112 protein-coding genes, 2 tRNA genes and 2 pseudogenes (1 of these 116 running past the window's edge) are annotated in these 109,925 nt (G+C 64.9%); 37 read left to right on the forward strand and 79 right to left on the reverse strand.

The window, feature by feature from the left end; genetic code table 11:
- Positions 1-76 precede the first annotated feature (76 nt).
- A pseudogene (locus ACN0WF_RS16850) lies at positions 77-160 on the reverse strand (IS5/IS1182 family transposase); the annotation flags it as partial.
- Between the two features lie 494 nt (positions 161-654).
- Positions 655-3,879: a hypothetical protein gene (locus tag ACN0WF_RS16855; RefSeq protein WP_417280955.1), complete on the reverse strand. Its 3,225-nt coding sequence runs from the start codon at positions 3,877-3,879 to the stop codon at positions 655-657.
- Positions 3,880-4,221: 342 nt separating this feature from the next.
- Here ACN0WF_RS16855 and ACN0WF_RS16860 point away from each other — a divergent pair, with 342 nt between their 5' ends.
- The 3 genes and pseudogenes from ACN0WF_RS16860 to ACN0WF_RS16870 form a co-directional block, all read left to right on the forward strand.
- The gene (locus ACN0WF_RS16860) at positions 4,222-4,728 is read left to right on the forward strand and encodes an antirestriction protein ArdA (protein ID WP_417280954.1); all 507 of its coding nucleotides are present in this window, start codon (positions 4,222-4,224) and stop codon (positions 4,726-4,728) included.
- A 231-nt stretch (positions 4,729-4,959) separates the two neighbouring features.
- The gene (locus ACN0WF_RS16865; RefSeq protein WP_417280953.1) at positions 4,960-5,202 is read left to right on the forward strand and encodes a hypothetical protein; all 243 of its coding nucleotides are present in this window, start codon (positions 4,960-4,962) and stop codon (positions 5,200-5,202) included.
- Positions 5,193-6,203 (forward strand): annotated as a pseudogene (locus ACN0WF_RS16870) (recombinase family protein); the annotation flags it as partial. The gene ACN0WF_RS16865 and the pseudogene ACN0WF_RS16870, both read left to right, overlap by 10 nt.
- Positions 6,204-6,696: 493 nt before the next feature.
- Here the strand turns inward: ACN0WF_RS16870 and ACN0WF_RS16875 are convergent.
- Positions 6,697-6,786: transfer RNA gene (locus ACN0WF_RS16875), tRNA-Ser, on the reverse strand.
- A 230-nt stretch (positions 6,787-7,016) separates the two neighbouring features.
- Positions 7,017-7,421 carry a hypothetical protein gene (locus ACN0WF_RS16880; protein ID WP_417773946.1) on the reverse strand — a complete coding sequence of 135 codons (405 nt, stop codon included), beginning with the start codon at positions 7,419-7,421 and terminating at the stop codon, positions 7,017-7,019.
- A 440-nt stretch (positions 7,422-7,861) separates the two neighbouring features.
- Here ACN0WF_RS16880 and ACN0WF_RS16885 point away from each other — a divergent pair, with 440 nt between their 5' ends.
- The 3 genes from ACN0WF_RS16885 (at position 7,862) to ACN0WF_RS16895 (ending at position 9,967) form a co-directional block, all read left to right on the forward strand.
- Entirely contained in the window at positions 7,862-8,089 is a 228-nt protein-coding gene (locus ACN0WF_RS16885) for a hypothetical protein (protein WP_417280951.1), read from the forward strand.
- Positions 8,090-8,261: 172 nt separating this feature from the next.
- A complete protein-coding gene (locus ACN0WF_RS16890) occupies positions 8,262-9,083 on the forward strand; it encodes a hypothetical protein (protein ID WP_417280950.1) in 822 nt (273 codons plus the stop codon).
- The gene (locus ACN0WF_RS16895; protein ID WP_417280949.1) at positions 9,080-9,967 is read left to right on the forward strand and encodes a hypothetical protein; all 888 of its coding nucleotides are present in this window, start codon (positions 9,080-9,082) and stop codon (positions 9,965-9,967) included. The genes ACN0WF_RS16890 and ACN0WF_RS16895 overlap by 4 nt, the downstream gene beginning before the upstream one ends.
- Positions 9,968-10,123: 156 nt before the next feature.
- On the opposite strand, the gene ACN0WF_RS16900 is transcribed toward ACN0WF_RS16895, so the two are convergent.
- Positions 10,124-10,393 (reverse strand): hypothetical protein, encoded by a 270-nt coding sequence (locus ACN0WF_RS16900; RefSeq protein WP_417280948.1) that lies wholly within the window; start codon positions 10,391-10,393, stop codon positions 10,124-10,126.
- 463 nt (positions 10,394-10,856) lie between these two features.
- On the opposite strand from ACN0WF_RS16900, the gene ACN0WF_RS16905 reads away from it, so the two are divergent.
- Positions 10,857-11,288, forward strand: a complete 432-nt coding sequence (locus ACN0WF_RS16905; RefSeq protein WP_417280947.1) for a DUF2147 domain-containing protein — start codon at positions 10,857-10,859, stop codon at positions 11,286-11,288.
- A gap of 63 nt (positions 11,289-11,351) precedes the next feature.
- Here ACN0WF_RS16905 and ACN0WF_RS16910 read toward each other — a convergent pair whose 3' ends face one another.
- From ACN0WF_RS16910 to ACN0WF_RS16940, 7 genes are all read right to left on the reverse strand, one after another.
- Complete coding sequence (locus ACN0WF_RS16910; protein ID WP_417280946.1) at positions 11,352-12,068, reverse strand: glutathione S-transferase N-terminal domain-containing protein; 717 nt, start codon at positions 12,066-12,068, stop codon at positions 11,352-11,354.
- A 173-nt stretch (positions 12,069-12,241) separates the two neighbouring features.
- Positions 12,242-14,044: a glucans biosynthesis glucosyltransferase MdoH gene (gene mdoH / locus ACN0WF_RS16915; RefSeq protein ID WP_417280945.1), complete on the reverse strand. Its 1,803-nt coding sequence runs from the start codon at positions 14,042-14,044 to the stop codon at positions 12,242-12,244.
- Between the two features lie 62 nt (positions 14,045-14,106).
- Positions 14,107-14,484 (reverse strand): hypothetical protein, encoded by a 378-nt coding sequence (locus ACN0WF_RS16920; RefSeq protein WP_417280944.1) that lies wholly within the window; start codon positions 14,482-14,484, stop codon positions 14,107-14,109.
- Positions 14,481-16,094 (reverse strand): glucan biosynthesis protein, encoded by a 1,614-nt coding sequence (locus ACN0WF_RS16925; protein WP_417773947.1) that lies wholly within the window; start codon positions 16,092-16,094, stop codon positions 14,481-14,483. Before ACN0WF_RS16925 ends, ACN0WF_RS16920 begins: the two co-directional genes overlap by 4 nt.
- Positions 16,095-16,398: 304 nt before the next feature.
- On the reverse strand, positions 16,399-17,883 hold the full coding sequence (gene gatB / locus ACN0WF_RS16930; RefSeq protein ID WP_417773948.1) for an Asp-tRNA(Asn)/Glu-tRNA(Gln) amidotransferase subunit GatB: 1,485 nt from the start codon (positions 17,881-17,883) through the stop codon (positions 16,399-16,401).
- A gap of 493 nt (positions 17,884-18,376) precedes the next feature.
- Entirely contained in the window at positions 18,377-18,799 is a 423-nt protein-coding gene (locus tag ACN0WF_RS16935; protein ID WP_417773949.1) for a hypothetical protein, read from the reverse strand.
- A complete protein-coding gene (locus ACN0WF_RS16940) occupies positions 18,796-19,995 on the reverse strand; it encodes a hypothetical protein (RefSeq protein WP_417773950.1) in 1,200 nt (399 codons plus the stop codon). The genes ACN0WF_RS16935 and ACN0WF_RS16940 overlap by 4 nt, the downstream gene beginning before the upstream one ends.
- A gap of 148 nt (positions 19,996-20,143) precedes the next feature.
- On the opposite strand from ACN0WF_RS16940, the gene ACN0WF_RS16945 reads away from it, so the two are divergent.
- Entirely contained in the window at positions 20,144-20,425 is a 282-nt protein-coding gene (locus tag ACN0WF_RS16945) for a DUF6455 family protein (RefSeq protein ID WP_417773951.1), read from the forward strand.
- 57 nt (positions 20,426-20,482) lie between these two features.
- Here ACN0WF_RS16945 and ACN0WF_RS16950 read toward each other — a convergent pair whose 3' ends face one another.
- Positions 20,483-20,827, reverse strand: coding sequence for a DMT family transporter (locus ACN0WF_RS16950; protein ID WP_417773952.1), 345 nt, complete (start codon positions 20,825-20,827; stop codon positions 20,483-20,485).
- A gap of 46 nt (positions 20,828-20,873) precedes the next feature.
- A complete protein-coding gene (locus ACN0WF_RS16955; RefSeq protein WP_417773953.1) occupies positions 20,874-21,176 on the reverse strand; it encodes a phosphatidylglycerophosphatase in 303 nt (100 codons plus the stop codon).
- Positions 21,177-21,344: 168 nt separating this feature from the next.
- Between ACN0WF_RS16955 and ACN0WF_RS16960 the strand changes: the two genes are divergently transcribed.
- A complete protein-coding gene (locus ACN0WF_RS16960) occupies positions 21,345-21,986 on the forward strand; it encodes a LysE family translocator (protein ID WP_417773954.1) in 642 nt (213 codons plus the stop codon).
- 96 nt (positions 21,987-22,082) lie between these two features.
- Here ACN0WF_RS16960 and gatA read toward each other — a convergent pair whose 3' ends face one another.
- The 5 genes from gatA to ACN0WF_RS16985 form a co-directional block, all read right to left on the reverse strand.
- Positions 22,083-23,555: an Asp-tRNA(Asn)/Glu-tRNA(Gln) amidotransferase subunit GatA gene (gatA, locus tag ACN0WF_RS16965; RefSeq protein WP_417773955.1), complete on the reverse strand. Its 1,473-nt coding sequence runs from the start codon at positions 23,553-23,555 to the stop codon at positions 22,083-22,085.
- A gap of 71 nt (positions 23,556-23,626) precedes the next feature.
- Positions 23,627-24,118, reverse strand: a complete 492-nt coding sequence (locus ACN0WF_RS16970) for a GNAT family N-acetyltransferase (RefSeq protein WP_417773956.1) — start codon at positions 24,116-24,118, stop codon at positions 23,627-23,629.
- Between the two features lie 3 nt (positions 24,119-24,121).
- Positions 24,122-24,409: an Asp-tRNA(Asn)/Glu-tRNA(Gln) amidotransferase subunit GatC gene (gene gatC / locus ACN0WF_RS16975; RefSeq protein WP_417773957.1), complete on the reverse strand. Its 288-nt coding sequence runs from the start codon at positions 24,407-24,409 to the stop codon at positions 24,122-24,124.
- A gap of 69 nt (positions 24,410-24,478) precedes the next feature.
- A complete protein-coding gene (locus ACN0WF_RS16980; RefSeq protein WP_417773958.1) occupies positions 24,479-25,027 on the reverse strand; it encodes a hypothetical protein in 549 nt (182 codons plus the stop codon).
- Between the two features lie 48 nt (positions 25,028-25,075).
- A complete protein-coding gene (locus ACN0WF_RS16985; protein WP_417773959.1) occupies positions 25,076-25,783 on the reverse strand; it encodes a metal-dependent hydrolase in 708 nt (235 codons plus the stop codon).
- Positions 25,784-25,895: 112 nt separating this feature from the next.
- Here ACN0WF_RS16985 and ruvX point away from each other — a divergent pair, with 112 nt between their 5' ends.
- From ruvX to dprA, 6 genes are all read left to right on the forward strand, one after another.
- On the forward strand, positions 25,896-26,399 hold the full coding sequence (gene ruvX / locus ACN0WF_RS16990; RefSeq protein ID WP_417773960.1) for a Holliday junction resolvase RuvX: 504 nt from the start codon (positions 25,896-25,898) through the stop codon (positions 26,397-26,399).
- Positions 26,396-27,322: an AEC family transporter gene (locus ACN0WF_RS16995; RefSeq protein WP_417773961.1), complete on the forward strand. Its 927-nt coding sequence runs from the start codon at positions 26,396-26,398 to the stop codon at positions 27,320-27,322. Before ruvX ends, ACN0WF_RS16995 begins: the two co-directional genes overlap by 4 nt.
- An 80-nt stretch (positions 27,323-27,402) precedes the next feature.
- Complete coding sequence (locus ACN0WF_RS17000; RefSeq protein ID WP_417773962.1) at positions 27,403-28,359, forward strand: aspartate carbamoyltransferase catalytic subunit; 957 nt, start codon at positions 27,403-27,405, stop codon at positions 28,357-28,359.
- Positions 28,360-28,370: 11 nt separating this feature from the next.
- Positions 28,371-29,666, forward strand: a complete 1,296-nt coding sequence (locus ACN0WF_RS17005) for a dihydroorotase (protein ID WP_417773963.1) — start codon at positions 28,371-28,373, stop codon at positions 29,664-29,666.
- A 29-nt stretch (positions 29,667-29,695) separates the two neighbouring features.
- Complete coding sequence (plsY, locus tag ACN0WF_RS17010) at positions 29,696-30,316, forward strand: glycerol-3-phosphate 1-O-acyltransferase PlsY (protein WP_417773964.1); 621 nt, start codon at positions 29,696-29,698, stop codon at positions 30,314-30,316.
- On the forward strand, positions 30,313-31,470 hold the full coding sequence (gene dprA / locus ACN0WF_RS17015; protein WP_417773965.1) for a DNA-processing protein DprA: 1,158 nt from the start codon (positions 30,313-30,315) through the stop codon (positions 31,468-31,470). Before plsY ends, dprA begins: the two co-directional genes overlap by 4 nt.
- A gap of 121 nt (positions 31,471-31,591) precedes the next feature.
- On the opposite strand, the gene ACN0WF_RS17020 is transcribed toward dprA, so the two are convergent.
- On the reverse strand, positions 31,592-31,924 hold the full coding sequence (locus ACN0WF_RS17020) for a hypothetical protein (protein ID WP_417773966.1): 333 nt from the start codon (positions 31,922-31,924) through the stop codon (positions 31,592-31,594).
- 209 nt (positions 31,925-32,133) lie between these two features.
- Here ACN0WF_RS17020 and topA point away from each other — a divergent pair, with 209 nt between their 5' ends.
- The 6 genes from topA (at position 32,134) to ACN0WF_RS17050 (ending at position 40,109) form a co-directional block, all read left to right on the forward strand.
- Entirely contained in the window at positions 32,134-34,857 is a 2,724-nt protein-coding gene (gene topA, locus ACN0WF_RS17025) for a type I DNA topoisomerase (RefSeq protein ID WP_417773967.1), read from the forward strand.
- Complete coding sequence (rnr, locus tag ACN0WF_RS17030; RefSeq protein WP_417773968.1) at positions 34,854-37,190, forward strand: ribonuclease R; 2,337 nt, start codon at positions 34,854-34,856, stop codon at positions 37,188-37,190. Before topA ends, rnr begins: the two co-directional genes overlap by 4 nt.
- Entirely contained in the window at positions 37,187-37,687 is a 501-nt protein-coding gene (locus ACN0WF_RS17035) for a DUF983 domain-containing protein (protein ID WP_417773969.1), read from the forward strand. Before rnr ends, ACN0WF_RS17035 begins: the two co-directional genes overlap by 4 nt.
- Positions 37,684-38,430: an NUDIX hydrolase gene (locus ACN0WF_RS17040; protein ID WP_417773970.1), complete on the forward strand. Its 747-nt coding sequence runs from the start codon at positions 37,684-37,686 to the stop codon at positions 38,428-38,430. The genes ACN0WF_RS17035 and ACN0WF_RS17040 overlap by 4 nt, the downstream gene beginning before the upstream one ends.
- 166 nt (positions 38,431-38,596) lie before the next feature.
- Positions 38,597-38,764, forward strand: a complete 168-nt coding sequence (rpmG, locus tag ACN0WF_RS17045; RefSeq protein ID WP_093806908.1) for a 50S ribosomal protein L33 — start codon at positions 38,597-38,599, stop codon at positions 38,762-38,764.
- A gap of 697 nt (positions 38,765-39,461) precedes the next feature.
- The gene (locus ACN0WF_RS17050; protein ID WP_417773971.1) at positions 39,462-40,109 is read left to right on the forward strand and encodes a DUF2799 domain-containing protein; all 648 of its coding nucleotides are present in this window, start codon (positions 39,462-39,464) and stop codon (positions 40,107-40,109) included.
- A gap of 39 nt (positions 40,110-40,148) precedes the next feature.
- On the opposite strand, the gene ACN0WF_RS17055 is transcribed toward ACN0WF_RS17050, so the two are convergent.
- Positions 40,149-40,517, reverse strand: coding sequence for a response regulator (locus ACN0WF_RS17055; protein WP_417773972.1), 369 nt, complete (start codon positions 40,515-40,517; stop codon positions 40,149-40,151).
- Between the two features lie 156 nt (positions 40,518-40,673).
- On the opposite strand from ACN0WF_RS17055, the gene ACN0WF_RS17060 reads away from it, so the two are divergent.
- From ACN0WF_RS17060 to ACN0WF_RS17070, 3 genes are read left to right on the forward strand one after another with little or no spacing between them, the layout of a single operon-like run.
- Positions 40,674-40,988 (forward strand): DUF3572 domain-containing protein, encoded by a 315-nt coding sequence (locus tag ACN0WF_RS17060; protein ID WP_417773973.1) that lies wholly within the window; start codon positions 40,674-40,676, stop codon positions 40,986-40,988.
- The gene (locus tag ACN0WF_RS17065; RefSeq protein WP_417773974.1) at positions 40,978-41,595 is read left to right on the forward strand and encodes a hypothetical protein; all 618 of its coding nucleotides are present in this window, start codon (positions 40,978-40,980) and stop codon (positions 41,593-41,595) included. The genes ACN0WF_RS17060 and ACN0WF_RS17065 overlap by 11 nt, the downstream gene beginning before the upstream one ends.
- A gap of 49 nt (positions 41,596-41,644) precedes the next feature.
- Positions 41,645-42,988, forward strand: coding sequence for a DNA polymerase IV (locus tag ACN0WF_RS17070; RefSeq protein WP_417773975.1), 1,344 nt, complete (start codon positions 41,645-41,647; stop codon positions 42,986-42,988).
- Between the two features lie 9 nt (positions 42,989-42,997).
- Here the strand turns inward: ACN0WF_RS17070 and ACN0WF_RS17075 are convergent, their stop codons facing one another.
- Positions 42,998-43,849, reverse strand: a complete 852-nt coding sequence (locus tag ACN0WF_RS17075) for a cell envelope integrity EipB family protein (RefSeq protein WP_417773976.1) — start codon at positions 43,847-43,849, stop codon at positions 42,998-43,000.
- Positions 43,850-44,094: 245 nt separating this feature from the next.
- Between ACN0WF_RS17075 and ACN0WF_RS17080 the strand changes: the two genes are divergently transcribed.
- The 4 genes from ACN0WF_RS17080 to ACN0WF_RS17095 all read left to right on the forward strand — a co-directional run bounded on the left by ACN0WF_RS17080 (position 44,095) and on the right by ACN0WF_RS17095 (position 47,492).
- Positions 44,095-44,559, forward strand: coding sequence for a RidA family protein (locus tag ACN0WF_RS17080; RefSeq protein ID WP_417773977.1), 465 nt, complete (start codon positions 44,095-44,097; stop codon positions 44,557-44,559).
- Positions 44,560-44,652: 93 nt separating this feature from the next.
- Positions 44,653-45,414 carry a glycerophosphodiester phosphodiesterase family protein gene (locus ACN0WF_RS17085; RefSeq protein WP_417773978.1) on the forward strand — a complete coding sequence of 254 codons (762 nt, stop codon included), beginning with the start codon at positions 44,653-44,655 and terminating at the stop codon, positions 45,412-45,414.
- Between the two features lie 156 nt (positions 45,415-45,570).
- Positions 45,571-46,833: a GNAT family N-acetyltransferase gene (locus ACN0WF_RS17090; protein ID WP_417773979.1), complete on the forward strand. Its 1,263-nt coding sequence runs from the start codon at positions 45,571-45,573 to the stop codon at positions 46,831-46,833.
- Between the two features lie 218 nt (positions 46,834-47,051).
- Positions 47,052-47,492 carry an HIT family protein gene (locus ACN0WF_RS17095; protein WP_417773980.1) on the forward strand — a complete coding sequence of 147 codons (441 nt, stop codon included), beginning with the start codon at positions 47,052-47,054 and terminating at the stop codon, positions 47,490-47,492.
- 25 nt (positions 47,493-47,517) lie between these two features.
- Here ACN0WF_RS17095 and ACN0WF_RS17100 read toward each other — a convergent pair whose 3' ends face one another.
- From ACN0WF_RS17100 to ACN0WF_RS17125, 6 genes are all read right to left on the reverse strand, one after another.
- A complete protein-coding gene (locus tag ACN0WF_RS17100) occupies positions 47,518-48,456 on the reverse strand; it encodes a phosphatase PAP2 family protein (RefSeq protein WP_417773981.1) in 939 nt (312 codons plus the stop codon).
- 55 nt (positions 48,457-48,511) lie between these two features.
- Complete coding sequence (locus tag ACN0WF_RS17105; RefSeq protein WP_417773982.1) at positions 48,512-48,874, reverse strand: AzlD domain-containing protein; 363 nt, start codon at positions 48,872-48,874, stop codon at positions 48,512-48,514.
- A complete protein-coding gene (locus ACN0WF_RS17110) occupies positions 48,865-49,623 on the reverse strand; it encodes an AzlC family ABC transporter permease (RefSeq protein WP_417773983.1) in 759 nt (252 codons plus the stop codon). The genes ACN0WF_RS17105 and ACN0WF_RS17110 overlap by 10 nt, the downstream gene beginning before the upstream one ends.
- 142 nt (positions 49,624-49,765) lie before the next feature.
- Positions 49,766-52,213, reverse strand: a complete 2,448-nt coding sequence (clpA, locus tag ACN0WF_RS17115) for an ATP-dependent Clp protease ATP-binding subunit ClpA (RefSeq protein ID WP_417773984.1) — start codon at positions 52,211-52,213, stop codon at positions 49,766-49,768.
- Between the two features lie 9 nt (positions 52,214-52,222).
- Entirely contained in the window at positions 52,223-52,552 is a 330-nt protein-coding gene (clpS, locus tag ACN0WF_RS17120) for an ATP-dependent Clp protease adapter ClpS (RefSeq protein ID WP_417773985.1), read from the reverse strand.
- A gap of 522 nt (positions 52,553-53,074) precedes the next feature.
- Positions 53,075-53,407 carry a phasin family protein gene (locus tag ACN0WF_RS17125; RefSeq protein ID WP_417773986.1) on the reverse strand — a complete coding sequence of 111 codons (333 nt, stop codon included), beginning with the start codon at positions 53,405-53,407 and terminating at the stop codon, positions 53,075-53,077.
- Between the two features lie 671 nt (positions 53,408-54,078).
- Here ACN0WF_RS17125 and ACN0WF_RS17130 point away from each other — a divergent pair.
- Positions 54,079-55,635 carry a D-alanyl-D-alanine carboxypeptidase gene (locus ACN0WF_RS17130; RefSeq protein WP_417773987.1) on the forward strand — a complete coding sequence of 519 codons (1,557 nt, stop codon included), beginning with the start codon at positions 54,079-54,081 and terminating at the stop codon, positions 55,633-55,635.
- A 56-nt stretch (positions 55,636-55,691) separates the two neighbouring features.
- Here ACN0WF_RS17130 and ACN0WF_RS17135 read toward each other — a convergent pair whose 3' ends face one another.
- Together ACN0WF_RS17135 and ACN0WF_RS17140 are read right to left on the reverse strand one after the other, a co-directional pair.
- The gene (locus ACN0WF_RS17135; RefSeq protein ID WP_417773988.1) at positions 55,692-56,396 is read right to left on the reverse strand and encodes a DnaJ domain-containing protein; all 705 of its coding nucleotides are present in this window, start codon (positions 56,394-56,396) and stop codon (positions 55,692-55,694) included.
- A 91-nt stretch (positions 56,397-56,487) separates the two neighbouring features.
- Positions 56,488-57,258, reverse strand: a complete 771-nt coding sequence (locus ACN0WF_RS17140) for a VWA domain-containing protein (RefSeq protein WP_417773989.1) — start codon at positions 57,256-57,258, stop codon at positions 56,488-56,490.
- 130 nt (positions 57,259-57,388) lie between these two features.
- On the opposite strand from ACN0WF_RS17140, the gene panC reads away from it, so the two are divergent.
- Positions 57,389-58,243: a pantoate--beta-alanine ligase gene (gene panC, locus ACN0WF_RS17145; RefSeq protein WP_417773990.1), complete on the forward strand. Its 855-nt coding sequence runs from the start codon at positions 57,389-57,391 to the stop codon at positions 58,241-58,243.
- Positions 58,244-58,255: 12 nt separating this feature from the next.
- Here the strand turns inward: panC and ACN0WF_RS17150 are convergent, their stop codons facing one another.
- Positions 58,256-58,690: a DUF1489 family protein gene (locus ACN0WF_RS17150; protein ID WP_417773991.1), complete on the reverse strand. Its 435-nt coding sequence runs from the start codon at positions 58,688-58,690 to the stop codon at positions 58,256-58,258.
- 170 nt (positions 58,691-58,860) lie between these two features.
- Here ACN0WF_RS17150 and ACN0WF_RS17155 point away from each other — a divergent pair, with 170 nt between their 5' ends.
- Complete coding sequence (locus ACN0WF_RS17155; RefSeq protein ID WP_417773992.1) at positions 58,861-59,748, forward strand: NAD-dependent epimerase/dehydratase family protein; 888 nt, start codon at positions 58,861-58,863, stop codon at positions 59,746-59,748.
- A 34-nt stretch (positions 59,749-59,782) separates the two neighbouring features.
- Here ACN0WF_RS17155 and ACN0WF_RS17160 read toward each other — a convergent pair whose 3' ends face one another.
- The 3 genes from ACN0WF_RS17160 to ACN0WF_RS17170 form a co-directional block, all read right to left on the reverse strand.
- Complete coding sequence (locus ACN0WF_RS17160; RefSeq protein WP_417773993.1) at positions 59,783-61,714, reverse strand: biotin carboxylase N-terminal domain-containing protein; 1,932 nt, start codon at positions 61,712-61,714, stop codon at positions 59,783-59,785.
- 71 nt (positions 61,715-61,785) lie between these two features.
- Complete coding sequence (locus ACN0WF_RS17165; RefSeq protein ID WP_417773994.1) at positions 61,786-63,393, reverse strand: carboxyl transferase domain-containing protein; 1,608 nt, start codon at positions 63,391-63,393, stop codon at positions 61,786-61,788.
- A gap of 148 nt (positions 63,394-63,541) precedes the next feature.
- Positions 63,542-64,189, reverse strand: coding sequence for a glutathione S-transferase family protein (locus ACN0WF_RS17170; protein WP_417773995.1), 648 nt, complete (start codon positions 64,187-64,189; stop codon positions 63,542-63,544).
- Positions 64,190-64,304: 115 nt separating this feature from the next.
- Here ACN0WF_RS17170 and ACN0WF_RS17175 point away from each other — a divergent pair, with 115 nt between their 5' ends.
- Positions 64,305-64,901 (forward strand): hypothetical protein, encoded by a 597-nt coding sequence (locus ACN0WF_RS17175; protein ID WP_417773996.1) that lies wholly within the window; start codon positions 64,305-64,307, stop codon positions 64,899-64,901.
- 28 nt (positions 64,902-64,929) lie between these two features.
- On the opposite strand, the gene ACN0WF_RS17180 is transcribed toward ACN0WF_RS17175, so the two are convergent.
- The 3 genes from ACN0WF_RS17180 to ACN0WF_RS17190 all read right to left on the reverse strand — a co-directional run bounded on the left by ACN0WF_RS17180 (position 64,930) and on the right by ACN0WF_RS17190 (position 69,101).
- Positions 64,930-65,343, reverse strand: coding sequence for a rhodanese-like domain-containing protein (locus tag ACN0WF_RS17180; RefSeq protein ID WP_417773997.1), 414 nt, complete (start codon positions 65,341-65,343; stop codon positions 64,930-64,932).
- Between the two features lie 556 nt (positions 65,344-65,899).
- Positions 65,900-67,384 (reverse strand): methyl-accepting chemotaxis protein, encoded by a 1,485-nt coding sequence (locus ACN0WF_RS17185; RefSeq protein ID WP_417773998.1) that lies wholly within the window; start codon positions 67,382-67,384, stop codon positions 65,900-65,902.
- Positions 67,385-67,616: 232 nt separating this feature from the next.
- On the reverse strand, positions 67,617-69,101 hold the full coding sequence (locus ACN0WF_RS17190; RefSeq protein ID WP_417773999.1) for a methyl-accepting chemotaxis protein: 1,485 nt from the start codon (positions 69,099-69,101) through the stop codon (positions 67,617-67,619).
- A 450-nt stretch (positions 69,102-69,551) separates the two neighbouring features.
- Between ACN0WF_RS17190 and ACN0WF_RS17195 the strand changes: the two genes are divergently transcribed.
- Positions 69,552-70,307, forward strand: a complete 756-nt coding sequence (locus ACN0WF_RS17195) for a DUF599 domain-containing protein (protein WP_417774000.1) — start codon at positions 69,552-69,554, stop codon at positions 70,305-70,307.
- 48 nt (positions 70,308-70,355) lie between these two features.
- Here ACN0WF_RS17195 and ACN0WF_RS17200 read toward each other — a convergent pair whose 3' ends face one another.
- The 11 genes from ACN0WF_RS17200 to ACN0WF_RS17250 all read right to left on the reverse strand — a co-directional run bounded on the left by ACN0WF_RS17200 (position 70,356) and on the right by ACN0WF_RS17250 (position 79,731).
- On the reverse strand, positions 70,356-70,769 hold the full coding sequence (locus ACN0WF_RS17200; RefSeq protein ID WP_417774001.1) for an ASCH domain-containing protein: 414 nt from the start codon (positions 70,767-70,769) through the stop codon (positions 70,356-70,358).
- Between the two features lie 165 nt (positions 70,770-70,934).
- Positions 70,935-72,422: a methyl-accepting chemotaxis protein gene (locus ACN0WF_RS17205; protein WP_417774002.1), complete on the reverse strand. Its 1,488-nt coding sequence runs from the start codon at positions 72,420-72,422 to the stop codon at positions 70,935-70,937.
- A 300-nt stretch (positions 72,423-72,722) separates the two neighbouring features.
- Complete coding sequence (locus ACN0WF_RS17210; RefSeq protein WP_417774003.1) at positions 72,723-73,982, reverse strand: adenylate/guanylate cyclase domain-containing protein; 1,260 nt, start codon at positions 73,980-73,982, stop codon at positions 72,723-72,725.
- A gap of 167 nt (positions 73,983-74,149) precedes the next feature.
- Positions 74,150-74,977: an aldo/keto reductase gene (locus ACN0WF_RS17215; RefSeq protein WP_417774004.1), complete on the reverse strand. Its 828-nt coding sequence runs from the start codon at positions 74,975-74,977 to the stop codon at positions 74,150-74,152.
- Positions 74,978-75,106: 129 nt separating this feature from the next.
- Positions 75,107-75,721: an ATP-dependent Clp protease proteolytic subunit gene (locus ACN0WF_RS17220; RefSeq protein ID WP_417774005.1), complete on the reverse strand. Its 615-nt coding sequence runs from the start codon at positions 75,719-75,721 to the stop codon at positions 75,107-75,109.
- Between the two features lie 181 nt (positions 75,722-75,902).
- A complete protein-coding gene (locus ACN0WF_RS17225; RefSeq protein ID WP_417774006.1) occupies positions 75,903-76,706 on the reverse strand; it encodes an adenylate/guanylate cyclase domain-containing protein in 804 nt (267 codons plus the stop codon).
- A 58-nt stretch (positions 76,707-76,764) separates the two neighbouring features.
- The gene (locus ACN0WF_RS17230) at positions 76,765-77,142 is read right to left on the reverse strand and encodes a DUF1232 domain-containing protein (protein ID WP_417774007.1); all 378 of its coding nucleotides are present in this window, start codon (positions 77,140-77,142) and stop codon (positions 76,765-76,767) included.
- A gap of 37 nt (positions 77,143-77,179) precedes the next feature.
- Positions 77,180-78,355: an isovaleryl-CoA dehydrogenase gene (locus ACN0WF_RS17235; RefSeq protein ID WP_417774008.1), complete on the reverse strand. Its 1,176-nt coding sequence runs from the start codon at positions 78,353-78,355 to the stop codon at positions 77,180-77,182.
- A 32-nt stretch (positions 78,356-78,387) separates the two neighbouring features.
- Positions 78,388-78,849, reverse strand: coding sequence for a GNAT family N-acetyltransferase (locus tag ACN0WF_RS17240; protein ID WP_417774009.1), 462 nt, complete (start codon positions 78,847-78,849; stop codon positions 78,388-78,390).
- A complete protein-coding gene (locus ACN0WF_RS17245) occupies positions 78,842-79,291 on the reverse strand; it encodes a PaaI family thioesterase (RefSeq protein WP_417774010.1) in 450 nt (149 codons plus the stop codon). Before ACN0WF_RS17245 ends, ACN0WF_RS17240 begins: the two co-directional genes overlap by 8 nt.
- Positions 79,288-79,731 carry a MerR family transcriptional regulator gene (locus ACN0WF_RS17250; RefSeq protein WP_417774011.1) on the reverse strand — a complete coding sequence of 148 codons (444 nt, stop codon included), beginning with the start codon at positions 79,729-79,731 and terminating at the stop codon, positions 79,288-79,290. Before ACN0WF_RS17250 ends, ACN0WF_RS17245 begins: the two co-directional genes overlap by 4 nt.
- Before the next feature lie 536 nt (positions 79,732-80,267).
- Between ACN0WF_RS17250 and ACN0WF_RS17255 the strand changes: the two genes are divergently transcribed.
- A complete protein-coding gene (locus tag ACN0WF_RS17255) occupies positions 80,268-80,633 on the forward strand; it encodes a hypothetical protein (RefSeq protein WP_417774012.1) in 366 nt (121 codons plus the stop codon).
- 15 nt (positions 80,634-80,648) lie between these two features.
- Here ACN0WF_RS17255 and ACN0WF_RS17260 read toward each other — a convergent pair whose 3' ends face one another.
- The 13 genes from ACN0WF_RS17260 to ACN0WF_RS17320 form a co-directional block, all read right to left on the reverse strand.
- Positions 80,649-81,383 carry a peptidase gene (locus ACN0WF_RS17260; protein WP_417774013.1) on the reverse strand — a complete coding sequence of 245 codons (735 nt, stop codon included), beginning with the start codon at positions 81,381-81,383 and terminating at the stop codon, positions 80,649-80,651.
- A 170-nt stretch (positions 81,384-81,553) separates the two neighbouring features.
- Positions 81,554-82,372 (reverse strand): transglutaminase family protein, encoded by an 819-nt coding sequence (locus ACN0WF_RS17265; RefSeq protein WP_417774014.1) that lies wholly within the window; start codon positions 82,370-82,372, stop codon positions 81,554-81,556.
- A 113-nt stretch (positions 82,373-82,485) separates the two neighbouring features.
- On the reverse strand, positions 82,486-83,433 hold the full coding sequence (locus tag ACN0WF_RS17270; protein WP_417774015.1) for an alpha-E domain-containing protein: 948 nt from the start codon (positions 83,431-83,433) through the stop codon (positions 82,486-82,488).
- A 4-nt stretch (positions 83,434-83,437) separates the two neighbouring features.
- Positions 83,438-84,862, reverse strand: a complete 1,425-nt coding sequence (locus ACN0WF_RS17275) for a circularly permuted type 2 ATP-grasp protein (RefSeq protein WP_417774016.1) — start codon at positions 84,860-84,862, stop codon at positions 83,438-83,440.
- Positions 84,863-85,218: 356 nt separating this feature from the next.
- Complete coding sequence (locus ACN0WF_RS17280) at positions 85,219-86,010, reverse strand: ATP12 family chaperone protein (RefSeq protein ID WP_417774017.1); 792 nt, start codon at positions 86,008-86,010, stop codon at positions 85,219-85,221.
- Between the two features lie 12 nt (positions 86,011-86,022).
- Positions 86,023-86,742, reverse strand: a complete 720-nt coding sequence (locus ACN0WF_RS17285) for an HAD-IA family hydrolase (protein ID WP_417774056.1) — start codon at positions 86,740-86,742, stop codon at positions 86,023-86,025.
- 3 nt (positions 86,743-86,745) lie between these two features.
- Complete coding sequence (locus tag ACN0WF_RS17290) at positions 86,746-87,756, reverse strand: RluA family pseudouridine synthase (protein WP_417774018.1); 1,011 nt, start codon at positions 87,754-87,756, stop codon at positions 86,746-86,748.
- Between the two features lie 174 nt (positions 87,757-87,930).
- Entirely contained in the window at positions 87,931-88,317 is a 387-nt protein-coding gene (gene crcB / locus ACN0WF_RS17295) for a fluoride efflux transporter CrcB (protein ID WP_417774019.1), read from the reverse strand.
- Between the two features lie 11 nt (positions 88,318-88,328).
- Positions 88,329-88,757, reverse strand: a complete 429-nt coding sequence (locus ACN0WF_RS17300) for a VOC family protein (protein ID WP_417774020.1) — start codon at positions 88,755-88,757, stop codon at positions 88,329-88,331.
- Positions 88,758-88,785: 28 nt separating this feature from the next.
- Positions 88,786-90,156: a magnesium transporter gene (mgtE, locus tag ACN0WF_RS17305; protein WP_417774057.1), complete on the reverse strand. Its 1,371-nt coding sequence runs from the start codon at positions 90,154-90,156 to the stop codon at positions 88,786-88,788.
- 362 nt (positions 90,157-90,518) lie between these two features.
- Positions 90,519-91,565, reverse strand: coding sequence for a methyltransferase domain-containing protein (locus tag ACN0WF_RS17310; RefSeq protein WP_417774021.1), 1,047 nt, complete (start codon positions 91,563-91,565; stop codon positions 90,519-90,521).
- A 91-nt stretch (positions 91,566-91,656) separates the two neighbouring features.
- Positions 91,657-91,743: transfer RNA gene (locus ACN0WF_RS17315), tRNA-Leu, on the reverse strand.
- 115 nt (positions 91,744-91,858) lie between these two features.
- A complete protein-coding gene (locus ACN0WF_RS17320) occupies positions 91,859-92,125 on the reverse strand; it encodes a FliM/FliN family flagellar motor switch protein (protein ID WP_417774022.1) in 267 nt (88 codons plus the stop codon).
- Between the two features lie 116 nt (positions 92,126-92,241).
- Here ACN0WF_RS17320 and lipB point away from each other — a divergent pair, with 116 nt between their 5' ends.
- The 3 genes from lipB to folB all read left to right on the forward strand — a co-directional run bounded on the left by lipB (position 92,242) and on the right by folB (position 94,053).
- Positions 92,242-92,952, forward strand: a complete 711-nt coding sequence (gene lipB, locus ACN0WF_RS17325) for a lipoyl(octanoyl) transferase LipB (protein ID WP_417774023.1) — start codon at positions 92,242-92,244, stop codon at positions 92,950-92,952.
- Between the two features lie 99 nt (positions 92,953-93,051).
- Complete coding sequence (locus tag ACN0WF_RS17330) at positions 93,052-93,531, forward strand: hypothetical protein (protein WP_417774024.1); 480 nt, start codon at positions 93,052-93,054, stop codon at positions 93,529-93,531.
- Positions 93,532-93,672: 141 nt separating this feature from the next.
- Positions 93,673-94,053, forward strand: a complete 381-nt coding sequence (gene folB / locus ACN0WF_RS17335) for a dihydroneopterin aldolase (protein WP_417774025.1) — start codon at positions 93,673-93,675, stop codon at positions 94,051-94,053.
- On the opposite strand, the gene ACN0WF_RS17340 is transcribed toward folB, so the two are convergent.
- The 18 genes from ACN0WF_RS17340 to rplE all read right to left on the reverse strand — a co-directional run.
- Positions 94,016-96,709, reverse strand: coding sequence for a patatin-like protein (locus ACN0WF_RS17340; protein WP_417774026.1), 2,694 nt, complete (start codon positions 96,707-96,709; stop codon positions 94,016-94,018). The genes folB and ACN0WF_RS17340 overlap by 38 nt on opposite strands.
- Positions 96,710-96,829: 120 nt before the next feature.
- Positions 96,830-98,140, reverse strand: coding sequence for a replication-associated recombination protein A (locus tag ACN0WF_RS17345; RefSeq protein WP_417774027.1), 1,311 nt, complete (start codon positions 98,138-98,140; stop codon positions 96,830-96,832).
- Between the two features lie 29 nt (positions 98,141-98,169).
- Positions 98,170-99,615, reverse strand: coding sequence for a DegQ family serine endoprotease (locus tag ACN0WF_RS17350; protein WP_417774028.1), 1,446 nt, complete (start codon positions 99,613-99,615; stop codon positions 98,170-98,172).
- Between the two features lie 279 nt (positions 99,616-99,894).
- The gene (locus tag ACN0WF_RS17355) at positions 99,895-102,078 is read right to left on the reverse strand and encodes a methyl-accepting chemotaxis protein (RefSeq protein ID WP_417774029.1); all 2,184 of its coding nucleotides are present in this window, start codon (positions 102,076-102,078) and stop codon (positions 99,895-99,897) included.
- A gap of 168 nt (positions 102,079-102,246) precedes the next feature.
- Entirely contained in the window at positions 102,247-102,672 is a 426-nt protein-coding gene (rplQ, locus tag ACN0WF_RS17360; protein WP_417774030.1) for a 50S ribosomal protein L17, read from the reverse strand.
- 68 nt (positions 102,673-102,740) lie between these two features.
- The gene (locus ACN0WF_RS17365) at positions 102,741-103,763 is read right to left on the reverse strand and encodes a DNA-directed RNA polymerase subunit alpha (RefSeq protein WP_417774031.1); all 1,023 of its coding nucleotides are present in this window, start codon (positions 103,761-103,763) and stop codon (positions 102,741-102,743) included.
- 82 nt (positions 103,764-103,845) lie between these two features.
- Entirely contained in the window at positions 103,846-104,235 is a 390-nt protein-coding gene (gene rpsK, locus ACN0WF_RS17370; protein ID WP_417774032.1) for a 30S ribosomal protein S11, read from the reverse strand.
- Positions 104,236-104,303: 68 nt separating this feature from the next.
- Positions 104,304-104,672 (reverse strand): 30S ribosomal protein S13, encoded by a 369-nt coding sequence (rpsM, locus tag ACN0WF_RS17375; protein WP_417774033.1) that lies wholly within the window; start codon positions 104,670-104,672, stop codon positions 104,304-104,306.
- 160 nt (positions 104,673-104,832) lie between these two features.
- Entirely contained in the window at positions 104,833-105,429 is a 597-nt protein-coding gene (locus ACN0WF_RS17380; protein ID WP_417774034.1) for an adenylate kinase, read from the reverse strand.
- On the reverse strand, positions 105,426-106,760 hold the full coding sequence (gene secY, locus ACN0WF_RS17385) for a preprotein translocase subunit SecY (RefSeq protein WP_417774035.1): 1,335 nt from the start codon (positions 106,758-106,760) through the stop codon (positions 105,426-105,428). The genes ACN0WF_RS17380 and secY overlap by 4 nt, the downstream gene beginning before the upstream one ends.
- 57 nt (positions 106,761-106,817) lie before the next feature.
- Positions 106,818-107,288: a 50S ribosomal protein L15 gene (rplO, locus tag ACN0WF_RS17390; protein WP_417774036.1), complete on the reverse strand. Its 471-nt coding sequence runs from the start codon at positions 107,286-107,288 to the stop codon at positions 106,818-106,820.
- 19 nt (positions 107,289-107,307) lie between these two features.
- Positions 107,308-107,499 (reverse strand): 50S ribosomal protein L30, encoded by a 192-nt coding sequence (rpmD, locus tag ACN0WF_RS17395; RefSeq protein ID WP_417774037.1) that lies wholly within the window; start codon positions 107,497-107,499, stop codon positions 107,308-107,310.
- A 42-nt stretch (positions 107,500-107,541) separates the two neighbouring features.
- Entirely contained in the window at positions 107,542-108,114 is a 573-nt protein-coding gene (gene rpsE / locus ACN0WF_RS17400; RefSeq protein ID WP_417774038.1) for a 30S ribosomal protein S5, read from the reverse strand.
- 41 nt (positions 108,115-108,155) lie between these two features.
- Positions 108,156-108,518, reverse strand: a complete 363-nt coding sequence (gene rplR / locus ACN0WF_RS17405) for a 50S ribosomal protein L18 (RefSeq protein ID WP_417774039.1) — start codon at positions 108,516-108,518, stop codon at positions 108,156-108,158.
- 11 nt (positions 108,519-108,529) lie between these two features.
- Positions 108,530-109,063, reverse strand: coding sequence for a 50S ribosomal protein L6 (gene rplF, locus ACN0WF_RS17410; RefSeq protein WP_417774040.1), 534 nt, complete (start codon positions 109,061-109,063; stop codon positions 108,530-108,532).
- 44 nt (positions 109,064-109,107) lie between these two features.
- Complete coding sequence (gene rpsH, locus ACN0WF_RS17415) at positions 109,108-109,506, reverse strand: 30S ribosomal protein S8 (RefSeq protein WP_417774041.1); 399 nt, start codon at positions 109,504-109,506, stop codon at positions 109,108-109,110.
- Between the two features lie 10 nt (positions 109,507-109,516).
- Positions 109,517-109,822: a 30S ribosomal protein S14 gene (rpsN, locus tag ACN0WF_RS17420; protein WP_417774042.1), complete on the reverse strand. Its 306-nt coding sequence runs from the start codon at positions 109,820-109,822 to the stop codon at positions 109,517-109,519.
- A 24-nt stretch (positions 109,823-109,846) separates the two neighbouring features.
- Positions 109,847-109,925: the final stretch of a 50S ribosomal protein L5 gene (gene rplE, locus ACN0WF_RS17425; RefSeq protein WP_417774043.1), read on the reverse strand. It continues 482 nt past the right edge of the window; the window shows 79 of its 561 coding nt (coding positions 483-561); the start codon falls outside the window, past its right edge; its stop codon occupies positions 109,847-109,849.

Below are 109,925 nucleotides of genomic sequence, written 5' to 3' on the forward strand. Positions count from 1 at the left end.
GCCCCAGGCATCTACCTTGGCGCCGAGACCCATCATGCACTAAGACTGAAACCGGACCACCCGATAGGGGCAGGCCAACCCGACGGTCATCGACACGGGCAACGCCACGCACCTTCGTGGGAAGAAGCGGCTGGATCACCGACCATTCCGCATCGCTCATATCAAAACGGGCTATTGCAAACTCCTTGCGGAGCTTGAATCAAACCAAGCGTGATTTGGCTACCCAGTTTATGAGGGCATCACCTAAAGGCCGGTATGCGAGATGTGCGTTCTCCGGTTGTTCACGCGGTAGGCGAGGTGTGTGGCAAAGCCACGGGAATGCAAGATGTGTGCCGTCAGACGGCACATCTTGGCAAGGGAGGCCCGCTGCGCGCCTCCCGTTGCATCCCTCCCGGCCATTGACGCATTCCAGGCATCGAGCCTTTCAAGCGTCATCGAGACGACCGTGCGTTTCATCTCCGTCAAAGGGAGCTTTCATGCACCGCTTGAAACCCACTCTCGTGCCAATTAGCCGTTGCATCATCAGCCATGGGGCCCGCTAGTCCGCTCCTCGGCCTGTTGCGTCTCTTTATGGCTCTTCGCTCCGCGTCCGCTTTGTACGTAAAGGCAGTTTGAGTGGCTGTCCAATCGCCTCTTTCGAGCAGCAGTGCTCCGCTATTTATGCAACGATTTCACAGGTGGGTCAGCTTCGTCATTCGGCACGATAACATCGTCGCCCGGCCTCACCGCCACCGCGTCAATATCGTGCGCTCCGACTTGCCAAGCATCCCTCACATGAAAATTATGCTTCAATATAGCTAGATCCATACGAAGTTCGGGCGAGCCGGAAGCTCCGATGATGGCGGGAACAAGAAAATAGCAGCCACACGTGTTCCTGTGCCCGACAAACATATCCAGATTACGGTGGTTGTCCGCCGTCATCGTCGTCATGCGCGATACATTTACAAACTGTTTTCCACTGTCTTTGGGCAATGTGTTCCAATCTTGGGTGATGTGTCCGCGGTAATGATAAGGGTTTTCCCGATCGATACCTTTAAGGACAGAAATTCTGATTTCGTCCTCGCGATCATGCCGTTCAAAACGATCATGCCATTCTTTGAAGATGGCCTCTGCTTTGGATTTATTCCCAAACATGAGGCCAAGAAATGGTGGCTGCCCTGGCGCGGATACGCCGTACAGCATTCCCTGCCAGCCAGCTCCGTCCCATAATTTCGTATTGATGACGGACCGAACGACAAGGTCGTCGTGGCTCCTCAGATCAGCGAAAAAATCATCTGGAGAGCCCTTTTCGGTATTGGGATGGAGTTCCGTGGTAACGGGTTTGTGCGGTGCGGTGTTGCTCAGCGAATATTTCTGTACAATCCAATGGCGCCAATCCGAAAGCCGACCCACATGCGCTCCCAAAGCTCTGTTTCTGGAGGCTCCAGCATGACAAAATAGTGTGGCGCGTTCGAAAGCCAGTTCCGTTTCGACCAAATTTTGAACCGTTTGCAATGCGTCCGGCAGCATGGCGATGTTCATCAAGGCGTGAATACAAGACGCGATAAGGTGATGATTGTATTTCGCGGATTTTTCTACGCCGGTTTGGGTCCATTCGGTGGGCAACAAAATCGACATCACATTGCTGTCGTCGTCAACAGAGACCGATGCGCCCTGCAAGCTGTCGCTTTGCTCGATGCGTATCGTAAACTTCTCAGTGTGTGGAAAGGCACCTGTATTCAACAATGTTGCCGCAAAACCTTCCAGCGCGGAGGCATGAGTTTCAGCTTGCAAGAATCCTTCGAGGGTATTTTCCGTTTTTATTTCAATATCAACGCCGAGAATTCTCGTGTGAATGGAAGTAAACGACTCATCAAGCAAAACAAGCCTTTTGGGAAGACTCTTGCTCGCTGGCTGAGCAGCCATCATTTTCATCATATCGTGGATTTCTTGGTCCGGCGTGCCTTCCGGAAGAGAGCCATCGTTCCGCAACACATCAATATGCCCGAGCCGATAAAGCAGAGTGAGACGCGCTGTCATCAACATCAGATTTTCGAGAATGTCCGGTAGCTCCTCTATTCGGGCAATCTCCTCGCTCGGCAGGAGAACAATCAAACAAGAAAGCAGTCCGTCAAATTCAATGAGTTTGTCTTTCAATCGCTGCTGGCTATCGCTATCCAGTGGAGCGATATTGCCAATCGCTCGAACGAATTGAAGCGCGCTTAAAAAATCGCTCACATGCCCAAGCTGCAAGGACAAAGTTGCGAACAAATTCAGCGTAGGGATAGTTTCAACGCGGAGTTCGCTTTCTAACTCAGACAAAGCCAGATTCTGTATGAGGGATGCTAACGCCGTAGCACGTGCTGCCCATAAGAGGCCTGCTCCACGATAGCCCACCGAAAGGCAATACAGCGCCTTCGACTGCTCTTCACGGCACTCGTCTTTCGAAAAGTTAACCACTGCACGGCCAAGCCACTTTATGGCGTCCACGGGCTTTTCAGCATCCAGCTTTCGCTCGCCTTGCGTAAGATAGATGTTTCCAGCGGTGACTTCTTTGTTCCGTTCGGCCATAAACTCGGCAAGCTTCTCGACCAATTCATCGAATGCGGCGCTATCGGGCATGTTCTCCGATAATACGTCGAGCGTTGTTTCCAGCAGATCGGCAGGGAACTCGCCCAGTCCTTTAGCTCTATCTATGACCCCAGAGAGAGCGCCCCAAATGTCATCAAAGTCGTTGACATCTTCTTCAAGTAACTTTTCAGTCATGTCGTGGAAAATGAGTAATGTCTCTGCGTAGAGGGCATTATTCGGTCGGGATTTGTCCTGAGCCAGTTCCTTGAGTTTATCTTTCAGGCGGCCCGATCTGTTCGACAGCGATAATTCGTCCGCTGAATTTAGCCCCTGAACAACACGCCCCACAATAAGCTGATGGATATTGCAGACCTTACTTATGTGCGAGGAATGGTCGGTCGCGAATGCTATTGCTTCGATTTCCTCATAACGCTCTAGCATTGCGTCAATATCATCGAACCACCAGAACGCGGTCCAGGCATGTTCGTAGACTGCCCGCAAAATCTGGTAGTTTGTTCCATATTTTTCGGCGTAGTGTGTTGCACGCTGAAATCGGCCATCTGTTTCGAAACGTGGCTTCTCAAGTTCTCTAGAAAGTCGTGCCGCTTCAAATGTATCTGAGACCGCCTGCGTTCTATCCGGGGCGCTTGTGCCGAGCTTCTTAAGACGCTCTTCCAGCTCCTCTAATGCTTCTTGTCGCTTAAAATCATTCGGGCCTAGTTTGAGCTTGTCCGGCTCATGTTCTCCCGCCTTCAACTGCTCGAATGCAAGATCTTTGTGACCATGTGAGAATACGCGGTCTATAATCCATTCCCGATCCAGGATCGTAACTCTAACGCTATATTCGTTCTGCAATTCTTCTTCGATGCGTAATCGGTCACGTTGGCGGGCGGGACGACTTGTAATGAAAATAATGCGGTCGTAGTGCCGCTTGGTTTCCGCGATGCCCTTGACATCAGAGCGGACTTTGTCTGACCACGCTTTCTTGGCGCTAAATGCAAATCCCCACTTTTCAGCGCCGCTCTTGGCGTCAGCTACATACCAGCGCTCGGAAACTTGCTCATCAACCGGATAGGTCTCGGTATCGACTTTTCCATCGCCGCCGCCTTCTGGTCCTGTTTGCGGGCGAAGGTTGGGGCAAAGCTCGCGTTCAGCAAGTTTACGGCAAAAGTTCTCAAAATCCTTATGCTGATTTCGGTCTGTGATCGTGTCGAGATGATGGTTGAACTCTGACTCGCTGAGCCGATAGGCGTCGCGCCGCTTACTGTCAGAGTACAAATATGGGCGTCTAGCCCTCATAAGCGCCGATGGTGAAAGGGGATGCTTCATCGTTGATTCCTTTGCAGAAATCATAACAGATCTCGTGGTCACTATTGCAAGTATTTATTAGGTCAGTACGTTTGACCAGTTTTCAATTTTCGTAGGAACATTGTCGCTTCTTTAAAAATGGCATCGATCCCTGATGCATTAGGAATCGGGTCGAAGGGCTTTGCCCTTACCCCTCAATATGCAGCCTACCGGGACGGTCAGGGCCGCGTGCTGCGCAGGTCAATGTGACCCGCTTATCCCGCAGCCCGGCCCGCCGCGCCTGCACATCTCTCCCGTATCCCATCCTCGCCGGAAGCAGGGTTGCATGTGCAACCCAGTTTTCATTGAGGAAGGAAAGAGGAGATGACCCAGCTATTTGCCCAGCCCTACGACGTATCCGCAACCGGTTTCTATTTCGACAGCGCAGAGCAATATGAGGCGCGCGCGGCGAAGGCCGTGAACCGCTACGGCGAGCCGGTCGAGGAGTTCGAAATCCAGTTCATAGACGGCGACGATCTGGATTGTTCGCTCGCCAGGGCGTGGGGGCTGAGCCAGGGCAGCATTGCAGCCTTTTTCGAAGCCACCGAAACATGGGATGAAGACCAGAAAGTCCGCTTTGTCATCGCGGTCGAAGAGTGCGGATACAGCTTCGATCCGCGAACCGATGCGCCCGATGGCTATGACGTCGATCTGTACGGCGTAGACAGCATGAGGGAGCTGGCCGAACAGTTTGTCGATGAAGGTTTGTTCGGGGATATCCCGGAGCGCCTGCGGTTCTATCTCGATTATGAGGCCATCGCCCACGATCTGGCGATGGACTACACCGAGACAGTGATTGCCGGGCAACCCTATGTCTACCGTTGCGGATGAGAGGGTTCTATTATGTTAAGTCATTATTTTATATTGAAAATTCCTTCCATATTTGCTATTAATAGGAATTATTACCTACAAGTGCGTCCGGATTTTCGCCCGTGTTTGGCCTCTGTTGAGCCCACGCGGAAGAGGGCGCGCGTTTTTCTATTCAATCACTTTCAACCGCATGACGTGCGGCGCTCTGTTTCCCGTAGCGGCACGGCAGGGCCGCACGGGAAAGGCTTACTTATGACTTTTGACCTTGAGCGCTACCGCGCTCACATCGCCCCCCTGAACCTCGACAAAGCGCAGGAAGACGAATTCCTACGCGATCTGTGGGGCATGACCGAAGCACTGGTGGATCAGTGCTTCACCTCTCCGACTTACCCCCTGCAATTGGCGATCACGAAACAGGCTTTTGATGCCATCGAAGAGGCGCTTGCCTTAGTATCGAAGGAAACAGAAAAAGAAGAGGAGGTCTCATGTCCATAGCCGTTATCTACACCCGCGTATCCAGCAAATCACAGGTGAAGAAGGGCGATGGCCTGGCCTCCCAGGAGCACCGTTGCCGCGACTTTGCCGCCTACAAGGACTACGAGGTCGCCGAAGTTTTTCAGGACGAAGGCGTGTCCGGCAGTCTGGCAGATCGTCCAGGCCTCAAGGAAATGATGACATGGCTGCGCAAGCACCGCGCGCAAGAGCCTGTCGTTCTGATCGATGATGTGTCCCGTCTTGCCCGTGACACGGAAGTGCACCGCAAGCTGCGCAATGCCCTTGGATCGGTCGGGGCAAAGCTGGAAAGCCCGTCCATCGAGTTCGGTGACGATGCGGACAGTACGCTATTCGAGAATATCGTTGCCAGTATGGCGCAGCATCACCGCCAGAAGAACGGCGAGCAGGTGCGCCACCGCATGAAAGCCCGTCTGATGAATGGCTATTTCGCGTTCTGGGCTCCGACGGGCTACCGCTATGACCGCGTGAAGGGCCACAGCGGCAAATTCCTTGTCCGTGACGAGCCGAACGCCAGCCTGATAGAAGAAGCCCTGAAAGGCTTTGCCACAGGCCGCTTCCAGACGCAGGCCGAGGTTAAACGCTTCCTTGAGCCGCATTCGATCTTCGCCCTCGATGCGAACGGGGAAATCCATCCGCAGCGGATCAAGAACCTGCTCACCAACAAAATCTATGCGGGCTACTATGAGTACAAGCCTTGGGGCGTGCCGCTGATGAAGGGCAAACATGAAGCCCTCATCTCATGGGAGGACTTCCAGCGGATTCAGGCACGGCTCAATGAAAACGCGCACGCACCCGCCCGAGCCGATGCCGCTGAAGACTTTCCGCTGAGGGGCTTTGTCACCTGCGATTGCTGCGGCCATCCCCTGACCGCGTACTGGGCCAAGGGGCGCAACAAGCGCTACGCATACTATGAGTGCTTCAACAAGGAATGCGACGAGCGCCGCAAATCCATCCGCAGGGATGTGCTGGAGGGGGAGTTTGAAACCCTGATCCGGCAAATGCAGCCCTCAAGGGAAGTGTTCGCCGCCACGGCCTTCATGTTCCGCGATCAATGGAACAACCGCATGCAGCGCTTCAAGGACACGTGGCAGGAGCAAAAGCGCGCGCTCGGTGGCATCGGCACGACGATCAGCAAACTGACAGACAGGCTGATTGAGACCACCAGCCCGTCAGCGATCAAAGCCTATGAAGCCAAACTGGAAAAGCTGGAAGCGGAAAAGGCGCTGATCACAGAAAGCCTGACGAAAAAGCCCGATACCAAGCAGGACTTCGATCAGAAATTTCGAACCGCTCTGGCGTTCTTCGCAAACCCTTGGAATCTTTGGGCTTCACCCAATCCAGAGCACCGCAAGACGCTTCTGAAACTGGTCTTTGCAGCCCCATTGCCGTATGCGCGGAATCATGGTTTTCGAACCGCGAAAACCACTAGCCCGTTCAAGGTGTTAGCTGCTTTGAATGACGAGGAAATAGAAATGGCGGAGAGGAAGGGATTCGAACCCTCGATACCGTCTCCGGTATACTCCCTTAGCAGGGGAGCGCCTTCGACCACTCGGCCACCTCTCCGTGCCGCCCTTTTCACGGATTTGCATCGCTTTGGCAAGAGTGGATCTTACAGTTTTGAGCAGCTATCAACCGAACAACGTGCCGACAGGTTGGAAATGCGGGAGAAATCGGGAAAACAGGCACGTCACCGGTTCCTACACGGCTGTGCAAACGCCGTTGTCGACAGGCCCGTGAGACGCCTCTTCGATCTGACGTGACGCGCGGGCGACACATCGCCCGCGCGTTTTTCATCACATCGGCGCCCCCCAGAAGCCTCCTGCCCAGGGGCCCGGTCCCCAGGGACCGAAGTCGAAAGCCATCTGCTGGTTCATCATCGCCGTCATCTGCTGCTCATTTGCGAGATTCTGGTCGAACATCATCTGCCGGTAGTCCTGATAGTTGTCCTGGGTGCCGTAATAGAGGCAACCGCAGACCGTCGGGTCGGCATAGACGTAGATCGGCTGCCCGCCCTTGTTCTGGATAATGAACTTGTGAGGCGGAAGCGTCTTCAAAGACGCGATCTTTTGCGGCGTATCCGCCAGACGGACGTTGAACCCTGCGGCCGAAAGCATGTTCTCCTTGTTCTGCACCGCGGATACACATCCGGCCACGGAAAGGCCGACCAGGGTCAGCATTGCAATTGAAACGGGTTTCACTTTCAGGATCTCCCATGTCAGAACCAGCGAAATTCGCCATGACCGCATCAATGCAATTTCAAGTATAGAAACCATTACACTTGACTTTTAATCGATACAGACCGGGCTTATCTGCAAGGAAAATTGGTTTTCTCGCTCCGCCGTGATCGCAGGACACCAACTCCCCGCCCGCGATCCACACGGGTGCGGCGCAGGAAAGCGGCGGCCGCCGTTCGAACAGGGATTGCAGCGCGCCCCGCAACTCGAATAAATTGCGAAACCGGAGCGGCAAAACCCTTCGTAGTCCCTCGCCTCCTGCAGGAGCCGCCTGGCCACGGCGGCTTCGCCTGCAGACGAGAGAATGCGAAACAATCACCGGAGAGACGGCCGGCGCTGCCACGCATGCGGCCGCAAGTCAGGCCGACGGAGCGTGGCTGTTCCCCGGAGCGGGAGTGTTGCAGATGGAGACCGATCGCCGCCACGCGGCCTGCCTGGAAATTCGCGATCGCCTCGCCGATCTTGTCCGGCGCATGGAGCAAGCACCCGAGCTTGCCGACTACGTCGGTCGGCTCGACGAGATCCGCAAGGCCGCAGACGCCGAGCTTTGCGGCTTTGCGGAGGGAGCCGCACCGGCCTTCCCCTCCGCCACCGACGAACAAGACGTGAAACCGGAGATGCCCGAGGGCTGACGCGCCCGCCACGCAAGCCACTCCGCATTTAAGTTGCATATATTCACCTTGACACCAAAGGTTGTTTGACGTTGCGTAACACAGGTCGCGTGTGACGCCAGTAGAGCCTGTGCGGGTCCCGGCGAAGCGGGATGCCCGCGACCGTCCGTTAGGAAAACAGGACGGGGGACGCATGTGCACCATCGGCGTGGTTTTTCAGGGTGGAACGCTCCACACCTTCAAGCAATGCGACCTCATTCCCGTCACCGCCTTCAACGAGCCCCAGGTAAGGCCGGGCAGAAAGGGCGTGGACACATATGTCGCCATGACCCGCGGTGCGGGGGCTGGAAAGCTCTGGGCGGCGGCAAACAGTTCCGGCGTCGCCTTCGTGGCGGCAGACGCCTACACGACCTCCGCCAACTACTATGTCACCGACGACCAGACCGCTGCTCTGTTCGAAGCCTATGAGGCGAGCGTGCGCGACAACGCGACGGCGACGGCCGCAGCCGCCTTCCTGAGCGATTTCTACCGCAACATGGGTGATGGAACCGCCTTCCCCGCACCGGATATCTCGCTCTACACCGGCTGGGCGGACGAAGCGCGCACGCAACCGGTCTCGATCTTCATCGAATACATGCCCGGCCCCAACAACCATGAACCCGTGCGCACGATCATGCGCAACAGCGGGCATTTCGCCTCGACCAACGCATTCCGGATTCAGCCGGAAGCAATCGGCTATCCGGCCAACCACAGTACCTATCTCCGGCTGGGGCGCGCCGAACTCATCCTCCAGCAGGAGCCGACGCTCGACGGCATCGGCTCTGTCCTGACCGATCAATACTATGGCAAGACCGAGCTCTCGGTCTGCCGCGAGACCAAATATATCGGCCAGGAGTTCCACACCCAGGCAACAGCCGTGTTCTCCGCATCATCGGATGGAAATTCCGGCTGCCTCTACCAGATCAACGGCAATCCCCTTACCAACCCGCTTCGTCCTTTCGGGAGCCCAGCATGACCGATGTGATCGTCGACAGGAACGACAACAAGCCCGTAGCGCCTCCCGCCACCGGATTTCATTTTGTCGACCAGGGCAACTACCTGACGACAGGCGCGCCGGAACCCGGTACGGCGCTCACGCTCTATTCCGACAGCGCAACGTCCTGCATCATCGTCATCGTCGTTGCGGACACCGTGGCCGGCACGTCGCTAACGCTCGCCCACCTCGACAGCGCGCCGTGCATCGAGACTTTTTTCGACATTGTCGCAAGGCGGCAGGACAAGTCGCTGCAGATATACGCACAAGGGGCCAACCCGCCTGACAATGTCACGGCGCAGGAAAACGCGGCCGCGCTGCGCAAGGCAATCTCCGGGCTGGGGCCGAGCGTCTCGACCAGCGACCTGTTTCTTCTGGAGGGAGATCCGCGCGCCGACAACCGGGGCGACTTCGGCATTCAGGCAGCGGCCAGCGGCACGATCACCGTCAGCAACCAGCCCTATGTGCTGAAGCTGACCGACCGCGATCCGACCTGCGGTGGCCAGACCGTCTATTGCATCATGCGTCGCCAGGAAGTGCCCCCCGTGCAACTGCGCAACGCGGGCCTGCCCTTCACCCATGACGAACTGGTATCCCTGTCGTCCATCGCCATCAGCTTCCGCAAGGCGCCCGACGATCCGTCGACGTCCTTCACCAACATCGTCAACATGGAGGGAGCGGCAATCCGCGAAAGCTGGTCGACCACGCCGCAATACGAGGCGCCGTGGTTCTCGGACCAGCTCAAGCAAGGAGCCTGTTTCGCCATCGCCATGGCGCCGGTGGTCTCGCTCAGCGCGCAATATCTCGTGCCGCCGGCGGAAAGGCCCTTCGCGCGCCTGCGCAAGGCGGTGCTCGGCGACATCTGAGCGCGTACGACCCGGGCCGCGCCACGGGCGAGTTTGGAACCGCGGCGCGTCAGCGTGCGTGCGCGACCGCGCTGCGGTTCACAAGACCTTGATGTGTCGGTGTCACCGACATCGGCGGAAGACAGATCCCGGTCACAGGATGCGTTCGCCGCCGTGTCAATGCAAACTCAGCCACTCGCGCGCAGCACGCTGGGCGTCGGCGATCTCACCGCCCGACATTTCGGCCGCGATCTCGCGCCGATAGCGCGCTGCGTCCGGGCTGCCCTTGAGCGAGGCGATGTTGAACCACTTGTGCGCGGAAACCAGGTCCGTGGCGCCGTTGCGTCCGCTGGCGCAGTCGAGCCCCATCTGCAGAAGGATGTCCGCATTCGTTGCCTGGCCGCCCATAGCGGCAAGATCGGGAGAACCAAGATCCAGTCGGGCCATGTCACGCTCCTTGTCTTTATCTTCAGCACCGCTGTTGTTGCGGCTTTCAGACCTTCGGGAACAAGATGCATCTTCCGGTGCCATGCTCCATGACTTGGATTGTGGGCAGAGGCGCTCAAGGGAACCTTAAAAATCACGCTTAATAGGAAGAAAACGACTTAAAAACAAAGGGTAAAGTTTACGAGGGATTCACCCTGGTTTCGCGAAAACGAGAGCCAAATCAAGACCCGTTCCTTCAAAGGCGAATCCGTGTGGAAAGGCTTCATTCACCCTGCCGCGAACTCGCTGATTTCGCGCTTGCCCGGCCTGCGCGCCGCCCCTCCCCTGCGACACCCGACAACCTGGCCTGACGCAGCTGCGCGAAACCGCTGGTATGCCCGGGTCCGTTCGGATAGCTTACGTTTGCGTAAAGGGAATGCGAGACAGACGTTCCCGCCAGCAGTTCCGGAGGAAAGGTATCAACATGGCAGGGATAGTGAAATTCAGGACAGCCCTTCTCGCCGGCCTCGCCGCGGCCCCCTTGCTGCTGGCCGCGGCTTCAGCTCAGGCAGCGGACGCAAAAGGCGAATGGGTTCGCCCAAGCGGCAGTTCGAAGATCCGCATCGAGAATTGCGGCAATGCGCTCTGCGGCAAGCTGATCTGGCTGCGCGACCCGCGCAACGACACACAAAACCCGGATCCCGCCCGGCGCTCCCGGCCGCTTCTCGGCTCGCAGACGGTGATCGGCATGAAGCCCTCCGGAGACAACCGCTGGAAGGGCAAGGTCTACAACGCCGAGGACGGCAAGACCTACAGCGGCGTGATGACGCTGGTCAGCGACGACAAGCTCAAGCTGGAGGGATGCGTGCTCGGCGGTCTCATCTGCAAGGGGGAAACCTGGTCGCGCACGCGCTGAGGCCCACCCAATTGCAAGCCTGCGGAAGCGAGATACGCGCTCCCGCAGGCCGGATTGTCAGGCTCAGCGCGCGCGCTGGCCGAAAAGCACCGACTGGGCATTCTTGTCGCCGGCAAGGTTGAGCTTCTCGCGCTCCTCGCGGCCGACCGCCAGGCCACGCTCGACCGCCGGGCGCGCCTTCAGCTTGTCGATCCAGCGGGCGACGTTCGGGAAGTCCTTTTCAAGGTCCATCCCCTGGCGCTCCCAGCCCGTTGCCCAGCCGATGATCGCCATGTCGGCGATGGAATAGTCGGCGCCCGCAACATAGGCATTCCGCGACAGCTGCTTGTCGAGCACGCCATAGAGCCGATGCGTCTCGTTGAGGTAACGGTCCATCGCGTAGGCGATCTTCTCCGGCGCATAGACGCGGAAATGATGGTTCTGGCCAAGCATCGGGCCGAAACCGCCCATCTGCCACATCAACCATTCCTCGACCTTGACGCGCGCGCGCTCGTCGCTCGGGTAGAACTGGCCGAACTTGCGGCCGAGGTACTGCAGGATCGCGCCTGACTCGAAGATCGAGATCGCCTCGCCCCCCGGTCCTTCCGGATCGACAATCGCCGGCATGCGGTTGTTCGGGGCAATCTTCAGGAACTCAGGCTTGAACTGGTCGCCGGCGCCAATGTCGACGTAGTGCACATCGTAGGGAACACCCAGTTCCTCCAGCATGATGCTGACCTTCCAGCCGTTCGGTGTCGGCCAGTAGTGGAGTTCGATGGGCTTTGTCTGGCTTGCAGCCATGGATATGCCTCGCAGGTTCGAAGGGACGGGACCGCAGCAAACGGCGTGGTCCCGATAGGATATGCAGGCGATTTAGGGCGCAAGCATTCGCGCCGCAATGCACATCTCCGCAATCAATCGCGCAACGGCCTGTTCACGAAAACCTGCCCGGCCCTCTGTCAGGCCGCCGGCCATCATGCGGCGCTGCGCGCCTCGCCGCCCTCATCAACGGGCCGGCGGTAGACTTCGAGCGCGCGGGCCGCGGCGGCGATCACCGGCTCCTCGCTCCATTCCTGCGGGGTCAGGAAGATGTCGCGACGGCGCGCCCGTGCACCCGCCGTCGGCGAGGCCGTCCACCAGATCACCACCGGCGCGAACACAAGCGGCAAGGTCACCGGCAGGAGCCAGGCAAGCAGGCCGGAGGCGAAGTAATACGCGAAGCCGAGCGTGGCGCTGCCGAAGAGCACCATCCACCAACTGGCCTTGATACTCATGAGAAAGCCGAGAGAGCCATCCTCGCGATCACTCGACGGCCAACCGAAATCCGCGCCCGAGAGCACCTGGAACACCGACCGGCTCTGGAACATCATGTGGATCGGAGCAAGCAGCGAGGCGAGCAGCAATTCGTAGAGAGCCGAGAGCGAGGCGCGCGCGCGGCCCCCGTAGGGCCCGACCCCGCGTGTGAGAACGGCGCGCAGCAGAAGCAGCGCCTTCGGCAGGATGAGAAGCCCGACAACGCCGAAGAGCAGCGCCAGCCCCTTCTCCGTCTCCGGGTGAGGAAAGCGGGGGAAGAGCGAGCCGGAGATGAAATAGACCGGCGCGGGCGCGAACAGCGGCGCGGCAACACTGGCCAGCAGGAACAACAGCCACACAGGCGAGGCCACATAGGCAAGGATGCCCTGCGCGATGTTGAGGCGACTCCAGAACGGCAGTCCTGGCGCGGTCAGGATGCGGGCATGCTGCAGGTTGCCCTGGCACCAGCGGCGGTCACGCTTGGCATATTCGATGATATTGGCCGGCGCTTCCTCGTAGGAGCCGTCGAGATCGGCGTCGAGCCGCACGCGCCATCCGCCGCGCGCCAGCATCGCCGCCTCCACCGTGTCATGGGAGAGGATCTCGCCGCCAAAGGGCGGCTTGCCGGCAAGCGCGGGAAGTCCGCAGGTGGATGCGAAGGCGCGCATGCGGATCAGTGCATTGTGACCCCAGAACGGCCCCTGCCGCCCCTGCAGCGCGGCAACGCCGCGCGAAAACACCGGCGAGTAGAAATTCGCCGAGAACTGGATCATCCGCCCGAAGAGAGTCTTGCGGCCGATGATCCGCGGCACCGTCTGGAGCAGACCGAGATCGGGAGCAGCTTCCATGCGCCGCACCATCTCGACAATGGTGGTCGCGCTCATCAGGCTGTCGGCGTCCAGCACCAGCATGTAGTCATAGGCACCGCCACTGGCGCGGATGAAGTCCGCGATGTTGCCGGCCTTGCGCCCGGTGTTGGGCGAGCGATGCCGATAGAACAGCCGCCCGCCCGCGCCCAGCACGGTGACGGCACGGCGATAAAGAGCCTTCTCGGCGGCGGCAGCCTCCTCTCGGGTGGAATCCGAAAGAACATGGAAGTCGAAGGTCGACAGCACGCCGAGATCGTCCAACGCGCGATACATGGCGTCCAGCCTGGCAAAGACCGCATCCGCCGCCTCGTTGTAGACCGGAATGACGATGGCGGTCCGCCCGCTCGGCTTGCCGTCGCTGACCGACACGCTCTCGCTTGGGAAGATAAGCCCGAGAATGCCGATGCAGGCGCCCCACGAGAGCCACAGTGCGCAGAACGCCACCAGCGAGATCCGAACCACATCGACCCAGTCGAACCCGTCGGCGACCGCCACGGAGCCGAACATCGAGGCAGCCGCAACCGTGAGGCCCAGGGTAAGGATGATCGCACCGGCCCGGCGGATGCCGACCGCGATGGTCTCCCTCAGGGAGGACTTGGAAACACCCGATGGCATCCGGCGACACTCCGTTTGGGCGGCAAGCCGTCACCCGGCGCCGCGGCAGGCCCCTTGGCGGCTCAGCGCTCGCCGATGCGACGGCGGCGCGCAAGGGCGCGCAGCCCGGCAAGGCGCGGGAGCAGGGAAGCCCGTTCGCGCGCGCGCTCGAGTGTTTGCATCGGCATCGCCATCGGCGCCCTGGGCGCGGGAAGACACAGAGAGGCAACCAGCGCCCGACGCAGCGACTGGTCGGCCTGCCCGGCGAAGACGCGCTCAAGCAGCGCCTGCTGCCGCGCCCCACCAAGGCGCGCAGCCGCATCCGCGACCGCCTCTTCCAGCGTCGCATCGTCGAGATCGTGACGAGAAAACTGCCGGCGCAGCTCGTCCAGGAAGCAATGCCGGGCCTCGACAGGGTCCGGCTGAGCAACGTGTTCGTCGGAACGGGTGTCGACAATCATTTCGTTTGTCCCCACTGGTAGGTCCAGGTTTCAGACAGGCGTTCACCGTCCAGGAGAAGAGCCGCCGAGAGTTCGACGGGCTGGCTGTCGTCAATGCGCTTCACATCGACGATCAGTCTCCAAACGTCGCTACCCGGCATTTTGTTCAATATCTGATGTGCGATTTTTCCGTTGCCGATGCCGATCTGGGCTTCAACCGCCGCCCCGTCGCCGAGTCCGGCCAGGGTTTCGCCGGAGAAATCGACGAGGAACTTCCGGATGTTGTCGCGTCCTTCCGTGGCCGCGACACCGCCGCGTCCGGTGCGCGTGCGCAACACGCGCGCCAGCGGAACATCGCCCTCGACATCCCCGGCCCAGATCATGCGATAGCGCAAACGATGCTCGGAGCCGGCCGACAATCCGCTCTCGGGCATCCAGAACGCGACGATGTTGTCATTCGCCTCCGAATCCGTCGGGATCTCAGCAAGAAGAACGGCGCCCTTGCCCCAGTCTCCGACCGGTTCGATCCACACAGAGGGACGACGCTCGTAGCGCGCCTCGGTGTCGAGATAATGGTCCGCATCGCGGTCGCGCTGCAGAAGGCCGAAGCCGCGCGGGCTCTCCTCGCCAAAGACGGAAAGCTGCAGGCGGGCCGGATTGGAAAGCGGCCGCCAGACCCGTTCGCCGTTGGCGCGCAGAATGGCGAGGCCATCGTTGTCATGCACCTCGGGGCGGAAATCGTCGAAGCCGGTCCGGTCGTTCTCTCCAAACAGATACATGGACGTCAGGGGCGCCAGGCCAAGCCGCGAGACGTCGCCGCGTAGAAAGATAGCGGCTTCCACCTCGATCAGCGTCTCGACACCTGGCAGGATGGTGAAGGCGTAGGCACCCGAGACACGCTCGCTCTCGAGTTCCGCATAGAGCTTGATCTCGCGCGCACCGAGCTCCGGCCGCTCGATGTAGAAGCGGGTGAACCGCGGGAACTCCTCGGCGCTGCCCGAGGCCGTGTCGACCGCGAGCCCGCGCGCCGACAGCCCGTAGACATTGCCGCGTCCAAGCGCCCGGAAATAGCTGCTGCCGAGGAAGGTCACCAGCTCGTCGCGATAGTCGTTGCGGTTCAGCGGATAATGCAGCCGGAAACCGGCGGGACCCGCAAAGGCCAGATTGCTGAAGGCGGCCGGGTCGAGCGGATCGCGGTACTCGAAATCATCGGCGGTGAAGCCCATCGGACGGGCCTCTCCGTCGACGATCTCGAAGAGCTGGATGGCATGGGAGAAGACCCAGCCGGGGTAGAAGGCCTGGAGCTCGAAGTTCCGGTCATCAGCCTTCCAGCGGGCATGGTCGGGACGGAATCGGATCGAGCGATGGCCATCGTAGTTGAGGGCGGCGACCGCTTCGGGAAGCTCGGGCTCGTCAACCTTGTAAGGCTCTCCGGCCTTCGCCTTCATCCGTGAGACCAACGCCTCCCAGTCGAAGGGAGTTCCGGCTTCCTGCGGTTGCGGCAGGGCATCGCCGGGCGCGGCGGCCGGAGCCGAATCCTGCGCGAAAGCGGGGAGTGCGACACTTCCCAGCATCGAGGCTAGGAAACCGGCGCTGCAGATCAGGAAGCTGCGTTTGTCGATTTTTGGCATGTCACCTACTGGCACTTCGAAACGGTTCGCGAGATGTGGCCCGGCCTTCCGGTCCGATGTGCAAACGCAGCATGAGGACTTTGGTTCCACACACCGGTCTGCAGCCCGCAAATATCCACGAGCCAAGCTATCTCACCATTATGTTTGGGAAAAATCAGACGGAATCACGGCAATTGGATGGCAGGGCATGAGCTGTCCGCGCCATCCATTACCGTATCGCACCGCAGCATACGCCGTTATGCGGCGGCTGCATGGGTGTTGAATTCGAAAACCAACGCCCGCATTCAAACGCGGGCTCTGCGCCTCACTCGATGCCGATCTTCGACTTCAGCAGATCGTTCACCGCCTGCGGGTTGGCCTTGCCGCCGGTGGCCTTCATCACCTGTCCGACGAACCAGCCGAGCAGGCCCGGCTTTTCCTTTGCCTGCGCCGCCTTTTCCGGATTGGCGGCGATGATCTTGTCGACCTCGGCCTCGATCGCGCCGAGATCGGTCACCTGCTTCATGCCGCGCGTCTCGACGATCTCGGCCGGGTTTCCGCCCTCGCTCCACAGGATCTCGAAAAGATCCTTGGCGATCTTGCCGGAAATCGTGCCGTCCTTGACCAGATCGATCAGCCCGCCGAGCTGGTCGGCCGACACCGGGCTGTCCTCGAGATCCGTGCCTTCCTTGTTCAGCCGACCAAAGAACTCGTTGATCACCCAGTTGGCGGCGAGCTTGGCATCGCGTCCCTTGGCGACCGCCTCGAAGAAGTCGGCGGAGGCGCGCTCCATCACCAGAATGTCGGCGTCATAGGGCGTCACACCGTAGTCGGAGACGAAACGGGCCTTCTTCTCGTCCGGCAGCTCCGGCAGGTCCTTGGCCAGCTCATCCACATAGGCCTGGTCGAACTCGAGCGGCAGCAGGTCGGGGTCGGGGAAGTAGCGGTAGTCGTGCGCCTCTTCCTTGGAGCGCATGGAACGCGTCTCGCCCTTCACCGGATCGAACAGGCGGGTCTCCTGGTCGATTTTGCCGCCGTCCTCGAGAATGCCGATCTGGCGGCGCGCCTCATATTCGATCGCCTGGCCGACAAAGCGGATCGAGTTGACGTTCTTGATCTCGCAGCGGGTGCCGAAGGCACCGCCGGGCGCGCGAACCGAGACGTTGACGTCGGCGCGCATGGATCCCTGGTCCATGTTGCCGTCGCAGGTGCCCAGATAGCGCAGGATGGTGCGCAGCTTGGTGAGGAACGCCTTGGCCTCGTCGGAGGAACGCAGGTCCGGCTTGGAGACGATCTCCATCAGTGCCACACCCGAGCGGTTGAGGTCGACGAAGGACATGGTCGGATGCTGGTCGTGCAGCGACTTGCCGGCATCCTGCTCCAGATGCAGCCGCTCAATGCCGACGGTCACTTCCTTGCCGCCCGGCATGTCGAGCAGGATCTCGCCCTCGCCGACGATGGGCTGCTTGAACTGCGAGATCTGGTAGCCCTGCGGCAGGTCCGGATAGAAATAGTTCTTCCGGTCGAAGACGGACTTGAGGTTGATCGCAGCCTTCAGTCCGAGGCCGGTGCGGATCGCCTGCTTGACGCATTCCTCATTGATCACCGGCAGCATGCCGGGCATGGCCGCGTCGACAAGGCTGACGTTGTCGTTCGGGTCCTTGCCGAACTCGGTCGAAGCGCCGGAGAAGAGCTTGGAATTCGAGGTCACCTGGGCATGGACTTCCATGCCGATCACGATTTCCCAGTCGCCTGTCGCTCCCTTGATGAAGAACTTGGGATCGGGAGTGCGGGTGTCGACGATGCTCATGCCGTTTCAGTCCTGCCTGTCGCCCGCTCTGGCGAACCCCCGCGCACGCGCGCGAAAATCCGGCCCCGGGCCTGTCTTGAACGCGTGAATGAGTGGGTAGTGGGTCTTGGCCCGGCCTGCAAGGGGGGAGTGGGGGATGGGGAGCTAAGGAAGGCGGAAAGCTGGCCTTCGCTTTGCCTGAGCACCAGCATGACGGATGCGCCCTGAGACACCGACCTCCCAGGCTTGCGAGAGAATTCCTGGCTTCGTTTCCCGCCTCACACGGCCTGCTTTTCCAGCGTGGATTTCCCTGCGAACTCGGCCGCCGGGATGTTACCCGGGACCGGATGTGGTCTGCGGTGGTTGCATCACTCTTTCATGAGGTGATCGCGCCGCGAGCTTCAGGCAGCATCGGGAACAGCCTGGGCACGCTGACACTCGTCGCCTTCGCCAAGGGTGGCACAATCCCGCCCCCCTGGCGCTCCCGCATTGCCTCGGACGGTTGACGCCCCTCTTACGGCTCCCCGGCCTTCAGCACCCTTGCCAGGATCGCGGCAAGAGCCGCGTAGAGCGCATCGGGGATCTCGCGGTCGAGCTCGACCCGTTCAAGCGCCTCGGCAAGGGCCGCGTCGTCGTCGGGATCTACGCCCGCGCGCGTGCATTGCGCCAGTGCTTGAGCGGCCAGCGTCTCACGCGCCGACGAGTCCGACCGTGCGGGCGCGACGGCCTGGTAGGCAAGCCCGGCACCGGGAGGCGGAGCGGCCGTCCGCGGAGCCCGCCACTCCGGCGCTCTGCCCCCGCCGGCGAGATGGGCGTAGGTCTCCAGCACCTCGGTAGGCGAAAACTGCTCGTCCCTCTCGTCAACCCGGGGCCGTTCGTTCTCGCTCGGGCCTTCCGCTGCAAGGTTTTCAACTCCGCCGTCCCTGCCTGTGCTCATGACACGCGATCCACGAGCTGGCCGGAGGCGGCGGGCGCGCCTGCAACCGTCGGCGGTGGTGTAGGCTCCAGCGCCAGGATGCGCAGGTCCATCACCTCGAGCCCCAGCGCACGCAGCTCCACGCCGAGCGGCTCCAACTCACGGGAAAGGGCCGTACGCCCCTCCTCCCGCTCCACCTTGAGCGTTGCAAAAAGCCGTTCCCCGTCGAGCCCCACAAGCCCTTCCACCGCACCGCAGGCCGGCGTCTCCAGTCCGAAGCGCACGCGGAAGGCGGGATGCGCGCCCTCCCCTTCGTGGCCCGGCGTGTCGTCGCGGCCGATCCTCAGCTCCAGGATCGAGATCCCTTGCGGCACGGCGACGGGCAGCAGGATAACGTGATCGGCCCCGCGCGCGCCCTCCCGCGCGCCTTCGCCGACGAGTCCGTGCGAGGCAAGCCCGGCAAAACGCTGGCGCGCGAGCGCGCCAAGCGCCTTGGCAAGGAGAAGCGCGGCCGCCTCGCCGCCGTCGCGCCGGGAAAGTGCCGCCATCAGGCCAGTGCTCGGCGACCCCGGAGGCTCGCCGCGCGCCCGCGCGGCAAGGCCCGGCGGCGGCGGCGGCGTTGCCTGGCGCGGCAGCGGTTCTCGCCCGCCGGCGGCCGCTTCCAGCCACTTGGCAAGGTCGGCGAGAACGCCGCCGAGCCGTCCGCCCGAGACACCCTCGGCAGCCCGGCGCAGCGCCTTGCCATCAAGCGAGGCCGCATCGAGCTGCAGGCCGAAGAGCGTGGAAATGGCATTGGCGAGCGCGGCGGGCAGCGCCTTCGCACCGGCAGGCCCCGTCGACTGGACAAGACCCGAAAGCCCGGCATAGAGCGGCGCAAGGCCGTCCTGCCCGGCCGCAAGACCCGCTGCAAGCGCCGAAATTCGCGTCGTCGCCGGGCCGGCGCCCGGCTGGGCCAGGCCTGACGGATCGGCACTGACGGAAAGCTTGGGTCGCCCTGTCTCGCCGTCGACCTTCAGCAGTGCGCGGCTGCCAACCGGAAGCATCTCCTCGCCTTCGACGTCGAGCTGGAAACCACCTGACGCCAGGCGCATGACGTTGTCGCTGAGATGGCGGGCAACGCGCACGGCGATCACATCGCCGACCGACAGCGGCGGGAGCCGGGTGACCGGTGTTACCGGCACGATGCCGGTAGGTGTCGATATCCGCGACACGGACATGGGTGTCTGCCTCCGCCTCATCCCCGCGCCCGTCGCACCACGCGGGTGCGACTGGATTCGTCTGCTGCATTGACCCTGGTCAATTCGTTCCGTCTGCAACCGTTTAACTGTGACACCGGCGCGACGCACCGCGCAAGGGGAGAGCGACATGGGACTGATGAAGCGACTGGACGAACGCGCGACGCTCATGGGCCGGATGATGCGCACGGTCGGCGCCAGTGAGGGAATGCCGGAGCACATCGCACTGGAAACCAGTGTCCGGCGCGCCGCCAATCGCTGCATGGGCTGCGACCGTCCGGACGACTGCAAGGGCTGGCTCGACGCGCACAAGGACGGGGCCGAGACCGCGCCTGACTACTGCCCGAATCGCGATGCCTTCAAGGATTGGACCGCACGCGCCCAACGCCGCGCGGTCGAGCGCGCCGAATAGCACCAACGCCGGTGTCTCATTCTCATGGCAGCCTGCCGGTTGCGACCGGCGGGCTCTTCAGTGCGAAACGGTGTTCGAGAAGACGTTGACGACGATGACGCCCGCCATGATCAGGCCGAGGCCGATCAGGGCCGCGAGATCGAGCGACTGGCGAAAGACGAAATATCCCACCGCCGAAATCAGCACGATGCCAAGCCCGCTCCAGATGGCATAGGCAATGCCGACCGGAAACGTCCGCAATGCCACCGACAGGAAATAGAAGGAGGCGAAATAGCACGCCCCCATCACCACTGTCGGCAGCACGCGCGTGAACTGTTGCGACTGCTGAAGGGCGGTCGTGCCGATCACCTCGAGCACGATGGCCGTCGCAAGAGCCGCATAGGAAATCAGCGACTGGTGCATGTATCCGCTCCCGGAGTGCGTGTGTCGACCGGAACCCGCGAGCGTCCTACCTGCGCCCGCGCGTCCTGCGCCGCAGACCATAGACGAGGCCGGCGGCGAGCAATCCGCCAACGAAACGGAACGGCATCACCGCAAGCGGCCCGCCCTCATATCCGCCAACCGGTGCAATGCCGCTGAAGTTCATGGCGGCATCGAGCAGCACGCTGAGAGCGGAAGCCGCGAAGCCCGCGATCACCAGCTTGGCCCTGGCGTCGGCGAACCAGCCAAGCCCGCCACCGATCAGCAGCGCGAAGGGATTGGCAAGGCCGGCGAGGCCGAAAAGGACGGAAACGGTTTCATTCGTCATCATCGGGCTGTTGTAGGCCGCTCCAGCGAAAAAGAAAACCGGACTTTGCACCTGGCGGGCACCATGCCGCAATGCGACGCCGAAGCCCCGCCTCGATCCTCGTCCTCAGGGCTTGCCAGACGGAAAATCCCGTGGATTGCTGGGGCAGGCAAAGTGCAAAGGGGAAAACTCATGGACTTCGATACCTGGCTCGCCTTTCTCGCGGCGTCCTTCGTGATGCTCGCAATTCCCGGACCGACAATCCTGCTCGTCGTCTCCTATGCCCTGTCGCAGGGGCGCTCCGTCGCGGCCGCTGTTGTGGCCGGCGTCGCACTTGGCGATCTCACGGCCATGACCGCGTCCATGCTCGGGCTCGGCGCGCTGCTCGCGACCTCCGCCACGCTCTTCACCGCGCTCAAGTGGGTGGGCGCGGCCTATCTCGTCTGGCTTGGCGTGAAGCTCTGGCGCGCGCCGGTTGCAACAGCCGCCCCGGAAGAGGCGACCGAGGCACCCGCGCAAACCGTCTCGCCGCTGCGGATCGCGGCCCACTCCTACGCAGTGACCGCGCTCAACCCGAAGAGCATCGTCTTCTTCGTCGCCTTCCTGCCGCTCTTTGTCGATCCCGCCCGGCCGCTTCTCGGCCAGACGGTGATCCTGGAGGCGACCTTCGTCTCGCTCGCCGCGCTCAATGCCGCCGCCTACGGTCTGATGGCCGCCGCCGTGGGCACGCGGCTGAAACGCCCCTCGGTGCGCCGCACCATCAACCGGATCGGCGGATCAGCGATGATCGGCGCGGGCCTGCTTGCTGTCAGCTGGCGGCGCGCGACAGCCTGAACGCCGGGCCTCTCGCCCACGAAAAAGGCGCGCTTCCCGAAGGAAGCGCGCCTTTTTCTCAACCAAACGCTGGAACCGTGCCGCGTGTCTCGCGGATCACCACCACCTTGCCGGCTCGAAGCGGCCGGCGGCCTTCTCGATCACGCTGCCGAGGCTGTAGAGCGTCTCCTCGCCGAACGGACGACCAATAAGCTGGAGGCCGAGCGGCAGGCCCGCACCATTAAGCCCGGCGGGGACGGAAAGCCCAGGCAGGCCGGCCATGTTGACGGTGACGGTGAAGATGTCGAGCAGATACATCTGCACCGGATCGGTGACGGCGCCGGGCGCGAAGGCCGCATCCGGCGTCGCCGGTGCCAGGATCGCGTCGACGCCAGCCTCGAAGGCGAGGTCGAAGTCGCGCTTGATCAGCGTGCGTACCTTCTGCGCCTTCAGGTAATAGGCGTCGTAGTAGCCGGCCGACAGCACATAGGTGCCGATCAGGATACGGCGCTTGACCTCGGCGCCAAAGCCGGCGGCACGGGTCTTCTCGTACATGTCGACGATGTCGTTACCCGGCACCCGCAGGCCGTAGCGCACGCCGTCGTAGCGCGCGAGGTTCGAAGAAGCCTCCGCCGGCGCGACAATGTAATAGGCGGGAAGCGCGTATTTCGTATGCGGCAGCTCGATGTCGACGATCTCCGCGCCCGCGTCCTTCAGCCAGGCGATGCCCTTTTCCCAAAGCGCCTGAACCTCGGGTGACAGGCCCTCGACCCGGTACTGCGCGGGAATGCCGATCCGCAGCCCCTTCACCGAACGCCCGATGGCGGCTTCGTAGTCGGGCACCGGCAGGTCGACCGAGGTCGTGTCCTTGGCGTCGACCGAGGCCATGGAGCCCATCAGGATGGCGTTGTCGCGCACGGTGCGGGTGATCGGCCCCGCCTGGTCAAGCGAGGAGGCGTAGGAAACGATGCCCCAGCGCGAGCAGCGGCCATAGGTCGGCTTCATGCCGACCGTTCCGGTCAGCGCGGCCGGCTGGCGGATCGAACCGCCGGTATCGGTGGCCGTCGCCCCCAGACACATGGAGGCCGCGACCGCGGCGGCCGAGCCGCCGGACGAACCGCCCGGCACCAGTGCCTCGTCGGAGCCCTGCTTGCGCCACGGGTTGACGACATTGCCGTAATAGGAGCTCTCGTTCGACGAGCCCATGGCGAACTCGTCCATGTTGAGCTTGCCGAGCATCACCGCGCCGTCGGCCCAAAGGTTGGCCGTGACGGTCGATTCGTACTCCGGCTTGAAGCCGTCGAGAATGTGGCTGCAGGCCTGAGTATGGGTGCCCCTGGTGGCGAAGAGATCCTTCACACCGAGCGGCAGACCCTCGAGCGCGCCGGCCTTGCCCTCGGCGATGCGCGCATCGGAGGCCTTCGCCATGTCGCGCGCCTGCTCGGCCGTCACCGCCACATAGGCGTTGATCTTCCCATTGCCGGCCTCGATCGCCTGAAGATGGGCGTCCGTCAGCTCGACCGCGCTGAAATCGCGCTTCGCAAGCGCGTCGCGGGCGTCGGCAAGGGTCAGTTTCGTCAGCTCGCTCATGTATCCGTCTCGCTGGGAAGTCTCGTCGGGAAGATCATCGTGAGCGCTTGTCCCGCTCCAGACGCGTCGCGTCAAGCCTTGGCGGCAAGCAGCTTCTCGTAAAAAACCGAAAATGGCGTATCGGGATAGTCCAGCACCGCGCCTGTGCGCGCAAAGCCGGCGCGCTCATAGACCCGCCATGCGGCCGGGTGCCGGTGACCGGTTTCCAGCACCAGCCGGCCGATGCCCTCCGTGCGCGCCAACTCCTCAATGCGCATCAGGATCTCTCCGGCAAGCCCGCGCCCCTGCGCGGCGGGCCGTGTGTACATGCGCTTCACCTCACCGACCGGGATGCCGTCCGCCCCCGCGCCATGCCGGCGCAATGCCCCGCAGGCGAGCAGCGCCCCGTCGGCTCCACCTTCGCGCGCCGTGAAAACGGTGGTATCCGCGCCCGCCATCTGTTCCACACTCAGGTGATGGCAATGCTCCGGCGGCGAAAGCGCCAGCAGCACATCGTTCAGCTCACCGATCATGGCCCGCATCTCGTCGCCAAGCGGGCTTTCGATGGCGATGCGGGCGCTCACCCGTTACTCCACCACCTTCGGGACCATGAAGAAATGATCCTCGCTCATCGGCGCATTGGCAACGACCTTCGCGGCATAGCCACCGTCGCTGACAACATCCTCACGCTTCTTCATTTCCTGATGGACGACGGACGTCATCGGCTCAACGCCGCTGACATCGACCTCGTCGAGCTGCTCGACAAAGGCCAGGATGTTGTTGAGCTCGCCGGTCATCTTGCCGGCCTCCTCGTCCGTCACCTTGATCCGGGCAAGGTGCGCCACGCGTTTCACCGTGTCGATATCGACGGACATTGCTCTTCTCCGTTCACACTAGCGCCGGCAGGGCCGCCTCGGCCCGATGCCGCAAACCGTTGCCTGCGCCTATATCACCGCGTCGAGGCCTCCGACAAGCCGCAGCGGCCGGAAAGAAACGGGAGCCGCACCCGGTGCCCGGGCATCCCTGCCCAGCGGGCGCTCCGCGTCCTCGCCACGCCACTGATCCTCCTCGACGATCCGACCGAGCCGCCAGAGCTGGCGGAAGAAGACGTCCTCGACGAACATGCGCCCGTCCACATCGACGCCCTCGAAGCGGATGCGGAAGCTCGCCGTGCCGCCAAGCCGGTCGCAGACGAGATCATCGAGCGTGCCGCGCAGCATGGCGAAACGGCGGGAGACGGGCTTCAGCTTGCGCAACGCCGTTTCCGCATCCTGCGCCTTGACCTCACCGTTCTCCACAAGACGCGCCTCGGGCGCGAAATGCGCCTCGACCGCGGCCTCTATCTCGCCCCGCAGAAGATGGACGAGATAGTCGTCGAGCCGCGAACGGAACGAAAGCGCCGCTCTTGCCGAAGCCGGCGACGCCCCGATGTCGAAACGTGTCAGATGCATGTCCATGGCCACCACCGCAGAAGGAACAGAGAATGAGAACATTACGTGAACATCCATCCTCTGTCCAGCGTCCGGCGCACTCCGTCCAGGTCAGACGGTCAGGGAACTGCCCGGCGCCGTCACCCGAACCTTGCCCGCATCGCCACCCATTTCCTGCAGGAAGGCATCCGCGCTCTGGTCGAGAATCGGAAAGGTGCCGTAGTGGCAAGGTATGATGGTGTCGAAGTCGAAGAAGCGCCGGCAGGCGAGCGCCGCGCTCTTCGCCCCCATGGTGAACCGGTCGCCGATCGGCACGATCGCCACCTTCGGCGCATGCAGCTCGTTGACCAGCGCCATGTCGCCGAAAACATCGGTGTCGCCCATGTGATAGAGCGTCGGCTCGCCCTTGGCGTGGACGATGAGACCGTTCGGCTGGCCGAGATAGACCGGCGGCATGCCGCCGGCGAGCGAGGACGAGGTGTGGTGCGCCTGGGTCAGCGCCACCGAAAACGGGCCCACGTCGATGTGACCGCCGCAGCCCATGGGATTGATGTTCTCCAGCCCCTTCGACTGCAGCCACATGCAGATCTCGAAGTTCGCCGTCACTTGCGCCCCGGTGCGCTGAGCGATCTCGAACGCGTCGCCGACGTGATCGTCATGGCCGTGGGACAGCAGAATATGAGTGACGCCCTGCGACGCCGTCTCGACCGTCAGATCCTGCGGAAACGACGGGTTCCCGGTCAGGAACGGGTCGATCAGGATCGAGGCGCCCTCGATGTCGACGCGAAAGGCGGAATGGCCAAGGTAGGTGAGTTTCATCTTGATCGCTCTCCCGATGCTGGTTGGGTCACTCGCAGGGACTCTAGCGGCTTGTCCGCGAACGGCAATCCTTCCTCTATCCGCCCCTCGCACACCGTGCTAAAGCCGGTCGATGACCCAGGATCCCCTTCTCGCGCATGCCGACTTTGCATCGCGGCTGCCGCGAATCGGCCGCCTCATCGGCCTTGATCTCGGCACCAAGACGATCGGCCTCGCCCTGAGCGATCTCGGCCGCGGCATCGCCAGCCCGCTCGAGACGATCCGGCGCAAGAAGTTCGGTGTCGACGCCGCCCTGCTCCTGAACATCTGCAGCAAGCACGAGATCATCGGCCTCGTCATCGGGCTGCCGCTCAACATGGACGGCAGCGAGGGGCCCCGCGTCCAGGCGACACGCGCCTTCGCACGCAACCTCACCGCCCTCACCGAATTGCCGATGACCGCCTGGGACGAACGTCTCTCGACCGCCGCGGTGACCCGCACCCTGATCGAGGCGGACCGTTCGCGGGCGCGCCGCGCCGAGCTCGTCGACAAGATGGCCGCCGCCTACATCCTTCAGGGTTTCCTCGACAGGCTCGCCTACATGCGCGAGGACGAGGACATGGAGCCCCGGTCTTGAGCGCCATCCTCGACGCCCTGCTGCCGGTGCTGCTGGTCATCGCCGCCGGTCATGTCTTCGCCCGCACCGGCCTCATCACCGGCGAGCAGTGGCGCGGCATCGAGCGCATCGCCTATTTCATGCTCTTTCCGGCGATCATTTTCGCCACCGTGTCGCGCACCGACTTCATGGCCCTGCCCGCCTTCGGCATGAGCGCCACGCTGGTGCTCTCCGTCGTCTCCATGACCGCACTGGCCCTGCTGCTCCAGCCGGTCCTGAAGACGGCCTTCGGCATCAGCCCGCCCCGCTTCACCTCGATCTTTCAGGGCGCCGTGCGCTGGAACACCTTCGTCGCGATGGCGATAGCCGAAAAGCTGCTCGGCCCGAACGGGCTGGCGCTGCTGGCGGTCGCCATCGTCGCGATGATCCCGCTGCTCAACGTGATCTGCGTGCTCGTGCTCTCTCGCTTCGCCAGCGGCAACAACCCGAGCGCGCGCAAGATCCTGCTCGACCTCGCCCGCAACCCCTTCATCCTCTCGACCTCGGCCGGGCTTCTCGTCAACGTCACCGGCGTGCCGATCCCCGGCGTCGCGGTCTCGACGCTGGAAATGCTCGGAAGCGCCGCGCTTCCCATCGGCATCGTCTGCGTCGGTGCGGGTCTCGACCTGCGCGCCCTGCGCCGGCCGGGCCCCGCCCTGACCTGCGCCCTCGTTCTCAAGCTCGCGATCATGCCGATCTTCGGCTTCGGTTTCGCGACGCTGATGGGCCTCACCGGCCCGGCGCTGGCGGCGGTGATGATCGCCATGTCCGTGCCGACAGCCGGCGCATCCTACCTGCTTGCACGCCAGATGGGCGGCGACGCGCCGCTGATGGCCGAGATCCTGACCTTGCAGACGCTGGCCGCAGCGCTCACCATGCCTCTCGTCTTCCTGCTCGCACTCTAGGCGAGCGCCTCACAATCGCGGTGGAGAAAGCGCCTCCACGCTTGAGCGGTTCGGGCCCAGCGCCTATAGGGTAGGCTTTGATGAGCGCACACCCGACCCCCGCCGCGGACGCCTTTCCGCACCGCCACCTGCTCGGCATCGAAAGCCTGCAGCCTCACGAAATCTCGTTCCTGCTCGACAGGGCCGAGGAAGCCGTCGAGATCAGCCGCCAGGTTGAGAAGAAGAAGTCCGTCCTGCGTGGGCGAACGCAGATCAATCTCTTCTTCGAGGCATCGACAAGGACACAGTCTTCCTTCGAGATTGCCGGCAAGCGCCTCGGGGCCGACGTCATGAACATGTCGGTCGCCTCCTCCTCGGTGAAGAAGGGCGAGACGCTGATCGACACGGCGGCGACGCTGAACGCCATGCACCCGGACATCATCGTCGTGCGTCACCATGCGGCCGGCGCCGTGCATCTCCTGGCCCAAAAGGTCGGCTGCTCGGTCATCAACGCCGGCGACGGAGCGCACGAGCACCCGACCCAGGCCCTGCTCGACGCACTCACGATCCGCCGCCACAAGGGCCGCATCGCGCGGCTCACGGTGGCCATCTGCGGCGACATCCTGCATTCGCGCGTCGCCCGCTCGAACATCATCCTGCTCAACGCGCTCGGTGCGCGTGTGAAGGTCGTCGCCCCTTCCACGTTGCTGCCGCACGGCATCGCCGACATGGGCGTCGAGGTCTATCACGACATGCGCGAAGGCCTGAAGGACGCCGACATCGTCATGATGCTGCGCCTCCAGCGCGAGCGCATGCAGGGAGCCTACATTCCCTCGGTGCGCGAATACTTCCGCTACTACGGCCTTGACCGCGAGAAGCTCGACGCCGCGAAGCCCGACGCGCTGGTCATGCATCCCGGCCCGATGAACAGGGGCGTCGAGATCGACCCGGAAATCGCGGATGGCCCGCAGAGCCTGATCCGCGAGCAGGTCGAGATGGGTGTCGCCGTGCGCATCGCCGTGCTCGAGGCGCTCGCCGCCCACCTGCCCAACTGCTGAGGAGCCAGGACATGGCGGAGACCCCTACCCCGATCGTGCTGGCCAACGCCCGCGTCATCGACCCCGCACGCGGGCTCGACGCACCCGGCAGCGTCATCCTCTCCGGCGGCGCAATCCTTGCGGCCGGTCCGGAAGCGCAGAACCAGGGCGCGCCCGAGGGCGCCGAGATCATCGACGTGGCCGGCGCCGTGGTCGCGCCCGGCCTGATCGACGTTGGCGTCACGGTCGGCGAACCCGGCGGCGAGCATCGCGAGACGCTGGCAAGCGCCAGCCGCGCGGCCGCGGCCGGCGGCGTCACCACCTTCCTTACCGCGCCCGACACCGACCCGGTGATCGACGACCCCGCGCTTGTCGACTTCATCCTGCGCCGCGCCCGTGACACGGCCATTGTCAACGTCCATCCGCTGGCCGCCCTCACCAAGGGCCTCGGCGGCGAGGAGATGAGCGAGATCGGCCTGCTCGGAGAGGCCGGCGCCGTCGCCTTCTCCAACGGCCACCACTCGGTCACCCACGCCGGCGTCATGCGCCGGCTCCTGACCTACGCCCGCGACTTCGACGCGCTGGTGATGCACCATACGGAAGACCCGGACCTTTCGGGCTCCGGCGTGGTCAACGAAAGCCTCGCGGCAAGCTGGAAGGGCCTGCCCTCGATCCCGCGCGAGGCCGAGATCATCATGCTGGAGCGAGATCTGCGCCTCGTCGCGCTGACGCGCGCGCGCTACCACGCGCAGACGATCTCCTGCGGCGAGAGCGCCAGGGCTGTCGCCCGCGCCAGGGATGCGGGCTGCGACGTCACCGCCGCCGTCACGATCAACCACCTGACGCTCAACGAGAACGACATCGGCCCCTACCGCACGTTCTTCAAGATGTCGCCGCCGCTGCGCTCCGAGGACGAGCGCCAGGCAATGGTCGCCGCCCTCGCCGACGGAACGCTCGACATCATCATCTCCAACCACGATCCGCAGGACGTCGAGACCAAGCGGCTGCCCTTCGCCGAAGCGGCGGATGGTGCCATCGGCCTTGAGACGCTGCTTTCCGCCGGCCTGCGGCTGGTCCACTCGGGCGATCTGGGACTTTCCACGCTGCTTGCCGCAATGACCTGCAATCCGGCGCGCCGCTTCGGCCTCCCGGGCGGGCGTCTCAGCGCCGGAGCCCCGGCCGATGTCGTCGTCTTCGACCCCGATATGCCCTGGGTCCTGGACAAGGAGAAGCTGCACTCGCGGTCCAAGAACTCGCCCTTCGAGGACGCACGCTTCACCGGCAAGGTGCTCAAGACGATTGTTGCGGGACGCATCGTCCCGGCCTAGGCTTACTTGGTCGCAACCGGAGGCTGCGAATGCCGGACCCGATTAGCTGGGGCCTCGTCTGGCCCTATTATCTCGCCGCACTCGTTTTCGGCTATCTCCTCGGATCGATCCCCTTCGGCCTGGTCATCACACGGCTTGCCGGACAGGGCGACATCCGCAAGATCGGCTCCGGCAACATCGGCACAACCAACGTCCTGCGCACCGGCAAGAAGCACCTTGCCGCGCTGACGTTGCTCGGCGATGCGCTGAAGGGAACCGTGGCCGTGCTTGTCGCCGCGCGCTTCGGCGGCCCGGATGCCGCCGTCATCGCCGGCGTTGGCGCCTTTCTCGGCCATCTCTTTCCGGTCTGGCTGCGATTTCGCGGCGGCAAGGGCGTCGCTACCTACCTGGGCATCCTGCTCGGCCTGTTCTGGCCGGCTGCTCTTGTCTTCGCCGCGATCTGGATCACGGTCGCGGCGATCTCCCGTTATTCCTCACTCTCGGCGCTGGTCGCGACCCTCGCGACGCCGTTTCTGCTCTATTTCGCCTTCGACCGCGTGCAATACGCCCAGGTAATGGCGCTGCTGACGCTCCTGCTGTGGGTCATGCACCGCCAGAACATCCAACGACTGCTTGCCGGCTCCGAAGGCAGGATCGGGCAGAAGGGATGACGGAAACGCGGTCCGACGGCGGTGCGGGCCGCACGCTTTCCGACCGTCAGCGCACGGCCTGGCTTCGCCTCATCCGTTCCGAGAACGTCGGTCCCGTCACCTTTCGCGAACTGGTCAACCACGCCGGATCGGCGGAGGCAGCGCTTGCCGCGCTCCCCGAACTGTCGGCGCGCGGCGGCAAGCGGCGCATCCGTATCGCCAGCCAGGCGGAGGCGGAGGACGAGATCGCCGCGCTGACGCGCATTGGCGGCGGTTTGCGCGCGCTCGGCGAGCACGGGTACCCCCCGCTCCTGCGGCAGGTCGACGGTGCGCCGCCGCTGATTGCCGTTCTTGGCTCCAGCGCGCGCCTCGCCAGCACCGCGACCGTCGCCATCGTCGGCGCCCGCAACGCCTCACTCGCCGGCCAGAAGATCGCGACCGAGATCGCCACGGAACTTGGAAACGCCGGGTTCACGGTCGTCTCCGGGCTCGCGCGCGGGATTGACGCAGCCGCCCATCGCGCCGCTCTGGCCCAGGGCACCATCGCCGTTCTGGCCGGCGGCGTCGACATCATCTACCCGCCGGAAAATCGCGACCTCTACCGCGAGATCGCCGACCGGGACGGCGCGATCGTCAGCGAGATGCCGTTCGGCTGGAAGCCCCGCGCCCGCGACTTCCCAAGGCGCAACCGCCTGATCTCGGGCATTTCGCTCGGCACGGTGCTGATCGAGGCGGCCCGCGCCTCTGGCTCGCTCCATACCGCCCGCTTCGCCGCGGATCAGAGCCGCGAGGTCTTCGCGGTTCCCGGTTCACCTCTGGATCCACGCTCGGAGGGTGGAAACCGGCTCATCCGCGACGGCGCGACCCTCGTCACCTGCGCCGCCGACATCCTCGAGAGCCTGCAGAGCATCGAACTCGGCCACCAGCCGGAACGCCCCTTCGACATCGGAGAACCGGCGAACGACGACGCGCCGATGCGTCCGATCGAGGTCGGCGACAGCGATCGCGCCCGCGTGCTCTCCGCCCTGGGGGCGGCCCCGGTCGAACTCGATGAGCTCATCCGCTACACCGGGCTCGAGGCCCGCGCCGTCCATGTCATCGTGCTTGAGCTGGAACTTGCCGGCCGGCTCGAGCGGCATCGCGGCCAGAAGGTGAGCCTCGTTGACGCCCGCTAGCCATCGCGCCCGGCGTAATTAGGTTGCAAAACATAAAACAACAACCAAGATGCAACCGGGGGTTCGGAAAATACCCGTTCGGTCGACATCGCCTCATTCATACAACCCCTGATTTCATCCCCTACGAAGGATCGCGATCAAACGCGCCCTGCTCCAGGTCAGCGTGTTTGTCGAACGCCTCGACCCGCGCCATTTCAAGCAAATAAGCTAAAAAAGTCAATTCGTTATTAGAAGCCAGATCTCTCAGTTCGCGGCAAATCTGGGCGCAGTAGCGCGCCGCTTCGGACCTGTCGGCAAGGTGCTCTATCGGCATTTTGTGACCCGGATATTGGCCGAATAAAACGGCTGTTTGCGCAAATGCAACCTGTAGTTTTTTAAAGGCATGATACACGTTATAAACGATCACATGCAAGGCGACCACAGCACTTTCGACGGTCCGAAAGGCGTCCTGCAACCGCCTTCGCCACGGGCTGGGTTGTATCCGCGGAGCTCGCCGCCGTTCATCCGTAATGTGACGGGGCGCACTTGACCCGTCTGGCCGGAAAGGTCATTTGACAGGCATCGTGCAGTTGGGAGATCGTCCGGCGTCCGTCACGTCGGCCGGACCGACACCTTCCGCCGCCCGCCGCGTCGCGCGGGCTACCCGTTTCCGTTTGGGGTCTCATGGATATCGTCATTGTGGAATCGCCGGCCAAGGCCAAGACAATCAACAAGTACCTGGGGTCCAACTATCAGGTCCTTGCGTCTTACGGCCACGTCCGCGACCTGCCGGCCAAGGACGGTTCCGTCGATCCGGACGACGATTTCGCCATGCTCTGGGACGTGGACGCCAAGTCCCAGAAGCGCCTCAACGATATCGTTCGCGCCGTGCGAGACGCCGACCGCCTCATTCTCGCGACTGACCCTGATCGCGAGGGAGAGGCGATTTCCTGGCACGTGCTCGAGGTGTTGCGGCAGAAGAAGGCGCTGAAGGACAAGCCCGTCCAGCGCGTCGTCTTCAACGCCATCACCAAGAAGTCGATCCTCGAGGCCATGAACAAGCCGCGCGACATCGATGCGCCGCTGGTGGAGGCCTATCTGGCCCGCCGCGCGCTCGACTATCTCGTCGGCTTCACCCTCTCTCCCGTTCTGTGGCGCAAGCTGCCGGGCGCCCGTTCGGCCGGCCGCGTGCAGTCGGTCGCTCTGCGCCTCGTCTGCGACCGCGAGGCGGAGATCGAGCGCTTCGTCAGCCAGGAATACTGGTCGGTTCTCGCCAATCTCGCGACCGCGGGAGGCGCGACATTCCAGGCCCGGCTCGCCGCCTTCGAGGGCAAGAAGATCGGGCGCCTCGACATTCATTCCGGCGAGGAGGCGGAAAAGATCTCCGCCGTCCTCAATGCCGCGACCCTCTCCGTGGCGAGCGTTGAATCGAAGCCCCAGCGCCGCCACCCGGCGCCCCCCTTCACCACTTCGACGCTGCAGCAGGAAGCCTCGCGCAAGTTCGGCTTCGCCGCCGCGCGCACCATGCAGGTTGCCCAGAAGCTGTACGAGGGCGCCGACATCGGCGGCGAGACCGTCGGCCTCATCACCTATATGCGTACCGACGGCGTGCAGATCGCCGGCGAGGCGGTTGCCGCCGTGCGCAAGGTGATCGGCCAGGACTACGGCGCCGACTACGTGCCGGAAAAGCCGCGCCATTATTCCACCAAGGCGAAGAACGCTCAGGAAGCGCACGAGGCCATCCGCCCGACGGAACTGTCTCGTCGCCCGCGCGACGTCGCCCGCTTTCTCGATGCTGACGCCGCGCGCCTCTACGAACTGATCTGGAAGCGCACCGTCGCATCTCAGATGGAAAGCGCCGTGCTCGAGCGTACCACCATCGACATCGACGCCACGGCCTCTTCCGGGGCCGCCGTGCTGCGCGCCACCGGTTCGGTCGTGCGCTTCGACGGCTTCTTCTCCGTCTATCAGGAGGGCCGTGACGACGAGGAGGACGAGGAAAGCCGCCGCCTGCCGGCCATGGCAACCGGCGACGCGCTCAAGCGCCTGTCCGTCGAGACCAGCCAGCACTTCACAGAGCCGCCCGCCCGCTTCACCGAGGCAACACTCGTCAAGAAGATGGAAGAGCTCGGCATCGGCCGCCCATCGACCTACGCCTCGACGCTGCAGACCCTGCGCGACCGCGACTATGTGAAGCTCGACGGCAAGCGTCTCATTCCCGAGGACAAGGGCCGGCTCGTCACCGCTTTCCTGGAGAGCTTCTTCAACCGCTATGTCGGCTACGACTTCACCGCCGAACTCGAGGAGAAGCTCGACCGCATCTCCGCCGGCGAACTGTCATGGAAGGACGTCTTGCGCGATTTCTGGCGGGATTTCTCGGGCTCGGTGCACGACACCAAGGACCTGCGCGTGTCGCAGGTTCTCGACGCGCTCAACGACATGCTGGCCGCGCACGTCTTCCCCGATCCCGGCACCGGCGCCGATCCGCGCAAGTGCCCGGCCTGCGAGACGGGCCAGCTCTCCATCAAGGTGAGCCGCTTCGGCGCCTTCGTCGGCTGCTCGAACTATGACAAGGACAAGCTCGACGGCAAGTCGCCCAACGAGAACCCGCCGCATTGCGGCTACACCCGGCCGCTGTCGGCGCTCGGCGCCGCGGACGGCGATGCGGAGATGGCCGACGGACCGAAGATCCTCGGCCAGGACACCGACACCGGGCTCGACGTGTCGCTGCGCTCGGGCCGCTTCGGTCCCTATGTCCAGCTCGGCGAGGAGGCCAAGCCCAAGCGCGCCTCGCTGCCGCGCGGCTGGGAGATCGCCGATATCGACCTCGAGAAGGCCCTCATGCTGCTGTCGCTGCCGCGCGAGGTCGGACCGCATCCCGAAGACGGCAAGCCGATCAGCGCCGGCATCGGCCGCTACGGTCCGTTCGTGCTGCATGACGGCACCTACGCCAATCTCGAAAGCGCCGACGAGGTGTTCTCTGTCGGCATCAACCGCGCCGTCGACGCACTCGCCGAAAAGCGCGCGCGTGGCAATCGGCGCGGCGCGACCGCGCCGCTGAAGGAGCTCGGCGAGCATCCAGACGGCGGCCCGATCACCGTCCAGGACGGCCGCTACGGTCCCTACGTCAAGTGGGCGAAGATCAACGCCACGCTGCCCAAGGGAACGGATCCTCTGGCGATCACGCTGGAAGAAGCCCTGCCGCTGATTGCGGCCAAGGCCGAAAAGTCCGGCAAGGGCGCGAAGAAGGCCGCACCGGCGAAGAAGCCGGCCGCCAAGAAGGCGCCCGCGGCCAAGAAGACCGCCACCAAGACCGCCGCGACCAAGAAGGCGACGACCGCAAAGAAGCCGGCCGCCAAAAAGGCCAAGGCCAAGAGCGAGACGGCGGACGAGGAAACCGCCTCTTGAGCCCCCGCAAGACATCTCGCCCGCCGGTCGGCGGCAAGCGCAAGTCCCCAACTGCGGCGCAAGGCGCCGCCAAGCGCGGCGGCGCTGCGGAACTGCCCAGCAAGGAGGATATCCTTGCCTTCATCGCCAACAACCCCGGCGCGGCGGGCAAGCGCGAAATCGCGCGCCATTTCCGCATCACCGGCGGCGCGCGCATCTATCTGAAGCAGCTCCTGCGGGCGATGGCCGACGACGGATTGCTGGAGAAACGCCAGAAGCGCCTGGTGAAGGCGGGCGACCTGCCGCCGGTGCTCGTCGTGCTCGTCACCGGTCGCGACGCCGACGGCGAGTTGCTCGCCGTGCCGGCGAACTGGGACGAGGACGAGCAGGGCACGCCGCCCTCGATCCTGGTCATCGACGATCAACGCGGATCGGGCCAGCGCGCGCCGGGTCTTGGCGACCGCCTGCTGCTGCGCACCACGTCCGATGAACCGGGCGAACAGGCGTCGCGCGCCGGACGCATCATCCGTGTCCTCGACAAGCAGGCCTCGAGCATTCTCGGCATCCTGCGCAAGGGACCCCGGGGGCATTTCCTCGAGCCCATCGACCGCAAGCAGCGCGAGCTCGAGATCGACGCCAGCGACCTTAAGGAGGCCGCGGACGGCGATCTCGTTTCCATCTCCCTGATGCGCGGCAGTCGCAACGGCGGCCCGCGCGGCCGCATCGTCAAGCGCATCGGCGCCCTTCACTCGGAAATGGCGGTTTCCGAGATCGCCCTGCACACGCACGGCATCCCGCACGAGTTTCCCGAGCGTGTGATCACGGCGGCGGCCGAGGCCAAGCCCGCGACGCTGAAGGGGCGCGAGGACTGGCGACGCGTGCCGCTGATCACCATCGACCCGGCCGACGCCAAGGACCACGACGACGCGGTCCACGCAGAGGCGGATCCCGATCCCGCCAACGCGGGCGGTTACATCGTCACCGTCGCTATCGCCGATGTCGCCTATTACGTCCGCCCGGGCGAACCGCTCGACCGCGAGGCGCATCTGCGCGGCAATTCGGTCTATTTCCCCGACCGGGTAATCCCGATGCTGCCCGAGGAGCTTTCCAACGGGCTTTGCTCGCTGAAGGAAGGCGAGGACCGGCCGGCCATGGCCGTGCGCATGGTCTTCGACGCCAATGGCGGCAAGCGCGGGCATACGTTCCACCGGGTGATGATGCGCTCGGCCGCCAAGCTCGCCTATCAGACGGCGCAGGCGGCGATCGACGGCAATCCAGACGAGGTTGCCCCCGCGATCCTTGAGGACATCCTCAAGCCGCTCTGGGAGGCCTATGCCTGCCTCAAGCGCGGCCGGCAGGCGCGTGAGCCGCTCGATCTCGATCTACCCGAACGCAAGATCAGGCTGAACGCCGAGGGCATGGTCGAGGGCGTCTTCGTGCCCGAACGTCTCGATGCGCACAAGCTTATCGAGGAGTTCATGATCCAGGCCAATGTCGCCGCCGCCGAAACGCTGGAAAAGGCACGCGTCCCCCTGCTCTACCGCGTGCATGACGCCTCCAGCCCGGAGAAGCTGGTGGCGCTGAAGGAGTTTCTGTCGACGCTTGGCATTCGCCTTGCGGCGTCCGGTGGCCTGCGGCCCGCCGCCTTCAATGCCATCCTGCACAAGGTCGCCGGCACGCCGGACGCCGAACTCGTCAACCAGGTCATCCTGCGCAGCCAGGCTCAGGCGGAATATTCGCCCGAGAACATTGGCCACTTCGGGCTCAACCTGCGCCGCTATGCCCATTTCACCTCGCCGATCCGCCGCTATGCGGACCTCATCGTCCACCGGGGCCTGATCCGGGCCCTGGGTCTTGGCGACGACGGGTTGCCCGAGGCGATGGAAACGAAACTGCCGGCGATTGCCGCCGACGTATCGGCGGCGGAGCGTCGCGCGATGCTTGCCGAGCGCGACACCGTCGACCGCCTGATCGCGCTGTGGCTTGCCGACCAGGTCGGCGCCCGGTTCTTCGGGCGCATCTCGGGAGTGGTGAAGTCCGGCCTCTTCATCCGGCTCGACGACACCGGTGCGGACGGGTTCGTCCCCGCCTCGACCATCGGCAACGACTACTACCACTACGACGAATCGTCGCATTCGATGGGAGGCCGAAGTACAGGCGAAACCTTCTCTTTGGGCGACAAGGTAGAGGTGCGACTGGTCGAAGCGGCCCCTTATGCGGGTGCGCTGCGGTTTGAACTTCTGAGCGAAGGTCACTATCACAAGAGACGAAGCGCCGGTCAGCGCAGCGCCAAGCGCGCGCATGCCGGCGGCGGTGCTGGACGCACCCGCAAACCGAAAGGCCGACAGACATGACGGTGACCTACGCAGACAATGAGGCGCTCGCGAGCCACGAGACCGTAGCCAGCATCGCCAAGCCTCGCCGAGAGGTCGGTCGCGCGATGATGCTTGGCGCCAAGGGCCGCTGCCCGAGCTGCGGCACCGGCCGCCTCTTCGGCAAGTATCTCAAGGTGAACCCGGTCTGCCCCGCCTGCGGCGAGGAACTGCACCACCACCGCGCCGACGACGCACCCCCGTATTTCACGATATTCATCGTCGGCCACGTCATCCTGCCGATCGCGCTTGCCGTGGAAATCGCCTTCGTGCCGCCGATGTGGCTGCATGTGGCGCTGTGGCTGCCGCTGATCACGGCGATGACGCTGCTGACCCTGCCGCCGGTGAAGGGCGCCCTGATCGGCTTGCAGTGGGCCAACTACATGCACGGCTTCGATCCGAACGCCATCGGCGACGACCAGCCCGCCTATGACTTCGGCCCCGTGCCCGACGCGGCACGCGGCCCGGAGGTCCGATGAGCGAGGAGCTTGTCCGGCGCCTGTCGTCCGCCGAACGTCAGACCAACAATCCGAACCTGCGTCCGCGCGACGCGGCGACGCTGCTGATTCTTGACCGTTCGCAAGCCGGCAGCCCCCGCGTGCTGATGGGTCGCAGGCACATGCGCCATCGCTTCATGCCGGGCATGTTCGTGTTCCCGGGCGGCCGCGTCGATCCGGCCGACAGCCGCGTACCGGTAGCCGGAGCGTATCACCCGGTCGTCGTCGAAAAGCTCATGCGCACCATGAAAGGGCCGAAGACGGAAGCCCGCGCCCGTGCCTTCTCGGTCGCCGCCATGCGCGAGACCTACGAAGAGGCCGGCGTGCTTGTCGGCACCCACGGAGAAACCAACGGCTGGGCCGGCAAGGGGGATATGGCCGCCTACTCCGAGCGCGGCCTGCTGCCCGACCTGTCTCCGGTGCGCCTGATTGCCCGCGCGATCACGCCGCCCCGCCGCCCGCGCCGATTCGACACCCGCTTCCTCGCCGTTTTCGCCGATGCCATTGCCGACAGCCTCCCCGAAGGCACCGGCCCGTCGGGCGAACTGGAGGATGTCCACTGGCTCAGCCTGGAGGACGCGAAGGCGCTTGAGTTGCCGACGATCACTCTGACGATCATCGAGGAACTGCAGGCCCGCCTTGCCCGCGATCCCGAGCTTGCCCCCGAAACGCCGGTGCCTTTCTATTACTGGAAGGGCAAGGGTTTCGTCCGCGAGGAGATCTGACCGGGATTTGCCGGCTCGAGGCACGGATGCCGTTGCTTGCCGCTTGACTTTAACCGCGCGAAACGTATGGTGCGCGCCAGTTTCCCCATACCAGCCGGTGGAGCGTCCCCCTCCGATTTCAGGAGCCCGCGACGTACGGCCGGACACCAGTGCAAGGACTAGAGCGATGGCCAAGGCCAACACCATCAAGATCAAGCTGCTGTCGACGGCTGACACCGGTTTCTTCTATGTGACCAAGAAGAACTCCCGCACGATGACCGAGAAGATGGTCCAGCGGAAGTACGACCCGGTCGCCAAGAAGCACGTCGAGTTCCGCGAAGCGAAGATCAAGTAATCTTCCTCGCAGCACGGGCCGGATGGGCGCAGGACGCCTCCGGCCCCGCGAGACGGGCGCAAACAGAAACGCGGCTTCTCTTTTCATGCCAGCGCTTCCGCAAGACGCTCCGCCAGGGCCCCCTCGGGGGCCTTTCGCATGTCTGGAGGGTGGCGCGCGGCCTGGCCCGGCCAATGGCCAAGAACACGGCACGGACACACCTGTCGTCGCGCGAAAGCAGGTCTCTGTGGGAAGATGATTGGTCGGAGGGGGATAGGCGACCGGCGTCCCCTCGGATCATTGAGGCCACTCGGACCCAAGGGGACGCCGGTCAACCCACGGTGTCAGGAGATGCGGCGGACCTGAACGTTCCGTGGGATTTCATGTCCGGAGCGAGACGATTGCCCCGCCAGACCGAAGCCACCCTACCCAAAGCGTCAGCCGAATCAACGACAACGGTTGATTGTTAAGATTTTATTTTCTTTTAATGTAAATGAACGCAGTTAATGGCTGGCCTACGTAATTTTATTGCGCGAACTTTTGACCAACTTGTCATTGCTATCGAGATTCTTTGCAATGCGTCCGGACCCGCGGCATCTTTCACACACGGTCCACCGGCAAAGTTGCATCTCGATCCTGCCTGGGGATGATGTTGGCCGCCCGGGGGCGTTGCCCGGCGGGCAGGACCCTGCCGCCGCAGCAAGGATGCGCCCCCGTCATGAAGATTTCGATTGCCCTCCCCCTCCTCATCGTCGGCCTTCTCGCGCTGGCCGGCTGCGAAACCGTTTCGAAGGAGCAATGCGTCGCCGGCGATTGGAGCGAGCTTGGCAAGGCCGACGGCGCGCAAGGTCACCTGACGAAGCGATTCGAGGATGTGGTCAAGGATTGCGGCCGCTACGGCATCACCCCGGACGCGGATGCCTATATGGCGGGCTGGCACCAGGGCGTGCGGCTCTACTGCACCCCGCAAAACGGCTTCTCCCTGGGCCGCCAGGGCAAGGAGCTGTCGCCCGTCTGCCCGGCGCAGACGGCCGCCCTGTTTCGCCAGAGCCACGACCTCGGCCGGCGCATCTGGAAGGCGGAGGACCGGCTGCGTGATACGGAACGGCGGATTTCCTCGGCCGAATCCCGCCTGCGCGAGACACGCACGAAGCTCGACGGACTCAACTGTCGCGATGTCGAGCGCGACCAGCGCGAGGCCTGCCGCGACCGGCGCGAAACGCTGCGCCAGCGGATGGACGATGCACGCTTCGAACTGCAGGATGCCCGCTTCGAGCTCAACGACCGCCGCCGCGCCTACGACATGGCGGTCTCCTCCGTCAACGCAGAGGCGTCGCGGGTGATCCCTGGATACCGGGGCGAATAGTCCCGTCGAAACCGGACCGGGGCGGCGGATACCGCCGCCTCAGTCTCCCAGATAGGAGCGGACGGTCTCCAGGAACTTCGCCACCGATATCGGCTTGGAGATATACGCCTCGCATCCGCCCTGGCGGATGCGTTCCTCGTCGCCCTTCATCGCGAACGCGGTGACCGCGATCACCGGGATGATCTTGAGCTCGTCATCCTCCTTGATCCACTTGGTCACCTCCAGGCCGGACACTTCCGGCAACTGGATATCCATGAGAATCAGATCTGGACGATGGGCGCGCGCAAGCTCCAGCGCCTCGATCCCAGTGCGGGTCTGCAGCGTCTGATATCCGTGCGCTTCCAGCAGGTCATGAAACAGCTTCATGTTGAGTTCGTTATCCTCAACAATCAGCACGGTCTTAGCCATAATAATCGCCTTCGTCCCCGTGCCCACCGGGCCAGCCTCAGTCCTGCGCATATATGTCTCCAGACATCATCACGCGAGAGCTGCTGGCAATGGTCCCTTTCCCACGATAGGTACCATATATCGTAGAGAGAATTCGTTTCGGAAAGGCAAACACGAATGACCGAGCGACGTCCATCCCGCCAACAGGTGGCAGCGGCCGAGGCTCTGGCCACCGACGCGCTTGCCTATCTAGCTGGCGACCTTGAGCATCTTGGCCGTTTCCTGGCACTTTCGGGCATCGGTCCGGCGGAATTGCGCGATGCGGCGAGCGAGCCCGGCTTCCTTGTCGGCGTGCTTGAGTTCTACATGGGGCACGAATCGCTGCTGCTTGCCTTCTGCGAGGCGCGCGGCCACCGCCCCACCACCTTTGCCTCCGCCCGCTTCGCGCTGGACACGGAAGGCCGCGAGGCGCTCGAGGACAATGATCTCTGAGGTTTCCCGCCCGCTGGTCATCTGCGACGTGGACGAGGTGACGCTGCATTTCATCCGCCACCTCGAAACCTTCCTGGCCGAACGCGACCTGCGCTTCCTGAGCCATCGCTACCGGCTTGCTGGCAACATCGCCAGGGCGGATGGCGTCGCGCTCGACCAGCCCGCGCTGCAACCGATTCTCCAGGCCTTCTATGACGCATGGGTCGGCCGCCAGAGCCCGGTCGCCGGCGCCGCCGCGGCACTCGAGAGGCTCTCGGCCAGTGCCGAGATTGTCTTTCTGACCAATCTACCCGGCCCCTGGAACGAGGAGACGCGGGCACGCACGCTTGCCCGCAACGCCATGCCCTATCCCCTCGTCGTCAATGCCGGCCCGAAGGGCGCGGCTGCCGCGCGGCTTGCCGGAGATCGCGCAGCCCCGGTGGTGTTTCTCGACGACAGCCCCGCGCATCTGCGCTCCGTCGCCGAGACCGTTCCGGGTGCCCGCCGCATCCACTTCGTCGCCGATCCGCGCTTTCTGGCGCTCTCGGAGGATGTCGAGGGCGTGGCGTTGAAGACCGATGACTGGCGCCGGGCGGAGGCGTATATTTCGAGCCTGTTCGCCCGCTAGAGAAGGATCGCGGCCCGCGCCTGCCGGCAGGGGCCGGATGGACGTCGCCATGGCCCCCAGTGAGCATGATGCGGGCGAAAGCCCCGCGACGGCGCGCCCGCTGTGTCGCGACTGTGGCGCCCGCCCGCAGCGCCTTGCGCCCGGCGGCAGCCTCGGTCCGCGCTGTCCGGTCTGTGGGAGCCCGCGCCTGTTGCGCCATCGCGAGCTCGACAGCCTCTCCATCGCTCACATCGACTGCGATGCCTTCTACGCCTCCGTCGAGAAGCGCGACAACCCGGAGCTCGCCGACAGGCCGGTGATCGTCGGCGGCGGCAAGCGCGGCGTCGTCTCGACCTGCTGCTACATTGCCCGCATTCGCGGCGTTCGCTCTGCCATGCCCATGTTCAAGGCGCTCGAGGCGTGCCCGGATGCGGTGGTGATCAAGCCGGACATGGAGAAATACGGCCGCGTCGGACGCGAAATCCGCGAACGCATGCGGGCGCTCACCCCGCTTGTCGAGCCGCTGTCCATCGACGAGGCTTTCCTCGATCTCGGCGGCACGCAGAAGCTGCATCGGGCAACCCCGGCGGAGGCGCTCGCCCGCCTGGCGCGCGAAATCGAGCGCGACATCGGCGTCACCGTCTCCGTCGGCCTCGCGGCCAACAAGTTTCTGGCCAAGATCGCCTCCGATTTCGACAAGCCGCGCGGTTTCTCGGTCATCGGCGCGGCGGAGGCGGCCCGTTTCCTCGCCGACAAGCCGGTCGGTCTCATTTGGGGCGTCGGCAAGGTGTTCCAGGAGAAACTAGCCGCCGACGGCATCCGCACCATCGGCCAGCTCCAGACGCGCGATCCCGTCGACCTTGCGCGGCGCTATGGCGCCATGGGCCTGCGGCTCGCCGAACTCGCCCACGGGCGCGACCGCCGCAGCGTGTCCCCCGACAGGGAAGTGAAAAGCGTCTCCAACGAAACCACCTTCGATACCGACATCGCCGATCTGGAGCGCCTGCGCGCCGTGCTCCGCCGGCTCAGCGAAAAGGTGTCGGAGCGCCTGAAGTCGGCGGAACTGGCGGGGCGCACGGTGACGCTGAAACTGAAGACGTCGGAGTTTCGCACCGTCACCCGGTCGCGCAGCCTCTCCGACCCGACCCAGCTCGCCGACAGGATCTTTTCCGCCGGCGATGCGCTGTTGCGACCGGAGGTCGACGGACGGCGCTACCGGCTGATCGGCATCGGCGTCTCGGAATTCGCCGATCCGGTGCAGGCCGATCCGGACGACCTCGTCGATCCGGCCGCCGGTCAACGAGCCAAGGCCGAGCGCGCCGTCGACGCGCTGCGCGAGAAATTCGGCCGTAACTCCGTGGAACTCGGGTTGACGCGCGCCGCCGACATCCGCCCGCAGCGCGACCGCTCGTGAAGCCCGGCCTCAGCCGCCGCAGGCGACCGGCTCGAGCCGCGTGAACTCCGACAGGTTGCCCTTCAGCGTGAAGTCGCCATAGTCGAGCGTCAGCCGGCGGCTGACGCCGTTTTCATAGAGCAGGAAGGAAAGCTGGTAGACCGGCGTCCGCTCGCCCGTCTCGTCGCTCTTCTCGTCGAAATAGGAAATGGTCACGGGCCAGTGATCGGCCGTCCCGATGGCGTCCACCGCCTTGGCATCGTCGCGCTCCGGCGCGCCCGGCCCGTCGCGGCGCTGCCCGATCACCGCCGTTGTCTCATAGACCTTGTCGCCCGTATCCGAGCCATCGAAAATATCGGCGATGAAGATCGTCTCGCCCTGCTCCGCGGCATCGAGCATCCGTCGCAGATGCTCCGTCGGAAACAGCGCCTTGCCGTTGATCGCGGTGTCGCGCTTCTCGGGCTTCTTCAGCGCCAGCGCGATTCGCCCGTCTGCATGAACCGCCCGACCGCGCGTTTCCTCGCTGAGCGCGCGGTTCACATAGGTCTTGGAGAGAAACTGAAAGGTCTTGCCCGAAGCTTCCTCGTAGGAGCTTGTCTGCAGGTCCGTGACGCGCACCGCGCCGCTTTCGTCGGAGACCTGCGTCACGAAGCGGAACGCCACGCTGTAGCCCTCGCACGGCCCTCCTGTGATCTCATAGACCATGCGCCCGCGCAGACCTGCGATTCCCGCCCCGTCCGGCTGCTCGCCGAGGGCAAGGTCGTAGACCGCGCGGTGGGTCAGCAGTTCCATCGCTCCGGCAGCGGGAACGCCCGCCGCAATCGCGCCCAGAGCAAGCCCGGCCAGTCCGGAAAAGGCGCGGCGCGCGGACAATCCTGCCATGTGTCGTCTCCTAGAAACCTTCGCGCGTCAGTCTCGCGCATCTCGCCTGCTTCGGCCAGCCCCCGCGTGCGCGGGGGACCGCGGGCCCTCGCTTGCGGGCCCCGGCGATTTGCGTCACTGTCCGCGGCGAATGGGGCGGCCCGGCGGCATCCGCGAGGATTCGCAGCACCGTGTCGCCATCACGTCACACGGACTGCCCGCGAGACGCAAGCGCGACCGGGCTCCTGCCCACGAAAGGAAAAAGCATGAGCGGAACCATCGAGGCACGGCTTGGCGAACTCGGCGTCACGCTTCCCGTACCGGCCGCCCCCGTGGCGAACTACGTGGCGCACATGAAGTCTGGGAACCAGCTCTTCATTTCCGGCCAGGTGCCGATGGGCCCGAACGGCCCGGAGTACAAGGCAAAGCTCGGCGAGAACGCCTCCGTCGAGGACGGACAGGCCGCCGCCCGCCTCTGCGCCATCAACATCCTCGCCCAGGCGAAGGCCGCCCTGGGTGACCTCGACAAGATCGTCCAGCTCGTCAAGATCGTCGGCTTCGTCAACTCCACGCCCGATTTCACCGACCAGCCGAAAGTCGTCAACGGCGCTTCCGACTTCATGGTCGAGGCACTGGGCGAGAAGGGCCGCCACGCCCGTTCGGCCGTCGGCGTCGCCGCTCTTCCCCTTGGCGTCGCCGTCGAGGTCGAGGCGATCTTCGAGATCGCCTGATCCCGCCGGCACCTCCCCGCCCGCCGGTTTCGCGGCGGGCGGAGCCCATTTACCTCCCCCCTTTCCCTCCACAGATCCGGTCCTGCTCCACCCATGCGCGACATTTCCTGGCTTACGAAGCGGCCAATCGCCCATCGCGGATACCACGACGCGAGCGCCGGGCGGCTCGAGAACTCCCCAAGCGCCGTCGAGGCAGCCGTTGCAAAGGGCTTCGCCATCGAGGTCGACCTGCAGCAGAGCGCCGATGGCAAGGCCATCGTCTTCCACGACGACAGGCTCGACCGGCTGACCTTCGAGACCGGCGACATCCGCGCCCGCACGGCCGACGAACTGTGCCGCCTGTCGATGCGCGGCAGCGATGACAAGCTGTGGCTCCTGGAGGACCTTCTCGCCCTCGTCGACGGCAAGGCCGGGCTTTGCATCGAGCTCAAGTCGCGCTTTTCCCGCCAGCCGTCGACCGAATGGGTCGCCGGCATCGCCGCCCAGTTGCAAGCCTATCAGGGGCCGCTCGCGGTGAAGTCCTTCGATCCCGACATGATGTCGCTGATGCGCGCGGCGGCTCCCGAGATCCCGCGCGGCGCGCTCGGCGACGGGGCCCGCGACATGAAGGAATGGGGCCGCGCCTCGCGCATCGACCGCTTCGCCCTGCGCCACATGCTCTACGCGGCACGCACGCGCCCGAGCTTCGTTTCCTACTGGGTGAAGGACCTTCCGGCCATCGCTCCTTCGCTCCTCAAGCGCGTGTTCGGACTGCCGATCATCACCTGGACCGTGCGCACAGCGGAGGACAGGGAGCGCGCCGCCCACTTCGCAGACCAGATCGTGTTCGAAGGTTTCGATCCCGACGCGGCCTGATCCGGTTTCTCCGCCGGGCGCGGCCTTTTCCCCGCCCGTCGGCTGACCTACATTGAGCATGCGGAAGGTGACACGGCGCGCCCGGATCCTGGCCAGGCAGGCACGCTCACGACAACGAGGAGACCGGCCCGCAACGCCGGGACGGAGCCGCAACCATTGAGCTCGCACGAAGACAACACCGATGACTTCCGCCTGACGGCGATCGGGGGCCTGGGCGATATCTCTCGCCACGACTGGGACGCGCTCGCCAATCCCGGCTGGACACTCGGCCCCGGAGGGGCGCTCTCCCGCGATGTCGGAGTTGAATCAACATCTCAAGGCGCGGAATCGCTTTCTTCGGAAACCGCGTTCAACCCGTTCATCTCCCACGACTTTCTGTCGATTCTCGAGGAAAGCGGCTGCGTCGGCGCGCAAAGTGGCTGGCTGCCCCAGCACCTGGTTCTGGAAGACCCGCGCGGAAAGCCCGTCGCCGCCCTGCCGTGCTACCTCAAGAACAACTCCATGGGAGAATACGTCTTCGACCACGCCTGGGCGGATGCGTTCGAGCGCGCGGGCGGCAATTACTATCCCAAGCTTCAGTGCTCGGTCCCCTTCACGCCGGCAACCGGACGGCGCTTCCTGACCAGCGCCGGCATCGATCGCCGGGCGGCGATCGGCGCACTGCTCGGCGGCGTCACCGCGCTCTGCCAGATGCGCGAGGCCTCCTCGGTTCACATCACATTCATGACCGAACCGGAATGGCAGGCGGCAGGCGACGAGGGCTTCCTGCGCCGCATGGACCAACAGTTCCACTGGCTCAATGCCGGCTATGCGGACTTCGAGGCATTTCTCGACGATCTCGCCTCGCGCAAGCGCAAGCAGATCCGCAAGGAGCGGCGCGAGGCGCTCGCCAATGACATCGAGATCGACTGGGTCACGGGCAAGGACCTGACCGAGGCGCACTGGGACGCGTTTCACGCCTTCTATCGGGACACCGGAAGCCGCAAGTGGGGCCGCCCCTATCTCAACCGGCGGTTCTTCTCGCTGCTGGGCGAGAGGCTTGGAGAGCGGGTGCTGCTCGTCATGGCGCGGCGCGAGGGGCGCCCGATCGCCGGCGCGCTCAATCTGATAGGCTCCGACACATTGTTCGGGCGCAACTGGGGCTGCACGGAAGACCACCCCTTCCTGCATTTCGAGGTCTGCTATTATCAGGCCATCGACTTCGCCATCTCCCGAGGCCTCGCCCGCGTCGAGGCGGGCGCGCAGGGTGCGCACAAGCTTGCCCGAGGCTATCTGCCCGCCCCCACGTACTCCGCCCACCACATCGCCCACCCGGGCCTGCGTCGGGCGGTTGCCGACTATCTCGAGCAGGAGCGCGACGCCGTCCAGCTAGAGGGCGAGGCGATCCGCGCCGAATATTCCCCCTTCAGGAAGACCTGAAGACCCTCAGCCAAGCGATTCTGGCGACTCAGGTTTTCAGGCCCGCTGACGCGACACGCGATGCGCTCGCCTGAATCATTTTCTCAAGCCGCGTGAATCACTTTCTGAAGTTGCCATTGAATCAGAACTTGAACGCCGACGCCGGCTGTGCTGCCAAGAAGGTCACCGATCAATCAACCGTCGACGCGGGTTTGCGCGACGATTCAAGGGGAGCATCCATGCCCATCGACACATCCCTCGCCTATGACGACCAGAACGTTTTCGCGAAGATCCTGCGCGGCGAACTGCCGGCGCAGAAGATCTACGAGGACGACAAGACCCTTGCCCTCATGGACATCATGCCGCGCGGCGACGGCCACTGCCTGGTGATCCCCAAGGCTCCCTCGCGCAACGTCCTCGACATCGCCGAGGCCGACCTCTTTGCCGTCATGTCGAGCGTGCAGAAGCTCGCCCGCGCCGTCGTCAAGGCCTTCGACGCCGATGGCGCGACAATCCAGCAGTTCTCCGAAAGCGCCGGCGGCCAGGTGGTGTTTCACACCCATGTCCACGTCATTCCGCGCTTCGAGGGGGTGGCGCTGAAGCCCCACACCGGCACGATGGCCGAGCAGAGCGTCCTCGCCGATCACGCCGAGAGGATCCGCGCCGCGCTGGCCGACTGACGCCGACACTCCCGCAGGTGGCGGCTCAGCCCGCCGCCTGCCCAAGCGGAGCGCCCCCGGCATCCGTCGCGCGGATCGAGCCGGAGAGCAGCCGCCCGGAGAGCGCGACGCTCAGCGCGAAGACGGCCAGACCGCCAAAAAGGTCGACCAGGTGGTGTCCGCCGTGGAGGAGAACCGCCAGCGGCATCGTCAGGTTGACAAGGACGAGCAGCACGAACAGCGGCCGTACCGAGCGGGCAAACCACACCGCCATCAGCGCCATGACCAGATGGACGGAAGGGAACGCCACCAGCCCCAACACATCGCGCGGCGAGATCAGCGACACACCCTCCATCGCCAGCCGGTTGAGTTCCTCGCCATAGGCCGGTCCAACCACCATGCCAAGCCGTGAGATCACGTCCACGGGAATGTCGAAATAGGCCGAGGGACCGGAACTGGGGAAGGCGAACCAGAACAGGATCGACAGGGTTACAGCGAGAACCCCGGTGAGCAGGAAACGGTGCAGCTCGGCTGCCCGCCCCGTCAGGCCGAGCGTCAGGATCAGCAGCACGAACTGGAACAGCGAGCTCATGTAGACGAAGCCGAGCGCCCTGCCGAAGACCGGCGTCGCCGACATCGCCATGACCAGATCCGGCCAGGAATAGCCCATCAGCGCGTCGATACGCATGAGCAGCCCGTCGACCCGGCGCGGCCCGACCGGCAGCAGCAGGTAGTTGAACACCGAAACCGAGATGGTGAAGAGAATGAAGAGGCCGGCGCTCACGGCGGCGAGCGCGATGTTCGGATCCCGCCGGCGCAGCCGGTAGAACAGCCCGAGCGCCAGCACCCCGAGCCCGACACTGACGAGCGGCGCATAGCCGGCCCAGTCGATCGCAACCCCGCGCACCGCGACAAGCACGGCATCGACCAGATAGATCGCGCCAATTCCCGTTGCCACGACCCGTTCTGCTGGAAGAAGTGCCATTCCGCCCCCCGCTGCCTTCGCAGGCTCTCGATAGCAGGCGCGGTCTAAGAAAGCTTTAAGTGGCGGGAATTGCGAGCGCGAACCAGCCGGCGACCAACACCACCTCGGCCACCGCGACACCGACGACGACCCGCTGCCGCGCGGCCAGAAACGCGGCAAAGCCCACCGCCACGGCAAGGATGCGCAAGGCGACCGGCGCGGTCTCCAGCGCGCCAATGGGAAAGAGGATGAGCCGCGAGATCACGCCGGCGACGAGCGCTGTCGCCACGCACCGCACGAAGATCATCACCTCGCTGTCCTCGCGCAGCCGCCCGGAAGCCAACACGCCGAGCCAGCGCCAGACGTCGGTGGCGAACCAGCCCGCGACAAGGATCATTGCATAGGGCCACCACCAGGCATCGGCGGCCGTCATCGCCATCCCCTCCGCGCCACGCGCATGCCGACATAGGCGAGCGTGCCGCCGACCAGCCCGGTCCACAGCAGGTCGAAGCCCGGCTGCAGCAGGAAGAACACCGGCCCGAGCACGAGCCCCGTCAGCATCGCCGCCTTGTCGGTCGGCAGCCGCGAGGCGCTCCACATCGAGCACAGGAAATAGATCGGCGTCAGCATCGAAAGCGCACCGGCCAGGGCGATCGGCATGCCGTCGATCATCACATAGGCGACACCGGTCATGCAGAAGACGAAGGAGGTCAGGCTGCCGCCGAAACCGAGGAAGAACGGCAACCGCGCCGGCCTCGGCAGGTCCTGGAGATTACGCATGGCAAAAACCCAGGCCGTCACCGCAACGAAATGCGAGGCGATCAGCAACGGCCAGCGGCTGCGCCTGTTGTCGTCACGCAGGATCGGCATCAGCGCCATGGTCATCGGCATCAGCCGCACGGAGGCCAGCGCCACGGCGATGCTGGCCGGCAACATGCCCATGCCCGAGGTGATCGCCCCCGTCAGCACGACGATGCTCGGCAGCGCCCAGACCAGCCCGGTCATCGCCAGCGTCTGGCCCAGCGTCAGGCCGCTCTCCCGGGCAAGGCCGGCGTAGCCGATAAACGCGGCAGTCAGGATCAGCGCCGGAATGGAAACCGCCGCGCGCATGCCGCGCAGGGCCCAGATGCGGGCCGGGAGCAGATCGTCTGGCGCGGGAGCATCTGGAGAAACGGGATCGCTGGTCATCACGGACTGTCGCTCGGGCGGGGCGCACGCCGGGCAAACCGCACGGCAGACGTGTCATTCTACCTAGCAGCTTGCCCGTGAAAAGCAAAACGGCGCCAAAGGGGCGCCGTTTCGGTTTGTATCAGCTCGTCGTGAACGGATCTCAGTCCGCCAGCGGAACCTTGGGCACCAGGCTGCGCTTGCCGCTGCCGCCACCCGACTTGCCTGCGGGCTTGGCCGGCTCGCTCGTCGCCTCCGCCTTCTTCGCGGCAGGCTTGCGCTTGCGCTTGGGACGCGCCGCCTTGGGCTTTTCGGCCTTGGGCCTGGCGATGGTTTCCTCGACGCTCTCCAGCAGCAGTCCTTCCGCATCCTCGGAGACGGAGACCTTGACGGTGCCGCCCTTCCTGAGCTTGCCGAACAGCACCTCGTCGGCCAGCGGCCGCTTGATGTGCTCCTGGATGACACGCGCCAGCGGGCGGGCGCCCATGCGCTCGTCGTAGCCCTTGTCGGCGAGCCAGGCGATGGCGTTCTCCGTCAGCTCGAAGGTCACGCCGCGATCGGCAAGCTGCGCCTCGAGCTGCATGACGAACTTCTCGACGATCCGGTGCACCACCTCGGTCGGCAGGCTGCCGAAGGCGATGACGGCGTCGAGCCGGTTGCGGAACTCCGGCGTGAACAGGCGGTTGATCGCCTCCAGATCCTCGCCCTCGCGCTTGACCCGGTTGAAGCCGATCGGCGTCTTCGCCATGTCGGACGCACCCGCGTTGGTCGTCATGATCAGGATGACATTGCGGAAGTCGACCTGCTTGCCGTTGTGATCGGTAAGCCGACCGTGGTCCATCACCTGCAGCAGGATGTTGAACAGGTCGGGATGCGCCTTCTCGATCTCGTCGAGCAGCAGCACGCAATGCGGATGCTGGTCGACGCCATCGGTCAGCAGGCCGCCCTGGTCAAAGCCGACATAGCCCGGAGGCGCGCCGATAAGCCGCGAGACCGTGTGCCGCTCCATGTACTCCGACATGTCGAAGCGCAGCAGCTCGACGCCGAGCGAGGAGGCAAGCTGGCGGGCGACCTCTGTCTTGCCAACGCCGGTGGGGCCGGAGAACAGGTAGTTGCCGATCGGCTTGTCGGGCTCGCGCAGGCCCGCCCGCGCCAGCTTGATGGAGGTCGCAAGCGCCTCGATCGCCTGATCCTGACCGAACACCATCCGCTTCAGCGTCGACGTCAGGTTGGACAGCAGCTCTTCGTCGGACTTGGACACCGACTTCGCCGGGATCCGCGCCATCGTGGCGATCGTCATCTCGATCTCCTTGACGCCGATCGTCTTGCGACGACGGCCCTCGGGAACGAGTTTCTGCGACGCTCCGGACTCGTCGATCACGTCGATGGCCTTGTCCGGCAGCTTGCGGTCATTGATGTAGCGCGCCGACAGTTCGACCGCTGTCTTGATCGCGTCATTGGTGTAGCGGACCTTGTGGAAGGTCTCGAAATACGGCTTCAGACCCTTCAGGATCTCGATGGCGTCGGAGACCGTCGGCTCGTTGACGTCGATCTTCTGGAACCGCCGCAGCAGCGCCCTGTCCTTCTCGAAGAACTGGCGATATTCCTTGTAGGTGGTCGAGCCGACGCAGCGGATCGTGCCGGAGGCGAGCGCCGGCTTCAGCAGGTTGGAGGCGTCCATCGCCCCGCCCGAGGTTGCGCCCGCGCCGATCACCGTGTGGATCTCGTCGATGAACATCACCGCGCCGGGGTAATCCTCGATCTCCTTGACGACCTGCTTCAAACGCTCCTCGAAATCGCCGCGATAGCGGGTGCCGGCGAGCAGCGCGCCCATGTCGAGCGAGAAAATCGTCGCATCGAGCAGCACCTCGGGCACGTCCTTGTCGACGATGCGCTTGGCAAGCCCCTCGGCGATGGCCGTCTTGCCGACGCCCGGGTCGCCGACGAAGAGCGGATTGTTCTTCGAACGGCGGCAAAGGATCTGGATCGTGCGCGAGATTTCCGAATCCCGGCCGATCAGCGGATCGATCTTCCCCGCTCGCGCCTTCTCGTTGAGGTTGACGCAATAGGCCTCGAGCGCGTCCGTCTTCTGCTTGGGCTTCTCCACGCCCTCGTCGTCGGTCGCCGCCTCCTCGTCGGCGCCGCGCACGGGGCGGGCCTCCGACATGCCGGCACGCTTGGCGATGCCATGGGAGATGTAGTTGACCGCGTCGTAGCGCGTCATGTCCTGCTCCTGCAGGAAATACGCCGCATGACTCTCGCGCTCGGCAAAGATCGCGACGAGCACGTTGGCGCCGGTCACCTCCTCGCGTCCCGAGGACTGCACATGGATCACCGCGCGCTGGATGACGCGCTGGAAACCCGCGGTTGGCTTGGAGTCATCGTCATTGTCTACGACGAGGTTCTCGAGCTCGGTGTCGATATAATCGACCAGATTGCGCTTCAGCGCGTCGAGATCGACGTTGCAGGCCCGCATCACCGCAGCCGCGTCCTGATCCTCGATCAGGGCGAGCAGCAGATGCTCAAGCGTTGCGTATTCCTGCTGGCGCTCATTCGCGAAGGAGAGAGCCTGATGCAGGGCCTTTTCGAGACTTCTGGAGAATGAAGGCACAGGTGCCCCCTATTTCTTTTCCATCACACACTGCAGAGGATGCTGGTGTTTGCGCGCAAAGTCCATGACCTGCGTTACCTTGGTCTCCGCGACCTCATAGGTAAAGACACCGCACTCTCCCGCACCGTGATGATGGACGTGCAACATGATGCGCGTGGCTTCTTCACGGTCCTTCTGGAAGAACCGCTCGAGCACGTGCACGACGAACTCCATGGGCGTGTAGTCATCGTTGAGGAGGAGGACCCGGTAGAGGTTCGGCCGTTTGGCCACCGTCCGCGTCTTGGTGACGACCAGATTGCCGGTATCGTCGCCATCGCCGCGCTTTGGTCCATTCGTCATCGTCACTCCACTGCCCGCCGCGACGGGCCAACCCTGTCATTCATTGTTTTGCGAAGCCTGAGCCGGATTCGCGCTTCGCGCAAGCCACCGTTTGCGGCGACAGGCCGAAACCCGCAATCCCGCCCGGGCGTTTTCCCCGGACTGCCCGGGGCGGCCACTTCACCCTCCCGCCCGGTTTCATCGGCCAGGAGCACAGGCAGCGCTTCAAGAGGATCGGCCCTGCGCTGCTGCTCAGGCCGGCGGTCACGACGCGACCGCGTTATCTAATGTATGGCATCCGCGCCGAACCTCAATGGCCGGCAGGCCCGACAAACGCATCTTGCGCCGGTGATCGTGCATTCACTTTTTCGGGAGCATGTCGCGCTCTCGGCCGACGGGACAAGAAAAGCCGGCGAAGGAAAGCTGTGGTGAAAAAAGAAGTTTCTGCAAAATGACCCGCGGGCGCACGCCCAGCCGCGAAAACCACGGCCAAAACGAAAAACGGCGGGCAAGATGCCCGCCGCTGAACCGAAATCCGAAGGCTTACTTGGCAGCCTTGGAAAGCGCGCCCTCGTAGGACTTGTAGCTTTCCTTGGCGATCTCGGAATACATCTCGCCGATCTTGGTCGCCTCGCCGACGAAGGACTCATAGGCGCCCTTAACGTATTCGCTCTGCGCCTCGAAGGCCTTGTCGAGCGACTTGGCGGAGACGAGCTTCTCAAGAGCGGCGGAGCCATCCTCGAAAGACTTCTTCTGGTAGTCGGCGACCTCGGAGGCGATCGCCTGCATGCCCTTGGTCATGGCGCCGAAGCTCTGCATCATGACGTCCATGTTGTCCTTGCCGAACTTCTGGAAGTCTTCAAATCCGTTCATCATGGAAACCCCTGTCATATGGTTACCCGTTGCGCCGGATCGTGTCTTACTGACGAGGGCGCCTGAGGGATCGTGTCTTTAAGCCCGAGGCCGAGAACGTACCGGTTGCACCGCAAAAGCGGGCGCCCCGGCGGCGCATCTCGATATCGAGCACATCGATTACGTCCTGATATTTATGCGCTGCACAAATCTTGTCAAGGTTGTATTTTGCACTGCAGCATAACCAGTTCTCCGTATTGCATGACACAAACGAATGGTTAGGGTTTTCGGTTCGCCCGGTCGGAGCGGCGCCGGACGAGCCGGGAAATTCGCTTCCCGCAAAAAAATCCCGCCTGTACTCCCATGCGCGGCGCGCTCGGCCCGGCTTTTGGCCGTTTTTGGCGCCGATGGGTTGCAAACAGACGCCCCGGTCGGTCAAGGTGCGCCCTGTCAACGAGCGCTTCCGGGGGTGCTCGGTAACGGCACATTAACTGCCTTTTGCGACTCTCCGGTATCGACCATGCACATGGCAAACGGCTGAATGCCTTGAAAAACCCTATCGCTCCCCGATGGCGTTTGGACATTCGTAACCCTGTTTGAGGCATGGTCGGCTGAGATGAGCGGAGCCGACACGCGAGCGCCATGCGCCCCGAGGCTCCGGAGACCGAAACACCTGGCCCGAATGGGGTGACATTGTGCTGAGTAAAGGTGTGAAGCGTTTCGGACGCGCTATCGCTATCGGCCTTCGCGGAACGATTTTCGCCGGCCTTGTGCTCGGCGTTTCCGCACTGGCGGCCATGCCCGCCGTCGCCAACTCCAAGTATTCCGGTATCGTCGTGGACGCGAAGACCGGCAAGACCCTCTACAGCTACAAGGCGGACACGTACCGCTTTCCCGCGTCGCTGACCAAGATCATGACGCTCTATGTGCTTTTCGAGGAAATCGAGGCGGGTCGCATGTCGATGCAGACACCCCTCAAGGTCTCGAAATACGCATCGAGCCGCCCGCCCTCCAAGCTGGGGCTGAAGCCGGGCAGCACAATCAAGGTCAAGGACGCGATCATGGCGCTGGTGACCAAGTCGGCCAATGACGTGGCCGTCGTCGTCGCCGAGAATGTCGGCGGCTCGGTGCCCCGCTTCGCCAAGCGCATGACGCGCACGGCCCGCAGCATCGGCATGAAGCGCACGACCTTCCACAATCCCTCGGGCCTGCCCGACAAGCGCCAGGTCACCACGGCGCGCGACATGGCGCTGCTCGGCCGCGCCATCAAGGATCGCTTCCCGAAGTACTTCAAGCTCTTCAGCAAGCGCTCCTTCGCCTACAAGGGCCGCCGCTATGGCAACCACAACCGGCTTCTCGGCAAGGTGCGCGGCGTTAACGGCATCAAGACCGGCTACACCCGCGCCTCCGGCTTCAACCTGGTGACCAACGTCGAGACCGACGGCCGCCACGTTGTCGCGGTCGTGCTCGGCGGACGCTCGGGTGCCTCGCGCAACGCCCAGATGAAGAAGCTGATCGCGCAGTATCTTCCCAAGGCAACCCGCGGCCGGCGCACCGCCCCCGCGCTCGTCGCCTCCGCGCCGGCAAGCAGCCGTCCCGCCTATGCGGAACTGCGCAATGTGCCGGTGCCGGATCTGAAGCCGAGCGTCGCGGTCGCGGTCGCGGCAGCGCTGCCGTCCCCCGCGCCGGCGGCTCCGATCCCCCTGCCCGTCTCCGCGCCGATCCAGGTCGCCTCCGCCGCGTCCGAGCCGATCGTCACCGGATCCATCGTCCCGGTGCCGCAGAAGGCCGATCTCAAGGCCGCGCTGCGTCGCAAGACGCTGGCCTATGCGGGCGCCAACCAGGTGCCGACCCCGCGCGCCCCGGATCTTGCCATCCGTTCCGTGCGTACCCAGGCGATCCATGTCGCCAACGCCCAGGCGCAACAGCAGGAGGCCCGCCCGCTGCCGGACGCGCCGAAGTCCGCCTCGGTGACGCTGGCGACGAACAACATCGTCGAGCCGCAGCCGGGCTGGCAGGTCCAGATCGCCGCAGCCGACAGCGAGGACGCGGCCGTCGCGATGCTGAAGAAGGCGCGCACCGCGGCCGGCTCCACGCTGCGCGGCTACGATCCCTACACGGAGCCGGTCGCTTCCGGCGGCGCCACCCTCTATCGCGCCCGTTTCGTCGGGTTCGAGACGAAGACCGCCGCGTGGAATGCCTGCTCGACACTGAAGCGCAAGCGCTTCAACTGCTACGCCGTATACCAGTGAGGCGGGCCTCGCAGCCCGTCGCGCCGGACTTGAGTGTGTAACGCGTATCTATGAGTTCAGTCATGATCGAGAAGCAGGTCCTTCGCCTCGTTGAGTTTCGCGGCGAGAAAGCCGCTCCCTCCCTGGTCGGGATGGACGCGCTTCATAAGCCGGCGGTGCGCCGCGCGGATTTCCGCCTGGCCGGCGCCGGGCGCAAGCCCCAGAACCTGGTAGGCCTCCTCCTTGGTCATGGCGCCCGCGCCAGGCGTGGCTCCATGCCCCGCTGCAGCATCCGCCTCGAAGTCTACACGCCATCCGGGATGCCGGCGGTCGAGATAAGCTTCAAGTAAGGCTCGACTGTCGGGATCGCCCGACACCTCCCGCAGGAGCCCCTCCAGCTCCGCGACCGAAAACTCGGATAGCCGGCGCCCCTCATGGGTGCCGGCAAGAACCTCCCCCTCCATGTCGCCGCTGTCGTGATCGAGACGCATCTCGAGGAAGGCCGAGCGGACGACGGACATCTGCCCCCCGCCTCCGCCACTCCCCGCCGGCCGGAACCCCTTCGCCCGCCCGAGACCGAGCATAGCCAGCCCGGCGCCTCCGACGAGCATCGCCAGGTCGATCCGGCGGACCCAGACCAGCACCCCCGCCCCAGCAAGCAGCGCCACCCCCGCACCGGTCTTGATCTGACGGGCAAGGCGCGCCGGATCGGCGCTGGTCATCGAGCTCGCGAACATGAAAAGCAGGCCGAGAACTGCCACGCCGAGCAGCAGAAACCCCATTGCGTCATCCCCTTTTTGATCAGGCAGGTAAAGGCGGCGGCACTATAGCCCAAGCCTGGGCGCCGGCCGCGCGGCAGGCGTGCGCCATGAATTATCTGACGTGACGCAGAAGCAGCCGGGCGCCGGCATCGCCGGTCTTTTCCAGCCGCGCAAGGCCATCGCGACCGCCCGCCGCATAGACCGCGGCGGCCTTCAGCAGCGAGGCCAATTCGCCAGGAGACGATCCGTCGAGGCGGAAGTGGGCGCCTCCCGTCAGCCGCGCGATCTCGCGAAACGCTGTTTCCGCCCCCGCCTCGCGCCCTTCCTGGAAGATGAAGGCCGGCACGCCCAGAACGCCCAGTTCCCCGGCACGTGCGCAGAGCATGTCGACGTCCTCCTCCACGCAGTCGCCGACATAAACCAGCGCCTGCACCTTGCGGCGTCGGGTTTCGTCGATGGCGTGGCGCAGCACCTTGCGGATCTGCGTCTGCCCGCCCCGGCAGTCGATCCGGCTCATGAGCGCGGCCAGCGTCGGCCCGTCCTTCACCCATTTCGAGGCGGCGCAATCGCCGAAGCCGCGAAAATAGACGAGTTGCATGGCGAGATTGCCGACCCGGCCAGCCGCCTCGAACATCTCCGCCTGGATATGGCAGGCGCGGTCCCACGTCGGCTGGCGGCTCATGGTGGCGTCGAGCGCGATGACGAGCCGCCCGGCGGTGGCCAGTCCGCGGGTCTCGCGCGCGGCATCGAGAAAGGCCGAGACCTTACCGCTCGAGGTGGCCGAAACCGCCCCGCCCCGGCTCCCGCGGTCAAGCGGCCTTGCCGCGCCTCGGGTTTCGAGGCCCGTCCTTGCTCCGGTGCTGTCGTCGGTTTTCCCGGCCACCTGCCACTCCCCTGCAAGCTGGTTTCATCATTGAAATTTCATATGGCGTGCATTGCGGAAAATTCCAAACAATGGACGCGAAATGACGCTAGAACACTCGCCGGGTCAACGGGATGGGAGAAACGCCGCGATGACGACACCGAATGTGTACCGCACGGTCGACGACCTGCGCCAGGCGGTCGCGGCCGCACGCGCCCGGGGCGAGCGCATCGCGATGGTACCGACGATGGGCGCGCTCCACGAGGGCCACCTGTCGCTCGTCCGGCAGGCGCGGGCCGAGGCCAGCTTCGTTGTTGTCTCGATCTTCGTCAATCCGACGCAATTCGCCCCGACCGAGGATTTCGACGCCTATCCGCGCGATGCGGACACCGACCTCGCGCTGCTTGCCGGAGAAGGCGTCGCCGGCGCCTTCATGCCCTCGGCGCGGGAAATGTATCCGCAAGGCTTCGCCACCAGCCTCGCTGTCGGCGGTCCGGCCGAGGGTCTGGAAAGCGCGACGCGCCCGCATTTCTTCGGCGGCGTCGCCCTTGTCGTCACCAAGCTGCTGCTCGCCGCCCTGCCCGACGTGGCTGTGTTCGGCGAGAAGGACTACCAGCAGCTCTGCGTGGTGCGCCGCTTCGTCCGCGATCTCCATATTCCCGTGGCGATCCTTGGCGGCGAAACGGTGCGCGAGGCGGACGGGCTCGCGATGTCATCGCGCAACCGCTACCTGGCGACCAGCGAGCGGGCCCGCGCCGCGGTGCTGCCGAAGGTGCTGCGCGACGCGGTCGCCCGCCTCGAGGCCGGCGACGATGCCGGCGCGGTTCTCGCCAGCGGCGTCGACGCCCTGTCCTCCGGCGGCTTTGATGTCGATTATCTGGAGCTGCGCGCGGCGGAAACGCTGGCCCCGCTCGACGCGGACAGCCGCGACGCACGCCTTCTCGTCGCAGCCCGGCTCGGATCGACGCGGCTCATCGACAACATGGCCGTGACGCTTCCCGGCTGAAGCGGAGCGCCTTCAGATCAGGCAGAGCTCGGCGAGTTCGCGGCGCATCGCCTCGGGAATATCGCCGCCGCCCTCGAGACGGGGGATGTCGGCGGGCGCATCCTCGGCCTTGAGATAGCGCCAGCCCTGGAAGGGGCGGCGCGGCTGCGGCCGTGTCTGATGCAGCACCGGCTCCAGCACCAGATGGCAGCGCTTGATACCCGAGGTGTCGGTGAAGGGACGCACCGCCAGCAGCTTCTGGCGGGCCTGTACCGCGCCCTTGATCACCCAGTAGAGCGAACCGCCGTCGAGCAGTTCCCCGGTTCTGGTCGGCGCCATGCGGGTCGTATGGGTCTGCTCCGCCGCCGCGCCGTTCTCCTTGAGTTCGGCGAGACGGAAGTCGATCCACGCCTGCAGGTCCTCGAAGGAATCGACACCGACGCACAGCTTGACGAGATGAAGGGTCATGCCCTCCGTTATAGGCCGGTCGCGCGCCGCGCAAAGCCGAAACCGCCGCATCTTTGCCCGCTATACACATCGTCGCGCGCCAATGCCGCTGCGGGCGCCGGGCCTCGGCCTTCGCCGGCGCGGGCGCACACGGGCTTGCGCGAATCGAAGATGCGGCCCTTCCTTGCTGCATGAAGGTATTTCTGACTGGCGGAACCGGAACGATCGGGCTGGCGGTGACCGCCGCTCTCATAGCCCGCGGCCATCGGGTGAGCGGACTTGCCCGCTCGCCGGAGGCTGGCGCGCGTCTGCGCTCGCACGGCGCCTCCGCCTGGTCGGGCGACATCGGCGAGCCGCGCGACTGGCTCGACGCCGCCTTGTCCTGCGATTGCCTCGTGCACCTGGCCAACAGTTTCGATGCGAGCGCCCATCGCGCCGAGCGCCGGCTCGTCGCCGCGCTGAAAGCCCTGCCGCCGAGAGCCGAACCGTTTCATCTGGTGACGACAGGCGGGGTCTGGCTTTATCCCGAGACGACGGGCGTCGCAGTGCGCGAGACGACGTCCTATGCCCCGCTCCCGGCCTTTGCCCATGTCGCCAACGCCATCCGCTCGCTTGCCTCCATGCGGCACCTGGCGCTGTCGGTCATCCACCCCGCGCTCGTCTGCGCCCGCGACGCCGGCCCGATCGCCGACATGCGCCGCGCGGCGGAAACCGGCCGCCCCTTCGCCACCCGCGCCGGTCGCGAGACCCTTTGGCCGCTGGTCGAGGTTGAAGATCTCGCCGACCTCTACGTGCGCGCCGTCGAGGCGCGGCGCTACCGCCTCACAGCCATCGGCTGCGCCGTCGAGGGCGTTCCCATGGAGCAATTGATGCGGCTCGTCTCCGACCGGACGGGGCTGCGGCTCGATCTCGAGCACCCGCAATGTCCGGCCTGCCTGCCCGCCGATCTCGACATCGAAGCCGGCTACGCCCGTTCGCAGCGGGCAAGCGGCGACGGCGCGCGCAAGCTTCTCGGCTGGCAGCCCCGTTTCACGGATGCCACCGCCCTGGTCGACGCGCTGCTGCCCGTCGCCGGATAGGCGCGGCCTCGTCGGCCGGCACCCTCCCCTGCTCCTAGTCCTCGTCGGCGAGCGTGGCGACGGCTGCGCCCTGGTCGACCTGCGCGCCCTCGGACACGAACACGGCCTCCACCGTGCCGTCGCGCGGAGCAAGGATGGCGTGCTCCATCTTCATGGCCTCGACCACCGCGATCCGCGCGCCCTTCGCCACCGTGTCGCCGGCCGCGACATCGACGGCGATGACCTTGCCGTGCATCGGCGCCTTGATCGCGGCAGCGCCGCCTTCCTCTTCCGCCACCCGCGCGAGCTGGTCGACAAGCGCCACCTTGACCGCGCGTCCGCCCTCCAGCGCATAGGCAATCGCGCCGGCGATCCTGACATCGCCGCCCGTGCCGGCGCTCGCCCCCGCTCCAAGCGGCACCGCGCGCCCCTGTTCCCAGGCCACGGTCACGTCGCGCGGCTCGCCGTCGACCTCAACCTTGATGCCGACCTTGCGCGTGCCGGCAAGCTCGAAGGCATCGCAGACACTGAAGGGATCGCTCCAGCCGCCGGCTTCGGCGGGCCCGCCGCGCCCCAGAAGCGCCGCTGCCGCCAGCGCCACCGTGCCGTCGGAAACGCCGCCTTGTGTCAGCTCCGCGATGTCACGGTCGATAAGGCCGGTATCGAAGCCTCCGGCGCGGACCTCCGCGTTGGCGACAAGCCTGGCAAGAAAAGCGAGATTGGTCTTCGGCCCGGCGATCCGCGCGGCGGAGAACTGGCGCGCCAACCGGTCGAGCGCAACCTCGCGTGTCGGCCCGTAGGCAATCACCTTGGCGATCATCGGGTCGTAGAAGGCCGAGATTTCCGCCCCCTGCTCGACGCCCGTGTCGATGCGAATGCCCTCGCTCTCGGGAAGGGCCAAGATGTCGAGCCGTCCTGTGGAGGGCAGGAAACCGGTGTCCGGGTCCTCCGCGTAAAGCCGCACCTCGACCGCGTGGCCGGAGAGCGGGATTTCGTCCTGCTCAAGCGGCAGCCCCTCGCCGGAGGCGATGCGGAACTGCCATTCGACAAGGTCCTGTCCGGTGACGAGTTCGGTGACCGGATGCTCGACCTGCAGGCGGGTGTTCATCTCCATGAACCAGAATCCGTCCGGGCGCAGCGAGCCGGAGCCGTCAGCGATGAACTCGATGGTGCCGGCGCCCGCATAGTTCACCGCCTTCGCGGCGGCGACCGCGGCCGCGCCCATGGCGGCACGGGTTTGCGCGTTCATGCCGGGGGCAGGTGCCTCTTCCAGCACCTTCTGGTGACGGCGTTGCGCCGAACAGTCGCGCTCGTACAGATGAACCGCGTTGCCCTTGCCGTCGCCGAAGACCTGGATCTCGATGTGGCGCGGGTTGAGGACGAATTTCTCGATGAGAACGCGCGGATCGCCGAAGGCGGATTTCGCCTCGCGTTGCGCCGAGGCGAGCGCGGCGTCGAAATCGATGGCCTTGTCGACCCGGCGCATGCCCTTGCCGCCGCCGCCGGCCACCGCCTTGATCAGCACGGGATAGCCAACCTCATAGGCCTTGCGCTTGAGGAACTCCGCGTCCTGCTTCTCGCCGTGATAGCCAGGAACCACCGGCACGCCGGCCTTTTCCATCAGCCCCTTGGCGCCGTCCTTCAGGCCCATGGCGCGGATGGCCGAGGCGGACGGCCCGACGAAGACGATGCCGGCGGCGGCGCAGGCCTCCGCGAAATCGGCGTTTTCCGACAGGAAGCCGTAGCCCGGATGGATCGAGGCCGCCCCCGTCTGCTTCGCCGCCGCCAGGATCCGCTCGGCGACCAGATAGCTCTCCGCGCTCGGAGAAGGGCCGATCGGCACGGCCTCATCCGCCAAGCGCGTGTGCAACGCCCCCCGGTCAGCCTCGGAGTAGACGGCGATGGTGCGCAGGCCGAGACGGCGCGCGGTCTTGATGATGCGGCAGGCGATTTCTCCGCGATTGGCGATCAGCACCGAATCCAGCATGGAGACCCTCTTGTCGTTCGGACGTTGGCAGGCGGCGGCACGCGGGAAACGGCTTCCCCGCGAAGGCGCATTCACATGCGGAAGACGCCGAAGCGCGTCTCCGGGATCGGCGCGTTGAGGCTCGCCGAAAGCGCCAACGAGAGCACGCGGCGGGTTTCGCCCGGCAGGATGATGCCGTCGTCCCAAAGCCGCGCCGTGGCGTGGTAGGGATGGCCCTCGGCCTCGTATTTCTCGCGGATCGGCGCCTTGAAGGCCGCCTCCTCCTCCGTGCTCCAGGCGCCACCGTCCTTCTCGATGTTGTCGCGCTTGACGGTCGCAAGCACGCTCGCCGCCTGTTCTCCGCCCATCACCGAGATACGGGCATTGGGCCACATGAACAGGAAGCGCGGGCCGTAGGCACGGCCGCACATGCCATAGTTGCCCGCCCCATAGGAGCCGCCGACGATGACGGTGATCTTCGGCACCTTGGCGCAGGCGACCGCCGTCACAAGCTTGGCGCCGTCCTTGGCGATGCCACCGGCTTCATGTTCGCGCCCGACCATGAAGCCGGTGATGTTCTGGAGGAACAGCAGCGGGATCTTGCGCTGGCAGCAAAGCTCGACGAAATGCGCGCCCTTGAGCGCCGATTCCGAGAACAGGATGCCGTTGTTGGCCAGAATACCGACCGGCATTCCGTGGATGCGGGCAAAGCCGGTGACCAGCGTCGTGCCGTAGGTGGCCTTGAACTCGTCGAGTTCGGAGCCATCGACGAGACGGGCGATGACCTCGCGGATGTCATACTGCTTCTTCAGGTCGACCGGCACCACCGCATCGAAATCCGCCGGGTCGGCGTGTGGCGGTCGCGGCGCGCAAAGCGCCGGTGTCGGCGATTTCTCGCTGTTGAGATTGGCAAGGATGCGCCGCGCCTGGGCGAGTGCCTGGTCGTCGTCGAGCGCGTAGTGGTCGGCGACGCCCGAAACCCTGGCATGAACCTCGGCGCCGCCGAGATCCTCGGCCGAGACCTCCTCGCCGGTCGCAGCCTTCACCAGCGGAGGACCCGCCAGGAAGATCGTGCCCTGCCGCCGGACAATGATCGTCTCGTCGGACATCGCGGGCACATAGGCACCGCCGGCGGTGCATGACCCCATGACCACCGCGATTTGCGGAATGCCCATGGAGGACATGGTCGCCTGATTGAAGAAGATGCGGCCGAAGTGGTCGCGGTCCGGAAAGACCTCGGTCTGGTTGGGCAGGTTGGCGCCGCCGGAATCGACCAGATAGATGCAGGGAAGCCGGTTCTCCATGGCGATTTCCTGCGCCCGGAGATGCTTCTTCACCGTCATCGGATAATAGGTGCCGCCCTTGATGGTCGCATCGTTGCACACGATCATGCAGTCGCGGCCCGAGACCCGGCCGATGCCGGTGATCAGCCCCGCGCCATGGATCGCGTCATCGTAGAGGCCGAGCGCCGCAAGCGCCCCGACCTCGAGAAACGGCGTGCCCGGATCGAGCAGCCGGGCCACCCGCTCCCTTGGCAGGAGCTTGCCGCGCGAGACGTGGCGTTCACGCGCCCGCTCGTTTCCGCCCATCGCCGCCTCGGCGCGACGCGCCAGAAGGTCGTCGCGAAGCGCCTCCCAGGCCGCGCGGTTGGCCTCGACCTCCGGCCCTTTCGTCGTCGCGTTGCTGCGCAGGATCGCCACCCGATCGCCTCCCCGGTTGCATCGTGCCAGAGCGCCGCCAACCGTGGCGCCACCCTTCACCCATCCTCTTCGTCGGGACAGTGAATTACGTTTACGTTCAAGTCAACATGATCTATTTTTGATATATATTTCATCCGCTTGATAAATATCAATCGACCTCGTCAGCAGCCACCACAAGCGTTTCTGCGGCCGCCGCCTCGCGCCACTCCCGCATGAAGGGGTGCTCCATGACGGCATGCGCATAGGCGGCTTCCACCTCGCCGAGCGGCAGCCGGTAGGTCAGGAAGCGCGAGACGACAGGCGCGTAGAAGCAGTCGGCCGCGGAGAAGGCGCCGAAGAGAAAATCGCCGCCACCGCCGAAGCGCGCCCGGCAGTCGCGCCAGATCTCGCAGACCCGCGCGATATCGCGCGCCGCATCGGGCGCGCCCGGATGGACCGCCGGGGTCCGGCGCAGGTTCATCGGGTAATTCCCGCGCAGGTCGAAAAATCCGGAATGAAACTCCGCGACAACGGAGCGCGCCTGGGCACGCGCCGCCTTGTCCCGCGGCCACAGCCCGGCAGCCGGAAAGGTCTCGGCGAGATACTCGATGATGGCGAGCGAGTCCCAGATATGGGTCTCCCCGTCGATCAGCACCGGAACGCGCGCGGCGCGCGATATCTCCTTGATGCGGCTGTAGAACTCGGGCGTGTCGAGCGGCAGCAGCATGTCCTCGAAATCCGCTCCGCTGGCTCTGGCCGCAAGCCAGGCGCGCAGCGACCATGACGAATAGGTCCTGTTTCCGATCACCAGCTTCATGATCCCTCCTCACAGCTCCCCGTATTTTTAACCATCGACATCAGCGAATTGTTATTCTCGCCCTGCTAAACTGACTGAGAATTTCAAGTCATGTTTTCCAGTGTGTCATGATCCGATGCTTGTTTCTGTACTCAAAATCGCGGCTCTGGCGATCGTTCTCACAACGGGCCTTCACGGCCCGCACCCGGCCATTGCGCAAGCCGACGGTCGCGGCCGCACGGCGGAAGCCTCCGACGAGGCCCCGGTCTTCGTCGTCGCCAACACGGCCACGATCAGGCGTGGTGAGGACGGCCTGATCGAGACCCGTGCCTCCGATTTCGACCAGCGTCTGGTGAGCATCGAGCGTTCCGGTGACTCCTTGCTGCTGAAACTGGACACCGTCATCCGCCTGTGGCGCATTCCCGACGGTCTGGCGCGGATCGAATGGCCCGTGCAGCCGGGCATCACCCTGTCGCGCGAGGACGCCATGGCCCTGGCGCGCGTGACCTCTCTCGCCGATGTCGACACCTGGGGCGCCCAGATCGACTGGCCCTCACTCGGTCCCGTGACGCTGATCATGGTCGCCATCGGACCCGACCAGTTCGCCGGCCTGCTGTCGAGCGCGCCCTCCAATGTGAAGGTGCTCAGGCAGATGATTTTCCAGCGGGCCCGGCCGACCAGCAGCCGGCCGCGCTTCGATACGGCGGCCGACAACCCCTGCGGCGGCTGCTGAGGCACACCTGCCAGGCGGCCGGGGTTCATCAGCCCGCCCGCGTCTCCTCGGCGCTCTCGACCGGACCGCCGGCCGCCTTCCAGGCCCCGAAGCCGCCGGCGATATGGGCGACCGGCGCAAGCCCCATTTCCTGCACCGCCCGTGTCGCCAGCGCCGACCGCCAGCCGGCCGCGCAAAAGAACACGAAGCGCTTGTCCTCGCCAAAGACCGGCTTGTGATACGGGCTGTCCGGATCGACCCAGAACTCCAGCATGCCGCGCGGCGCGTGCACTGCAGCAGGCACGCGGCCCTCGCGCGAAAGCTCGCGCACGTCGCGGATATCCACGAAGACGACATCGGGATCGCCGTGAAGGGCGATCGCCTCCTCGACGGACAGGGTCTCGATCGCGGCCGTGGCCTCGTCGACCAGCGCCTTGTAACCCTTGGTGATTTTTCCGCCCATCCGCGTCTCCTCCGCTCGCGTCCTCGCCGGCGGCAAGTGTTCCCGCCTCGGGCGGCCGGTGCAAGGGGAAATGACTGTCCCCGCCGGGCTGCCGTCGGGACAAAAGAAAAAGGGCGCGGATGCCGCGCCCTTTTTCCTGAATTTCTGCCGTGCGGATCGCCTTTCATGGCGACCGGCCGAACCGCAATCCGTTCAGCCCATTGCCGCAACTGTGGCCGGAACCACATCGGCGCTGCCAAATACATAAAGCAGCGCCAATACGCCACCTGCCAGGAGAACGGCCCAAGCCGTTACACCCCAACAGGATTTTTGAGCCTGTTCGTCCATGGATGTCCTTTTGTCCGAAAATCGCGGCCCTGATAGCCCCCACGGCCGCCGTCGGTCCAGAGCGTGGATTTAACGATTTGGAAAGGACTTCGCAAGTGCAAAAAAAGAACGGGCTGCCGTGTGCGTCATGCATGGCAGCCCGGTGTGCATTTCGGGCGAACCCGACGACAAAATTACGCAATCCTGCAAGCCGACGAAGCAATCTTGTCGCCACGAGGCGCGCGCCGCATCAGGCGATGGAGCGGGACGCCTCCCGGAGCTTGATCGTCGCCTCCTGCACCCGGCCCGTCTCCTCGGACAGGCCGCGCATGTTGCCGGTGATCGCGGAGACGCCGACGGAGGCCTGCTGCATGTTGCCGGAGATCTCGCGGGTCACCGAGGACTGCTCCTCGATCGCCCCGGCGATACCGGCGGAAATGTCGCTGATCTGCTGGATGATCTCCATGACCGAGCGAATGGAGTTTTCCGCCAGGCTGGAGCCCGACTGAACCGACAAGATCTGCCCGTTGATATCCTCGGTCGCCTTCGCCGTCTGGCCAGCCAGGTTCTTCACCTCGCTGGCAACAACCGCGAACCCCCTGCCGGCTTCGCCGGCGCGGGCCGCCTCGATGGTGGCGTTGAGGGCCAGAAGGTTGGTCTGGCCGGCGATGTTCTCGATCAGCTCGAGCACGTCGCCGATCTTCTGAGCATCGCGGGCAAGGCCCGACATCACCGACGAGGACTGCTGCGCCTCGTTGACGGCACGCCCGGCGATCTCCATCGCCTGCTTGACCTGGCGCGCGATCTCGTCGATCGACGACACCAGCTCTTCGGCAGCCGCGGCCACGGCCTGGACATTGGAGGACGTCTGCACCGACGAGGCGGAAGCGTTCGCGGCCTGCGAATTCGCCTCGACCATGGAGCGGGCGACGCTGTCGAGATCGCGGTCGATCTCGCGCTGGACGGCCTCGCGGTGCATCCGCCGCTTCACCTGCTCGGTCCGGTCGGTGGCGAATTTCACCACCTTCAACGGCTTGCCATCCTCGTCCAGGATCGGGTTGTAGGTGGCCTGGATGTAAACCTCCACGCCGCCCTTGCCGAGACGGAGGAACTCGCCCGAGTGATACTGGCCCGACCGCAGCTTGTCCCAGAACTCGCGGTACTCGCGGCTGGCGCGGTATTCGGCGCCGAGGAAGATATCGTGCTTGCGGCCCTTGACCTCGTCGAGCCGGTAGCCGAGCGCTGCCAGGAAGTTCTCATTGGCATCGAGAATGGTGCCGTCCATCGCGAAGCTGATGATGGCCTGCGAGCGATTGATGGCGGCAACCTGACCGTCGAGGTCCATGTTGCGGCGCTTCTCGTTGGTGATGTCGGTGGCGAATTTCGCCACCCGCACAACCTTGCCGGCGCTGTCGAGGACCGGATTGTAGGACGCCTGCAACCAGATTTCCTTGCCGTCCTTGCCGATGCGGCGGAACTCGCGCGCCTGATAGTCGCCGCGCACCAGCGCCGCCCAGAACGCGCGGTATTCCGCGCTGTCTCGCTCAGCCGGCCGCACGAACATGCTGTGATGCTTGCCGCGGATATCCTCGAGACGGTAGCCCATGGTCGCCAGAAACGCGTCGTTGGCATCGATGATCGTGCCATCCGGCTTGAATTCGATGATCGCCTGCGACCGGCCGAGTGCCTCGAGAAGCGCCTTGTTCTTGTCATACAGCATTGAAATTCCACGCATCTCGCAAGCTCTCCTGTTCTCGCGATGTCACAACAGAGTACATTGAAGAAAATTTCCGCTGCGTTAATTTTCCAATGCAATTCAATTTTACGGGGTATTGCTTATTGGAAGTTTTCGCATGTGTGGCACCTGCTTCCGGAGGCTATCGCCTCTGGACAACAAGTGAGGTTCGAGTTCCGCACAAACGCCCTTCCGACGACCAACCGGCACGAGGCCTCGCCATCCGCAAGGATCAGGCGATGGCCCGCGACGCCTCGCGCAGCTTCACCGTCGCCTCCTGCACCCCCTCGGTCACCCGCGACAACGAGCGCATGCTCCCCGAGATGGTGGCCACGCCGGCCGAGGCCTGCTGCATGTTGCCGGAGATTTCCCGCGTCACCGACGATTGTTCCTCGATGGCCGAGGCAATGCTTGCGGAAATGTCGTTGATCTCCTCGATGATCTCCATGATCGCCTGGATCGACGTTTCCGCGAGGCTCGAGGACGACTGCACCGACACGATCTGTGCGTTGATCTCCTCGGTCGCCTTCGCCGTCTGCGAGGCGAGGTTCTTCACCTCGGATGCGACGACGGCAAACCCCTTGCCCGCCTCTCCGGCGCGCGCCGCCTCGATGGTGGCATTGAGCGCCAGAAGATTGGTCTGGCCGGCAATGCTCTCGATCAACTCCAGAACGTCGCCAATCTTCTGTGCGTCGCGGGCCAGCCCGCCCATCACCGTTGAGGACTGCTGAGCCTCCGTGACGGCGCGGCCGGCAATCGTCATCGCCTGGGTCACCTGGCGCGAGATTTCCTCGATGGAGGCAACCAGCTCCTCCGCCGCGGCGGCGACGGCCTGAACGCTCGACGAGGTCTGCTCCGAGGAGGCCGAGGCATCGGCAGCCTGCGAATTGGCGTTGACCATTGCGTCGGCGACATCGGTCAGACCGCTGTCGATCTGCTTCTGCACGGCCTCGCGATGACGGCGCTGGTTGACTTCCGCGGTGCGATCAGTGGCGAACTTGACGACCTTCACCAGCTTGCCGTCGTCGTCGAAGATCGGATTGTAGGTCGCCTGGATGATAACCTCGCGCCCGCCCTTGGCGAACCGCGAGAACTCGCCGGCATGGAAATCGCCGGAGCGCAACTTGTTCCAGAATTCGCGATAGTCCTGGCTGCCCCTTTGGCTTTCGTCGATGAAGATCTCGTGCTTGCGCCCCCTGATCTCGTCGAGCCGGTAGCCCATCGCGTTCAGGAAGTTCTCGTTGGCATCGAGGATCGTGCCGTCCATGGCGAAGCTGATCACCGCCAGGGAGCGGTTGATCGCCTCGACCTGCCCGGTGAGATCGAGGCTGCGCTTCTTGTCGGCGCTGATGTCGGCGGCAAACTTCACCACACGCGCCACCTTGCCCGAACCGTCGAGAACCGGATTGTAAGACGCCTGCAGCCAGACCTCACGACCGCCCTTGCCGATCCGCCGGAACTCGCCGGATAGGAACTCGCCACGCGCCAGCGATGCCCAGAACGCGCGATAGCCAGCCTTCCCTTGGTCGTCCTGGCGCACGGACATGCTGTGATGCTTGCCGCGGACCTCGTCAATGCCGTAGCCCACGGCCGACAGGAAAGCCTCGTTGGCATCAAGGATCGTGCCGTCCGGCGTGAATTCGATGATCGCCTGCGACTTGTCCAGCGCCTCGAGCAGGGCCTTGTTCTTGTCATAGAGAAAAGAGAGCCCGCGCATTGACGCCTCCTGATTTGTTTCTTCCCTTGTTACGCACATGACCCTAGGTCAGATCTTCTGCCAAAGGATTAATAAATGCATCTGAATTACAAAAGACGTCAAGTTACCACCAATAGTTGAAAAACGAAAGCACCGTGAAAAACAAATTCCGGACAAGAAAAACGGCTTTTATATAAAATTACACAGAAAAAGCAGGAGATATAAGCTCATTGAACCTGATAAAGCCGCTAATATTACGAAGAATGAAGGCTCTCTTCCGCAAACCGCTGAAGATCGGGAAAGTACACAGGAAATTGCAGAAGATCGCAGTGCCTTCGCTTTTGCGAGGAGCTGACGCGCTTCCGCCGTGCGCCGCGCGCTATCTGCTGGCAGGATCGGAGAACAGGAAATGAGTCGATCCCGGCTTGCGGCATCAATCGCGCTGGCCGGGAACAGGAAGGAGTTACCGCCATGCTGCCCCTGTCCAGCCTCGACGTGACGGCGATCGCCTTCTTTCTGGCGTCCTGGCTTGCCTTCAATGTCGTCGTCGAACTGTCGCCGCTGCGCAAAATCACCCTGTCGCATCAGATGGACATGCACCGGCGCGGCTGGATGCTGGCGATGAGCCGTCGGCGCGTCAGGATCATGGATGTCGGCATCGCCGCCGGGCTGCAACAGGGCACGGGCTTCTTCGCCTCGACCTCGCTGCTGGCGATCGGCGGCTGTTTCGCGCTGCTGACCTCAACCGAATCGATCTTGCGCATCCTCACCGACATCGGCCTCGGCGAGGGACGCACGGCGGCGAACTGGGAGGTCAAGGTGCTGGGGCTGGCGCTGATCTTCTCCTATGCCTTCTTCAAGTTCGGCTGGGCCTACCGGCTGTTCAACTATGCCACCATCCTGATGGGCGCGGTGCCCGACGGCGATCCGCCCCCGGCAGAGGCGAAGGCGTTTGCCGAGAACGCCGCCGGCGTGATGGTGCTCGCCGGCCGCCACTTCAACCGCGGCCAGCGCGCCTTCTTCTTCTCGATGGGATATCTCGGCTGGTTCATCGGGCCATGGACGTTCTTTGCCAGCACGCTGTTCGTGCTGGCCGTGCTCGGCCGGCGACAGTTCTTCTCCCGCGCCCGCGGCTTCGCCATGGCCGCGCACCAGGTGCCGGTGCCCGCAACGCCCCCCGCCGAAAGCGAGGCGGCCGGCACCGAGCGGCCCGACCCGCTCGGCTGAAGGGCATCCGCTCAACCCCGGCGAGACAAGACCAGCCGGCTCGTTCGCTCAGCACAGATCTTCGATGAGAGCGAACCGCTCCCAAATGATCTCCATATCCGGGGAAAACCCGCCATTGCGCTCAAAATACTCGCGATGTCCCTCGCGCCAGCCTTCAAGGCTGTCGTCCTCGCCTTCGGCCAGGGCCATCGCTTCCGTCACCTCGTCGAACCGGCATTGGATCAACTCGACCGTCTCGATGACCAGAGCCGGCGTGTCGTCCCAGTTCAGGGCAATATCCCGCCGCCCGATCTCCGGCATGGGCTCGCCATTCTGACAGTCCCGCAAGGCGCTGCAGGTCGCCACTTTTCTGCCTGATCGCACCAGCGACAACAGCCTCTCGCACAAGACAGCACTGTCGCCGAACTTGAACGTCTCGGCCGTCGGATAGCGCTGCTTCAGCGTCGTGACGTCTTCTGACATGTGCGCGTCCTCCTCCTCGCGTTGGGCTCGGCAGGATGTTGCACATCAAGGGCCCGATCAGAAGGTCGCGCATGGGATTGATGTCGATATCCAAGGCTTATGCCCACCCGGGGCGGGCCCGAGTCCCACCTTGCTCAAGCCCGGACGCTCTCCGGCCGCCATCCGTCAGGTGACGATGGAACGCGATGCCTCGCGCAGCTTGACGGTCGCGCCCTGCACCTGCTCCGTCGTCGTGGACAGCGACCGCATGCTGTCGCTGATGACGGAAACCCCGACCGACGCCTGATGCATGTTCTGGGAGATCTCGCGGGTGACGCTCGACTGCTGGTCGACCGCCGCGGCGATGGTCGCGGAAATCTCGTTCACCTCCTCGATGATCGACATGATCGCCAGGATCGAGCTTTCCGCCTGCCCGGAGGACGACTGGACCGAAACGATCTGTGCGTTGATCTCCTCGGTCGCCTGCGCTGTCTGCGCGGCAAGGTTCTTCACCTCGCTCGCCACCACCGCGAAGCCCCTGCCGGCCTCCCCGGCCCGCGCCGCCTCGATGGTGGCGTTGAGGGCGAGAAGGTTGGTCTGGCCGGCAACACTCTCGATCAGTTCCAGTACGTCGCCGATCTTCTGCGCGTCCCGGGCCAGGCTGCCCATGACGGTCGACGACTGTCGCGCCTCGACCACCGCGCGGCTGGCGACCTTCATCGCCTGCTCGACCTGGCGGGAGATCTCCTCGATGGAGGAGACGAGTTCCTCTGTCGCCGCGGCGACGGCCTGCACGCTGTGCGAGGTCTGCTCGGAGGACGCCGAGGCGCTGGCGGCCTGGGCGTTGGCGCCGGTCATCGCGTCGGCCACCTCGGCGAGATCCGCATCGATCTGCACCTGGACGGTCTCGCGTCGCCGCCGCCGCTGCACCATGGCGGCGCAGTCATAGGCGAACTTGACGACCTTGATCGGCTTGCCCTGGTCATTCAGGATCGGATTGTAGGTCGCCTGCAGCCAGATCTCGCGCCCGCCCTTGCCGACGCGGCGGAACTCGCCGGCGTGAAACTGCCCGGCACGCAGCTTTTCCCAGAATTCGCGATACTGGCTGCTTGCGCGATACTCCGGTTCCACGAACATCTCGTGCTTGCGCCCCCGGATCTCATCGAGGCTGTAGCCGACGGTCTTGAGGAAGTTCTCGTTGGCGTCGAGGATGGTGCCGTCCATGGCGAAGCTGATAACCGCCTGCGAGCGGTCGATGGCGGCGAGTTGCCCGTCGGAATCAAGGCTCCGCGCCTTCGCGGCCGTGACGTCCGCCGCGATCTTCACGACCTTCTCGACGCGACCGGAGCGGCCGGGCACCGGATTGTAGGACGCTTGCAGCCAGATCTCGCGCCCGCCCTTGCCGATGCGGTGGAATTCGCCGGCGCGAAACTCGCCGCGCGCCAGGGACGGCCAGAAGTCGCGGTAGGCATCCCCCTCCCGGTCGACCTCACGCACGAACATGCTGTGATGCTTGCCGACGATCTCTTCGAGCCGGTAGCCGGTTGCGGTAAGAAACACCTCATTTGCCGAAACAATCGTGCCGTCCGGCTTGAACTCGATGAGCGCCTGGGACTTCGTCACCACGTCGAACAGGGCCTGGGCCCTGCCTGAGAACAAAGAAAGACCGAGCATTCTGCAACCCCCGAATAACCACCCTCCGGGAATTGACCCTACGTAATTACACCTTACACACCCTTAACGCGAGTCGCAAAAAATATACGTCAAAAATAACAATGCAAAATTCCATCCAAATAGATAAAATGGATTTCATAATACATGCTCAAGAAATTGGACGAAAGCTTCGCGTCTTGAACCACAACACCCCGGAAAATCTTGACGATCATCGATCGGCAGACATGCGATATCGGCCGCGATACACCCGCGTCAGGGTTGAGATCAGGATGGGCAGCAGGAAAAACGGCGGAGATGCCCTCAGGCGGTGTCGTGGGCGGCTTGGAGCACCCTTGCAGCATGTGCGCCTTCCGCGCACCAGTGCCCCTCGGCGTCGATGGCGCCGGCCGGCGGCATGAACACCGACACGGGATCGGCGAAGCCGCGCACCTCGAAGCGACCGAGGTCGCCCGCCCGGCACCCCATCATGTCGGCGATGGTGTCGGACACGAGAATGTCCTGTGCGAGATCGCGGGCGAGACCGGCGATGCGCGAGGCAAGGTTGACCACGGGCCCGACAACGGTGAAGTCGAGCCGCGTCTCCGCCCCGACGTTGCCGTAGAACACATCGCCCGCGTGCAGGGCGATGCCGACGCGCAGGTCGGTGTCGTCGATCTTGTAGACCTCGTTGATCTCGGCGACCCGCGCCACCACGTCGCGGGCGCAAAACAGCGCCTGGCGAGCAGCCGTATGCGCCGTTTCCTCGCTGTCATAGGGAAAGACGGCCATCACCTCGTCGCCGATGAACTTCAGCACCTCGCCACCATGCGCCTCGACCGCCTTGTCGACCGCGTCGAAATAGTCGTTGAGCATGGCGATCAGCCGGTCGCCGGGCAGTTCGTTGGAAATGTGGGTGAAGCCGCGCAGATCCATGAAGCCGACCACGGCGGAGATCGTCTCGCCGTCGCCGCGCTTGATGGTGCCCGCCAGCACACGACCGCCCGCCCGCCGGCCGACGTAGGTCTCCAGCAGCGTGCGCCCGGTGCGCTTCAGCGTCTGCAGTTCAAAGAGAAGCGCCAGCGGCGCGGTGATCGTCTCCAGCACGGCGACATGGCTTGCGGAAAAGCCCCCGGGCGCACGCGTTGCGAAGGTGATCGCCTTGGTGGTGCCGTCGGAGAAGGGGAGCGGCAGCGCCAGATAGTCGGTGTAGCCGGCCTCGATCAGATCCGCGACGATGCCGTAGCCGGGCAGATCGTTGTTGCCCTCAAGGCGGATACGCACGGGGCGCTGCTCCGTGTAGATGATCTTGATCGGGCTGTTCTCATAGGTCTTGAAGGTGACTTCCGTCTCGAGATAGCGACGCACCTCGCTACCGCCCTCGCGCGTCCACAGCACGGATTCGGTGCGCACGTTGGGATGAAGGATCGAGATGCCGGTCATGATCCGCTCGACCGGCACGCCGCTCGCCATCAACCGCGACGCGACCCCCTCGATCAGCGGACGGCCGTCCTCGATGCGGACCGCCTCGCCATAGAGCCAGGCGGTGATGGCGGCGGAAGCGACAGGCGCGGAAAGGGTCATGACCTTGGGTCCCGAGAAGGTCCGGACCCTTGCGGGTCGAGGAAGGAAGCAGCATAGCGCGAAAAGCCGGGAGACGGAGCCAACCGGCAGCATTCCTTACTTAGGATGAAATGCCGCCGGATAAAGACCTCTCTCCAGGACCCGGCCGAATTGCCGCGACCTGTGGCCTATTCGCCGTCCCAGGCGGGGGCGAAGTCCGGATCGACCGTGCGCCGGCGCTCCTGGCCCAGCGCCGAGATCGCAGCCATCTCGTCGTCACTCAGCTCGAAGTCGAAGATCGCGGCGTTTTCCGCCAGGCGGGCCGGGTTCGAGGTCTTGGGGATGGCGATGGTGTTGTCCTGCTGGACCAGCCAGCGCAGGGTCACCTGGACCTCGTTCTTGCCGTGGCGCTTGCCGATATCGCCGATGATCTCGCTGTCCATCACCGCGCCGCGGGCAATCGGCGCATAGGCGGTGAGCCCCATGCCGGCCGCATCGAGCGCCTCGCGCACCTTCACCTGCGACAGGAACGGGTGATACTCGACCTGGTTGACGGCAAGCTGGCCGCTGGCAAGATCCTGCGCCTCGCGCACCATGCGCGCGGTGAAGTTGGAAACGCCGATCGCCCGCGTCCAGCCGCGCCCCTTCACCTCCAGCAGCGCCTCGATCTGCTCGTTCAGCGGCACATGGGTGTTGGGCCAGTGGATCAGGAACAGGTCGACATACTCCTGTCCCAGCCGGTCGAGGCTGTGCTCCAGCGAGCGGATGAGCTTGTCCGGCTCGAGCTGGTCGTGCCAGACCTTGGTGGTGAGGAAGTAGTCGCCGCGCGGCGCGGATGCCGAGCGCAGCCCCGCGCCGACGGCCTTCTCGTTGTCATACATGGCGGCCGTGTCGACATGCTTCCAGCCGCTCTCGAGCGCGGAACGCACCATGTCGCGGCAGATCTCGCCGTTGAGCGGCCAGGTGCCGAGGCCGAGCGCGGGGATCTCGACCCCGCCGAGCGAAAGATACTTCATCGTCATCCCTCCTGGGTGGATCGACCGGCACCCGGCCGGCCGGAAAGAGAAAGGGCCCGGGAACCGCCCTGCCGATGGCACGACGGCCCCCAGGCCCTCACGTCGTCATGGCGCGCCGCGCCGTCACCGTCAGTCGAGATCGGAGACGGAACCCGCGATCTTGCCGACAAGACCGTACTCGATGCCCTCTTCCGGGCTCATCCAGTAGTCGCGGTCGGTGTCCTTCTCGATCCGCTCCATCGGCTGGCCGGTGGCGGCGGCGAAGATCTTGTTGAGGCGGTCGCGCATCTTGAGGATCTCGCGGGCCTGGATCTCGATGTCGCTGGCCTGACCGCCGGCGCCGCCGGACGGTTGGTGCAACAGGAAGCGGGTGTTCGGCGTGCAGTAGCGCCGCTCCTTGGGGACCGACACATAGATCAGCGCACCGGCGCTCGCCACCCAGCCCATGCCGAGGATGCGGACTTCCGGAGCGATGAACTTGATCGTGTCATGGATCATGTCACCGGATTCGACGTGGCCGCCGGGCGACGACACGATCACCGTGATCGGATCATGCGACACCTGCGCCATGGCAAGCAGGCGGGCGGAAACATCGCGCGCCAGTTCCTGGGTGATCGGGCCAGTGATCAGGACGGTGCGCGCGTCGAACAGATGCTTGTCGACCTGGATGGACGGCGGCGTCTTGGTCTTGTCGTCTTCCTCTTCGTCGAGGCGGGCGGGCACATCGTTCGTCTTGATGGTCATGTTCAGGATCTGCTCCTTCGTGAAGACGGAATCGGCTCGTTCGTCCTGTCTTGATCCCCATACTTAGGCGATGCGCGCGCCTCCGGCAAAGGGGGATCGAAAAGAAGGTTGCCGCAATCTCGCCAAGCGTCCGCCCGCGGGCATGTTTCCAACCACATATCCAAAGGCGACTGCGTAAAACCTACTGCTTGGCACGGCGGCGCACGCCAAGCAGAAGCATCAGGATAAACGGCAGCGACGGCCACTGGAACCAGATATGTCCGAAGCCGGAGAAAAGGTTCAGCAGAAAGAAGAACGCAATGCCACCAACGGCAAGCCGCACCCGCCGCCCCTGCGCGTGGTACCAGTCGAGGAAGACGGCCGCCCCCGACGCATCGGGCTCTCTCGCACCACCGCCAAAGCCACGGGCATCGCTCTCCCAGCCCCCCGGCGCCGCGCCCTCGCCGTGCGGCACGGCATTGCCCCCACCGATGCGCACCAGATAGGTGTCGACCGGTTCGCTGAGGTTCTTGACGGACTGGACACCCAGACGCTCGAAGCCCAGCGCAAGCTTCGTCTTCACCTGGTCATAGACGGTCGCGGAAATGACAATGCCGCCGGGTTCGGCGATCTGCTGCAGCCGCGCGGCGATGTTGACGCCATCGCCGTAGATGTCATCGCCATCGACCATGACATCGCCCAGGTTCAGGCCGATGCGAAACACCATGCGCTGCTTCGCCGGCAGCGCCTCGTTGCGCCGTGCCAGCTCGTCCTGGATCTCCACCGCACAGCGCACGGCCTCGATCACGGACGCAAACTCGACGATGACCGCATCGCCCCAGGTGTTGACGATGCGCCCGTCATGCGCGGCAACCAGCCCACCGATTGCCTCGCGGCAGGCACGCAGCCGATGGAGCGTGCCGTCCTCGTCCGCCTCCATGAGCCGCGAATACTGCACCGCGTCGGCGCAAAGGATCGCCGCCAGTCGGCGTTTTACCTGGCTCATCAAGGCCCCCGAAGGTGCAATATGCACGTCCCTTGAATGGCGTCTGCGAGGCACAAGTTCAAGAGGCAAGCTGCATCAGGGCACGGATGCTCCACACCGCGAGCCCGAGCCAAAGGGCAATGATGACGAATGCCGCCGCGCGACTGGGGCGAGGACCGTCCCCGGCGGCGACCTGCCGACGCGCCCGCTCCATCAACTCGTCCGGCATGAGCCGCAGCACCAGCCAGATCCCCGCGGGAACAAGCACAAGATCGTCCAAGAGCCCGAGAACGGGAATAAAGTCGGGAATGAGGTCGATCGGCGACAGGGCATAAGCCACCACCGCCGCCGCAAGGAGCCGCGCCACAAGCGGCGCCTGCGGATCGCGCACGGCAAGCGCCAGCGCGGCCACCTCGCGTTTCAGGCGCCCGGCCCAGGACGCAAGCCGGGCGAGCATGGTCCGGACGGCCCCACGACCCGCCACGGCCCGGACCTCAGGCGGTCTTGTTGAAGATCTCCCGGCCGATCAGCATGCGGCGGATTTCCGAGGTGCCGGCGCCGATCTCGTAGAGCTTGGCGTCACGCAGAAGCCGGCCGGTCGGATACTCGTTGATGTAGCCGTTGCCGCCCAGAAGCTGGATCGCGTCGAGCGCCACCTTGGTCGCCGCTTCCGCCGCATAGAGGATCGCGCCGGCGGCATCCTCGCGCGTCGTCTCGCCGCGATCGCAGGCACGCGCCACCGCATAGACATAGGCGCGCGTGGCGTTCATGGAGACATACATGTCCGCCACCTTGCCCTGCACGAGCTGGAAGGTGCCGATCGGCTGGTCGAACTGCCGGCGCTCGTGGACATAGGGAATCACCACGTCCATCGCCGCCTGCATGATGCCGATGGAGCCCGCTGCCAGCACCGTGCGCTCATAGTCGAGACCGGACATCAGCACCTTGACGCCCTTGCCCACGTCGCCGAGCACGTTCTCCTCCGGCACCTCGCAGTCCTGGAACACCAGTTCGCCCGTGAGCGAGCCGCGCATGCCGAGCTTGTCGAGCTTCTGGGCGACGGAGAAGCCCTTGAACCCCTTCTCGATGAGGAAAGCGGTGATGCCTTTCGCTCCCGCCTCCGGATCGGTCTTGGCATAGACGATCAGCGTGTCGGCGTCCGGACCGTTGGTGATCCACATCTTGGTGCCGTTGAGAATGTAGCGGTCGCCCTTCTTCTCGGCCCTGAGTTTCATCGAGACCACGTCGGACCCCGCGCCCGACTCGGACATGGCAAGCCCGCCAAGATGCTCGCCCGAGACAAGCTTGCCCAGATAGCGGGTCTTCTGCGCATCATTGCCCCAGCGCCGCAGCTGGTTGACGCAGAGATTCGAGTGCGCGCCATAGCTGAGGCCGATGGAGGCGGACGCCCGGCTCACCTCTTCCATGGCGACGCAATGTTCCAGGTAGCCGAGACCCGAGCCGCCCCATTCTTCCTCAACGGTGATGCCGTGCAGGCCAAGCTCTCCCATGGCCGGCCACAGTTCCTCGCGCGGAAACCAGTCCTCCCGGTCGATGCGCGCTGCAAGCGGGGCGATGTTGTCCTGCGCATAGGACCGCACCGTGTCGCGCAGCATGTCTGCGGTCTCGCCAAGGTCGAAGTTGAAGCTCGGAAAATCGTTGCGGATCATGGTTTCCTCCCGGGCGGCCTTGCCGCTGATCGTCAGTTTTGCACGAGAATGTGGTCGTAGCGCACGAAAGGGCTCAGCACCGCGACCTGATCGTAGAGCCGGCGGGCGCGGGCGTTGTCGTTGTCAGTCTGCCAGTAGACCGAGCGGCAGCCTGCCTGCCGCGCCGCGCCATAGACCGCCTCGATCAGCGCCCGGCCGACACCGCCGCCACGCTGGTCGGCCTCCACATAGAGGTCCTCCAGATAGCAGGTCGGCTCGATTGCCCAGGTCGTTTCGTGGACATGATAATGGACGAGGCCGACCGCCCTGCCTCCGGCCTCGGCAATCAGCCCCTGATGAGCGCCGTCGCCGACGATGCGGGCGAAGACCGCGTCGGTGACACCGGGTGCCAGCGTCTGGCGGTAGAAGGTGAGATAGGCTTCCCACAGCGGATCCCATGCCGCGCGGTCGGCGGCGACAAGCGGGCGTACGCCCGGTGCGATCATTTCAGTCATTCATGCCTTCCAGAGCCATCAGGGTGAAAAGGCCCGTGGCGATATGCACATCGGGCTCGCCGTCGGTTTCGCCCCAGACGTCGGAGGCGGCAACCGTGAGCGTGCGCCCGGGCTTGATCACCCGCCCGCGCGCCACCAGCCGGGCGCCGCGGCCGGGGTTGAGCAGGTTCATCTTGAATTCGGTGGTCAGCACGCCGTAGCCCCGGGGATAGAGCGAAAGCGCGGCATATCCGGCGGCGCTGTCGGCCAGCGTCGTGGAAACGCCGGCATGAAAGAACCCGTGCTGCTGCTTCAGCCCCGGCGCCTCGGAGGCGACGAGATCCACCTCGCCCGGAGCGAGCCGGCCGATCGAGGCGCCGAGCGTGTCCATGAAGCTCTGGCGTGCAAAACTTGCGGCAACCCGGCGTTCCCAGTCGGGATCGCGCGGCTCGAAACGGCTCATGATGAAGTCCCCTCCTCTTCGGTATCGCCGGATGCAACGGGGCCGGCAAACAGGTCCGCGGTCGGCCCAAGCTGGGCAAGCCGCAGGCGCGCGCCGGCATCGACCTCGTCGAGCTCGGCAAGCGTCAGATCGATGTCGCGGCGCTTGGCCAGCAGTTCCTGCCGCCGGCTTTCGATGCGCGCCATCAGCAACTGGAGCTGGCCGGCCTCGCCGGGCGACTTGTCGTACATGGTGATGATGTCGCGGATCTCCGCGAGCGAGAATCCGAGGCGCTTGCCGCGCAGGATCAGCTTCAGCCGGGTGCGGTCCCCCGGACGATAGAGCCGCTGGCGTCCGCGCCGCGTCGGCTTGAGAAACCCCTCCGCCTCGTAGAAGCGCAGGGTGCGCGTCGTCACGCCGAATTCCTGTGTGAGCTGGGTGATCGTATAATAGGTCGCCATTGCCCCTCCGAAGGAAAGGCTCGCTTACGTTTACGTTTTAGTCAATCAATTTTGAAAACCGCTTTTATTTCCGATGGCAAGAGCGATTGATATTTTCTCAATCCCATCTGAACCCGGTTTCTTTTGCCACAGGAACGAAGGCCGCCTCCGGCTCGGCGTTTGCGAATATGCCTCCCCGCTCCCATCCCTCACCGCCGTCACCTCGGGCTTGACCCGGGGCCCAATCCTTCCCGGGCCGCTCGCGATGCGGGCACCGGCTCCTGCGGAACGCTCCGGGCGGACCAACCACCGCCCCCCCTGCCGCGACGTGGATTGGATCCCGGGTCAAGCCCGGGATGACGCCGAGGAGGAGGACAGGCAGCGCGCGGCGCGCGGGTGGCGCCGGGGAGCGGCAGGAAGGCGATACGTGCCGCACGCGCAACGCCGGGGCAAGGGCTGGACAGGGGGCAATTGACCGATCGTGAGATTGGGCCAATATGAAAAGGGGGCGGGTTGTCGGCCACAAAAGCGGCGGGACAACGGATAAGGACAGGACGATGCGGAGCGGACGGAAATGCGGGGCGCGGGGAAACCGACGCGCTCTTGCCGGCCTGGTGGCCGGGATCGCGGGCACGGCGACGCTTGTCGCCGGCCTCACCTTCGCGCCGCAGGAGGCCGCCGCCCAGCGCCCCGACCTCAGGCAAATGAGCTGCGCACAGGCGCGCAATCTCGTCGCCCGGCGCGGCGCAGTGGTGATGACGACGGGCCGCTACACCTATGAGCGCTTCGTTGCGGGACCACGCTGGTGCGATCACTGGGAGACGGTGGCCCCGCGCGCGGCGGCCACACGCGACAATCCGCGCTGCGTCGTCGGCTATATCTGCGAAACGCCGCTCTTTCGCCCCTTCGGCTGGGATCGCTGAGGCGCTCTCGGGAGTTCAGATCTCGAAATCCGGGATTTCCGCCACCGCGTCGCGCAGCTTTTCCGACCACATGTGCGACAGGTCGGCGAAATAGGGATTGTCTTCCTCGATGCGCGTCTGGCGGTGAGCGGAAAAACTGTCGGTGTTGTAGAGCAGCAGGTCGATGGGCATGCCGACCGACAGGTTCGAGCGCAGCGTCGAGTTGAACGACAAAAGCACCAGCTTCGCCGCCTGACCGAGGCGCATGTCGGAGCGCGTCACCCGGTCGAGGATCGGCTTGCCGTATTTGTGCTCGCCTATCTGCAGGAAAGGCGTGTCGGGCGAGGCCTCAATGAAATTGCCGGCCGAATAGATCTGGAAGAGGCGCGGTGCCTCGCCCCGGATCTGCCCCCCGAGCAGGAAGGTGACGCTGAAGTTCTCCGAGTTTGCCGCCAGCGCATCGCCGTCGATGGCACGCACGTCGCGCACCGCCTGCCCGACGAGACGCGCCGCCTGGAACATCGTCTCGGCCGAGAACAGGCTCTTGCTCGCGCCGTTCTCCTCGCGCGACAGACGCTCGGACAGAAGCGACACCACCGACTGCGTCACCGCGAGATTGCCCGCCGCCATCAGACAGATGACCCGGTCGCCGGGCTTTTCCCAGACATGCAGCTTCTTGTAGGTCGCGACATTGTCGAAACCCGCATTGGTGCGCGTGTCGGCCGCCATGACAAGGCCGCGCTCGAGTTTCAGGCCAACGCAATACGTCATCTCAGGTCAGTCTCCGGCAAGGCATGGGCCGACAGGCGGCTCCGGCGTCGCCCGCACCCGAGGCGCCGCGCCGGGCGTCTCGAATCGCGGTGGGTCGATGAAAGGGATTTGACAGGCTCCGCCCTGCTTCGGCAATGCCTGCCGACGATCCTGCAGCGGTGTTCGCGCGACTATTGCTGCGCCTGCGCCTGCTCTCGGTTGACGGCCACCTCAACATTCATGTCCTCGCCGAGACCGCCACCGGCGCGCACGCCACGGATCGGTGCCGCGGAGCGCGAGTCGAGCCCCGTGGTCAGGCGGATGTAACGGTCGGTCGGGCACATGCCGTTCGACACGTCGAAACCGACCCAGCCAAGGCCCGGCACCTTCACCTCGGCCCAGGCATGATGGGCCTCTGATTCCTGCTCCTCCGCAAGCAGCATGTAGCCGGATACGTAACGTGCCGGAAACCCGGCGACACGGGCAGCCGAGATAAAGATGTGGGCGTGATCCTGACACACCCCATGGCCCGCGGCCATGGCCTCGGCCGCGGTCGTGTTCACCTCGGTGACGCCGGTCACATAGGCCACCTTGTCGCGGATCGCCTCCATCAGCGCATGACAGCCGGCAACCGCGTCCTCCCCGCCGAGAAGCCCCGCCAGCCGGCGGATCGCCGGATTGGGCCTGGTCAGCGGCGTCAGCCGCAGATAGACGGCCTCCGGTGCCGGATCGCCGATATCGCCGACGACGCCGGCGGTGTCCTCGGTGTCGACGACCCCCTCGACGGTAATCACCAGTTCGTCGACCGGATCACGGTAGCTGATCACGTCGACCCGGTTGCCGAAGGCATCGGTGTAAAAGGGCGCCTTGGAATAGCCCGGCACCTCGACCCGCCAGGAACGCACCTTTTGCGCGGGCATGTCCGGCGGCGTCAGCCGAAGCTGCTGGACCATGTGCGCGATTGGCTGGTCATAGCGGTAGCGCGTTACGTGCTTCACGACGAGGCGCATGCGTCTCTCACTTTCCGTGGCAAGGCCGAACCGGTGTCATCCTCCGGGTCGGCCAGACGCTTCGGGGCCGCTTGCGGCGCGGATCTCCGGCCGGGCGGAAATGCAGTGTTCCCTCAAGCAAAGTGATAGTCGACTCCGAGCTGGATGCCGAGGGCGTTGTTGCGCGTGATCAGGTCGGCCAGAAACTCGTGCAATCCACCCTGGAAGATCCGCTCCATCGACCCCTCCTGCAGCAGCGCGTTGGTCTCATGTGCCAGCCGCAAGGCTTCCGGTTGCTCGCCGTAGCGGGCCGTGAGATCGACCATGCTGCCGGTGATCCAGTCGTAGCAATAGGCGAGCGAGCGCGGCATCTCCTTCCGCAGGATCAGGAATTCCGCGACATTGAAGGGCCGCACATTGGAATCGCGGTAGGCATGGCGGTAGCTGCGGTGGGCGGAGACCGAGCGCAGGATCGTCGACCACTGGTAGCGATCGAGGCTGCCGCCGACGAACTCATTGTCGGGAAGCAGGATCCAGTACTTCACATCGAGAATGCGCGATGTGTTGTCCGCCCGCTCGACGAAGGTGCCGAACTGCGAGAAGTGATAGCCCTCGTCGCGCATCAGCGTACCGAGCAGGGCGCCGCGAAACATCATCGAGCGCTGTTTGATCCAGGACAGGAAGTCCGGCAGCTTGTCGTCGTTCATATGCTGCGGACGCACCTCCATGAACTCGAGGTAGGTGGTGTTGATGCTCTCCCACATCTCGCCGGTGATCGCGGTGCGCACCGAGCGGGCGTTGTTGCGCGCCGCCTCGATGCAGGTGCGCACCGACGACGGGTTCTCCGGGTCGAACAGCATGTGCGCCACGATCGAGCGTTTGGTCAGTTCGTCGTACTTGTTGAAGAAGGCGGTCTCGCAGCCGGCGCTGGCGAGCGTCGAACGCCAGTCTTCGGACACGTCCTGCCCGAGGCGCGGCGTCATTGAAATACGGTAGCCGACCTCGAGCAGGCGGGCCATGTTCTCCGCCCTCTCGTTGTAGCGCGAGGTCCAGAAGAGCGATGCGGCGGTACGACCGAGCATGAAATCAGTCCTCCAGTACCCAGGTGTCCTTGGTGCCGCCACCCTGACTGGAATTGACCACCAGGGAGCCTTTCTTGAGCGCAACACGGGTGAGACCGCCCGGCGTGATGCGCACCGTATCGCCCACGAGAACATAGGGCCGCAGGTCGACATGGCGAGGCGCCAGTCCCGAGGCCACATGGGTCGGACAGGTGGACAGCGACAAGGTCGGCTGCGCGATGTAGTTGCCGGGATTGGCCTTTAGCCGCCGCTTGAACTCGGAGAGCTCGCGTTTCGACGCCGTCGGGCCGATGAGCATGCCGTAGCCGCCCGAGCCGTGCACCTCCTTGACGACGACCTCGGCGAGGTGCTCAAGCACATAGGCGAGATCGTCGGGCCGCGAGCAGTTCCACGTCGGCACGTTCTGCAGGATCGGCTTCTGGCCGGTGTAGAACTCGATGATGTCGGGCACATAGGCGTAGATCGCCTTGTCGTCGGCAATTCCCGTTCCCGGCGCGTTGCAGATCGTCACATTGCCGGCCCGATAGGCGTCGAACAGACCGGGCACGCCGAGCATGCTGTCGGGACGGAAGGTCAGCGGGTCGAGAAAGGCGTCGTCGATACGCCGGTAGATGACATCCACCTGCTCGGGCTCGCGGGTGGTGCGCATCCACACCTTGCCGTCATCGACGTAGAGGTCGCGCGCCTCGCACAGCTCGACGCCCATCGAGTCCGCAAGAAACGCATGCTCGAAATAAGCGGAGTTGAAGATGCCCGGCGTCAGCACGCACAGCCTCGGCTTGCGGTCGCAGTGGAGCGGCGCGACGCTCTCCATGGTCTCGCGCAGCATGTCGGGATAGTGCTCGATCGGCGCCACCCGGTTCATCTGGAAGAGCTCCGGGAACAAGCGCATCATCGTCTCGCGGTTCTCCAGCATGTAGGAGACGCCGGAGGGCGTGCGGGTGTTGTCCTCCAGAACGTAGAACTCGTCCTCGCCGACGCGCACAAGGTCGGTGCCTATAATATGGGCATAGACGCGCCGCGCCGGGGAGAAGCCGACCATCTCCGGCAGGAACGCCTCGTTCTGGATAATGAGTTCGGCAGGAATGCGCCCGGCACGGATGATCTCCTGCCGGTGGTAGATGTCATGCAGGAAGGCGTTGAGCGCACGCACGCGCTGCTCGATGCCGGCCGACAGCCGCCGCCACTCGGCCGCCGACAGCACCCGTGGCACGATGTCGAAGGGGATGAGCCGTTCCGTCGCCTCCGTCGCGCCGTAGACGGCGAAGGTGATGCCGAGCCGGCGGAAGATCGTCTCCGCCTCGCGCGACTTCTTGCGCATCTCCGCCGGCGGCAGGGTCTCGAACCAGTCGGCAAGGCGTTGGTAGGGTTGGCGGGGACGGCCGTCCGGCTCGAGCATCTCGTTGAAAAACGACGTCTCTGTCATCATTCCCCCCGTCGCCATCTTGCCTCCAGCTCCGCTTGCTCCCGTCTCTCGCCGCCCCTTCGGAGCGGAACGCGACGGGCTTGCCCGGCTGTTCCTTCCCGTCGATGGTGGCAATCGGCGCCCGCCGTTCCAAGTCCGAAAAAACGCCAGGGACTGACCAGATTTTCGGCGTGGCCGGCGCAGGCCGGACGCAAGGCGTTCAACAAGCTTATCCTTCCCTCCCCTTGCGTCAAACGCCAAACCGCACAGCGGCGGCAACGCGGGCAGGAATGGCAAGGGCAGGCGGGAGGAAAAGAGCGCAGGCGCGCACGCCCCGGCCGCACGCGGCGCGCCCGGGCGGCGAGCGACGGGGAAGGCGGTCAGACCGGCTGGAGAGAGAGGATCAGGGCGGCGGCGGCGAAGTCGCGGCGCCGGGCGGCGCGCACGGCCGCAGCCTCGTGATCCATGCCCCACTGTTCGATATTCCAGTCCTCGTCGACGCAGGCCGCCTGCCAGACCGCATCCGCCTCCATCTCGCCCTCGCCAAGCGACAGGGCCAGCAGGGCGGAGCCGGTGATCGTGGTGGCAACGTGAAGCGCCGCCAGATGCAGCGGCGTACGCCCCTCCAGCGCGGCGCGAACGCGGGCGACGAGTTCCGGATCCTGACGGACCGGCATGATGCCGGCGGCAAGCTTGAAGCGGCCGCCATGACGCGCCTCGGCCCGCGCGATCACCGGCCCCCAGAGGTCTTCCTGAAGACGGCAGAGCCGGTCCGGCCCCTCCGCGCGGTAGCACAGGAGGTCATTGCCGGCATAGGCGGCGATGTCGTCGGCAACCTCTCCGGCGGCTTTCGCCACCGCATCCACCGCCACATTGACGATGCGCGTCACCGGCATGGTGAGCGGGTCGATTTCCTTGCCCTGGGCCGCCCATTCGCCGGCCATGGCCTCGGCCACGCCGCGGTTGGCGATGCGCAAGGGCTCCTTCGTTGGCGTCTTGACCGCGCGCCCGTCGAGAAGCACCGCATGAACAGGCCCCTCGGGTCCGTCTTGCGTGCCGACCTCGACCGCCTCGTAGAAGCGCTTCGCCAGCGTACGGCGCGACAGCGCGCGGGCGCGTTCCACCGGGTTCGCGGCGGCGTCCGTTTCAAGGTCGCTCAGGATGTCGCGCATGTATCTTTCCCGTCAGGTTGCCGCCGCGGCGTCCGGTGCATCCGGCAGGGCGTGCGAAAGGCTCCGCTCCCAGCCGAACAGGTCCGAAATCGCCGGCAGGAGCTGATCGAACCCGTCGATCAGCCGGAACGGGCGGCTGGTCGTGAGCCGCACCCGGTCGTGATAGCCCCAGGTGACGCCAATGGCGGCGACACCCGCCGCCCGCGCCATGTCGAGATCATATGTGGTGTCGCCGACCATGACAGTCTTCGCGGGATCGACGCCGGTCTCGGCCATGGCCTGCTCGATCATCGCCGGATTGGGCTTCGACGGCGCACTGTCGGCCGTCTGGATGGTGACGAAACGCCCTTCCAGGCCGTGCACCTTCTGAAGGTGACGCACCCCGCGCAGCGCCTTGCCGGTGGCGATGCCAAGCAGCACGTCGTCGCGCGCCGACAGCGCATCGAGCGCGGCCCGCGCGCCGGGATAGAGCGGATCATTGTCGAGCCCGGCTTCGCGGCGGGAAACCTGCGTGCGGCGGTAGGCATCCGCCATCGCCGGAACGAGATCCGCCTGCTCCTGCGGGATCAGCCGACGAAAGGCGACCTCGAGCGACAGGCCAACGATGGAGAGCCCCCGCTCCCGGTCCGGCGCCGGCAGGCCGACGGCGGCAAAACCGGCCGCAAGCCCGCGCAGGATCGTGTCCTGGCTGTCGACCAGCGTGCCGTCACAATCGAAAATGACGAGATACAGGGCTCAATCCTCCGGATCGTCGGTCTCGGGATCGTATTGGGCGGCATCGAGGCCGAGCAGGTTCCAGGTCTGCTGCATGTGCGGCGGCAGCGGCGCGGACACATCGATCACGCCGCGCCCGGAGGGATGCGGAATGACGATGCGGCGGGCGTGCAGATGCAGCTTGTTCTGGATGCCGCCGGGCAGCTCCCAGTTCTCGATGTTGAAATACTTCGGATCGCCGATGATCGGGTGATGAATATGGGCCATGTGGGCGCGCAACTGGTGTGTGCGGCCGGTGATCGGCCGCAGCGACACCCAGGCGACCTTCTGGCCGGAATTCTCGACCACCGAATAGAGCGACAGCGAGTGCTGCGCCTCGTCCTCGCCGTGGCGGGCGATGCGCATGCGCTCCTCGTCCTCGTCACGCGCGAGATAGGTCGAGATGCGGCCCTGGCGCGGCTTGGGAACGCCGGCGACCATCGCCCAGTAGATCTTGCGCGTCTGGCGGGCGCGGAACGCCTTGGCAAGCTCCGCCGCCGCCTTGCGCGTGCGTGCCAGCAGCAGGATGCCGGACGTCTCGCGGTCGAGCCGATGCACGAGGCGCGGCTTTTCGCCCTTCTGGTCGCGGAAGGCCTCGAGCATGCCGTCGAGATGGCGCGTAAGCCCGGAACCGCCCTGCACGGCGAGGCCGGCGGGCTTGTTCAGCACCATGACCTCGCGGTCCTGATAGACCACCATCGCCTCCACCGCCTCGCGGTCGCCCTCGACCAGCTTGCGCGACTTGGGCTTGGGGTTGGCCAGGTCCCTGGCAGACACATGAGCGTCGGTCTGAAGCGGGGGAATGCGCACCACCTGCCCAGTGCCGACACGGGTCGAGGTCTCGGCGCGCTTGCCGTCGACACGGATCTGACCGGTGCGCAGGAGCTTCTGCAGATGACCGTGTCCAAGACCCGGATAGCGGGACTTGAACCACCGGTCGAGCCGCATGCCCGTCTCGTCGGGGGTGACGGTGATCTGTTCTATGCCGGCCATGGTTCTTGTCGGTCCCGGGCTGCGCAGGTCTGTGCGCGCGAAAGGTGGCGCGACGTACGGCGCGCGGACCTCCAGGGCCCGTCGCGGGCGCCGCCATCGCAAGGAACGCCCTACCTAATGCGGCCAGCCGGCAAGAGCAAGCTTGGAGCGCGACGCCGTCCCCGGCCTGCGGTTTCAGGCGGCGGCGACCAGCGCGCGCATCGCCCAGAGGCTGACGAACAGCGCGGCGACGGACACCAGCACCGAGACGAGCGCATAGACAAGCGCCGTCATCGCCTCGCCGCGATCCCACAGAAGCACCACGTCGAGGGAGAAGGCGGAAAACGTCGTGAAGCCGCCAAGGAACCCGGTCGCCAGCAACAGGCGCAGCCCCGAATCGCCGCTCGAGCGCGCCGCCAGCCAGCCGACAAGCACGCCCATCAGGAGCGAGCCCACCACGTTGACCGTGAGCGTGCCGACGGGAAAGCCGGTGCCGAAGAGCCTGAGCGCCCACATGTTGACCAGATGCCGGCAGGCCGCTCCCGCGCCCCCGCCCAGCGCCACCAGAAGAAGATGCTGCATCGCCCCCTCGCCTACTCCTGAAAGTTCGGCCACAGCGCCGGCGAGGCAAGCTCGACCACATTGCCGTCCGGATCGTCGAGATAGAGGCTGATGCCGCCCGCCGGCCATGTCACCTCGGAGCGGATGGTGACGCCCGAGGCGAGAAGATGCGCCCGCCAGGGCTCCACGTCCGCCTTGGCGATGCGAAAGGCGAAGTGCGACGGCCCGTCGCTGTGGTGCCCCGGCACGGTGCCGCCCGGCGTCTCGAGATCCTCCGACGTGAGCCCCCGGGCGAACACCAGCAGCGTTTCGCCCGGGCCTGCGTCATAGGCATTGAGCCTGTCGCCGGACAGCATCCGCTCGAGCCCGAGCACGCCGCCATAGAAGCGGTAGGCAGCCTCCAGATCGTTCACATAGACCGCCGTCTCGAGAATACCCTGCACGCGGGGGGGTGTCGTCATGTCATGTTCTCCAGCACGTTACCGCCCCTCACAGGGGCAGTTGGAACCATAGAGCCGCGATCCACAGGAACGCAAAGAAGCCGACCACGTCGGTCACCGTCGTCACGAACACCGATGAGGCGATGGCCGGGTCGATGTTCATCTTTTCCAGCGCGACGGGAATGAGCAGGCCGGAAAGCCCGGCGAAAAAGAGATTGACGACGATGGACGAGGCGATGACCACGCCAAGCCCGACACTGTCGAACCAGAGCCACGCACACAGCCCCACGAGTATGGCGAGCGCCACGCCGTTGAGCAGACTGACCAGCACCTCGCGTCGAAGCACCCGCCACATGTTGCGCGCGTCGAGTTCCTGGGTGGCGAGCGCGCGCACGGCCACAGTCATCGTCTGGGTGCCGGCATTGCCGCCCATGGAAGCGACGATCGGCATCAGCACGGCAAGCGCCACCATCGCCTCGATGGTCCCCTCGAACAGCGAGATCACCACGGAGGCGAGAACGGCGGTGCCGAGATTGACCACCAGCCAGTTCAGCCGCGAGCGCGCGGTGACAAGCACCGTATCGGAAATCTCCTCGTCGCCGAGGCCGGCCAGACCGCGCAGATCCTCCTCGGCCTCCTGCTGGATGACGTCGACGATGTCGTCGATCATCAGCATGCCGACGAGACGGCCGGCGTCGTCCACGGCGGCGGCCGAGACGAGGTTGTAGCGCTCGAAGCTTCGGGCCACCTCCTCGCGATCGTCGGTCGCCTTGAAGGTCTCCGGATCGTCGGTCATGATCGCGGAGATCTTGGTGTTGCGCTTGGTCCTGAGGATCTTGTCGAGCGGCACCGCGCCGATCAGCCGGAAGCCCGGATCGACCACGAAGATCTCATGGAAGGTCTCAGGCAGGTCCTCCGCGTCGCGCATGTAATCGATGGTCTGGCCGACACTCCAGAACGGGGGAACGGCGATGAAATCCGTCTGCATCAGACGGCCGGCCGATTCCTCCGGATAGTCGAGAGACCGCTGCAGCTGGATCCGGTCGGGATAGGGAAGCTGCTCGAGGATCGCCGCCTGGTCCTCGGGCTGCAGGTCCTCCAGAATGTAGACGGCGTCATCCGAATCCAGCTCGCCAATGCCCTCGGCAAGCGTGTCGTTCGGCAGTTCGTCGAGAATGGCGAGGCGCACCGCCTCGTCGAGTTCGGTCAGCGCGGCGTAGTCGAATTCCTCGCCGAGCAGGCGCACGAAGGGTACGCGCCGGTCGGACTCGAGCGATTCGATCAGGTCGGCGACATCCGCCTCGTGCAGATCGCCGGCAAGGCCGATCAGCGCCGGGGCATCCTCCGTGTCGACGGCGGCGCGCGCCAGCGCGAGGAAGTCCTCGGAGACGCGCCCGTCATCGTCGCGCACCGGTGGCATTTCCAGAAGGGCATCGTTCGGTTCGACAGGCTCGGCTTCGGCCACGATCCCCTCCTTGGTGCTGTGTGTTTCAGGTCGCTTGCGCGGCGGGAAAGGTCGCAGCGGCAGACGGATCGCGACGCGCCGCGGCATCGAACCGAAGCGCACCGGAGCACGCGGACCCTGTCGTCGGTCCACGGCCCGCCCGAGTTCCGCATCTGCGGGGACCCGCCTCCCCACCCACATGCTCTAACGTCAAGCGGGCGATGCCTCAAACGGAATCTCGCCCGCCAGCGCGATTGCCCACCGGCGCTCGCCAAAGCGGAATATGTCTGCAAGTCATGGAAAAACAAGGGCCACGGGAGAACGTCGCCAAGAATGGCTCAGCGCATCCGCTCCTGACAGGCCCGCGCCACGATGAGCGCACAGCCCGTCGGCTGCGGCTTGCGGAAGTAGCGCTCCAGATTGCCGACGGCGGATCGATCCGGCTGCAGCCGGTCCACGAGCGCCAGAATATCCTCGTCGTTCACGTGATGCTGGTAGCCGTGCGAACCGAACATGTCGAAGGTGTTGAGCACCGTCTGCCGGTAGAGCCGCCGCTTGCGCTCCAGCCAACTCTCGCCGGCGACCCGGGGCAACCGGCCGCTGAGACAGAAACGCAGCTTGTTGAGCAGATAGCCGAGCCCCGGAACGAGGCGAAGCGCGGCGACCGCCTTCGAATAGGCGAGAATCGCCCCGAAGGGCAGCCGCGACAGCACCGCACGCACCGGGCGGTAGACGAAATGGGTGCGAACGAAGCCCATCAGCCCGCGTGTCTGCGCCTTGTAGCAGTTGAAGACGAAGGCCCCGCCGGGCGCGACAATCCCGTAGAGCGCTTCGGCGGTCTTCTCGACGCTCGGCGTGTGCTGGATGACATTGTGGCAGATCACATAGTCGCGGATGGAGCGGCGGCGAAGCGGCGGCGCATCTATCGAGCACTGGATCGCATCGAAGTTCGGCCATTTCGTTACATCGATGTTGCGGGAGACGACATCGTCGACGCTGTGGGACAGGTCGAGCAGGATCACCCGCTCCGCGCCGCTCTCCAGCATCCACAACGACTGAGCGCCACTGCCGCCGCCGGCATCGACGATCACCTTGCCCGCGAAGGCCGACGTGTCGCCGAAGGTGTTGGCGACGGTGTGATCCAGCCAGTTCTGCTTGAAGGCGTCGAAATTGAAGTGATTCCACTGGTCGCCGAACGAGCGGACCGTCTCGTACATCTCCGGCGCGACGAAGCGGGGAATGCCGCGCACGATCGGATAGACGGCACCGTCAGCAGCGACAAGCTCGCCGCTTTCGATACGACCGTCCCGAAGGACCTGCTTGCGCAGGGACAGAGGTCCGCCATCGCGCGGGTCGGCAAGAAGATCGGCGAGGCCCGGCGTCATCTTCCCCCACAAGAAGCCAAAGGTCGTTCCTGCCGGAGAATAGCCTGCAGCCAGGCACAAAAAAACCCGGTCCGAAGACCGGGTTCTTTTTTGGTGCGGTCGAGAAGACTCGAACTTCCACGGGTTTTACCCCACAGCGACCTCAACGCTGCGCGTCTACCAATTCCGCCACGACCGCTTGTCAGTCTTGCGTCCGCCGGGACAGTGCCCCGCGACGCGCCATCCTCTAGCAAAAGGAATTTTCCGGCGCAAGCGAATTGCGCGAGGATATGCACAGGCACGAAGCATGAGGCTCAAAGAGGCCCGGTCTTGCGCGTCGCGCGCACCTCGGGCGGGCGCATCAGAACCTCGGTGATCGAAACGCCGATGCGTTCGCCATGCAGCACCACCTGGCCGCGGGCGATCGGAATGTTGTTGGCGAGGATCTGGACGTCATCTTCCTCGCGCGCGGTCAGCTCGATGACCGCGCCACGACCCATGCGCAAAAGCTGATGGATCGGCATCTCGGCTTTCCCGAGCACCACGGAAATGTCGATGGAAATATCGTCGAAAATGCCCATGTACCCGCCCGGGACCGATGAGGAATGGCAATCCGCCAGCATTCATCCTATACGGCCTTTGCCGCCTGCCGACCTTGGCCGGCGTCTGGTTAACAAACCCCTAACGGACTTGCAAAATGACAGAGCGCGCGGACCTCGCCCGGATCTTTCTCCCCCCGTCGGACGCGCCGGCGGTGGAGTGGGCGGTGAGCGCCCGGCCGGTCGCCTATGACGTCGCCGTCGCCGAAATGGAGCGCCGTGTCGCCGGCATCGCCGAGGGGACGTTGCCCGAGCGCGTCTGGCTGCTGGAGCACCCTGCGCTCTACACCGCCGGCACCAGCGCCAACCCGTCCGACCTGCTCGCCCCCGACCGCTTTCCGGTCCATGCCACGGGGCGCGGCGGCCAGTACACCTATCATGGCCCCGGCCAGCGCGTCGTCTATGTGATGCTCGACCTGAAGCGCAGAACCCCGGATGTGCGCGCCTTCGTCGCGACCCTGGAAGACTGGCTGATCGGCGCGCTGTGGGAGCACCACATCCGCGGCGAACGGCGCGAGGACCGCGTCGGCGTCTGGGTGCGCCGGCCCGACAAGGGCGAAGACCGCGAGGACAAGATCGCCGCGATCGGCATCCGCATGCGCAAATGGGTAAGCTTTCACGGCATTTCTCTCAACGTCGATCCCGACCTCGACCACTTCTCGGGTATTGTGCCCTGCGGCGTCACCCGTCATGGCGTCACGAGCCTCGTCGATCTCGGTCTGCCGGTAACGCTGGAGGACGTCGACATCGTGCTGCGCCGAACCTTTGAGGAGCGATTCGGGCCGACCGAGACCGCGACCGCCCCGTGACGGATGTTTTTCGCTGACGGCGGACCGACGCCGCGTTGTTTCATGGACATGACCTGGCCGGAGGGCAGACCGATTTATTCCCGCGCACGTCTTTTCCCCTTGCTGCTGGCGACATTTCTCGCCCTCCCCCCCGTCCTTGCCACCACGACCTCCCGAACGGATGCGGCAGAAGCCGAGAGTGCCTGGAGCTATGATGTCGTCTCCGGCATTCCCCGCTTTTCCACCCACACCAACGACGGGGCGAGTTTCACGATCTGGTGCCAGAAGGCGCGCAAGGGCATGCACCCTGTTGTCGACGTCCGCATCGACAACCGTCCGCCACCGGCGGGTAAGTTGCTGAAACTCATCATCAGCGGCTCGATCATCCAGATGCGCGCCGACCGATACGGACTGGTGCGCGCCGACTGCCGGTACTGTGGCGACCAGTTCACCTGGCTCTGGCACATGCTGCGCCGAAGCTCGGGCGTGCAGGTCCTGTTCGACGACGAGCGTTTCGCCAATTTCAGCCTGCGCGGCGTCTCGCAGGTGCTCGGCGCGCGCATATGCGGCGCGGACGCCCACGTCGCCCGCTCACACTGATCCCCTCTCGGCGCCGCCCCCTGCGGCGCTGGCTCGCCCGTGCCGGCTCTGCTATGGCTGGCGCATGTGGCGGCCCGGCCCTGTCCGAGGCCGCGCCCGGCGCCGCGCCTTCGCGGCCCGCCCGTCTCGCGCAGGTTCCCCATGGACACCATTCATCTCGAAGACCTCGCCTATTTCGCCTTTCACGGGCTGCACGACGAGGAGGCGCGGCTTGGCCAGCGGTTCATCGTCGATCTGACCTGCTGGGTCGACCTCGGGCCGGCCTCGCGCACCGACAAATACGCCGACACCGTGTGCTATGCGACACTGACGCGGGCCATCGAGAACGTCGTCACCACCGCCCGCTTCAACCTGATCGAGCGGCTCGCGGGCGCCATCGCCGAGGCGGTGTTCGCAACCGACGAGCGCATCGAGCGCCTGCGCGTGCGCGTGCACAAGCCCGGCGCGCCGCTGCCCATCGCCAGCGGCCGCGTCAGCGTCGAGATCACCCGGTCCCGGAACTCGGACGCGCCGGACGCATAGGCGCCGAAGCGACAGGCGCCGGCGGCGCCGCCCTCGGCGTGAAGGCGGCAGCGGCCTCGCCCGGGACCCCGGTCCCAGGCGCAACCTCCTCGTCACTGCCGTCGGCGAACATCGCCTCGACGTCCTCAAGCAGCATCGGCACCAGCGTCGGATCCGCGTCGAGCTTGCCGCGCTCCTCCTCAAGGATGGCGCGAAACACGTTCCGCCGCGCCACGCGCAACTGTGCCGGCGACACGGAAACTTCCGCCGAGGCCGCGCGCACGGCGATGGCGATCAGCCGGTCCGCCGCCGTCAGCCGCCCCCAAAGATAGTCGTGCTCGCGCCAGCGCCGGTTGAAGAACGCTCCAAAGGCGTTGAGGCTGCGCCCCTTCAGCGTGACGCCGCCCGGGCGCAGCGAATTGGCATCGGTCGGGCTGATCCGGTCGACGCGGATCTCGTTGTGTTCAGCCGTCGCCGAGCGCCGCAACACCGGCAGCGTCACCAGGTCGTAGAAGGCAAAGCCCAGATAGGCCGTGTTGAGCGACCGGCGAAGACGCGGCGGGAGATAGTTGAGCGCCATCACCGAGAAGATGTCGTCGCTGAGCTTGTCGAGATCCGCCAGTCCCATGCGCGCGCCGAGCAGCGCGATCAGTTCCTCGACGCGCGTATCGGTATCCGCGATGGGGGCCGACAGCAGCCGCAACGCGCAGTTGCGCGTCGCCTCGCCGTAGAAGTCGACCGACCAGCGCTGTGTCAGGTGCTCGACCTGCTCGTAGAGCGTGCTCTTGAGCTCGTCCATCTCCACCGGATCGACCTGCGCTTCTGGGTCCGTTTCGCGGTAGAGGAGATTGAGCCGACGGATCACGAAACGCAGCCGGCGCACGCGGTAGTCGACATCGAGAGCGCGTAGCAGCCTCAGGATCGGCTCCGGCGTGCCCGAGCCCGCCTCGCCGATCATCGCCCCGGCCGAAATGCCCGCATCGACACGCTGGCGGGCAATCCACGCCTCCAGCAGCCTGGCGATGCGCCGCTCGGCCTCCGACCGTCTCTGCTCCACCGAACGGCCGGTTCCCGGGACCACCAGCCCAGCCAGCAGCGTTGCCGTGCGCGTCGCGATGCCGGCGAGCTTGAGCCGCTGGTAACCGTGATAGGCGTAGCCGGCGAAGACGTGAGCCCGCTCGTTGACCATCGCGCGGCTGCGACTGAGCTCCTTCACCGTCATCGGCCGCTCGCCGTCGCCGCGCAGGATCGAGCGCACCTCCTGCTCCACGACCGGCTCGGCGGCGGCGATCACCTCGGCCACCTGCGCCACCTCCCGGTTGTAGTCGGCCACCTGCTCCAGCGCGTCGCCAATCGGCTCATTGCGCGGAATATGCGCGAGCGAGGCCAGGATGACGCGGAAGAACCCGGGGCTGCGTGGCCCCTCGGACAACGGACCGTCGCCCTCCTCCGCATGGCTGTCATTGCCCGCCAGCGGATCGACATAGACGATACGGCGCACGACCTCGCGCGACGCCGGACGCCCGGAGATCGCCTCCAGCACCGGCTGGAACGGCTTGTTCATGACGACGCTGCCGTCGATCAGGATACGCGCCTCCGCATCGCCCTCGGGAAAGGCGGCGGCGAGAAAAGCCTCGCGATTCGGCCAGGTCTCGCCGCGCTCAGCCAGTACCTTGTCCATCTCGCCGACGGTCATCGGCGGGAACGCGCCAGGAAACGACGATGTGGCGCGCGCGGAGAACACAAGATCCGGCACCGACGCATCGGTGAAGGCACTCTCGATCTCCCCCGTGCCCCGGCAGCGCGCGCCATAGTGCAGGATGCGCCGATGCTCGGTCTCCTCGACCTCGACGCCATCGTCGATGGGAAAGCGCCGGCGCGCGCCGTGGTAATCGGTGGTGGTGACGAAAAGGTCGAGCGACTGGCCGCGCGGGATGAGCGTCTCCGGCTCGTGGAGGCCCGACGGCCGCGCCATCGACTGGGCGGCATCCAGCATCCAGCCGACATAGCGCTCTCCGGAAAAGGGCGGCGTGAACCAGCGCGCCTGCATGAACTGGCGCAGCTTCGCGCGCGTCTCAGCATCGGTCACTTCCGACTTCAGCGCCCGCGACACGAGACGGTCCAGAACGGGAGCGATGGAGCCCTTGAGATAGCGCGTCAGCCCGACCGGATCGCCGGCAAGGCGGGTGACGTCGGCGTTTTCCAGCCACAGGTCGCGGTGCTGCTCGAGCGACAGGTTATGGGCCAGCGCCCGGCCGAGCATGATGCCGTTGACGCCGCCAGCCGAGGCCCCGGAGATCACATCGACGACGACACGAAGATCCGCCTTCGGACGGAAGAGCGCCAGCAGCTCCGCATAGGCGGCAACGCTCGGCTCATCCGCCTGCGGGGCTTCGCCAGGAACCGAGGCGGCAAGATCCGCCGCACCGGCATTGCCCCCCTCGCCGACCGCCCCGCCATGCCCGGCGGCAAGCGGATCCGCATGGGCGAGCGGATCGATCCGCGTCGCGCGGCGGCGCCCGCCGGGCTGCCTGTCCTTGCCGTTCCCGCGATGTGCCTCCAGGCGACGCGAGGCGCGCACCAGGGAGAGGAACTCGCGGGTGATGCCATGCATGTAGACGGCGAGCGAAACACCGCCGTAGAGCACCAGCGCCAGACGCAATTCGATCTGTTTCATGGACGTTGACACGCCCTTCGCGTTTCCACCCGACTGTCGACGCGTACCCTTGCGGCACCGTCGCCTGTTGCGCCATCGTCCGCCTATTCGCGGCGCAGCGCAATGGCACAACCGCCCCCCCTATCCCTGTCCGCGCTCCTTGCGCAGGCGCGCCCAATAGTCCAGCCTCTTGCGGATCTCGCGCTCGAAGCCCCGCTCCGGCGGATCATAGAAGCGCTGGCGCCCTATCATCTCGGGGAAATAATCCTGTCCCGAGAAGGCGTCCGGCTGGTCGTGGTCATAGGCATAGCCGTCGCCATAGCCTTCCGACTTCATCAGCTTGGTGGGGGCATTGAGAATGTGCTTGGGCGGCGGCAGGGAGCCGCTTTCCTTGGCCTTGCGCAAGGCGCTCTTGTAGGCGGTGTAGACGCCGTTCGACTTGGGTGCGGTGGCGAGATAGACGACCGACTGTGCGAGCGCCAGTTCGCCCTCGGGCGAGCCAAGCATCTGGTAGGCGTCGCGCGCCGCATTGGCCTGCACCAGTGCCTGCGGGTCGGCGAGCCCGATGTCCTCCACCGCCATTCGGATCAGCCGGCGGGCGAGGAACAGCGGGTCCTCGCCGCCGTCGAGCATGCGACAGAACCAGTAGAGCGCGGCATCCGGGTCGGAGCCGCGCACCGACTTGTGCAGCGCCGAGATGAGATTGTAGTGGCCGTCGCGCGACTTGTCGTAGACCGGCGCGCGCCTTTGCACGAGTTCCTGCAGCCGTTCGGCGTCGAAGGTCTCGCCCTCTCGCGCCGCCCGCCAGACGTCCTCGGCAAGCGTCAGCGCCGCCCGCCCATCGCCATCGGCCATGCGCAGCAGCGCCGCGCGCGCGCCTTCGTCGAGCGGCAGCGGCCTGCCCTCCTCCTCCTCGGCGCGCGCCAGCAGCTTGTCGAGCGCATCGCCGTCGAGAGTGCGGAAGGTGAGCACATGCGCCCGCGACAACAGCGCCGCGTTGAGCTCGAAACTCGGGTTCTCGGTTGTCGCCCCGACGAGCGTCACCGTTCCATCCTCCATGACCGGCAGGAAGCTGTCCTGCTGGGCCCGGTTGAAGCGGTGGATCTCGTCGACGAAGAGCAGCGTGTTGCGCCCCGTCATCCGTGCGGCGCGCGCGCCCTCGAACACCTTCTTGAGATCGGCGACCCCGGTGAAAATGGCCGAGACCTGCTCGAAACGCAGGTCGGTCGCATCCGCCAGCAGCCGGGCGACCGTTGTCTTGCCCGTTCCCGGCGGTCCCCAGAAGATGAGAGACCCGAGCGAGCGGGTGGCAAGCATGCGCGTCAGCACGCCCTCCTCGCCGATCAGATGCTCCTGACCGACCACATCCTCCAGCCGCGCCGGCCGCATCCGGTCGGCCAGCGGACGGCGCGCGTCGGCGCCAAGCCCGGCAGCGTGAAAAAGATCGCTCATGGAAGTCGCCAGCCTGCCCGCACGGCCCTCTAGCCCCTCAGCGCGATGCGCAGCACCCGGTCGCCGCGCTTGATCTCGAGACGCCAGATGCCCGGATCGCTGTCGGCGATGCGCACCAGCTCCCGCGTGTCCGCGACCGACGCACCATTGATCGACAGGACGATGTCGCCGCGCTGCAGGCCGACCCGCGCCGCCGGGGAGCGATTTTCGAGCGCGCCGATGACCACGCCGGTCTCGAAGCTGTCGAGCCGCAGTTCCTCGGCGACCGCCGGCGACAGGTTCATCACCGTCGCGCCGACGAAGGGAGAATAGCCCCGGATCTTGCGCGGATCGCGCGGCACGGTTTCCGGCGCAGGTTCCAGCGCGACCGTCAGCGTCTTCTCGCCATCGGCCCGAAGCACGGTGAAGTCGGTGCTCGAGCCGACGTTGCGGTTGGAGAACCGGTAGCCGAAGCTGTCGGGATCGCTCACTTCCGCGCCGCCGACGCGCACGATCAGGTCGCCGACCTTCAGTCCGGCGCGCGCGGCCGGCGACTTCTCCGCGACCTGGGTCACCAGCACGCCGCTCGGCCGCTCGAGCCCGAGCGCCTCGGCGATCTCGGCGCTCACCATCTGCAGGCTCGCACCGAGCCAGGGCCGGTGCAGCTTGCCGTCGCCCTTGGCCGCGCTGGCGACGAAACGCGCCATGTTCGAGGGAATGGCGAAGCCGATGCCATTGGACCCGCCCGAGCGGGAGAAGATGGCGGTATTGATGCCAACGAGCCGGCCCTGCATGTCAACGAGCGCGCCGCCCGAGTTGCCCGGATTGATGGCCGCGTCCGTCTGGATGAAGAACTGGTAGTCGGTGACGCCGACACGGGTGCGCGCCAGCGCCGAGACGATGCCCTGGGTCACGGTCTGGCCGACGCCGAAGGGATTGCCGATGGCAAGCACGATGTCGCCGACCTGAAGCTCATCGGAATCGGCAAAAGGCAGGAACGGCAGGTCGCCGTCGAGCCCCTTCACCTTGAGAATGGCAAGGTCCGTGCGCTCGTCCTTGAGCACGATGTCGGCGTCATACTCGCGCCGGTCGGCCAGCGCCACACGCACCTCGTCCGCGTCGGCGATGACATGATGGTTGGTCAGGATGATGCCGTCGGCGGAGACGATCACGCCCGAGCCAAGCGAGGATTCGACCCGCTGTCGCTGGGGACCGAGCCCCTGGTCGGGACCACCGAAGAAGCGGCGAAAGAACGGGTCGTCGAAGAACGGCGACCGTGGCCGGCTCTGCACCGTGCGGCTGGCGTAGACGTTGACGACGGCCGGCGTCGCCTCCTTCACCACCGGGGCGAAGGACATGGACAGCTCCGCCGCCGTCTGCGGCACCTTGCGCCCGGCGCCGTCGGCGGCGAAGGCGAAGCCCGCCGGCAGGAGACTTGCGGCCAGAAGCACCGCGAGCGCGCGTTTTCCGGCCCGAACCAGACGTGACCCATCCATCCCGGCAATCTCCTCGCTGGCAGGTCCCGGTCCTGCCGGGACGCTCCGATTTCCATGAACCCGCCCGCTTCACCTCAAGGCGCCCGCTCAGCAAAGGGCGGACGCGCGCGGGAAACGGCGGAAAGGATCGAACCCGCCATACATGCCAGATTGGGGCGAAACGTGGCAATGGGACAGACGGATCGATTTGCCGCATCCCGGCCAAGCCCGGACCTCGCCCACAACGAAAAAAGGCCGCCGGATTTCCGGCGGCCTTCGGTTTTCGGTTCGGCCTTTCGCTCAGGCGGAGCGGACCTGACCGAGGAAGTTCTTCACTTCCTTGTCGAGATGCTCGGCCTGGGTCGCCAGTTCGGTCACCGACGTGGAAACCGCGTTGGCGGCGTCCGTCGTCTGCTCGGAAATGCTGCGCACCTCCGAGATGTCGTTGGAAACCTTGGACGTGCCACCGGCAGCGCGCTGGGTGTTCTCGGCGATGCTCTGGGTGGCGAAGCTCTGCTCCGTCACTGCCGCCGACACATCCGTCACCGACTGGCTGATCTCGCCGATCGTGTGCTGGATCTCGCCGATGGCCGTCACCGCATCCTCGGTTGCATGGCGGATGGCATCGATCTGCTGCTGGATCTCGCCGGTCGCCTTGCCGGTCTGTGAGGCAAGCTCCTTGACCTCGGCGGCAACCACTGCAAAGCCCTTGCCCGCCTCACCCGCACGCGCCGCCTCGATGGTGGCGTTGAGCGCGAGAAGGTTGGTCTGGTCGGCAATGTCGCTGATGAGCGTCACCACCTCGCCGATGCGGTTGGCCGCCTCGGCGAGCGAGCGCACCGTTCCGTTGGTCGACTGCGCCCGTGCCGTCGCCGTCTGGGCGATGACCGACGACCGCTCGATCAGCGAGGAGATCTCCTGGATCGAGCTCGAGAGCTGGTCGGACGCCGTGGCGATCGACTGCACCTCGTTCATCGCATCCATCGACATCTGCGCCGCGCGGTCCGAGGTGTCGCCCGAGACTTCCGTCATCTCGCGCATCGTGTCGGCCGAAACACGCAGGCTGTCCACCGAGCGGGCGACATGATCGACCACCTGGCCGACGGTCGCCTCGAAGTCGGAGGCGAGGTCGGAGAGCATCTGCTGGCGCTGCTCGGCCTGCGAACGGGCAAGCTGGGCTTCATGCGCCGCCCGCCGCTCCTGTTCCTCGACCGCATTCTGGCGGATCAGCACGACAGCGCGGCCGATATCGCCGATCTCGTCGCCACGACGCGCGGCGGCAATATCGGTCGAGGTATCGCCACCGGCGATGGATTCAAGCGCCCGCACCAGTGCATGGAGCGGCTTGGTGATGGAGCGCGAGAACAGCAGCGCCACGACAATGGCGAGACCGACCGTCACGAGCGTCAGGATCACCATCGAGTTGCGCATCTCGGTAACGGCGGACAGCGTTTCCGCCACCGACCGCTCGGCGACGACGGCAAGGCGAACGTTGCCCACCTCCATCGGCACCGCGACCGTCATCCGGTCGACGCCATCGACATTGGCAACAACCCCCTCGCCGTCCGAGCCGGCAAGTGCTGCATTGACGACCGGGTTGTCGGCGACCTCGATCAGCGCGGTGGCCTCGCTCGAACGCGGCTTGTTGGTGACAAGATGATTGCTCGCGTCGACCACATAGACCTGGCCGGTCTCGCCAAGATCCTCAAGCCCGTTGGTGATACGCTCGAAATACTCCGAGCCGATGCGCACGACGACGACGCCAGCGAGCTGCTGGCCATTGAACTTGGTCAGATAGGCGGGCTGCGCAATGAACATCGACGGCGCGCCGCCGGCCGGTGCGTAGAACGAAAAGTCCGAGACGAACTGCTCGCCCGGCTTGCCGGCCATGGCCTTGTTGAACACGTCGGCAAGCGCGGTGTCCTTCAGTTCGTCATCGGAGACGAGGTGAAGGAAATCGCCGGATTTGGTGACGCTGTAAAGCACCCGGCCGTCCGCGCTGATGGCGTAGATATCTGCATAGCCATTGTTCTTCCACGCGGAGTAGAAGCCGGCATGAAGCTCCGAGTGGCGCCAGGCGTAGAGCGTCTTGTTGTTCTTGCCGCTCAGCTCGGCACGGCCGGCGGCGTCGAGGCCATCCGGCTGGAAATACGCGAGAAGCGTCTCGCGCTCCTGATCGATGCTGGACATGGCCGCATCGAGATCTCCGAACGCCATCGCCGCGCCCGCGCCGGAAACGGTGGTCGACAGATCGCCGCGCAGCATGCCGAGCTTGGAGTCAGCAAGCCCTTCACGCGCCTTCGCGATCATCGTCAACTCGCCGATGGCGGAATTGGTAAGGCCCTCACGGGCATTGAGATAGCCACCGATGCCCACAGCAACACAAGCTGCAAAGGTCAGTCCGACCATCAACACCGGCACGACGACCGACAACTTCAGGAAACGATTCCCCGTCCGAGCCTGCGGCTCGCCACCCTGCGACATATCACCCCTCCGAACGCGTGGGACCCTATCGCTAAAGTGGTACTCATGAGGGCGTTAAAATTTGGATAATCGATATCTTCAAAAATGCGAGTTAAATCAAGTTCTTAATCAAAAATACCAAAACGGGCGGGGCAACCCAGGGTGCCCCGCCCGCCTCGAAATGCACAGTTACGCAGCGTCTTCAGACACCTGCGCGGCTTCATTGCGCGCACGGTCGACGGCACCCTTGGCATCGACATCGCGATCGACAAACTCGATCACGGCGAGCGGGGCGTTGTCGCCATGGCGGAAGCCGGCCTTGAGGACGCGCGTGTAGCCGCCATTGCGGCCCTTGTAACGCTCGGCCAGTGTGTCGAACAGCTTGCGCACCAGGGCGACGTCGCGGATCTGCGCGATCGCCTGACGGCGGGCGTGCAGGTCGCCACGCTTGCCGAGGGTGACAAGCTTCTCGACGATCGGACGCAGTTCCTTCGCCTTGGGAAGGGTGGTCACGATCTGCTCATGCTCGATCAGGGACGCCGACATGTTGGCGAACATCGCCTTGCGGTGGCTGGACGTCCGGTTGAGCTTGCGGCCGCGATTGCCGTGGCGCATGGCTCTCTCCTTTTTCGATGGGGGCGGTCAGGCCGCCTCTTGAACCCGGGGTGATCGCGCTTACGCGATCAATACTGATGATCTTCGTAACGCTTGGCGAGTTCGTCGATGTTCTCCGGCGGCCAGTTGGCCACCTCCATGCCAAGATGGAGACCCATCTGGGCAAGAACTTCCTTGATCTCGTTGAGCGACTTGCGGCCGAAATTCGGCGTCCGCAGCATCTCCGCCTCGGTCTTCTGAATGAGATCGCCAATATACACGATATTGTCGTTCTTCAGACAGTTGGCCGAACGCACCGAAAGCTCGAGCTCGTCCACCTTCTTCAGAAGCGCCGGGTTGAACGCGAGCTCGGGGACGGTGTCCTCCTTCACTTCGCGACGCGGCTCCTCGAAATTGACGAAGATGGAAAGCTGGTCCTGAAGGATGCGTGCCGCGAAAGCGACCGAATCCTCGGGAGAGACCGATCCGTCGGTCTCGACCGTCAGCGTCAGCTTGTCATAGTCGAGAACCTGGCCCTCACGGGTGTTCTCGACCTTGTAGGACACCTTCTTGACCGGCGAGTAGAGGCTGTCGACCGGGATCAGCCCGATGGGGGCGTCTTCCGGACGGTTGCGCTCTGCCGGCACGTAGCCCTTGCCGGTGTCGACGGTGAATTCCATGCGGATCTCGGCGCCCTCGTCGAGGGTGCAGAGCGCGAGATCGGGGTTCAGAACCTCGATGTCACCAACCGTCTGGATGTCGCCCGCCGTCACCACGCCCGGTCCCTGCTTGCGCACAACCATGCGCTTGGGACCCTCGCCCTGCATGCGCAGCGCGATTTCCTTGATGTTCAGGATGATGTCAGTGACATCCTCGCGAACGCCCGGGATGGACGAGAACTCGTGCAGCACGCCGTCGATCTGCACCGCCGTCACGGCTGCGCCCTGGAGCGAAGACATGAGGATGCGGCGCAGCGCGTTGCCGAGCGTCAGGCCGAAGCCACGCTCCAGCGGCTCGGCGACAACCGAACCAAGGAGACGCGGATCGTAGCCCGGCTTCACGTCAAGCTTGTTCGGCTTGATCAATTCCTGCCAGTTCTTGTGAATGCTCAAATCTCTTCCTCCGGCTGTCCCGCCGGGACGCGAGGCGCCCGGCCATGCTGTGCCATGGGAATAAAAGGTGTGCGACTGGTCGTCAGACGCGGCGGCGCTTGCGCGGACGGCAACCGTTGTGCGGGATCGGCGTCACATCGCGGATCGACGTCACCATGAAGCCGGCCGCCTGCAGCGCGCGAAGCGCCGACTCACGACCCGAACCAGGACCGCGAACCTCGACCTCGAGGGTGCGCATGCCGTGCTCGGCAGCCTTGCGGGCCGCGTCCTCGGCCGCGACCTGAGCCGCGTACGGGGTCGACTTGCGCGAACCCTTGAACCCCATCGCGCCAGCGGACGACCAGGAGATCGCGTTGCCCTGGGCATCGGTGATGGTGATCACGGTGTTGTTGAAAGTGGAGTTCACATGCGCGACGCCGGAGGAAATGTTCTTCCGTTCGCGACGACGGACGCGCGTGGTGTCTTTTGCCATTTTTGTATCCCTTGCTCGATCTCTTCACCGCCGTATGTCGGCGGCTCCACCGGGCGATTTCCGATGAATTACTTCTTCTTGCCGGCAATCGCCTTCGCCGGACCCTTGCGGGTGCGGGCGTTCGTATGGGTGCGCTGGCCGCGCACCGGAAGGCCGCGACGGTGACGCAGGCCACGGTAGCAGCCAAGGTCCATGAGACGCTTGATGTTCATCGCGACCTCGCGACGGAGGTCGCCTTCGACGATGTAGTCGCGGTCGATGGTCTCGCGAATCGCGAGAACTTCGGCATCGCTGAGCTCGTTGACACGACGCTCGGGAGCGATGTTCACCTTCTCGGTGATCTCCTGCGCGAACTTCGCGCCGATGCCATGGATGTACTGAAGCGCGATGACGACGCGCTTGTTCGTCGGAATGTTAACGCCTGCGATACGGGCCAATGCCGTCTCCATGTTGGGCGCGCCCGAATTGGGCTGCGCCGGGTTGCCCCCGCGTCCGGTGGAGCCCGGCCCCTGCGGGGAAACTCAGTTGCACAAAAAGCATCCGTGCCGCGCGGTTGCCGCGCGGCGCGAATGCGGGTCTTGTGGCAGGGGGCGAGCCTTAGCTTGCCGTTGCCACCGCGTCAAGCGCGGAATCGATCTGCGCAGAGACCTCGTCAATCGACTTCATGCCATCGATCGACCGAAGCTGGTTGCGGCTGCGATAATAGGGAGCGACCACGGCGGTGTCCCGGTTGTAGGCGGCAAGACGCTGCTTGAACACCTCGGGATCATCGTCCTTGCGCACCGGCTGGCCGGCGGCCCTGGCGTCGGCCGCGCGCTTCATGATGCGCTCGACAAGCCGGGTCTGGTCGACCTCGAGCTCAAGCACCGTATCGAGCTTGAGCCCCTTGCCTTCAAGCATCCGGTCGAGCGCCTCGGCCTGTGCGACCGTGCGGGGAAACCCGTCGAGGATGAAGCCGTTCTGGGCATCCGCCTCCTCGATCCTGTCAGCGACGATACCGATGACGATATCGTCGGAAACAAGACCACCCGCATCCATCACCGACTTGGCCTTCAGACCCACCGGCGTCTCCGCCGCCACAGCGGCCCTCAGCATGTCACCGGTCGACAGCTGCGGAATGCCATGCTTCTCGACCAGGCGCGCTGCCTGCGTGCCCTTGCCCGCCCCCGGCGGGCCGAGAAAAATCAGTCTCATCTGCGCTTCCCCCTGAGCTTCGCCTTCTTCACCAGTCCCTCATACTGATGAGCGAGCAGATGTCCCTGGATCTGAGAAACCGTATCCATGGTCACACTCACGACGATCAGGAGAGACGTACCACCGAAGTAGAACGGAACGCCCGTCGCGGAAATGAGGAATTCGGGTAACAGGCAGACCAGGACGATGTAGATGGCGCCGACAGCAGTGATTCGCGTCAGCACGTAGTCGATGTACTGGGCGGTCCTCTCCCCCGGACGAATGCCCGGAATGAAGCCGCCATGCTTCTTCAGATTGTCGGCCGTGTCCGTCGGATTGAACACGATCGCCGTGTAGAAGAAACAGAAGAAGATGATCAGGACAGCATAGAGCACCATGTAGAGCGGCTGGCCGTGGCCAAGCAGCGCCGTGATCGTCGTCAGCACGCCGGAATCGCCGCCCGTCGCGCCAAGCCCTGCCAGCGTCGCCGGAACAACGAGAAGCGACGAGGCGAAGATCGGCGGGATAACGCCGGCGGTGTTGAGCTTGAGCGGCAGGAACGAGGTGTTGCCCTCGAACATGCGGTTGCCCATCTGCCGCTTCGGATACTGGATCAGAAGACGTCGCTGCGCCCGCTCCATGAACACGATCACCGCGATCACGACGACCGAGAGAATCAGCAGCAGCAGGATGATCGGCGTCGCAAGCGCGCCCTGGCGGCCGAGCTCAAGCGTCGAGGCAAGTGCCGCGGGAAGACCGGCGACGATGCCCGCGAAGATGATCAGCGAGATGCCGTTGCCGATGCCGCGCGACGTGATCTGTTCGCCGAGCCACATCAGGAACATGGTGCCGCCAACCAGCGTCACCACGGTGCTGGCACGGAAGAACCAGCCCGGATCGAGAACCACATTCGTCGACGATTCAAGGCCGACGGCGATGCCGTAGGCCTGCACGGTCGCAAGCAGCACCGTGCCATAGCGCGTGTACTGGTTGATGACCTTGCGGCCCTGCTCGCCCTCCTTCTTCAGCGCCTCGAGCGACGGTACGACCGACGTCAGCAGCTGAATGATGATGGAGGCCGAGATGTAGGGCATGATGCCGAGGGCCAGAATCGCCATGCGCGCCACGGCACCGCCGGTGAACATGTTGAACAGGCCGACGATGCCCTGCTGCGCCTGACCAAAGGCCTGCGCAAAGGCATCCGGATTGATCCCCGGCAGCGGCACGTAAGTGCCGAACCGATACACAAGAAGCGCACCCAGTGTGAACCAGATACGCTTCTTCAATTCCTCGGCTTTGGCGAAAGCTGAAAAATTCAGATTAGCCGCTAGCTGTTCGGCAGCAGATGCCATTCCAGGCTCCGGTCAGGTGAGTGCACTCGAGAAAGGAAAAATGGGGGAAACCCAGGCTTATTCAGCCTGGGCTCCGATAATTGCGACCTTGCCGCCAGCCTTCTCGACAGCCTCGATGGCCGCCTTGGAGGCGCCGGCGATCTCGAAGGAGACCACGGTCTTCAGCTCGCCGTCGGACAGGAGGCGAACGCCATCCTTGACGCGACGGATGACGCCGGCGGCCTTGAGGGCCTCCGCAGTCACGGTCTCGCTGGCGTTGAGCTTGCCGGCGTCGATCGCCGTCTGCACGCGACCAAGCGAAACGGCCGTGAACGACTTCGCGAAGATGTTCACGAAACCGCGCTTCGGCAGGCGACGGTGGAGCGGCATCTGGCCGCCCTCGAAGCCCTTAATCGCAACGCCCGAGCGGGACTTCTGACCCTTGACGCCACGGCCGCCGGTCTTGCCCTTGCCCGAACCGATGCCGCGACCAACGCGCATGCGATCTTTCGTGGCGCCGGGGTTGTCCCGGAGTTCATTGAGTTTCATCGTCTGTCTCCCCGCACTCTCACGCGTCTTCGACGACGCGAACGAGGTGCTGAACCTTCCGGATCATGCCACGCACTTCCGGAGTATCCTTCAGCGTCGAGCGGCGGTGCATCTTGTTCAGACCAAGACCGATCAGCGTTGCCCGCTGGTCCTTCGGGCGCCGGATCGGGCTGCCCACCTGCTCGACCGTAACGGTCTTATCGTTCGCCATGGAACCAAGCCTTTCTCAAGCTGGTGTCTGCGGAAGCCGGGTTCAACCCTCGGCCGCCACAACGCTGTCGTCGATGTCGCGGCGACGCGACTGGATCTGCGACACCTTGAGGCCACGACGGGCCGCGACGGAGCGCGGGCTATCTTCGTGCTTCAGCGCCTCGAAGGTGGCGCGCACCATGTTGTAGGGGTTCGCCGAGCCGAGCGACTTGGCAACCACGTCCTGAACGCCGAGCGTCTCGAACACCGCACGCATCGGGCCACCGGCGATGATGCCGGTACCAGCCGGAGCCGCGCGGAGCACGACCTTGCCAGCGCCGTGGCGACCGTTGACGTCGTGGTGCAGCGTCCGACCCTCGCGCAGAGGCACGCGGATCATGGAACGCTTCGCGGCCTCGGTGGCCTTGCGGATCGCTTCCGGCACCTCACGCGCCTTGCCGTGACCAAAGCCAACGCGGCCCTTCTGGTCACCGACAACGACGAGTGCGGCAAAGCCGAAACGACGACCGCCCTTCACCACTTTGGCGACGCGGTTGATATGAACGAGCTTGTCGACGAACTCGCTGTCACGCTCGTTACGATCGCCGCCGCGCTCCCGATTATCCTGTCTCGCCATGATATTCGCTTTCGTTTGTCTGTGAGCGTCTTATACGACGATCAGAATTCAAGTCCGCCCTCACGCGCTGCGTCGGCAAGAGCCTTGACGCGGCCGTGAAACAGATAGCCACCGCGGTCGAACACCACCTGGGTGACGCCAGCAGCCTTGGCGCGCTCGGCCAGAACCTTGCCCACAGCCGCGGCGGCGGCGATGTTCGCGCCGGACGTGATGTCGACGCGCAGGTCCTTGTCGAGAGACGATGCCGAGGCCAGCGTGTGGCCCTTCGCGTCGTCGATGATCTGAGCATAGATCTGCTTGGACGAACGGTGCACCGAAAGCCGCGGGCGGCCGTTCAGAACCTTTTTGATCGAACGGCGGACGCGGTCGCGGCGGCGCTCGAAGAGTGTGTGTGTCTTCGCCATGATCCGGTCCGTTACTTCTTCTTGCCTTCCTTGCGAACGATGAACTCGCCCGCATAGCGAACACCCTTGCCCTTGTAGGGCTCAGGCGGACGGAACTCGCGAATCTCGGCAGCCACCTGACCGACGCGCTGCTTGTCGATGCCGGAGATCACGATCTCGGTCGGCTTCGGGCAGGCCACCTCGATGCCATCGGGCATCGGGTAGACGACGTCGTGGGAGAACCCGAGAGCGAGCTGCAGGTTCTTGCCCTGCACCTGGGCGCGGTAACCGACACCCGTGATTTCGAGACGCTTCTCGAAACCCTTGCTCACACCCGTCACGAGATTTTCGATCATGGTGCGGGACATGCCCCACATCGCACGCGCGGGCTTGCTGTCCACGCGCGGATTCACCTTGATGCCATCATCCGTCATTTCGGCCAGAACCAGGCTGTTGAGAGCGAAGGAGAGCTGCCCCTTCGGTCCCTTGACCTCAATGCTCTGACCGTTGATCGTTGCCGTTACCCCGCTAGGCACGGGGACTGGCTTCTTGCCAATACGAGACATATGACCAACCTGTCCAATCTACTTCGTACGAAGTGACTGCCGCATCAGAAGATGCGGCAGAGAACCTCGCCACCGACATTCTGCTCCCGAGCATCATGATCCGCCATCACGCCACGCGGCGTGGAGAGGATCGAGACACCGAGGCCGTTTGCGACGCGCGGGATGTTCCTCACCGAGGAGTACACCCGCCGACCCGGCTTAGAAACCCGTTCAATCGAACGGATCACCGGCTCGCCGTCGAAATACTTGAGCTCGATCTCGAGCTCGGACTTGCCGCCCTCATATTCCACGGTCGTGTAACCGCGGATATACCCTTCCGCGGCCAGTACGTCGAGCACATGTTCGCGCAGCTTGGAAGCCGGCGAGTTCACCTTGCTCTTGCGACGCATCTGGGCATTGCGGATACGGGTCAGCATATCGCCCAAGGGATCGGAAATCGCCATGGGATTCTCCTTACCAGCTCGACTTCACGAGGCCCGGGATAAGTCCCTTGGAGCCCAGTTCGCGAAGCGCGACGCGCGACATCTTAAGCTTGCGATAGTAGCCACGGGGGCGACCCGTCACTTCGCAGCGGTTGCGCAGGCGCACCTCGGCCGAGTTGCGCGGCAGTTTCGCCAGCTTCAGCCGGGCTGCATAACGCTCCTCGAGCGACAGGCTCTCGTCCTTAGACATCGCCCGGAGCTCCGCACGCTTTTCGGCGTACTTGTTAACGAGCCGCTCGCGCCGCTTGTTCTTTTCGACCGCGCTTTTCTTCGCCATCGTTCTGTCCTCGTTCCTTGCCCGTTACGCCTTGCGGAACGGGAAGTTGAACGCGCGCAGAAGCTCGCGCGCCTCGTCGTCCGTCTTCGCGCTCGTGCACACG

This window comes from Stappia sp. (assembly GCF_048268045.1).
Classification (GTDB): domain Bacteria; phylum Pseudomonadota; class Alphaproteobacteria; order Rhizobiales; family Stappiaceae; genus Stappia.

Bases quoted from the DNA above. Each gene is read 5' to 3' on its own strand.
- ACN0WF_RS16855 (WP_417280955.1), bottom strand. From the start codon at position 3,879: ATGAAGCATCCCCTTTCACCATCGGCGCTTATGAGGGCTAGACGCCCA.
- ACN0WF_RS16860 (WP_417280954.1), top strand. From the start codon at position 4,222: ATGACCCAGCTATTTGCCCAGCCCTACGACGTATCCGCAACCGGTTTC.
- ACN0WF_RS16865 (WP_417280953.1), top strand. From the start codon at position 4,960: ATGACTTTTGACCTTGAGCGCTACCGCGCTCACATCGCCCCCCTGAAC.
- ACN0WF_RS16885 (WP_417280951.1), top strand. From the start codon at position 7,862: ATGGAGACCGATCGCCGCCACGCGGCCTGCCTGGAAATTCGCGATCGC.
- ACN0WF_RS16890 (WP_417280950.1), top strand. From the start codon at position 8,262: ATGTGCACCATCGGCGTGGTTTTTCAGGGTGGAACGCTCCACACCTTC.
- ACN0WF_RS16895 (WP_417280949.1), top strand. From the start codon at position 9,080: ATGACCGATGTGATCGTCGACAGGAACGACAACAAGCCCGTAGCGCCT.
- ACN0WF_RS16900 (WP_417280948.1), bottom strand. From the start codon at position 10,393: ATGGCCCGACTGGATCTTGGTTCTCCCGATCTTGCCGCTATGGGCGGC.
- ACN0WF_RS16905 (WP_417280947.1), top strand. From the start codon at position 10,857: ATGGCAGGGATAGTGAAATTCAGGACAGCCCTTCTCGCCGGCCTCGCC.
- ACN0WF_RS16910 (WP_417280946.1), bottom strand. From the start codon at position 12,068: ATGGCTGCAAGCCAGACAAAGCCCATCGAACTCCACTACTGGCCGACA.
- mdoH (WP_417280945.1), bottom strand. From the start codon at position 14,044: ATGCCATCGGGTGTTTCCAAGTCCTCCCTGAGGGAGACCATCGCGGTC.
- ACN0WF_RS16920 (WP_417280944.1), bottom strand. From the start codon at position 14,484: ATGATTGTCGACACCCGTTCCGACGAACACGTTGCTCAGCCGGACCCT.
- ACN0WF_RS16925 (WP_417773947.1), bottom strand. From the start codon at position 16,094: ATGCCAAAAATCGACAAACGCAGCTTCCTGATCTGCAGCGCCGGTTTC.
- gatB (WP_417773948.1), bottom strand. From the start codon at position 17,883: ATGAGCATCGTCGACACCCGCACTCCCGATCCCAAGTTCTTCATCAAG.
- ACN0WF_RS16935 (WP_417773949.1), bottom strand. From the start codon at position 18,799: ATGAGCACAGGCAGGGACGGCGGAGTTGAAAACCTTGCAGCGGAAGGC.
- ACN0WF_RS16940 (WP_417773950.1), bottom strand. From the start codon at position 19,995: ATGTCCGTGTCGCGGATATCGACACCTACCGGCATCGTGCCGGTAACA.
- ACN0WF_RS16945 (WP_417773951.1), top strand. From the start codon at position 20,144: ATGGGACTGATGAAGCGACTGGACGAACGCGCGACGCTCATGGGCCGG.
- ACN0WF_RS16950 (WP_417773952.1), bottom strand. From the start codon at position 20,827: ATGCACCAGTCGCTGATTTCCTATGCGGCTCTTGCGACGGCCATCGTG.
- ACN0WF_RS16955 (WP_417773953.1), bottom strand. From the start codon at position 21,176: ATGATGACGAATGAAACCGTTTCCGTCCTTTTCGGCCTCGCCGGCCTT.
- ACN0WF_RS16960 (WP_417773954.1), top strand. From the start codon at position 21,345: ATGGACTTCGATACCTGGCTCGCCTTTCTCGCGGCGTCCTTCGTGATG.
- gatA (WP_417773955.1), bottom strand. From the start codon at position 23,555: ATGAGCGAGCTGACGAAACTGACCCTTGCCGACGCCCGCGACGCGCTT.
- gatC (WP_417773957.1), bottom strand. From the start codon at position 24,409: ATGTCCGTCGATATCGACACGGTGAAACGCGTGGCGCACCTTGCCCGG.
- ACN0WF_RS16980 (WP_417773958.1), bottom strand. From the start codon at position 25,027: ATGTTCTCATTCTCTGTTCCTTCTGCGGTGGTGGCCATGGACATGCAT.
- ACN0WF_RS16985 (WP_417773959.1), bottom strand. From the start codon at position 25,783: ATGAAACTCACCTACCTTGGCCATTCCGCCTTTCGCGTCGACATCGAG.
- ruvX (WP_417773960.1), top strand. From the start codon at position 25,896: ATGACCCAGGATCCCCTTCTCGCGCATGCCGACTTTGCATCGCGGCTG.
- ACN0WF_RS17000 (WP_417773962.1), top strand. From the start codon at position 27,403: ATGAGCGCACACCCGACCCCCGCCGCGGACGCCTTTCCGCACCGCCAC.
- ACN0WF_RS17005 (WP_417773963.1), top strand. From the start codon at position 28,371: ATGGCGGAGACCCCTACCCCGATCGTGCTGGCCAACGCCCGCGTCATC.
- plsY (WP_417773964.1), top strand. From the start codon at position 29,696: ATGCCGGACCCGATTAGCTGGGGCCTCGTCTGGCCCTATTATCTCGCC.
- dprA (WP_417773965.1), top strand. From the start codon at position 30,313: ATGACGGAAACGCGGTCCGACGGCGGTGCGGGCCGCACGCTTTCCGAC.
- topA (WP_417773967.1), top strand. From the start codon at position 32,134: ATGGATATCGTCATTGTGGAATCGCCGGCCAAGGCCAAGACAATCAAC.
- ACN0WF_RS17035 (WP_417773969.1), top strand. From the start codon at position 37,187: ATGACGGTGACCTACGCAGACAATGAGGCGCTCGCGAGCCACGAGACC.
- ACN0WF_RS17040 (WP_417773970.1), top strand. From the start codon at position 37,684: ATGAGCGAGGAGCTTGTCCGGCGCCTGTCGTCCGCCGAACGTCAGACC.
- rpmG (WP_093806908.1), top strand. From the start codon at position 38,597: ATGGCCAAGGCCAACACCATCAAGATCAAGCTGCTGTCGACGGCTGAC.
- ACN0WF_RS17050 (WP_417773971.1), top strand. From the start codon at position 39,462: ATGAAGATTTCGATTGCCCTCCCCCTCCTCATCGTCGGCCTTCTCGCG.
- ACN0WF_RS17055 (WP_417773972.1), bottom strand. From the start codon at position 40,517: ATGGCTAAGACCGTGCTGATTGTTGAGGATAACGAACTCAACATGAAG.
- ACN0WF_RS17060 (WP_417773973.1), top strand. From the start codon at position 40,674: ATGACCGAGCGACGTCCATCCCGCCAACAGGTGGCAGCGGCCGAGGCT.
- ACN0WF_RS17065 (WP_417773974.1), top strand. From the start codon at position 40,978: ATGATCTCTGAGGTTTCCCGCCCGCTGGTCATCTGCGACGTGGACGAG.
- ACN0WF_RS17070 (WP_417773975.1), top strand. From the start codon at position 41,645: ATGGCCCCCAGTGAGCATGATGCGGGCGAAAGCCCCGCGACGGCGCGC.
- ACN0WF_RS17075 (WP_417773976.1), bottom strand. From the start codon at position 43,849: ATGGCAGGATTGTCCGCGCGCCGCGCCTTTTCCGGACTGGCCGGGCTT.
- ACN0WF_RS17080 (WP_417773977.1), top strand. From the start codon at position 44,095: ATGAGCGGAACCATCGAGGCACGGCTTGGCGAACTCGGCGTCACGCTT.
- ACN0WF_RS17085 (WP_417773978.1), top strand. From the start codon at position 44,653: ATGCGCGACATTTCCTGGCTTACGAAGCGGCCAATCGCCCATCGCGGA.
- ACN0WF_RS17095 (WP_417773980.1), top strand. From the start codon at position 47,052: ATGCCCATCGACACATCCCTCGCCTATGACGACCAGAACGTTTTCGCG.
- ACN0WF_RS17100 (WP_417773981.1), bottom strand. From the start codon at position 48,456: ATGGCACTTCTTCCAGCAGAACGGGTCGTGGCAACGGGAATTGGCGCG.
- ACN0WF_RS17105 (WP_417773982.1), bottom strand. From the start codon at position 48,874: ATGGCGATGACGGCCGCCGATGCCTGGTGGTGGCCCTATGCAATGATC.
- ACN0WF_RS17110 (WP_417773983.1), bottom strand. From the start codon at position 49,623: ATGACCAGCGATCCCGTTTCTCCAGATGCTCCCGCGCCAGACGATCTG.
- clpS (WP_417773985.1), bottom strand. From the start codon at position 52,552: ATGACGAATGGACCAAAGCGCGGCGATGGCGACGATACCGGCAATCTG.
- ACN0WF_RS17125 (WP_417773986.1), bottom strand. From the start codon at position 53,407: ATGATGAACGGATTTGAAGACTTCCAGAAGTTCGGCAAGGACAACATG.
- ACN0WF_RS17135 (WP_417773988.1), bottom strand. From the start codon at position 56,396: ATGGGGTTTCTGCTGCTCGGCGTGGCAGTTCTCGGCCTGCTTTTCATG.
- panC (WP_417773990.1), top strand. From the start codon at position 57,389: ATGACGACACCGAATGTGTACCGCACGGTCGACGACCTGCGCCAGGCG.
- ACN0WF_RS17150 (WP_417773991.1), bottom strand. From the start codon at position 58,690: ATGACCCTTCATCTCGTCAAGCTGTGCGTCGGTGTCGATTCCTTCGAG.
- ACN0WF_RS17155 (WP_417773992.1), top strand. From the start codon at position 58,861: ATGAAGGTATTTCTGACTGGCGGAACCGGAACGATCGGGCTGGCGGTG.
- ACN0WF_RS17160 (WP_417773993.1), bottom strand. From the start codon at position 61,714: ATGCTGGATTCGGTGCTGATCGCCAATCGCGGAGAAATCGCCTGCCGC.
- ACN0WF_RS17170 (WP_417773995.1), bottom strand. From the start codon at position 64,189: ATGAAGCTGGTGATCGGAAACAGGACCTATTCGTCATGGTCGCTGCGC.
- ACN0WF_RS17175 (WP_417773996.1), top strand. From the start codon at position 64,305: ATGCTTGTTTCTGTACTCAAAATCGCGGCTCTGGCGATCGTTCTCACA.
- ACN0WF_RS17180 (WP_417773997.1), bottom strand. From the start codon at position 65,343: ATGGGCGGAAAAATCACCAAGGGTTACAAGGCGCTGGTCGACGAGGCC.
- ACN0WF_RS17185 (WP_417773998.1), bottom strand. From the start codon at position 67,384: ATGCGTGGAATTTCAATGCTGTATGACAAGAACAAGGCGCTTCTCGAG.
- ACN0WF_RS17190 (WP_417773999.1), bottom strand. From the start codon at position 69,101: ATGCGCGGGCTCTCTTTTCTCTATGACAAGAACAAGGCCCTGCTCGAG.
- ACN0WF_RS17195 (WP_417774000.1), top strand. From the start codon at position 69,552: ATGCTGCCCCTGTCCAGCCTCGACGTGACGGCGATCGCCTTCTTTCTG.
- ACN0WF_RS17200 (WP_417774001.1), bottom strand. From the start codon at position 70,769: ATGTCAGAAGACGTCACGACGCTGAAGCAGCGCTATCCGACGGCCGAG.
- ACN0WF_RS17205 (WP_417774002.1), bottom strand. From the start codon at position 72,422: ATGCTCGGTCTTTCTTTGTTCTCAGGCAGGGCCCAGGCCCTGTTCGAC.
- ACN0WF_RS17210 (WP_417774003.1), bottom strand. From the start codon at position 73,982: ATGACCCTTTCCGCGCCTGTCGCTTCCGCCGCCATCACCGCCTGGCTC.
- ACN0WF_RS17215 (WP_417774004.1), bottom strand. From the start codon at position 74,977: ATGAAGTATCTTTCGCTCGGCGGGGTCGAGATCCCCGCGCTCGGCCTC.
- ACN0WF_RS17220 (WP_417774005.1), bottom strand. From the start codon at position 75,721: ATGACCATCAAGACGAACGATGTGCCCGCCCGCCTCGACGAAGAGGAA.
- ACN0WF_RS17225 (WP_417774006.1), bottom strand. From the start codon at position 76,706: ATGAGCCAGGTAAAACGCCGACTGGCGGCGATCCTTTGCGCCGACGCG.
- ACN0WF_RS17230 (WP_417774007.1), bottom strand. From the start codon at position 77,142: ATGCTCGCCCGGCTTGCGTCCTGGGCCGGGCGCCTGAAACGCGAGGTG.
- ACN0WF_RS17235 (WP_417774008.1), bottom strand. From the start codon at position 78,355: ATGATCCGCAACGATTTTCCGAGCTTCAACTTCGACCTTGGCGAGACC.
- ACN0WF_RS17240 (WP_417774009.1), bottom strand. From the start codon at position 78,849: ATGACTGAAATGATCGCACCGGGCGTACGCCCGCTTGTCGCCGCCGAC.
- ACN0WF_RS17245 (WP_417774010.1), bottom strand. From the start codon at position 79,291: ATGAGCCGTTTCGAGCCGCGCGATCCCGACTGGGAACGCCGGGTTGCC.
- ACN0WF_RS17250 (WP_417774011.1), bottom strand. From the start codon at position 79,731: ATGGCGACCTATTATACGATCACCCAGCTCACACAGGAATTCGGCGTG.
- ACN0WF_RS17255 (WP_417774012.1), top strand. From the start codon at position 80,268: ATGCGGAGCGGACGGAAATGCGGGGCGCGGGGAAACCGACGCGCTCTT.
- ACN0WF_RS17260 (WP_417774013.1), bottom strand. From the start codon at position 81,383: ATGACGTATTGCGTTGGCCTGAAACTCGAGCGCGGCCTTGTCATGGCG.
- ACN0WF_RS17265 (WP_417774014.1), bottom strand. From the start codon at position 82,372: ATGCGCCTCGTCGTGAAGCACGTAACGCGCTACCGCTATGACCAGCCA.
- ACN0WF_RS17270 (WP_417774015.1), bottom strand. From the start codon at position 83,433: ATGCTCGGTCGTACCGCCGCATCGCTCTTCTGGACCTCGCGCTACAAC.
- ACN0WF_RS17275 (WP_417774016.1), bottom strand. From the start codon at position 84,862: ATGATGACAGAGACGTCGTTTTTCAACGAGATGCTCGAGCCGGACGGC.
- ACN0WF_RS17280 (WP_417774017.1), bottom strand. From the start codon at position 86,010: ATGCGCGACATCCTGAGCGACCTTGAAACGGACGCCGCCGCGAACCCG.
- ACN0WF_RS17290 (WP_417774018.1), bottom strand. From the start codon at position 87,756: ATGGCCGGCATAGAACAGATCACCGTCACCCCCGACGAGACGGGCATG.
- crcB (WP_417774019.1), bottom strand. From the start codon at position 88,317: ATGCAGCATCTTCTTCTGGTGGCGCTGGGCGGGGGCGCGGGAGCGGCC.
- ACN0WF_RS17300 (WP_417774020.1), bottom strand. From the start codon at position 88,757: ATGACGACACCCCCCCGCGTGCAGGGTATTCTCGAGACGGCGGTCTAT.
- mgtE (WP_417774057.1), bottom strand. From the start codon at position 90,156: ATGCCACCGGTGCGCGACGATGACGGGCGCGTCTCCGAGGACTTCCTC.
- ACN0WF_RS17310 (WP_417774021.1), bottom strand. From the start codon at position 91,565: ATGACGCCGGGCCTCGCCGATCTTCTTGCCGACCCGCGCGATGGCGGA.
- ACN0WF_RS17320 (WP_417774022.1), bottom strand. From the start codon at position 92,125: ATGGGCATTTTCGACGATATTTCCATCGACATTTCCGTGGTGCTCGGG.
- lipB (WP_417774023.1), top strand. From the start codon at position 92,242: ATGACAGAGCGCGCGGACCTCGCCCGGATCTTTCTCCCCCCGTCGGAC.
- folB (WP_417774025.1), top strand. From the start codon at position 93,673: ATGGACACCATTCATCTCGAAGACCTCGCCTATTTCGCCTTTCACGGG.
- ACN0WF_RS17340 (WP_417774026.1), bottom strand. From the start codon at position 96,709: ATGAAACAGATCGAATTGCGTCTGGCGCTGGTGCTCTACGGCGGTGTT.
- ACN0WF_RS17345 (WP_417774027.1), bottom strand. From the start codon at position 98,140: ATGAGCGATCTTTTTCACGCTGCCGGGCTTGGCGCCGACGCGCGCCGT.
- ACN0WF_RS17350 (WP_417774028.1), bottom strand. From the start codon at position 99,615: ATGGATGGGTCACGTCTGGTTCGGGCCGGAAAACGCGCGCTCGCGGTG.
- ACN0WF_RS17355 (WP_417774029.1), bottom strand. From the start codon at position 102,078: ATGTCGCAGGGTGGCGAGCCGCAGGCTCGGACGGGGAATCGTTTCCTG.
- rplQ (WP_417774030.1), bottom strand. From the start codon at position 102,672: ATGCGCCACGGCAATCGCGGCCGCAAGCTCAACCGGACGTCCAGCCAC.
- rpsK (WP_417774032.1), bottom strand. From the start codon at position 104,235: ATGGCAAAAGACACCACGCGCGTCCGTCGTCGCGAACGGAAGAACATT.
- ACN0WF_RS17380 (WP_417774034.1), bottom strand. From the start codon at position 105,429: ATGAGACTGATTTTTCTCGGCCCGCCGGGGGCGGGCAAGGGCACGCAG.
- secY (WP_417774035.1), bottom strand. From the start codon at position 106,760: ATGGCATCTGCTGCCGAACAGCTAGCGGCTAATCTGAATTTTTCAGCT.
- rplO (WP_417774036.1), bottom strand. From the start codon at position 107,288: ATGAAACTCAATGAACTCCGGGACAACCCCGGCGCCACGAAAGATCGC.
- rpmD (WP_417774037.1), bottom strand. From the start codon at position 107,499: ATGGCGAACGATAAGACCGTTACGGTCGAGCAGGTGGGCAGCCCGATC.
- rpsE (WP_417774038.1), bottom strand. From the start codon at position 108,114: ATGGCGAGACAGGATAATCGGGAGCGCGGCGGCGATCGTAACGAGCGT.
- rplR (WP_417774039.1), bottom strand. From the start codon at position 108,518: ATGGCGAAGACACACACACTCTTCGAGCGCCGCCGCGACCGCGTCCGC.
- rplF (WP_417774040.1), bottom strand. From the start codon at position 109,063: ATGTCTCGTATTGGCAAGAAGCCAGTCCCCGTGCCTAGCGGGGTAACG.
- rpsH (WP_417774041.1), bottom strand. From the start codon at position 109,506: ATGGCGATTTCCGATCCCTTGGGCGATATGCTGACCCGTATCCGCAAT.
- rpsN (WP_417774042.1), bottom strand. From the start codon at position 109,822: ATGGCGAAGAAAAGCGCGGTCGAAAAGAACAAGCGGCGCGAGCGGCTC.